This window comes from Rhizobium sp. TAL182 (genome assembly GCF_002117725.1).
Lineage (GTDB): Bacteria > Pseudomonadota > Alphaproteobacteria > Rhizobiales > Rhizobiaceae > Rhizobium > Rhizobium esperanzae.
This window is the reverse complement of sequence record NZ_CP021027.1, coordinates 287,763-403,105: the sequence shown is the minus strand read 5'-3', so window position 1 is coordinate 403,105 and position 115,343 is coordinate 287,763. Positions and strand designations below refer to the sequence as shown.

Here is a 115,343-nt window from a genome sequence, read left to right as displayed (position 1 = left end):
GCCGTTGTCGGAGACGATCATCCCCGGTTTGCCGCGCCGTTCGATCAGCGTCGTCAGTTCGCGAGCGACGCGACGACCGGAGATCGAGGTGTCCGGGATCGCCGCCAGGCATTCGCGCGTCACGTCATCGACGATGTTGAGCACGCGAAACCTCCTTCCGCAAGCGAACTGGTCGTGAACGAAATCCAGCGACCAGCGGGCATTGGCCTTCGCTTCGACCAGGATCGGTGCACGCGTGCCGACAGCACGCCGCCGGGCTTTGCGCTTGCGAACGGAAAGCCCTTCCTCGCGATAGAGCCGGTAGATGCGATTGACGCCGGACGGCTCTCCTTCCCGTCGAAGCAGGACGAACAGTCGCCGATAGCCGAAACGCCGACGCTCGTTTGCAAGGTCACGCAGCTTTGCCCGCAGCGCCACCTCCGGCGGTCGGCAGGACCGATAACGCACCGTCTTGCGGTCGGCGGATATGATCTGGCAGGCCCGCCGCTCCGAAAGACCCATCACGGCCTTCAGATGCGTGACGGCTTCACGCTTGGCGGCAGGCCCTACCATTTTTTTGAAAGTAGCTCGCGGAGTGCTGCTGCGTCCAGCATCTGCTCGGCGAGCAGCTTCTTCAGCTTGGCATTCTCATCTTCAAGCGCCTTCAGCCGCTTGGCCTCAGAGATTTCCATGCCGCCGTATTTGGCTTTCCAGTTGTAAAACGTCGCTTCTGAAATTCCGTGCTTGCGGCAAAGGTCGGCGGCCTTCGCACCAGCCTCCTGCTCCTTCAGCACCGCAATAATCTGCTCTTCGGTAAATCTCTGCTTCTTCATTCGTCCGTCCTTTGATGGGCCGGACTCTAATCAATTCTGGAGGAAATTCGCAGTGGCAGGTCATTTGGTCTCGATGTTGCACAAGGAGCCAATTCCAGCGGCCACGAAGTACTTGGTATGCACCCGTGGGAACAACATGGGCGCTTCAATTGAACGGAAACTCAAATTTATGGCTGGCTCTGACAAATTACGGACGATCAGCGATAGTTCGGGTCTCCAGCGGGATTGCAGCATGAGGCCGGCAGTCAATACCAAAGGACATTACTGCGACTTCGCCGAATGCCGGTAATAGACATCCGCCAGAATGTGGTGGTCATGGCGGTAGACTTCGGCCATGATATTATAGAGGCTTGGATCGTGAGCCTCGAAATCTTCTGATGTGGCAATGGTGAGATTGCCTCGGCTGTAAGCCAAGTTCGTATTGAACCAAAATCGCGTGCCCTCGGCCCAATACTCATCGACGTTGTTCTCCATATAGGAACACGCCCAGAGGCCTTTCTCGTAGGCGTGCGAATAGGCACGTTCAACTCGTGCAACGAGATCAGGATCTACCGTGCGCAGCGCGTTGAAAATATTATGTGAGAATTCGTGAACAAGAATGTTCCCGCCGTAATACCGCGTGCCCGGCACGCCCATCAAATTCTCCACAGCTCCCGTCGTGTAGAGCCCGCCCATGCCGCGCGCCCTTTGTGCCCAGTAGTCTCGGGCAGTCATCTTGCCGATCGTGTTGGCGTAATCCCGCCGCTCGTCAGGGGTGAGACGTGGATCATCGGGAAGAGGCTTCTTCCAATCCCGCTGCTCGGGAATATCAGTCGTCGTCTCGTCAATTGCCATGACGCCCACCCGCGCTCCAGCCTGGATTAAAGCATCGCGGACATCACGGCGTTCTGACAACATGTAGAGGACAATGTCACGTGAGATCAATAGTGCCGTGTCTGGAACCTTGTTTGACGAAATAATAGGTATGCCCGCTGCGTCAGCATATTTGGCATAAAATGGATCCAGATTGAGTGATGTCGGTGGGCTGCGAACTATGAAAGTCTCGAAACTCGATACATCAGCCGCGGACAAAGGCGAGTCAGATAAGACATTCTCAGCGCCGCCGAGTCTGCCTGCGGATGCAGCAAGAAGGTACCCACCGCACAACACCATCCCCATCGAGCATACATCCATCATCGTGACCTCTCGTTAACGGCTGTCTTTCGTGAGACGACGCAACAACCGTGCCAGTCACTAAGTATTTCCTCGGGGGCTCATCGGCGCCGCCGGCTCTGTACCAGACCATGTGCGTGACGATCGGCATCCGGTGACCAGGGTATGACGATCACCTCATACCGTTATCTAGGAGAAAATTGCGATCTCGCGGCCGCCTCGCCAGTCCTGGGAGGCGTTTGCTGTGTCCGGGGTCCTAAAAGCTTGCACCGGAAACGCACTGATCTGCGAATCCATTCCTGTACCCATCATCTTCTCCCGAGGTCGGGATCGCCAGGCAAGTATGTCCTCTGGCAATCTTCGCCGATACCCAGCGTGCCGGTCCATGGGCTGCGATAGCCAAAGCGAACCAGGGCGTTTTGCGAGGGGAACCCCTTTCAGATTCAACAGGAGAATGCTGCTGCCTATCGCCGCGTCCCATTTTGTGTGGAATCAGACTGTCGCAAACCGAACATTCCGAAAAAACCCCTCCGCCAGGTCGGGTCGTTCGACGACTTTCGACGCCGGGATAGACCAGCCCGGTTCCGCCGAGGGTTCTAATGTGATCTCGACAATTTGCCTGATTATCGCCGAAAACGTCTTTGGCTTGCTTCTGCCTGAGTAGCGAGCCTCTCAGTCATGGTCAACTTTTCAGTTCAATGTCCTGGATGCCTGATCAAGATGATCCAGCATGATGGACAAGGCGGCATGTTCACGAAGAAGTTGGAGCCCGGCCGCTTCATCTGGCGTCGGCAGCCGATGGCAGGCCGATTGATTGGAACGCATCCATTGGACGGATGAGTTCCATCCAAACAAATGATTTCACCAGCTTATACCAGTGCCATTAGAAGCGCCCCAACGAGTGCGTATCAAGTAGTTGCTCTGTCGACGCCTGGACAGAGTATTAAGTGGAGGTTTAGGTATGAGCCCTCAGGTGCGGTGGAAAGTGTGCTGGGAAAACGAGTTGGAGCTCTCTGACCACACGGAGCTCGCAGATTTCTTTCGGAAGACCTATGGGCCAACTGGAGCTTACAACGCCCTTCCATTCGAAGGTGCTCGTAGTTGGTCAGGAGCTAGGCCCGAGCTTCGCGTAATAGGCTATGATGCGCACGGTGTGGCCGCTCACATGGGGTTGTTGCGTCGTTTCGTTCGGGTTGGCGAGGTCGATCTACTCGTATGCGAGCTTGGATTGTGGGGCGTGCGTCCAGATCTTGAGGGGTACGGCATTAATTCGATGCGCATTGTTTACCCAGTGCTGCAGCAACTTGGCGTTCGGTTTGCGTTCGGCGGTGTTCGGCAGGCGTTGCGCAACCTTGTTCTCAGGCTCTGCCGAAATGGTCTTGCGACGGTTTTGGAAGGGGTACGCGTGCGATCCACCCTTGCCGATGTTTATCTCAACCTCCCGCCGACGCGCTGTGAAAACGTAATTTTGGTAGTATTCCCAATAGGATGCTCAATGAGTGATTGGCCATCGGGGACCTTGATCGAGCGGAATGGCCCTGAGCTATGAAAGAGCATGGTCCCATAGCTGAAGTTATCCGAAGAGACGGTGGCGGCCCAGTGATCGGTGCGTCTATTTAACCCTCGATGACGGACCGACCCACACGATGACACATCCCGCACCTTTCGATCTGCGAACGCTTAGACGTCAAGCGTGAGATATTCGAGACAAGCAGGACCATCAGGAACATATGCCCCGAAGCCTCGGTACCGCAATCCGGGCACCTGGTGGAAGTATGAACATCATCGGCTAATGCCGTATTTTTGCGCGCTCGCGGGTTCACGATCCGCGCTCCTCGTTCGACCCGCTAACTGACGCCACTGCCGCAGAGCACGGCATCGGAGCCTGCGCACAAGCGCACTGCCGACCATACTGCGATGGCCGACAACCCAGATCTTCTTGTTGGACAAGTCGTACACTCAGAGCTCTTCCCGGCTGTTCAGGGCCTTCCAGTGCTTGACATCCTCGCGCACCATCTCGGCGACGAGCTCCTGAACCGGGGCCTTGTGTTGCCAGCCCAGCTTCTGGCGGGCCTTGGTCGGATCACCGGCAGAAGATCAACTTCCGTCGGGCGGAGGTATCGAGGATCGACTTCAACAAGGCAGGCACCGGACGCGGAGTCGTAGCCAGTCGACGCCGGACGCCTTCCATTCCAAAGTAATGTTCAAGTCGGCAAAAGCCCGCTCGAGAAATTGGCCGACACTCGTCGTCTCGCCGGTCGCCAAGACGTGGCCATCCGGTTTGTCCTGCTGCAGCATGCGCGACATGCCCTCGACATACTCACGTGCGTGGCCCCAGTCGTAGCTCCTGGCGCTGTTTTTGGCCAGCTGTCGGGCGCGGCGGGCCTGCGCGATCGAAGTTGGCTTGTTCAGCCACAAGGCGAAGCTCTATCACTGGGCGCTCGCAGCGTCTCCCGTGCGATACGCCATTTCTCTCTTGGCTACAGGGATGTGCGATTGTCTCCTGTTTTCAAAGCTCTTTGTCCTGCTGATGGTCGCGGTCGCGCTGGCGCGCGGTCGACCTAGACATGTCCTGCGATTGATGAATCGATTGTGAGGTGACGAGAGCGACCGAAGCTGATTCAACATCCACAGCGGAGAGGTGGATGATGGGACAGGCCCTGAGCGATGATCTCCTAATACGGGTTTTGAAAGCGTCTGCGGCGGGCATGTCGGCTCGACAGGCTGCGGCTCGTTTCGGAGTTGGGATTTCGACGGCGATCCGCTGGATTGAAGAGCGAAAGAGGGTGAGTTAACTGCTCTGCCACAGAGCTGGAGACGACCTTCGGCAGTGGATGCACACGAGGAATTCGTTGTCGCGTTGATCAACGAGCGTAGGGATGTGACGCTCGATGAGATGGTTGAGCGCTTGTCCGTCGAGCGGCAGGTGAAGATCAGCCGCAGCGCACTTGGCGCCTGGCTTCGAGGCCGTGGGTGGACCTTTAAAAAAAGACCGCACACGCACTGGAGCAGGACCGACCGGACGTCCTGAAGCGCCGGCGCGCCTGGTTCGATGGTCAATTGGACCTCGATCCGGAGAAACTGATCTTCATCGACGAAACCGGCCTCTCGACCAAGATGTCACGTCTGCGCGGACGTGCATTGCGAGGTGAGCGTTTGCCGTGCCGGCGTGCCGCACGGCCATTGGAAAACAACGACTTTCACCGGTGCGTTGCGCCTCAGCGGAATGACCGCCCCATTCGTCTACGATGGCGCGATGAACGGCAACGTCTTCCTTGCGTATGTCGAACAGGTGCTGGTGCCGCCCCTGGAGATCGGCGACGTCGTCATTATGGATAACCTGCCTGCACACAAGATAGCCGGTGTCCGCGATGCCATCGAACGTGCCGGCGCCAAGCTCATGTTCCTGCCGCCCTATAGTCCGGACTTCAATCCAATCGAGAACGCATTCTCGAAGCTGAAAGCCATGTTGCGAGGCCGAGCCGAGCGAAAGATCGATGCTCTATGGGATGCGGTCGGGGCCTTGATACCTCGCTTCACTGCGGCAGAATGCGCAAACTACCTTAAGGCCGCTGGATATGACCCAGATTGAGCAGGATTTGCTCTAGCGGTGCAAGTGATGCCATCACGACACCGTCTGTCGGCTTTGTCTGATCGGCGACATTAGGTTTGTTTGGCAGTTTCCTGTGGTGGTTCGGAGTAACTTTCTGAAACCCAACAAAAGGATCTTTCCTTTGGCTCGATCGGCCCACATGGCACGGGTTTTGAAGATTGCCATGCGAGGCGGCGCGAGCTGCCTGCCTTTTACTCAGCGATGGATGGAACGAAAGAAGGAAGGCGATATGTCAGATTTGCGTCAAATCGCATTTTACGGCAAAGGGGGGATCGGCAAGTCCACCACCTCCCAAAATACGCTCGCAGCGCTTGTCGACCTCGGGCAGAAGATCCTGATCGTCGGATGCGACCCGAAAGCCGACTCCACCCGGCTGATCCTGAACGCCAAAGCACAGGACACGGTTCTGCATCTGGCAGCGCAGGAAGGTTCGGTGGAAGACCTTGAGCTCGAGGACGTGCTCAAGGCCGGCTACAAAGGCATCAAGTGCGTGGAGTCCGGCGGTCCGGAACCGGGCGTCGGCTGCGCCGGGCGCGGCGTCATCACCTCGATCAATTTCCTTGAAGAGAACGGTGCATATGACGATGTCGACTACGTCTCCTATGACGTGCTCGGCGATGTGGTGTGCGGTGGCTTTGCGATGCCGATCCGTGAGAACAAGGCCCAGGAGATCTACATCGTGATGTCCGGCGAGATGATGGCGCTCTATGCCGCCAACAACATCGCCAAGGGCATCCTGAAATATGCCCATTCCGGCGGCGTGCGGCTCGGCGGCCTGATCTGTAACGAGCGCCAGACGGACCGCGAGCTCGACCTCTCCGAGGCGCTGGCTGCCAGGCTCAATTCCAAGCTCATCCACTTTGTGCCGCGTGACAACATCGTCCAGCACGCCGAGCTCAGGAAGATGACGGTGATCCAGTACGCGCCGGACTCCAAGCAGGCCGGGGAATATCGGGCGCTAGCCGAGAAGATCCATGCCAATTCGGGCCAAGGGACCATTCCGACCCCGATTACCATGGAAGAGCTCGAAGACATGCTGCTCGACTTCGGCATCATGAAGAGCGACGAGCAGATGCTGGCCGAACTACAGGCCAAGGAGTCAGCGGTGGTTGCGGCTCAATAACTGCCGCTGTCGACAGGACGCGCTGGCCCTTGCGCCAGCGCGTCCTTCCAAGAAAGCCGCTTCGGCGACGACGACCTAACCCGAACCTTGAAAGGGGGCAGGGGCCCATGAGCCTTGATTACGAGAATGACAGCGTTTTGCATGAACAGCTCATTGCGGAAGTATTAGCGCAATATCCAGACAAGGCGGCGAAGCGCCGCAAGAAGCACCTCAGCGTCGCAACGAGCGGCGACGAGCCTGGCGATGAGCCGAAGGCCCTTTCCGAATGCGACGTCAAATCGAACATCAAGTCCATTCCGGGCGTGATGACGATCCGCGGCTGCGCCTATGCCGGTTCCAAAGGCGTGGTATGGGGGCCGGTCAAGGACATGGTCCACATCTCGCACGGGCCGGTCGGTTGCGGTCATTATTCCTGGTCGCAACGCCGCAACTACTACGTCGGCCTGACGGGCATCGACACGTTCGTGACGCTGCAGTTCACCTCAGACTTCCAGGAAAAGGACATCGTGTTCGGCGGCGACAAGAAGCTTGAACAGGTCATCGACGAGATCGAGGAGCTTTTCCCCCTCAACAACGGCATCAGCGTGCAGTCGGAATGCCCGATCGGGCTGATTGGCGACGACATTGAGGCGGTGTCGCGCAAGAAGGCCAAGGAGCACGAAAAGACGATCGTGCCGGTACGCTGCGAGGGCTTCCGCGGCGTCTCGCAATCGCTCGGCCACCACATCGCCAACGACGCCATCCGTGACTGGGTTTTCGACAAGAACGAAGTCGAGTTTGAGACCGGCCCTTACGATGTCAACGTCGTCGGCGACTACAATATCGGTGGCGACGCGTGGGCTACGCGCATTCTATTGGAGGAGGTGGGGCTGCGCGTGGTCGGCAACTGGTCGGGTGATGCCACGCTCGCTGAGGTCGAGCGCGCGCCAAAGGCCAAGCTGAACCTCATCCACTGCTACCGCTCGATGAACTACATCTGTCGGCACATGGAGGAAAAATACGGCATCCCGTGGATGGAATACAATTTCTTTGGTCCGTCCCAGATCGAAACCTCCCTGCGCGAAATAGCCAAGCACTTCGGTCCGGAAATCGTCGACAAGACCGAGGCTGTCATCACCAAGTACCGGCCCCTGGTCGATGCTGTCGTCGACAAGTACCGGCCGCGCCTCGAAGGCAAGACGGTGATGCTCTATGTCGGCGGCCTGCGTCCTCGCCACGTCATCACGGCCTATGAGGACCTCGGCATGCGGATCGTCGGCACCGGCTACGAGTTCGCCCACAACGACGACTATCAGCGCACCGGCCATTATGTGAACAAGGGTACGCTGATCTATGACGACGTGACCGGTTACGAGCTGGAAAAGTTCATCGAAGGCATCCGCCCCGACCTTGTTGGGTCCGGCATTAAAGAGAAGTATCCGGTGCAGAAGATGGGCATCCCCTTCCGCCAGATGCACTCCTGGGATTATTCCGGCCCGTATCACGGCTATGACGGCTTCGCCATATTCGCCCGCGACATGGATCTGGCCATCAATAATCCGGTGTGGGATCTCTACGACGTCCCCTGGAAAAAAGAGGCCGCGCCAGCTGAGGCGGTTGCGGCCGAATGAGAGCCTGGCCTGTCTTGGGAAGGGGCAGGCCAGGCTCTTCCCATCGGACTTGATCCGCACTCGTGACAGATGACATCCCATTGCCGCCACCGGTGCGGCGCGATGAAAAGAAAGGTGCTTACTATGCCGCAGTCGGCGGAAAAAGTTCTCGACCATGCTCCCCTGTTCCGCGAGCCGGAATACAGGCAGATGCTCGCCGAGAAGAAAGCCAATTTCGAATGCCCCCACCCGGATCAGGTCGTTGCCGATCAAAACGACTTCACGAAGACCTGGGAGTATCGCGAAAAGAACCTGGGCCGCGAAGCCCTGGTCGTGAACCCGGCCAAAGCCTGCCAGCCGCTCGGTGCCGTCTTCGCAGCCGCAGGCTTTGAGCAAACGATGTCCTTCGTCCATGGCAGCCAGGGCTGCGTCGCTTATTACCGTTCGCATCTGTCGCGTCACTTCAAGGAGCCTTCATCGGCGGTCTCGTCCTCGATGACGGAGGACGCGGCAGTGTTCGGCGGGTTGAAGAACATGGTCGACGGGCTCGCCAATACATACAAGCTCTACGATCCGAAGATGATCGCCGTCTCGACCACCTGCATGGCCGAAGTCATTGGAGACGACCTCCACGGCTTCATCGAAAACGCAAAGAACGAAGGGTCGGTCCCGCACGACTTCGATGTTCCTTTCGCCCACACGCCTGCCTTCGTCGGCAGCCACGTCGATGGCTATGACGGCATGATCAAGGGCATTCTGGAGAACTTCTGGAAAGGCAACGAGCGGAAGGAGGTTGCTCAAGCCATCAACATCATTCCCGGCTTCGACGGCTTCTGCGTCGGCAACAACCGCGAACTGAAGCGCCTGCTCGACATGATGGGCGTATCCTACATCTTCATCCAGGATGCCTCCGACCAGTTCGACACGCCGTCTGACGGTACGTACCGCATGTATGACGGCGGCACGAAGATCGAGGACTTGAAAACGGCGTTGAATGCCGAAGCGACCCTGTCGCTGCAGCACTATAACACGCGCAAAACGCTGGAATATTGCAAGGAGGTCGGTCAGGTTACGGCTTCGTTCCATTATCCGCTGGGTGTTCAGGCGACCGACGAATTCCTGATGAAGGTCTCGGAGATTACCGGCAAGGAAATTCCTCCGGCAATCGGCCTGGAACGCGGCCGTCTCGTCGACGCTATGGCAGATAGCCAAGCCTGGCTGCACGGGAAGAAATACGCGATCTACGGCGATCCTGACTTCGTCTACGCCGTTGCCCGGTTCGTCTTGGAAACCGGCGGTGAGCCGACCCACTGCCTTGCTACCAACGGCACGTCGGCCTGGGAAGCCGAGATGAAGGCGTTGCTCGCATCCTCGCCCTTCGGCAAGGATGCCCAGGTCTGGGCGGGCAAGGACCTGTGGGCGTTGCGCTCGCTGCTCTTTACCGAGCCGGTTGATCTTATGATCGGCAATTCCTATGGCAAGTATCTCGAGCGCGACACCGGCACCCCATTGATCCGGCTGACCTTTCCGATATTCGACCGGCACCATCACCACCGTTTCCCGCTCATGGGCTACCAGGGCGGCCTGCGCGTCCTGACGACGATCCTCGACAAGATCTTCGACAAGCTCGATCGCGAGACGAGCGAGCCGGGTGTGACGGACTATTCTTACGACCTGACCCGCTAGGAGCGGCGGCGGTCGGCCTTGTGAGGCCGGCCGCCTTCATCTGAACTTGGAGACCGCAATGCCCTTGCTCAATGCTAAAGTCCAGGATGTCTTTGACGAGCCTGCCTGCGAGAAGAACCGCAGCAAGGATTCCAAGGCGCGCAAAAACGGCTGTTCGAAGCCGCTGATCCCCGGGGCGGCAGCCGGCGGATGCGCTTTCGATGGCGCCAAGATCGTGCTGCAGCCGATCACCGACGTCGCGCACCTGATCCATGGGCCTCTCGGCTGTGAGGGCAATTCCTGGGACAACCGCGGATCGGCTTCCTCAGGTCCAACGCTCTGGCGCACGAGCTTCACGACCGACCTCACTGAAACCGAAGTGGTGATGGGGCACGGCGAGCGGAAACTTTTTAAAGCAATCCGCGAGATCAAGGAGGCCTATGCTCCACCGGCGATTTTCGTCTATTCGACCTGTGTGACAGCATTGATCGGCGACGACATCGAGGCCGTCTGCAAGCGGGCCGCGGAAAAATTCGGCCTTCCGGTGGTGCCGGTCAACGCACCGGGCTTTGCCGGCTCCAAGAACCTTGGCAATAAGCTCGCCGGTGAAGCGTTGCTCGATCATGTGATCGGCAGCGTAGAGCCGAACGACGTGACCGCCTACGACATCAATATCATTGGTGAGTTCAACCTATCCGGCGAGTTTTGGCTGGTAAAGCCGCTTCTTGACCGGCTGGGGATCAGAGTAAGGGCCTGCATTCCAGGAGACGCCCGATATCTTGACATTGCTTCTGCGCATCGCGCCAAGGCGTCCATGTTGGTGTGCTCGACAGCACTCATCAACCTCGCCCGCAAAATGGAGGAGCTCTGGGATATCCCGTTCTTCGAAGGCTCCTTTTACGGAATTACCGACACCTCGGAAGCACTCAGACAGATCGCCAAGCTGCTCGTGATGCAGGGGGCGGATCCCGAAATCCTCGAGCGCACCGAGGCATTGATCGCGGAGGAGGAGGCGATTGCCTGGATGAAACTCGCAGCATATCGACCAAGGCTTGAAGGCAAGCGCGTGTTGCTCAACACCGGCGGCGTCAAGTCCTGGTCGGTTGTCCATGCGCTGATGGAGGTGGGCATCGAGATCGTGGGCACCTCGGTCAAGAAATCCACGCCTGAAGACAAGGAACGTATCAAGCAACTCCTGAAAGACGAAAAACACCTGTTCGAGTCGATGGCGCCGCGCGAGCTTTATAACATGCTCGCCGACGGTAAAGCCGACATCATGTTGTCTGGCGGGCGCACGCAATTCATCGCGCTGAAGGCCAAGACACCTTGGCTCGATATCAACCAGGAACGCCACCACCCCTATGCCGGCTATGACGGCATGGTGGAGCTCGTTCGCCAGATCGATCTTGCTATTCACAATCCGATCTGGATGGAGGTGCGGGAGCCGGCACCGTGGGAATGCCAGCATGCGGTGGAAGAAGAACTGACGAATACCAAGAGCGAGAACGAGACTGGGTACGTCTTGCAAAACTTTGTCGGCGCGGTCGCCGGCAGCTTCGGCAAGCGTTGAGGAAAGCCGATGGTTCAAGTCTTTCCCCAGACCAAATCAGCTGCGGTCAATCCGCTGAAATCGTCGCAGCCGCTCGGCGCCGCGCTCGCCTTTCTTGGCGTCGAGCGTGCCGTGCCGCTGTTCCACGGCAGCCAGGGCTGCACCAGCTTGGCGCTGGTACTTTTAGTCCGACACTTTAAGGAAGCCATTCCCTTGCAGACAACGGCATTGGACGCAGTGGCGACCATTCTTGGCGGCGCAGGCAATCTGGAAGAGGCGATCCTAAATCTCAAGAGGCGCGCAAAACCCAAGCTGATCGGAATTTGCACGACAGCCCTGGTGGAAACCCGCGGCGAAGATTTCGCAGGCGATCTCGCCAACATCAAGCGGGATCGTGCCGATGAGCTCGCGGGTACGGAGGTTGTGCTGGCGAATACCCCGGATTTCGAGGGAGCGATCGAAGAGGGATGGGCGAAGGCCGTCATCTCTATGGTCGAGCGCATCACCACTCCAGGCGAGCAGAGCCGCCACCAAAAGAAGATTGCGATCCTACCAGGATGGCACCTGACAGTCGCTGACATCGAGCTTCTGCGCGAAACGGTCGAAAGCTTCGGTCTGAAGCCGGTGATCCTGCCGGACATTTCCGGCTCTCTCGACGGCACGGTGCCCGGCGATCGTTGGGTTCCGACCACCTATGGCGGTACTCCCGTCGACGAGATACAAGAGCTTGGCACGGCGGCGCAATGTATCGCGATCGGCGAGCATATGCGCCGCCCCGCAGAGCTACTGCGGACCCGGACGGGAGTCCCTTACGCATTGTTCCAGTCGCTGACAGGATTGAAACGAGCCGACCGGTTCGTCTCGTTTCTTTCTGAGATTTCTGGTGCGCCGGTGCCAGCAAACATCCGCCGTCGCCGAGCACAGCTGCAGGACGCCCTGCTCGACGGACATTTCCATTTCGGAGGCAAGAAAATCGCAATTGCTGTGGAGCCGGACCAGCTCTACCAATTCGCTACCTTCTTCACCGGCATGGGCGCCGAAATCGCGGCAGCGGTCACCACGACCGGCACCTCAAAAATACTCGCGGAAATGCCGGCCGAATCGCTCCAGGTCGGTGATCTTGGCGATCTCGAAGAACTTGCCGTCGGCGCTGATCTTCTCGTCACGCATTCGCATGGACGACAAGCGGCGGAGCGCCTTGGGATTCCGCTCATGCGGGTGGGCTTCCCGATATACGACCGACTCGGCAGCCAGCATAAGCTCACAAGTCTCTATCAGGGAACGCGCGACCTGATCTTCGATGTTTCCAACATCTTCCAGGCCAATCAGCGCGCGCCGTGTCCTGGATCGCTTGATCCCTCCCGCAAAGGAGAACTGCCTAGATGATCGCCGCTCGTCGCCTTTCCCTCGTCCCTGACGGGGTTCACTCGTCAGCTCCAAAACGGAAGGCTGGCGCGTTGCGCGTCGCAATCGCCACTCAAGATATGAAATCTCTCGACGCCCATTTCGGATCGGCAAAACGTTTCGTCGTCTATGATGTGAGTCCCGACGACTGGAAACTGGTGGAAGTCCTGGACTTCGAAGACGTTTCCGACCAGAGCGGAAAGCATCGGAACGAGGACGTCGATCGTATTAACCCGAAGGTGAAGGCGTTGGAAGGTTGTCACTTATTGTTCTGTCTGGCGATCGGTGGGCCATCGGCAGCCCGAGTTGTTTCGGCCAAAATCCACCCAATTAAAGTATCCGATCCTCAACTGATCGAAGATGTTTTGTCGCGAACTCGGGCGATGCTCAGGACTACTCCGCCACCCTGGTTACGCAAGGCGCTGACCGAAGCAGGCGCCATTGAAAAGAAGCCTTTCGATGAGGAGGACTAAGAAATGGGTACATTGACAGGAAGTACGAATGGCCCTGCTGTCAACGAAGATGGGGATCTCGCCACCCCTTTTCTCAGATGCCTGATAAGGCTCATCCGCGCTCAGGATGCCCATGGGGCGTGGGAAGGCAAATCGGACGCTGACCTGCTGGCCGACTTCATCCTCACCAAGGAGCAGCGCCGTAAGATCCCGATCATAGGCGATCCGGATCCTGATGTGCTGTGGAGGCTACAGAACTTTTACAGTTGCGTGGGGCTTGTGATCGAAGAGTGCACAGGCCTGTTGGCATCGCCGATCATGACGATCGGCCATGAGGGCTTCGGCCGCTTGCTTTTGACGACTGGACGGTTGGTCGTTCTGTCGAAGACCCTGCGCGATGTCCACCGGTTCGGCTTTGAGACGCTAGGCAAGCTCGCCGAGACCGGCACGAAAATGGTCGATGACGCTATTGAAGTTATCGAAACCTATCCCGACGTGGCGCGGGCATCATGAAATCAATTTTCGAGGAAAGAGATCATGTCAGACATTGTGGAGCAGCTGAAGAAGGTCCGCAAGCTGCAGTCCCGCGCCGCCGCTGCGAAGATGGAGTTGCACGATCTTGCCGAGGACCTTCCGATTAATTGGGCTAGAATCAAGACCATTGCAGGAGAGACGTTCGACGCCTTCGCCGAGTTGAACGCTGCGAAGGAAGAGCTCGCTGCATTGGAGAATTCACGATGACTGGCCCTTTCGTCACGCGCGACGGCTCCAGCTGGGTGCCGGAGTACCTGACCTGCATCGATGCTACAACCTGCATCGGCTGTGGCCGATGCTTCAAAGCCTGCTCTCGCGAAGTCATGCACCTCTATGGCGTCGGTGAAGCGGGTGAAATCCTCGGCATCTGCGACGACGAGGAGGAAGACTTCGATGGCGAGCTCAATCGTATGATCATGGTTGTCGATGAGGCCGGCCGCTGCATTGGTTGCGGCGCCTGCGCGCGCGTCTGCCCGAAGAACTGTCAGACCCATGTCGCGGCAGACAAGGTTACTGCGTGATCTCGCGAACAAGTCAACGCTGTTACCTTCAGATCGTTTGTTGTCTCCTGCTGCTCGTCGTCTGCGCAAACGAACGAACGTAGTTACTTCGTGTGGCATTCCATCCACAAAGTTGGCGCTGCGATGGTGGCTAGTTCGTCGCTTCTTTCAATAGGACTTTTTTAAAAGCGCGAAGTGGCGATCGCTGTCTCGTCGCCCTCGGCGATGAACTTATCCGGTTGCCAAGGCAGATGCCCCGCGATTGGATCGCCACAGATCGTGCCGTTCGTGTCCCATGCCTGATCCGCGGATGCGGCGGTTCTAATCAATGGCGGCCGGTGCAAAGAAGGCACTGCAATTGCACGCAATGTCTCGCGCAAGCTGACCGTCAAGGTAAGCACCAGTGCGCAGCTGACGGAGGCACTTGCGGCGAGGACCGCAACGCCACTTTCCACCCCGCAGGCTCAATACGATCCGACACAGGACGATCCTGAGCGCGGTTGAATTACATGCTAATTCCCTTGTCCCCAGCGCAACCGTCGACATTTCTCGCAAATGTCGGGCATCCGCCACTTTTGTCAGGTTTGTCGTGATTGGAACGTTTTGTTCGCCGGTCTCTCCGTCAAATACACATCAACCTGCCCTCAACCCGCCCATTGATAAAAGAAAATCATCTTCTTGGCGCGTCGGAGCAGTTGGCATGGTGTTTGCTGATCCCTGGTTACAAGCGGCAGAAAGCAGTCTGCATGATGCCGGTTCATGAAACGAACGGAACGGAGGCCACCTGACCGTTCGTCATCGGATCCGCGTTCTACCAAGCGGCCATGCATCCGCCGGCGGAAGGGTCAATCCCGATGTCACAGCTTGCAACCAACTCAAAGAGAAGGAAAATGCAATGACCAAGATTTCCGAAAGATCCTTTGAAACGATCGAAAACCCGGGGTCATCGTCGCTCAAGGTGCCAGATCAGTTCGGCGCATCTGTTGAAAAGGGGAACAAGAAGGTGACAGAGGCTTTTTTGAAATTTGCGTCCGGCGCTGAAGCGACACAGAAAATGCTGCCTCCGATCCTCGAAACGACAAGTCTATTCGGCAACGAATTGTGGTGGAAGACGATCGCTGCACTGCAGGCCGACGCCGAGGCCAGCTTCTCACATTTGCAAGCTTTGCTGGGCGCGAATTCGCCGTCGCAGATCCTCGAACAGCAGTCGACCTTTTTCCGCAAGCGCGTTGAGACAAGTTTGCAGCACGCCAAGGAAGTCCGGGTGCTCTCAAGCAGGGCGGTGGAGGAAATCTCAAAGCCGGTCAAGGATGCTTTTGACAAGGTGCTGACGGACCTCAAGGCGACGTAAAACTGAGGAGACCCTAGAAATACCGCGCGGTGATCTGCCCGGTGAAGAAACACCTGAAGTTCGCACTCGCTTCGATGACCGCCCGGTAACCCCGATCTTTCCCATTCATCTTCTGTGCACGGCTGATGCGCGGGACCATGTCTATGGCGCTTATATTCGCGCCCGAATGCAGAGCCCGCTTGAGCAACTCATTGTTGGCTGCGGGATAGAAGAAAGCGATTAGCGTCTTTTCAGGCGACAGCAGGGCGACCTCATTGATCGAGGCGCACCTTGACGATCACGTCGGCGGCCGCGGCGAGGGCCTGTGGAATTGGAAAACGACCACGACTTCCGCGTTTCGGTAGGCTTCGCTCGAGATTCCCGCCGTTAGGCCGGCACCAGTTCCACTGGCGATCAACAAACTATCGCCGGGGGCCAGCGCATGGAGCGAGCCGAAACCGTGGGATGGCTCGACCGGCGACAGCACGCGGACACCAATTTGTTTCACCCGTTTTGCGTATCAGTCATTCTTGCTCATTTCCTTGTGGCACGTCTCTTCGAACAGCCGGGACCGCGGCTCGACCCATGTCAGAACGAGATGTTAGGCGGGTTCGAAAGTGCTGACTTTCACAGCGGACAAAGATCCGGCTGATTCTGGCCTGAGACGTCATCATTGATTTGGGACAAGGAAGCCGGCGCGGCCGGAGGTCATAAAGCATCCTGTTTTGAAAAGGGATGCGAAAATGTCTGATGATCTGATCGCCAAATACGGCGATGCGCGGGTTCCGCGTTATACGAGTTACCCGACGGCGGCGGCTTTTTCTGCAGCCGTGGGGCCGGATGAATATGCCGGCAATCTCGCCCATATCGCCGCGGCTGGCCCGGTTTCGGTTTATCTCCACGTCCCGTTCTGCCGTTCGATATGCTGGTACTGCGGCTGCCACACGACCATCACCCGGCAAGACGCTCCGGTCGCCGACTATCTCGACGTGATGAAGGAAGAGATCGAGCTCGTCTCTTTTGCGGCCGGAAACGACGTGCCCGTCAAGTACGTGCATTTCGGCGGCGGCACGCCGTCGGTCATGAAGCCGCAGGAATTTTCGGCTCTAATGGCAAAGCTCAGGAGTGCCTTCACGTTTGAAGCGAAAGCCGGCGTCGCAGTCGAGATCGACCCTCGCACATTGGTCGCCCCCATGATCGATGCGCTCGCCGAAAACGGCGTCGACCGCGCAAGCCTCGGCGTCCAGAGCTTCGATCCGATCGTGCAGGCCGGTATCAAGCGGCTGCAATCCTTTGAGCAGACGGAAAGGGCGGTCGCCGGGTTGCGCTCAGCAGGCGTCAGCAGCATCAACTTCGACCTAATTTATGGCCTTCCGAAACAGACTGTCCAATCTTGCATCGAGACGGTCCGGCTGGCTGCAGAACTGCGTCCCGAACGTTTCGCCGTTTTCGGTTACGCTCACATACCCGCTTTTAAGAAAAATCAGCGCCTGATCGACGAAGCATCGCTGCCGGACGCAAAACAGCGGAACGAGCAGGCGGAAGTGATCGCCGAGGAGCTCCAGAAGGCCGGATATCTGCGCATTGGGCTCGATCATTTTGCACTGCCGAACGATCAGTTGGCGCTCGCCGCGCGCAACAGAACGCTGAGGAGAAACTTCCAGGGCTATACCACGGATGATTGCGATAGCCTGATCGGCCTCGGCGCATCTGCGATCGGGCGGCTGCCGGCCGGCTATATGCAGAACCACGTGCCTCTCGGCCTCTATGCCGAGCGAATTGCCTTCGGGGTGCTGCCGACCGCCAAGGGATATCTTCTCAGCGAGGAGGACAAGCTTCGGGCGAGGGTCATCGAGAGGCTGATGTGCGATTTCGAAGCCGATCTCGGCCAGTTGAGCAGCGGATCGGGTTTCGACACCGGCTTCCTTGTCGAGCGCAACGACCGTCTCGGCGAGCTCATGGCCGACGGCGTCGTGACGATCAGCGGTGAGCGGATTGTCGTATGCGAGGAGGCGCGCTTCATGGTCCGTGCAGTCGCGGCGGCATTCGACGCCTATTTTAGCTCGCACGGGCACACGCACAGCAAGGCAGCCTAGTACTTGTCGCCGGAAGTGTGCATCGGTTCCGGCGACACGAAACGCATCAAAGGCCGCGCGAGAAGACATCGAGTTCCCGTTTCTCGATCGAGGACCCTGCAGTTATCTTCCCAGGAGTCCCGTCGACAACGGCACGTCGAGGAGGATCGACGTCGCAAGTTCGTGTGAAGCAGGGCGGGCGCACTCACAAATACGGTCATCGGGCCGCCCTGTCACAAGTAGATGGGCGCCCGTATCACCGCCTGGACGTCGAGGTCGTTATCGTCGAGCTTTTCGGCTCATTCAAATACAGCTCGATCTCGGCAGGCCCCGGCCCAGGGTATCGTTGGCGACTGACGTCGAACCTTTAAGGTGGCGTGGGCAAGCGCCGGTCCGCAGAGTTGTGCCCATCGCGATTATGGCGGCCGCGCAGGCGCCTGAAGGAGCCTTTTCGCGAGGTGAGCTACCGAGCGCCACATGATCGACGGCTCTCGCCCTCTCACGAACGCGGTTGTTCGAGCACGTCGAAGGACGAGGCAGGGGTCTCCTAGTTGTAGGACTTGCCTGCCGCGGGGATTTCGATCAAACGTTCGACGGCGCCTTCCGTGCAATTCTTGGGTAACCAGAACGAGACCCCGGGTTTTGGCTGGCATCTCCTTCGCAACTGCCGCGCAAAAAAACGACCTCGTTATATTCGTCGTCAGCGAGATTGCCGCCGGGCTAGTGATCTTGCCCACGCGTTCCTTCACAGGTCTGCCGTGCAGATCATAGCTCTTTTCACAGGCCACATTCACTTTCTCGACGGTCCCACCAGGTTTCGGCATCGGCTTTGCCGACAACCGTGTCCGACCACTGCCTTGGACGTCTTGCCTGACAGCGCCTGGCTCTGCTCGATGCTCACTGAGCATCAGCTGCTCCTGGCGAGGCAAACAGCTGCCACGAAAGCCATCGTCATGGGCTGCGCGGTCATCCGCACCTGCTGTGTCTCACTGGGTGATGTTTGTGAGGTCGGCATCGAGCCGCTTGCGCACCATGTTCGGCACCTTTGCAGTCTTGATCGCTTCGAGATTGGGCGGACTGTCACCCACCTGGATCAGGGCAACCATGCCCATGCCGGAATGTGGGGTGCATTTCAGGACATAGACGCCTGGAACATCGAATTTCGCGCGATATAGCTCATTCGGCTTTGACTTGAAGTCGGCAACGCCATCCGGAATGAGGCCTTTGAAGGTTTCGACGTTGTGGCCCTTGTCGGTGGGGATGAAGGTGACGGTGTCGCCGGGGGCGATCTTCAGGAAGCCAGGCTCGAACACCATCGCGCCTTCCGTGCCTTTGTTGAGCATCCGAACCTGGTGGTCGGCCGCCATCAACGGCGCTGCCGAAACAATCAAGGCTGCCGCTGCAGCGATCAGACCGAATTTTAACCGCATTTGCAAGCTCCTTTTCTGCGAGACCCAATCAGCCTCATGAATGTGTCTTAGCAGATGCCGGAATTGGGCTCTTTGACGCCCGTCAAATTCGGGGAAAAAAGGCAGAAGGTCCCAATTTTTGCCTGCTTGCCCAGCGCCCTTGCGAGGGACATGGCAGCCTGCAAGCGATGTAGGAATCACCGAAGGACAAGCACGCTCGGCGAACGTCGGCGCTGCTGAACAGCTTAGGATTGCCGTGACTGAGCTCATATCGCGTCGAGAAGTTCGCGGAGGGCATGAATGTCGATCCCGCGGCTTGTCGCGTGTGTTGAGGTTTACCCTCTGACAGAAATCCTCGGAAAAATCATCAGTGTCGCCCGATAACCGTACCAGCGGGCAAGATTGACGTTCCGCAGGTCGTGCCTGCCCTCGGGAATAACGATGTTGCGCGACGCAAGTTTCGTAACGGTGTGGGCCAGGGTCTCGCTGGTCAGGCCGAGATGATCCGCAATGTCTTGACGATTCATGGAAACGCGCAACGGACCTTGGCGGACGCGGGTTGCGCCGGAATGCAAGCTTCACGATGAAGCTGCAGGGGCGCTCCTCGGCGTTCTTCTTCGGCAACAGCACCATCTGTTCATGCGAAGCGGCCGCCTCCTGCCAGAGCAACGAGAGCTAGGTCGAGCGAGCGCATTAGACCGAGCGACTTCCCCGTGGAAACTCATGTGCGATATCCGGCGGATCTTGCATTTCGTGACGGCCTCAGCCGTAAATAGGAAATCGTTTTGCAGCGACGCGCCGTTGAGATCGCCGGCGAATTGAAGAGCGATTATCACCCGACGATCTTTCGCCGATGATACGAAGCAGGCGCACGACACCTTCTTCCACCTGGACAAGATGGTTGCTTATCACCCTCCCACCAAATCGCCTTACCGGCTGCTACGGCCTGGCCGCCGAGCCTACGAACAGCGAAGAGAGGGATTGGCCGGCATGTATGGCTTCGCGCCCCTTCGCGCCATTGTCGAACGCGTGGTTGTTCTGCACAGCATCTTCATCGCCCCTTGTGGCAGTGGGTGCGGTAGAAAGCAGCTGCGTCACACGGGAGTAAGCGGGCGGTGCCAAAGGGGGAAGTTTGCAACAGAGTGTAACAACGTCGGTTCGTCCACCGCTTCCAGTCCGCTTGTTGATGTAGATCAAGGAGCCGTTCCCGTCTTCGTGACAGTCCTGCCTCGAAATCCGAGAAAGCCGGCCGCGAGGCGGTCGTCTGCGCACTGGAGACGACATCATGAATTACACGACAGAAACGATGGTGATCGCGGTCGCAGCGTTTCTGGCGCTGCTCGCGGCCGCATTCGCGCACGATCATCTGTTTGCAGTCCATATGGGTATACTTTGCCTCTGCCTGGTTGCGGGAACGCTGCTGCTTGTCAGAAACGCAGAGTTTTCGCCGACGGGCCAACAGCGCAAAACAGAGCTTACGGGCTATTGCGACGAGGTAATCCGCTACGGCCTGATCGCTACGGTGTTCTGGGGCGTCGTCGGCTTCCTCGTCGGCGTGATCATCGCGCTGCAGCTCGCCTTTCCCGACCTCAACATCGCGCCCTATTGGAATTTCGGAAGATTGCGGCCGGTTCACACATCGGCGGTGATCTTCGCCTTCGGCGGCAACGCGCTGATCATGACATCCTTCTATGTGGTGCAACGCACCTGTCGCGCGCGTCTCTTCGGAGGAACACTCGCCTGGTTCGTCTTCTGGGGCTACCAGCTGTTCATCGTGATGGCTGCGACCGGCTACGTGATCGGCATCAATCAGTCGCGCGAATATGCCGAGCCCGAATGGTACGTCGACCTGTGGCTTACCATCGTCTGGGTCGCCTATCTGGCCGTCTATCTCGGAACGATCCTGAAGCGCAAAGAGCCGCATATCTACGTGGCAAACTGGTTCTATCTCAGCTTCATAGTCACCATTGCGATGCTGCATGTGGTCAACAACCTCGCTGTTCCGGCGTCGTTCCTCGGCTCCAAGAGCTATTCTCTCTTCTCCGGCGTCCAGGATGCACTCACCCAATGGTGGTACGGCCACAACGCCGTCGGCTTCTTCCTCACCGCCGGCTTCCTGGGGATGATGTACTATTTTGTGCCGAAGCAAGCCAACCGGCCGGTTTATTCCTACCGGCTGTCGATCATCCACTTCTGGGCCCTGATCTTCATGTATATCTGGGCCGGCCCGCATCATCTGCATTACACGGCGCTGCCTGACTGGGCGCAGACGCTCGGAATGGTCTTCTCCGTCATGCTCTGGATGCCCTCCTGGGGCGGCATGATCAACGGTTTGATGACCCTTTCGGGCGCCTGGGACAAAATTCGCACCGACCCGATCATCCGGATGATGATCGTCGCCATCGCATTTTATGGGATGTCGACCTTCGAAGGCCCGATGATGTCGATAAAGGCGGTCAATTCGCTCAGCCACTATACCGAATGGACGATCGGTCACGTGCATTCCGGAGCACTTGGCTGGGTGGGTATGATCACCTTCGGGGCGATATACTACCTGACGCCGAAACTGTGGGGGCGCGAGCGCCTCTACAGCCTGCGGATGGTCAACTGGCACTTCTGGCTCGCGACGCTCGGGATCGTGATCTACGCCGCGGTGCTCTGGGTCGCGGGCATCCAGCAGGGGCTGATGTGGCGAGAATACAATTCCCAGGGCTTCCTCGTCTATTCCTTCGCTGAAACGGTCGCGGCGATGATCCCCTATTACGTGCTGCGTGCCGTCGGCGGAGCACTCTACCTAGCGGGTGGCCTCGTCATGGCCTGGAACGTGTTCATGACGATCCGCGGCCACCTGCGCGACGAAGCGCCAATCCCGACCAGTTTGGTGCCCCAGGCACAGCCTGCCGAGTGAGGTGAGACATGGCATCGTTACTTGATAAACATAAGACCCTCGAGAAGAACGCGACGCTTCTTCTGGTCGGCTCGCTGCTGGTCGTCAGCATTGGCGGCATCGTTGAAATCGCACCGCTGTTCTACCTGCAGAACACGATCGAAAAAGTGGAAGGCATGCGGCCCTACACGCCGCTAGAGCTCGCCGGACGGAACATCTACATCCGTGAAGGCTGCTATCTCTGCCACAGCCAGATGATCCGGCCGTTCCGTGATGAGGTCGAACGTTACGGCCATTATTCGCTCGCCGCGGAATCGATGTACGACCACCCGTTCCAATGGGGATCCAAGCGGACAGGGCCCGATCTGGCCCGCGTCGGGGGGCGTTACTCGAACGAATGGCACGTCCAGCATCTCGCAAATCCGCGGGCCGTGGTGCCGGAATCAATCATGCCGAGCTACGCCTTCCTCGAAGAGAAGGAGGTGACGGTCAGGAGTATCGGAGAGGACCTCAAGGCCAATGAGGACGTGGGCGTGCCTTACAGCGACGACATGCTGGCGAATGCCGAGGCCGACATGAGAGCCCAGGCCGATCCGAACGCGGACACGGCGGCTCTACTCAAGCGCTACCCAAATGCGAATGTCGGCGATCTCGACGGCGATCCAACCCGGCTGACCGAGATGGACGCGCTGGTGTCCTACCTGCAGATGCTCGGAACGCTGGTTAATTTCTCGACCTATGACGACGCGACCGGCTACCGGTGAGGTGATCCATGGAAACTTACACTGCAATGAGACACTTCTCCGACAGCTGGGGCCTCCTGGCAATGGCCGCATTCTTCGTCGGCGCGGTCATGCTCACCCTTCGCCCAGGTAGCAAGCAGACGGCCAAAGATGCCGCCGATATTCCCTTGAAGGACGATTGAGATGTCGCAAAAGCATATCGATGAACTGAGCGGCGTCGAAACGACGGGTCATGAATGGGACGGCATCCAAGAGCTCAACAATCCCATGCCGCGCTGGTGGATCTGGACCTTCTACGTGACGATCCTCTGGGCGATCGGCTACGCCATCGCTTACCCGGCCATCCCGATGATCACTTCCGCCACTAACGGCTATCTCGGTTATTCAACGCGCGCCGAGCTGCAGCAGGACCTCAATCTCGCTAAGTCATCGCAGACGGAGTTCCATGACCTGATCGCTGCCAAGACAGTGGAGGAGATCGACGCGGATCCTGCTCTTCGTAAATTCGCGATCGCTGGCGGCGCATCCGCTTTCAAGGTGAACTGCGCGCCCTGCCATGGATCGGGAGCGAGCGGCGGTCCGGGGTTTCCGAATCTCAACGACGACGACTGGCTGTGGGGCGGGGATCTGAATGCCATCCAGGCCACGATCTCTCATGGCATCCGCTTCGACGGCGATACGGATAGCCATTCCTCCGAAATGCCGCCCTTTGCCGGTGTTCTGGAGCCCATCCAGATGAAGCAGGTCGCCGCCTTTGTCTGGGGGCTGACCAATACGCCCTCGGATGTCGGTCTGGCGGCGGCCGGAAAACAGGTTTTCTTCGACAATTGCGCCCCATGTCACGGCGAGGACGCCAAAGGAAAGGTGGAAATGGGTGCGCCGGATCTCGCCGACGCAATCTGGCTGAAGTCGCGGGGTGAAGACGCCATCCTTCGTCAGGTTGCCTCTCCCAAACATGGCGTAATGCCTGCCTGGGCAGCGCGCCTGGGGGACACAACGGTAAACGAGCTTACTATTTTCGTTCATGCGCTCGGCGGCGGCACGTAAGGAGAAGAGACATGACAGCCCACGACCGCAATCCGATCCTCCCTCTCTACGGCGCGCCGCGTGCTGTTATCCGATCGCGTGTCTCAGCCCGCGCCCAACAGATGCCTGCGTCTTCGGAGCAGGACGACCCTGCAAAAATCGGCAATTCGATGGTGAGTTTGATCTGCCTCAAAGACCACAAGCAGACGAGCCGATAGTTTCAGCTCCTGTGGAGGACGTCCCAGCGGTTTCTCCGCCGCTGTCCTCCGGCCACGCCCTTACTCTGGGGCGTGGCCTTTTCGCTTCTGCACGGTCGTTCTTGATCTGCATCAAGGAACGGATCCGCCACGGCTGGGAAAAGAGTGGTGAAAATCGGACAGGTCCTATGAATCTCTATACCCGCCCTAATCTAAATGACATTGACCACGTTCGCGTCGAACCCGTCAACGCCCGGCGCAACCGCCAGCCTCTCTATGCGCCGCGCAAGAAGATCTTTCCGAAACGAGCCGAAGGGCCCTTTCGCCGGTTCAAATGGGTCTTGATGCTGCTCACGCTTGGCACCTATTACCTCGCGCCGTGGATTCGCTGGGACCGCGGTCCCTATGCGCCCAATCAGGCAATCCTCGTCGACCTCGCCTCGCGGCGCTTCTTCTTTTTCTTCATCGAGATCTGGCCGCAGGAATTCTACTATGTGGCGGGCCTGCTCGTCATGGCGGGCTTCGGCCTCTTTCTCCTCACCGCCGCTGTCGGCCGCGCCTGGTGTGGCTATGCCTGTCCGCAGACCGTCTGGGTCGATCTCTTTCTCGTCGTCGAACGCGCTGTCGAAGGCGACCGAAACGCTCGGATGAAGCTCGATGCCGACCCCTTCACTTTCGACAAGCTCAGGAAGCGGGTGATCAAGCACGCGATCTGGCTGCTGATCGCCATCGCCACGGGCGGAGCATGGATCTTCTATTTTGCCGACGCGCCGAGCCTGGCGGCTTCACTGTTTGACGGCAGCGCTCCTGCCGCTGCGTATGCCACGATCGCCACCCTGACCGCGACGACCTATGTGCTTGGCGGCCTCATGCGCGAACAGACATGCACCTATATGTGTCCGTGGCCGCGCATTCAGGGCGCGATGCTGGATGAGAATTCGCTTGTTGTCACCTACAACGACTGGCGGGGCGAGCAGCGGTCGCGCCATGGCAAGAAGGCTCAGGGTCTGCCGGTGGGCGATTGCGTGGACTGCAATGCCTGCGTCGCCGTCTGCCCGATGGGGATCGACATCCGCGACGGCCAGCAGATGGAATGCATCACATGCGCCCTCTGCATCGACGCCTGTGGCGGCGTCATGGACAAGCTCGGGAAGCCACACGGCCTGATCGCCTATGCGACGCTCAAGGAATATTCGAGCAACATGTCGCTTGCTACTGACGGAGGACGGACAGCCATCCAGCCCTCCAATGTCCGAAACGACGACGGAAGCTTCATGCCAGCTGTCCGGAATTTCGACTGGCGCATCATCTTCCGCCGAAGAATTGTCTTCTACGGTGTCGTCTGGGCATCGATCGGCGTCGCCATGGTCGTCCATCTCGCCTTACGCGATCGGCTCAGGCTCAACGTTATCCACGACCGGAACCCTCAATATGTTCTGGAAAGCGACGGCTCCATCCGAAACGGCTACACGCTGCATGTCCTCAACATGGTGCCGAAGCCGCGGGACGTGACCATCACCCTCGTCGGGCTGGAGGGGGGCACAATGCGCATTCCCGAGTTCGGCGGGCAGGATGCCCGCAGCTTCACCGCTCACGTCGAACCCGACGCGGCCACGACGCTCAAGGTCTTCGTCACGCGCGCCCCAGACGGGGCAGAGATCAACGAATTCCTCTTCGTCATCGAAGATATAGGTCAAGACGCAGGTCAAGCCGACCGGGCGAGCTATCGCGCGGCGTTCAACGCGCCGGGAGACGTGAAATGAAGACTTCTACTCAGGGCTTTACCGGCTTGCACGTGCTGCTTGCCACCTCGGCATTCTTCGCCGTAGTGATCGCCGTAAACGCCACCATGGCCTTCTATGCTGCGTCCAGCTGGAGTGGCATCGTCGTGGAAAACACCTATGTGGCCAGCCAGGAATTCAACACCAGGGCGGCAGCGATGAAGGCAATGGCCGCCTCCGGCGTCGAGGGCGCGCTCGTCGTTAAGGGCAGCCAAATCCGTTACGACATCCACGACCAGGCCGGCACGCCTGCGATCATCGATGATGTCACGCTGAACTTCAAACGGCCCGTCGGCGATCATGAGGATTTCCGCGTGACGCTCCGGAAGACGGGCGAAGGGCGGTTCGAAGCCGATCACCAGGTTGTCGCCGGCGACTGGATCGTCGAGGCCATATCGAGAATGAACGGGGCGGTCGTCATGCATGAGGCCAAACGCTTCGACACCGCGGAGTTCCGCCAATGACCTGCTGCTCGATGGATGCGGAAAGCGTTCTCGGCCTCAGCGCGACATCCGCCAGCGCCGAGGAGGTATGCCTTGCAAGCCACCCGCTCGGGGCTGGGTTACGCCAGGTCGACCTCAGCGTGCCCGACGTCCACTGTGGCGACTGCATATTGACCCTCGAAAAAGCGCTGTCGGCGCTTGCGTTCGTCAGGAAAGCCCGGGTCAATCTCACCGCCAGGCGTGTCACCTGCGTCTATCAGGAAGAGATCGAGGCGAAGGCGACCGATCCCTCCGAAATCCTCGCCGCGATCACCTTGGCCGGATACCGCGCCCATCTCATCACGTCGACAGCACCCGAAACCGACAGGATCCGGAACCAGCTACTGCTGGCGATTGGAGTTTCCGGCTTTGCGGCCGCCAACATCATGATGCTCTCGGTGTCGGTATGGTCGGGCGCCGATGCGGCCACGCGCGACATGTTTCACTGGATCTCGGCGATGATCGCGGCGCCGGCGCTGGTTTATGGTGGACGCTTCTTCTTCAAATCGGCCTGGAGCGGGCTCAAGCGTAGGCGCACCAACATGGATGTTCCGATCTCGCTTGCAGTGACGCTGTCCTATGCGGTCTCCCTATGGGAAACCATGCACCATGGCGAACATGCCTGGTTCGACGCGTCGGTGTCTCTGCTGTTCTTCCTGCTGATCGGCAGAACCCTCGATCATGTGATGCGGGAAAAAGCCCGCGCCGCGATCAACGGGCTTGCCAGACTGGCGCCGCGCGGGGCGCAGCTGATGATGCCGGACGGGTCGCGGCACTACATCCCGGTCGAAGAGATCGCCGTCGGGGATAACATCGCGATTGCCGCCGGCCAACGCATTCCCGTCGATGGCATGATCGTCAGCGGCGAGAGCGATGTTGACCTCTCCATCGTCACCGGTGAAAGCAGCACGGTCGCCGTCGCCGCAGGCAGCGCGCTGAATTCGGGTGCGATGAACCTGACCGGTTCGCTCGTCCTGCGGGCGACCAAAGTGGCAAGGGATTCGCTTCTTTCCGAGATCATCGGCCTGATGGAAGCGGCCGAGGGCGGCAGGGCTCGTTATCGCCGGGTCGCCGATCGCGCCGCAGCACTTTATTCTCCCGCCGTGCACCTGTTGGCGCTGGCCTCCTTTCTCGCCTGGGGCTTGCTTGGGGGCGATTGGAAACAGGCCATGCTGGTCGCGGTCGCGGTGCTGATCATCACATGCCCCTGCGCATTGGGCCTTGCTGTACCGGTGGTCCAGGTGGTCGCCGCCGGCGAACTTTTCCGCAGGGGCATCGTGGTGAAGGACGGTTCGGCGCTCGAAAGACTGGCCGACGCGGACATCGTGGCCTTCGACAAGACCGGCACCCTGACGATGGGCCGGCCCCGCCTCGTCCGAATCGACTCGATCGCGGGCAATAGAGCCATCGTTTGCGCAATGGCGGCGCATTCACGGCATCCGCTTTCCCAGGGTCTGGTGCGGGACATAGACATCTCTTACCCCTTCGCCTTCGACAGGGTCACGGAAATCGCCGGCGGGGGGCTGGAAGCCTGGCAAGGAGCGGACTTCTATCGGCTCGGCAACCGGGCCTTTGCCTGCGGAACCGGGCTCACGCCCGCGGGCGATACTCCGTTTTCGGAGGTGGTCCTGTCGAAAAACGGCGTCGATCTCGCCCGTTTCCTGTTTGACGACACGCTTCGTCCGGGCGCCGCGGAGACTTTCCGCCAGCTCGCTGCAGCCGGTATCGAAACGTTGATAGTATCCGGCGACAGGCAGGCCGTCGTCGACAACACAGCGCGGGCTCTCGGTATCGGCAAAGCTCTGGGCGACCTGGGGCCGAAACAGAAGGTCGAGGAACTCCAGAGGCTGGGCGCCGAGGGCTATCGCGTGCTCATGGTCGGCGACGGGATCAACGACGCACCGGCGCTGGCCGCCGCGCAGGTCTCGATGGCGCCTGCAACCGCATCCGACGTCGGCAGGCAAGCCGCCGACCTTATCTTCTTCAACGATCGTCTCGATGCCGTTCCTGAGGCAATCGCCGTTGCACGAAGATCCGCCAGCCTCATTCGCCAGAACTTTGCTCTCGCCATCGGTTACAACGTGCTTGCGGTACCGATCGCAATCGCCGGCCTGGCAACGCCGCTGATAGCGGCGGTGGCCATGTCGACTTCGTCGATCATCGTCGTGACGAATGCGCTGCGATTAAATGCCTTCGGCCTACGGAGCGAGCCGCTTGCCGGCGGACGTGCGGAAGTTGAAACCGCATGAACATGCTGATCTATCTGATGCCGATCGCACTGCTGATGGGGGGAATGGGTCTCCTGGCGTTCCTCTGGTCGCTGACGAGCCGCCAGTACGAGGACCTTGAAGGAGCAGCTTGGCGAATCCTCGTCGAGGACGAAACCGATTGCAAAAGACCTTGAACCGCTCACGGCCGAAACGAAAGGAAGATCGATGCTATCGAGACATCCCATACTTTTGCGATCTGACCTGTTTCACGGCCTGGACAAAGCAAGGATAGAAGAACTGGCCGACACGGCTCAGTTCCAGATCTTCGCACCGGACGAGCGGATCATCGCCGAGGGCCAGCAGGCGTCGTTCGTCTATTGCGTGATGCGCGGCTTCGTGCGACTTTCGAAGTCGGAATCCGCGGGGCGCCAGGCAGATATCTGCATCTGCGAACCGGGTGAGACGTTCGGTGAATATCTCCTGTCGGCAGGCGGCTCCTACACCCACAGCGCATGGTCCGCCGACGGCGCAGAGGTCGCGTTGTTCGACCTTGTGGAGTTGCGGGCGCTTGCCGACCGGGACCCCGTCATGCGTCGCAACGTCATGCGCATCATGGCCCGGCATCTGCTCGGTGCCATGGATTGCATAGCGGGAGACCGGCTGCACACGGCTGCACAGCGTGTTGCGAATTACCTCGTCAGCCGCTGCCCGGCCTCAGCATCGCAGGCCACCTTTCGCCTGCCTTACCGGAAAAGAATTCTGGCCGGCAAACTCGGGGTTGCGCCCGAAGCCCTTTCGCGGGCTTTCGCTGCCCTCGGTCCTGCAGGGGTCGAAGTCAGAGGCAGGGTCGTCGTGGTTGACAGCGTCGATCTGCTGCGGAAGGCGTGCTGACCTCGGGGCAGGGCGATAACCGCGCCGGAATTCGACAACCGTCAATATGGCGATCGCTTGCTCCGTTATGGCCAGGCGCAAAAAAGCACCAGGACGGATTGTTTTTGTGATCTCGACTGTCTTCATCGCTTGCTTCAGGCCTTGTCCGCATCAACGGTGGCGCTGACGACACATGCGGATACCGTCGGACTGGCGGGCTTAATAGGGAAGTGCAGACGAACGGGCGCAACGAGCACCAACATGCGACGGAGAGCGTCCGGCGCTATTCTTCGAGGGGCCGTCGCGAGATAACCCATGCTGATGGTGCTTGCGAAGAGGTAGATGAACAGGCCCTTCGCGAGATAATTCTCAAGCGTGCCTGCCGCGGCAAATCCATTTTGCCAAACGAAGAAGCCCACGGCGGATCCAATTGCGAACCCCGTCGCCAAACGCGTGAGTATGAACCTGATCATGCGAGGCATGGCACCACCTCAGACTTAATCATTACAAATGGCCGGGCAACGGAAATGCTGGCTGGCCAATTGAGTTTTGTCAACGACTGGCGCAAGCCGTCATGCAAGCAGCGGCGGGAGCCGGAGACTACAACAGTGCATCTTCTGTCTTTCGCAGCCGGCGTTATCACGCCTGCGAATGCGTCGAGGCTGAGTGAGTTGCGAGTTGCAAGGACGATGGGCGCTAAGGACCTAGCGCGGCGGCGGCTTCTGTGGTCGCGCGGTTTGCCAGACGTGTCGGGATGCGGGAATAAAGAACGGCACCGGCCACGCCCACGACCGCATAGAGCACGAAATCAGCTTGATGGCGATCTGTCGACCAAGCCCGACGAACGCCCTCGCATCAGGCAGGGCGTCGGCTAAGGCGCCGACGAGGCTGTGGCGCGCGAACGTCCTCATCCCATCGGAATCGCCGACGTGCGAGCTTGCTATGCCAATGGTGCGGGTCGAGCGCACGGTGCCGTTTCCATTCACCGAAGGCGCCCAATAGCTACCCTTCACAACAATGATCCGGCAAGCCTTTGGACGCGCGAGACGCTAGGAGAAGATGCGCCCCGGCCTTGTCTCGTCGGGTGCTGCGCCCACATCGCGATCCAGTGAACACCTCTCCTCAATCCTGCGAGGGCGCCGAGAATTTGTTCAGCGGAGTGCCGGTTCATCAAGCCGGCTCATGCTCGGACGATTCATCAGTCAAGATCAAGCGAGTCGGATTTTTCAAGTCGAACTCAATAACACGTGGCACGAAGAGACGGGCATAGCGCGTAAAGGCGCTGGTCGGCGGAAAGCGAATTACCGTATCGCATCGGGCGAGAAGGTACATCTCTGTAAGAGCAGAGATACCACCGTCCACTCCCAGCGATGCACTGTGTAATGGCCCGGCCTGGGCCGCCTGGAAGCATTTCGGGATAGTGATTAGATCGGGGAACACACCGAGTAAATGGTCCCGTACCTGCGCGCTGTCCGTACACAAGAAAACCATCACAGGGCGTCGATGCGGTAGCGCTTTGGCCTTCTCGATGGCAGTGCACACCTGGCGTAAGGCCAACTCCGGATCGGCCCAGTAGGGCGTATGGTCCATTATATCTTCGCCATTGCCATGCCGTACGTGCACACCGATGATACTGCGCCCCTTGAAGTGCTCCTGATAGATGGCGTGAATACGAGCCTGAATTTCAGGTCTAAGGTTGAGGCTCTGAAATATCTGGCGTTCGGCAGCTTGGTCGCACCGCCACATTAAACAGGCATCACAGACTACCGTGTTGGCATCAGTATCGTCCTGGGCTTGAAGAAGCTCGGTCAGTTCGTCACGTTCCCGGAAAATTTGCTCATCGGGGCGGTAAACGCTCTCGATTGAGGGCTTGTTCCACCATGATGGGAAGAACGGTCCCGGAAATGAGAACTGGTTGATCTGGTCATCGCAAATAACCCGTACGCCAGCAATATCTTGAATCGGCTCGAAGAACACCGTAAAAGCGTTCGTGAAGGGTTGATTGAGATAGCAGGAGCCACGCCAATCGATGGCCAGCGTCCGCCCCGTTCGCTGTGCATAGCGCCAAGCTGCCGCCAGCGACCAGAGACAATCACCGAAACCAGTCCGCCGTCGAGAAACAACATACCGATCCCTCTTCAGGTCGCCAGCGAGCATGTTCGTTGCCTTGTTCTGGAAAAGCGCATCGGCTTAAATCCTGCTGAAATTTTGCATATCAATTCCCGGACCTGCATCAACGCTCGTGATTCCCGCCAATTTTATGCATGACCCTTCGTCGCACAGATTTACCATTTTACGCCAGACTGGAAGTTGCGGCGCCATACGCCTTTTCAGTCCGGGCATTGAAGCCGCCGCATAGCCCTCCGTCATCGTTCAGTCGTTTATCTCGCACCCGATCCAACCCATCGGCATCGCACTTGGCTCGGAGCGAGAGGCCGGAGCTTACGTTGCGGTACGGCTCATGTTGGCGCGCTTCGCCGATTCATCGAGGGTGGCGCCGATCTAGCCAATTCCCGTCCTTTCCCGCTACCTGATCTCTATTTCATGCGTCTTCTGGAGCATCCTGGGGAATCCGTAAAATCGATTGTTTGGATAATCTCCATCCGCTTGATGGATAAGTGTGGCCACCATTGCGTCACGGCTGCCACCGTGGCGGCGATGCTGGCGAGTCTCACAACTGCGGCTCGCTGGACAAGCAGTCGATGATCGTGCCGCGGCCCAGGTTGTTGATTCAGACGAGCTCGGTTACCTCCACTTGGAGGCCCATCGCGCCCGTTTGTTTTCCAAATGTGTTCCGCGCTACGACAACAGCTCGATCCATAGTCGCGTGGTCGTCACAGCATTATTGGACCGCCTGCTTTCACCTCTCGACGGTGGTCACCATCCGGGCGACAGTTATCGGCTTAGCCAAAAGCGACGCTCCGACCGTCTGCGGAAGATTGGGGCCAGTGCTCGGATCTAACGAAACGCAAACCGATGGGGTCCGTTCTTCAATTCGGCAAGTGGGACTAGTTCCTCGAGTCGTTTGACAGCCATAGCCGATCAATTCTATCCGGCGCTTTCAGGCTTCCGGAAGGTTTCAATCTGCTCCGGAGCTTTACCCAGAGTAGGTTAGAAAGCCGCCAATGCCGAGCCATGATAAGTTCGTCAAGGGAGCGACGACGGAAATCCGGCGTCAGCCACGACAACAGGCTCGGTCCGTTAGCAGGAACTGTGGCTCGAATTTTATCTATGGCGTGGATGGGTATCATCCAAACAATCGATTTTACGAATTGAATGGCATGATCCATTAGACGAGCATCTTGACGGAAATCAAGTCGTCGATGGCGCGCCAGTGGTGTAGAGGGGTCAAATGTGTGGCTTTGGAATGTAATGCTAGCATAAGCGTTCGATCAGCCCATTGCATCATCTTGCAATCGTCGATAGGTCGGGGTTCGCGACCAATCGTCACTTTGATCGCAAGATCGATCGTTTTGGCAAATCGGCAAAGATTATGAGGCCTTTGCATGCGATTTACGTGCGTTGGGAACCGTTGCGGAAAAGGAATCGCAACTCCGACCATGTCGAGGGAATTTACATTCGCACTCGGTACAGTCCGCAACGAGCCGCGTATTGACAGATTCAAACGAGGCGGTCTGGTGACCGCTATTTTGGGAAACGGCGTACGCTACACGCTGCCACACGCGCGTTTCGACCTGCGTCCACGCGCGGCGCCATCATCCTACCTTTGGGCGGCCGGTCTCCGAATGGCCACCAGGATAATTTACCGGAAAGGACGAGAGCAATGACGCACCTCGATTGCTCGTGCGAAGTGCACGGTGAGCGCGATGACGGCACTGGTCGTCACAGCGTTTATTTGACGTTCGACGACGGTCCGCATCCATTTTGTACACCGGAGATTCTCGATATTCTGGCTGAACACCGGGTGCCGGCAACATTCTTCGTCATCGGCGAGTTCCTGGCCGATCAATCGAAATTGATCCAGCGAATGATTGCAGAGGGGCATGAAGTCGCCAACCACACAATGACGCATCCAGACCTGTCTGACTGCGAACCCGACGAGGTGCAACGTCAGATACTCGAGACAAACAGAGCCATAAAAATGGCGTCGCCTCAGGCGGTGGTGCGGCACATCCGAGCTCCTTACGGCATCTGGACCGAAGAAGTGCTCAAGGCTTCGGCGAATGCGGAACTCACTGCCGTGCACTGGTCGGTAGATCCGCGAGACTGGTCTCTTCCCGGGGCCGACGCCATTGTTAATGATGTGCTGCAGTCTGTCCGGCCGGGGTCAATCGTGCTCTTGCACGACGGTTGTCCCTCCAGTGAAATGCAGCAAGGAGCTGACCACAGTCTGCGCCACCAGACTATCATGGCGTTATCTAGCATAATTCCAGCTTTGCATGATCGCGGCTTTGTATTTCGCTCGCTTCCTCGGGAGTTCTGAAGATCCGATGGATATGCTTGACACAACCAGCACTGTCGCCGTCTCGCTTTATGCACTTCTCTCGACTGCATATAAAAGCATGCAGGCCGTTTATTCTCTGCCGACCGATGTTTCATTGGCGTCCCACGGCTTGGGCGGCTTTGACGAGCTGCCCAGCGTAGATGTCATCGTGCCAAGCTTCAACGAGGATCCCCGCACGCTTTCGGAGTGCCTGGCTTCTATTGCGGGTCAGGAATACGGGGGAAGGCTGCAGGTTTACCTAGTTGATGACGGTTCCGAAAATCGCGAGGCTTTGCGACTTGTGCACGAGGCCTTCGCGCGAGACCCCAGATTCAATATTCTCCTGCTTCCCCAGAATGTCGGCAAACGGAAGGCACAGATCGCTGCGATACGCCGCTCTGCTGGAGATATGGTGTTAAACGTCGACTCCGACACGATCCTCGCATCTGATGTCATCAGGAAGCTCGTGCCTAAAATGCAAGATGCGGCTGTCGGCGCGGCCATGGGACAGTTGACGGCTCGCAACCGAAACGACAGTTGGCTGACCCGTTTGATCGACATGGAGTACTGGCTGGCTTGCAACGAGGAGCGTGCGGCACAAGCTCGCTTCGGTGCCGTTATGTGCTGCTGCGGTCCATGTGTTATGTACCGTCGCTCTGCGCTCGCTTCGCTGCTTGACCAGTACGAGTCACAGTATTTTCGGGGAAAGCCAAGCGATTTCGGTGAGGATCGGCATCTCACCATTCTCATGCTGAAGGCAGGCTTTCGAACAGAGTACGTGCCGAGCGCCATCGCAGCGACAGTCGTTCCGAACAAGCTAGGACCGTATCTGCGCCAACAACTACGCTGGGCGCGGAGCACGTTCCGGGACACGTTGCTTGGGCTGCGCCTGCTGCCCAACCTCAATCGCTTCCTTACGCTCGACGTCGTCGGACAGAACCTCGGACCGCTGCTTCTGGCACTATCAGTGCTGACGGGACTCGCACAGCTTGCATTGACGGGCACCGCGCCTTGGTTGGCAGCCCTGATGATTGTGGCCATGACGATGATCCGCTGCAGCGTTGTAGCGCTTCGGGCCCGCCAACTACGGTTCCTCGGATTCTCTCTGCATACATTCATCAATATTTTTCTGCTACTGCCCTTGAAAGCCTACGCGCTGTGCACGCTGAGCAATAGCGACTGGCTGTCGCGCAGCTCTGCTGGCAACTCGAATCAACATCCGACGGCTGATGCACGCACTACAGAATGTTCTGGACATGCGACAGCGCCTCGAAGGCTCAAGCCCGCCCGCCATCCTGCCAGGCGAACGACGTCTGACTGCATGTGCAGCGACGAGTAAGATCTATTTACCGAGGTGAACGAGTTGACACAGAGCGACAATTATCAATTGCTGAATCGGGAACTGGCTGCACCCGATCCATGGGGACTCGACGCCAATCCATTCGAGCGTGAGCGTCACACGCAAATGCTCCGCTTGGCGCTTGCCCAGGGATCCATCTCAAGTGCGCTCGAAGTGGGATGCGCTGCCGGCGCATTTACGGTGCAGCTAGCCCCCCACTGCAAACGGCTCACCGTGATCGATGTTGTGCCTCAGGCTATAGAAAGATCGCGTCGACGCATAAGGGGTTCTCCGCACATCAGCTGGATAGTCTCTGATGTTCAACAGTTTTCACCTGACGAGAGGTTTGATCTGATCGTTGTGGCGGAAGTGCTCTACTACATCGGAGGAATAGCCGAGATGAGAGGGGCTGTTCGGAATTTAGTGCGGATGCTTGCGCCAGATGGATATCTGGTTTTCGGATCGGCGCGCGACGCCAACTGTCGTCGCTGGGGCCACGTTGCTGGTGCTGAGACGATCCTCGGCATGCTGAACGAAACTTTGCTCGAGGTAGAGCGGCTTGAGTGTCGGGGTGAGTCGGTCAACGAAGATTGCTTGCTCGCCTGTTTCCGAAATCCGTTTTCTGCCTCCTAACGGCTCAACCCTCGACGTTCAGACATGGAGACACTATGCGCATCTGTGGTATCAAATTGACCCATGACGGAGCGGACGCGCTTGTCGAGAATGGGTGGCTCGCCTTCTGCGTCGAGCAGGAGAAGCGGGGCAGCAACCCGCGATATGAAACTGTCGACAATCTCGACGCGATTGGCGCCGCTTTGGCGCAACACGGTCCGGATCCACGCGTTCTTGATCAAATCATCATCGACGGCTGGGGTGCAATGCTGAAAGTTCTCTCGAATCCGTCGAGGGCTCCGGTCTCGTTCCAATGACAGGGCATTTCCCTGCAAGAACTATCCTCGTGATAGGTGCCGCGCGGCCACCGCAGCCCGTGGCTCCGCCTCGTGGCGCCGATCTGCCTGGAGGACCCGTGCGCCTTATATAGTCAGCCCTCGAACTCCGGATTGCGAAATGTTGTTTAACCATCAGACCCGGATGAGATGCCAGGACAGAATTCCGGCTGTTGTCCATCTCGATGAATCTGCACGATTTCAGACCATCCCAGGCACTCTCTCCGTGAAGGCGCCGAGCTACTCTTCGAATGTAACAAGCTCAGGGACATTCGGCTGCTCTGCAACACGAGTGCCAATTACCACGGACGAGGCGTTTTCCCGGATTCTGCTGCAGCCCTTTAATGGAGACGCAATGAACACATACGGTGCGATGGACCAGGAAGAACCCAACCAACCGAAGAAATGCCGGTCAACGGCGCCCGACGGTCAGATGAGCGCATGTTCATGACCGCAATAGATTTTTCCGACGTAAGTAAGACATATGGCGACAAGGCCGTGGTCAGCGCGCTATCGTTCCGCGTTTCCCCGGGGGAATGCTTCGGGCTGCTTGGACCGAACGGCGCGGGCAAGAGCACGATCGCACGCATGATCCTTGGCATGACAGCCCCTGATGCGGGGAAGATTACCGTGCTCGGCGTGCCGGTGCCTGCCCAGGCTCGCTTGGCGCGAAAGGGTATCGGCGTGGTGCCGCAATTCGACAACCTTGAGCCTGAATTCACTGTGCGCGAGAATCTGCTGGTCTACAGCCGCTACTTCGGCATGAATACACGCAAAGTCGAGGCGGTCATGTCGTCGCTCCTTGAGTTTGCACGCCTAGAGAGCAAGGTGAATGCGCGTGTGTCTGAACTTTCAGGCGGCATGAAGCGGCGCCTGACGCTAGCGCGTGCGTTGATCAATGACCCGCAGCTACTTGTCATGGACGAGCCGACCACCGGTCTCGACCCGCACGCGCGCCACCTGATCTGGGAGCGCCTGCGTTCCCTGCTTACGCGCGGCAAAACGATCATCTTGACCACCCATTTCATGGAAGAAGCCGAACGGTTATGCGATCGACTCTGCGTACTCGAAGGAGGTCGCAGCATTGCCGAAGGGCGTCCGCATGACCTGATCGATGAACTGATCGGGTGCGAAGTCATTGAGATCTACGGCGGCGATCCGCATGAGTTGGAATCGCTGGTCGGGCCATATGCCGATCGCATCGAAATTAGCGGCGAGACCCTTTTTTGCTATGTGTCCGACCCGGAGCAGGTGCGTGTGCGGTTACGGCAGCGCGCGGGCTTGCGCATTCTGCAGCGTCCGCCGAATCTTGAGGATGTATTTTTGCGGTTGACCGGGCGCGAGATGGAGAAGTGAACGATGGATGAAGGTTGTGCTGCGGCTCTGCCCGCCAACGCTTTTAACTGGATTGCGATATGGCGACGCAACTATCTGGCATGGAAGAAAGTAGCACTTGCGTCAATTGTTGGAAGTCTGGCCGATCCTATGATCTACCTGTTTGGCCTCGGCCTTGGCCTCGGAATTATTGTGGGTCGCGTTGACGGCACAACCTACGTTGCATTCTTGGCGGGCGGCATGGTGGCGACAAGCGCGATGACGTCTGCGACGTTCGAGACGATTTACGCGGCCTTTACGCGAATGCACGCCCAACGCACCTGGGAAGCCATGCTCTACACACAAATGACACTTGGGGACATCATCCTGGGTGAGTTGGCATGGGCAGCGAGCAAGGCATTTCTTGCCGGTACGGGAATCATAATCGTCGCCACCGTGCTAGGCTATGCGACGTGGCCATCAGTCGTCTATGTGCTGCCAATTATCATGCTCACTGGATTTGCATTCGCGAGCCTTGCGATGGTAGTCACGGCGCTTGCGCCCAGTTACGAGTATTTCATTTTTTACCAGACGCTCGTCCTCACACCAATGCTGTTCTTGTGCGGCGCGGTGTTTCCAATCACGCAACTGCCCCAGACTTTTCAGCAGGTAGCGCAGTTCTTGCCTCTAGCGCATGCGATCGACCTCATACGCCCGGCAATGCTTGGGCGCCCCGCGAGCAGCATGGGCCTGCATATAGGCGCGCTTTGCATCTACGCGCTTTTGCCGTTCTTCCTGTCGGCAGCGCTGTTGCGTCGGCGCCTGATGTCTTGACGCCACTCGCCACCACGCCAGGAGGGGTATTGCGATGCAGTGTCTTGAAAAGACCCGCAGAGCTCTGAAGATAATCATCATAGTCCGGGAACAAACGAACCCATGTCGGCGCCGGCGAGACGATGCAGGTTTTTCGCTCTGCAACTGGCCGAACTCGGAAGCAAACACCCTTCAGGAAGATCCGGCGTGTATCAGGAGAAAAGCAAATGAAGGTCATCTCAATCGCTACGGCGCTCTTTGCTCTGGCGTGTCCCGCGAACGCGTTCGAAAACAAAGCGGTCGCGGCTACGCTTATCTTAAGGACCGATCGTACGATTGCCGGTCAGCCCATCATCGTTCCACGGAAGGATGTCGAGGTCATCGCTTCGATTATGAGATTGCGCCCGGTGCGACGTTACCAATTCATCAGCATCGCTATCAGCGCTATGGCTATGTGCTTTCGGGGGAGATCACGGTCACCAATACAGAATCTGGGAAAGAAAGCATTTTCACGGCAGGGGATTTTATCGTCGAGTCCTGGGGCATATGGCATAAAGGGGCGAACAACGGCACCGAGCCGGTAAAGCTGCTCGTGATCGATCAGGTGGAAAAGGGCAGTGAGAATGTTCTGCCGCAAAAATAAAGACGTTGAGGTATTACCGGAGGGCAATCTGGCGCCACGGCTCGGATGTGGTGAACCCGTCCCATATTAGGGGTTGGTTTGCCGCTCCTTGCTAATGTCGATTGGAGCTGCGTGAACCTTCGACTTGCGTCGTCGACAAACTGTCGAGGAGGTTGTTTCATTGGTCGGCTGAACGGCGGGCGTAGGAGAGCATCTGTCCAGTTCCTCCATACTTGGTCGTCAGTCAGCGCGGCTGTTGGGCCAGCGGCGACAGGATCATCGATCATCCGTGAGACTGTAGCGGCGGCGTTTCAAAGAGGCTCCTCATTCCGACGCCATGAATCACGCCGAACGACAAAACCACGAAAGAATGCTAGGAAATCCTGAGACGTCTCATTACCTCATGGGGCGAAGGCATGCGGGATGCTTCCTGGCATAGCACGTCCCGCATCCAGAGGCTTGCCTGATCACTATTGTGAAGCGCGGGCCATTGGAGGGCCTGTGTGAACGCGGGCAAAGGTAGCGGAAGGTCAGCGATCCGCAGGGGTATTGTCTTTTCGAGCTGCTTGACCAGGCGTAAGGGCATTGTCGCTATGCGCTCGGTCCCTGAAAGCATGAACGGAACCATGCTGAAGCCCTGCACGACTACTTCGACATGTCTCTTAAGCCCGTGCCCAAGCAAACACCATTCCTCGATGGAAGCAGCGTTCCCAAACTTCACCACAACGTGCCCCATCGACATATACCTCTCGAGTGTAAGTTGCTCCGAGAGTAGCTTGTTCGAGCGGCAGCCCACGCACACGAGGGTCTCCTCGAATAACGCCACCTTAGGATGTGCGCGCGACATGAGCAATTCCGGAAAGATGAGAAAATCGGCGTCACCGCGCCGCAAGTAATCATCGTAGTTATCGGCGATCGGCAGCAACTCGAAGCTGACGGCGGGCGCTTCTCGGGCGACACGCGTCACGACCTTTTCAAAAAAAACGAGTGCGGCGTAATCGGAAAGAATGACTCTGAAGCAGCGATCCGATTGAGCAGGGCAAAACGGATCCCAGGATATGATCGAAACCTGGATGTGAAGCAGAGCCTCGCGGACCGAAGGCGCGAGCCGCTCCGCACGCGGGGTTGGAACGAGTTCGCGACCGACCATGGTAAAAAGGTCGTCATTGAAATAGGTGCGTAACCTGCCGACGGCCGCGCTCATGGCCGGTTGGCTCAAGTTGATGCTGCGCGCTGCCGCCGTGAGATTACGCTCGGTCATCAAGGCGTCGAGTGCGACGAGGAGATTCAGATCAAGGCCCTTGAACCGCATGTCTTCATCCATAGCGAGGTGGCGAGATAAAAGGTGAAAAGGCTTGGTCTCGCAGTGTGCGCCGCCACGAGAGATCAGCAAGCAAAGGGTCGCCTAAAATTGAGAAAGTATCGATGTTCCAGCCGCCGTGGCTTTGATGGTCTTACTGCTACCTTCAACCGACACGATTCAGTGGTGCCTGATCATTCTGGCGAGTAGCAGTGTTTTCCGCGGATAAAGGTTTCGGTCTGCGACGTCGATCACTTCGGCGCCTTCAATATGTACTTCGGGGGGTAAGACGCACTCGTAGCACTCACCTTCTTCGGCAGGAGTATCTTGGCAATTGAAGTCTTGAGTGTGCTCCGCTGAATGGGCTTTGTCAGCACCATTCAGGTTTGCGCGGGGGTCACTTGCCGCCGGGCCACAATCTTGGTTACGATCATCTGCTGCAAGTGACGGCCCGGCCCGCAATGTCAATGCGAGCAACGCTGCAACGATGACGTAGTAACCAATAACCTTCATGAGACGTTTCCTTTCTTCGACTAAGGCCAGGCGATACCAGGTAGGATTGATGCCATTCCCGCCGCCAGTGCTTCGGGGCTACAGGCGTTGTTGGATTGGTTGAGAGCCTTTCAACGGATCATACCCGGTGGAGTGGAGACGGCCGTCTATGGAGCATCCGCGAAAATTGGTGAAATCTATTGTTTAAATGCGAGTCATCCATTTGATGCATGTAGACGACGTCTTGCCTGCCCGAGCCAACAAGTGTCGCCAAACCCACTGTTTTCAGGGGCGCCTTTTCACCCAGTCCTTCTATCCTCAGTGGGCTTGCGCATGTCGTTGCCGCCATCCCCTTCATCCGGGATAGCAAAGGGCGCCGCGTGCGGGAGGGACACCCCTGCGTCTCCCGTCAGGCTACGACATTTTGTTCGATCGGCTGCCTTGTATGGAGAAGACCGGATTCCTGACGTTTCAGTGTCATCGTTTGCAATGAGATAGAGGTAATGGCCGCAAGCCGGCTGGGTCGACCACGTTTAGCTTCCATCGCGGAACGTCGCCATTAGCTTTCGACGTTCATTTCGAATGATCGTAGCGTGATGAACAAGTCGGTCTACCGCGGCAAGCGTCATGGCCGGGTCCGGAAAGACGAGGTTCCATTCTCCAAAGGGCTGATTGGCGGTGATGATGATGGACCGCCGCTCATATCTTGGGAGATGAGTTCGAAGAGCACGCGGGTTTCGGCCTGGTCCTGGTGACGTAGGCCAGGTCGTCGAGGATAAGCAGATCGAACTTGTCGAGCTTTGCGACGGCGGATTCGATCTGGAGTTCACGCCGTGCGACCTGCAGTTTCTGGACGAGGTCGGTCGTGCGAGTGAACAGCACCCGCCAACCGTTCTCGATCAGCGCGAGGTCGAGGGCCGCGGCGAGATGGCTCTTTCCGCCGCCCGGCGGACCGAACATGAGGATATTGGCACCTTTCGCGACCCAGCTGTCGCAGCGGCAATGGCCATGACCTGGGCCTTGGAGACCATAGGGACTGCATCAAAATCAAAGCTGTCGAGCGTCTTTTCCGGTGGCAGGTTTCGCCTGGGCAAAATACGCCGACGCTTTGCGCAGAATCTCGTTGGCCTGACGAAGCTCGCGGCTCTCCCGCTCAAGAGCATTCATATTCTCGGCGACATCGTTCGGCCGGCCTGCTCGCTTACCGCTATCGACCTCGGTCTTCTTCACCCATTCGTGCAGCGTGCGTGGCCGGCGAGCAGCCGATCTTGGCCGCGATAGATGAAACGGCAGCCCACCGCGCGGGGTGCTCGGCTTCGTGATCCAGCACCATGCGGATGGCACGCTCACGGACTTCAGGCGAGAATTTGTTCGTTGTCTTGCTCATATCGGCTCCAATCTCTCATGAGTTGAAGCCTCCGGCAAACTCGGCGCGGTTCTTGAATCCCAAAAAGGGAACCGGCTATAGGCTTGTGTTTTTAAGCAAAACGTCACCCTCCACTCCTAGGTCCTGTTGACAAAGTCAGCAGTGATAATGCGATAAGATGGCTCCTAACGGAGGATTTGATGTCTGGAGCTGATCGGGAAATACGACTTCGACTTAGTGTGCAACGCGCCTTGCTCGGGGCCGTATCATCGACGCTCGCCGCCGTTACGTGTGGCTGGAGTGGCAACGAGATTGTCCTCGAATTCTTGGTCGATCCCGATTTCAGCGATGATGACCGCGAACGCATGGAGGTAGTCGCATCCGAGGTCATCTCGGATTTCGGTTATGAAACAATAATGACTGTCTTCACATCCCCACCATCGGATGGACCGAAGGTTCCGGTTGATAGGCGATGGTGGGCTTACAGGCGATTTGAGCCATTGCTGGGCTAAAGGCGTTCCATGAAGTGCGGCAGCCAGATTTTTGCGGCGGCCAGCAAAAGGAACGCTTCGAAGGAAGTTCGGGTCTTGTCGTAACGGGTGGCAATCCGTCGGAACTGTTTGAGCCGGTTGAACATTCGTTCGATGCGGTTGCGGTCTTTATAAACTTTGAAGTCGCAGGAAGGCGGGTCTTTCCGGTTCGCTTTTGGCGGAATCACGGGCCGAATGCCGTGGATCAGCAACTCTTCGCGGGCGGAGTCGCCGTCGTAGCCCTTGTCAGCAAGGAATGATTTAGGTTTGCCAACGGGTATGGTAAGAAGCGCTGGAACGGCGCTAGCTATAATTAGAAGCCTCGCCACCTGTCAGGACAAAGCCGAGAGGACGTCCCTGACCGTCTGCGCGGGCATGGACTTTTGTCGTAAAGCCGCCGCGTGATCGACCAAAACCCTCCTTATAAGTCCCCCTTTAGCGCCCGCAGCCTGCGAATGGCCGCGAACCGTGGTGCTGTCAATCATATGTTGCCAGTCATCGGTCAATCCAAGTTCGACAAGCGTTTCCAGAAGTGCGTCCCAAACACCTTGTTCGGCCCAGCGGCGGAAACGAACATAGACCGAATTCCACTTTCCATATCGCTCGTGCATATCGCGCCACGGACAGCCGACGCGCAGAACATGGAGCATCCCGTTAAAAAAGCGGCGGTTGTCGTGGGATGGCCGAGACTTGCGACCACGCTCGGTCGGCAATAGCGGTTCGACAATCCGCCATTCCTCATCACTCAAATCGCCTCGTGCCATAGCTGCTTCCTAAAAAGCAGTCTTGAATCACGCCTAGGCTGATTTGGGAATCCACTTTGTCAACAGGACCTAGTCTCAACCGAAATCGGAGGGTCAAACCGAACCCACTCGTACTCAGAAAGATGGTTCTTGGGACGGCGTATCGAGCCCGAGAGATCCCATTCCTTAGCGCTGTCATTGCCATTGCTGGGATGAAACTCGATCATCCCGTTTCGGTCGCTGATCGCAACCTCGGATAGCCTCATCCGATCCCGATCAGAACCCATTTTCTCCTTGAAGCGTGCAGCGGCTCTGGGGTCTGGCTCAAAGCAATAGAGCTGGGCGCTCGGAAGAAGGCGCAGAAAGCGTTGAGCATCGCTTCCGTCATTGCACCCAATGTCAAAGATTACAGGGTTAGGCTTATCGAGAAGCGAAACGATCTGTCGATGTACGTTTAACTCACACACCGGATCCATCACAGTCTCCTTAACTTTTCGAAGTGCCCCTGCTGAACGAGCTCGGACAGGATATCACTGAAATACCGAGCCATTTGGCCCTTCTTTCGACATGGTTGTTGACGCGTCGCCGTGCGATTAGGTGGGCACGGCGCATTGTCGGTCGCGGGCTTTGCTATTCGCGAGTTTGTTTGGCGTAACGACGCGACCCCAAGCTATGCTGAAAGCCCACTAGTCACCGAGGCCTCAGCGGGGACGGATACCTGTGATTTGCGGCCACGTACCGGGCTTAAGCATATGCAACGCTGCTCCCAAATCTGCCGAAGTTCATTTAGGAAAGTCTCACGACTACCTGAAACAGGCGCGATTCCATCCAAAATGTCGCCAACCAGGGCTTCTCCCTCAATCCTAATTAGCTGTTCAAACAACTCCGGTGAAATACGCACGGCCTGCAGGCTGGAGGCGCCTGTGCGGATCTCACATACAGTCTCTTGCCGATCCAGGGTGGAATATGCACGCGCCTGATGGAGACTTGCGTAAGGTGGCAAGGAAACTGCTAGTTTATTCCACTCCTCCATCGTTGAGATTCGCTTCTTGACGAGAAATGGACCGATCACAAGTGCATCCAGGTCGGTCGTCAAAAAAGTCGTTACGGCATCCCTAACCGAATCCACTACCGGCTCGGCGTTGTTGTTAAACGACGTGTTGAGCAAGATCGGAACGCCGGTTCGCTTCCCGAAAGCATTGATTAGCTCCCAATATGCGGGATTTGTCTCGCGTGACACTGTCTGCAAACGAGCCGTACCATCTACGTGCGTGATGGCGCCTAGCGAACTACGCTTGGGTTCGCGCACAGACACTACGAAATTCATAAAAGGAAATTTGCGCAAGGTACCTGGCAGATCAAAAAATTCCACGGCGTCCTCCTCCAATACCGAGGGAGCAAATGGGCGGTAGCCTTCCCGCTTCTTGACCATCATATTAATTCGATCCTTGTTTGACGCCGGCCTCGGATCAGCAAGAATACTCCGGTTGCCTAGCGCCCGTGGACCGAACTCCGAACGCCCCTGCACCCAGGCGATCACGGCGCCATCCGCAATCCATTCGGCTGCTTTGCCTGTCACGTCATCACTCCGTTCAATTTCGAGATGCTGGCCCCAAGCAAAAAGTTCCTCCTCCACGCTTCCTTCGCTCTCCAGGTCGGGTCCCCAATAGACGTTTTGCAAACGCTCACGAGGTGCCGGATGCCCCAGATCATGAGACGCCATCAATGCGGCGCCTAGTGCGCAGCCAGCGTCATGGGCAGCCGGTTGCACGAAGATGTCGTCAAACATCCCCGAGTACAGCAGCTTGCCATTCAAAGTGCAGTTGTGAGCCACTCCTCCGGCCAAACACAGTCGTTCGATGCCCGTAACCTTGGTGTAATGCCGTAGGACGTGGAACACGATCCGTTCCAGTGCTTCCTGCAGTGAAGCACTCACATCTTTATGCTGCTGCGTGAACGGCATGCCTTTCTGGCGTATTTGAATGTTACTGAGCAACGTAGGACCAACTCGGTCGAGATGGACCCGATAACCACCGTCGTCTAGGAGTTCGTAAAATTGTTCGAAGATCTCGCGGTACGAAGCGGGATTGCCGTAAGGTGCCAGACCCATGATCTTATATTCATCGAACGCGCCATAACCTAGGTAGCGGATCGTTTCCAAGTATAGCAGCCCTAGAGAATCATTCTCCGGAAATGTCACGAGTGGCTCAATCTCCGTGCTGGAACCAATCGCCAAAAGCCCCGAAAGAAAGTCTCCACCGCCGTCAATTGAGAGGACCAAACTTCGCTCGAAGCCCGACATGAAAAACGAGCTCACCGCGTGCGACATATGGTGGCTCACGAACGACACACGTGAGGGATCAATTTCGGCACCAAATTCTTGCCCGAGTAATCCGCACAACAACAGTCTCGCGTCCGGTATTGGGGTACTTGGGTGAGAGAGGCGCACGCGCTCGAGCACAGCGTTGCAATAGGCCTCGGTCGCATAATACGCGATGCGGTCGATGTCGCTCAGGTGAACACCTGCAGATGCGAGGCAATATTGAATCGAACGCGTTGGTAACTTGTTGGAGTGCTTGATCCGGTTAAGGCGCTCCTCCTCGACCGCCGCTATCACTCGCCCGTCGCGAACGAGAACCGCAGCCCCATCGTGCATAAAGGTGTTCGGTAGATCGAACGAATTTTCGTAGACTCTGCTTAGACCGCCACTGAGCCCTAGACACAGCATGTTGCTCTCCAGTTCGTTTCGAAAGGTAGGTCGCTCTGGTCTGGCCACCGGCTTTCGCAGTTTCATAGGGTGGCGCTTGACAGTGCAGCTAGAGCTCACGGGTCGAAGCCGAAATCAGATCGTGACCGGATCGGTGAGATTGCCGACAATCGGCGCTAACAGAGCCCCAGACCGAAGCATTTGCGGCAGTAACGCCGCGTAACGTATCCACATTACCCAGTCCTTCATCTTTCCGCCCGACAGCCACAACGACGTTTGGTGGTCGCTGCAAAGGTCGCAGACCGTATCCTTGCAGCGGCGAGTGCGCCTGCGTTGGCTCCGAGGCATAGCACACAGAATTCCGCCGCCGGCCTCCGTCATTCGCATATGCGCCAGTACCGAACTCAGCTCCCACGCGGTGGGGCCGCCATTGATAATCACGTCGAACGGCGCCCACGGCGTGAGAACCGATCTGCAACAAACGCTAGAAGGGGAAGCAGTAGAAAGATGACCAGCGCGCGGTGAAGACGAATAGGAGGCGGCATCGACCGGGGCAAAAGTGCGTCCCGTGAGAGCCCACTGAAACGTCGAGAAGCAACGACCAAGATTCTACCCGATCACGTCGAGCGCAAGATAACGATCGAGACCAGGCAGCAGACCGACTGCCTCATCTCGTTTTCCCAGCACAGTCTCCACGGCACCCGAGGACCCATTTTAAGAACTCCGAATTACGGCTTTTACAAAACGCTTCTTCAGCGTCTTCTAATGGCAACCGTTTCGATCAGTAAAATCGATTGTTTGGATGGAATGCATTCACGAAAACGATGGCGTGACTCAGCAGTGAAGCGAGCGGCGACCCCATCCTTCTCTCTATGGCGGCCGTGTGCAAGGCAGATCCGCCTGTGACATTCGACCGACAAACTCCTCGTGTCTTGTCATAAAAGCAACACTCCTTCGCTACTCTTGTTTCAGCCGACAAAGCCAAGCCGCATGTTCGTCTCGGCACATCAATGAGCCTAATGGCGGCGCTAGCTGCAAGGAAACTGCGTTCGGTCTTGGTCAGCACCGCCGCTGCGAGTGCCGCGAAACGTGGGCCAAGCGCTTCAACATTTTCCCCGGCGTAAGTGCGCAGCATCTGGTCTTTGAAGCGCCAGCCGACGAAGGAGAAGCCTGGGTTGGTGCGCGGCTCCTTCACCACTTTAGGGACCGGGACGATAAATCGGCAGAGGCCGCGGTAACTCCAAAAAATAATGCGGCGCTAAAAAATTGGCCTCAGGCTAGACCGTGGGTATAGACTGGTAGTCCGGTAGGCGCTATTCGTGCTGTTCCAGCATAACATCAGCCACCCCGTGGATTCTCCAAGGCCTCTTATATTGAAAAAAGTGCAACGCAGTTTTGCCGTCGAGTACAAGAACGGCAGGCGAAAACTTGATGCCAGATCGAACTCGATCTGGGGCAATGTGGATCTAAAGTCAGTCGCGCGCGATCTAGAGGAAGAGGCATTGCCTTTTCTGTCAGGTAGCTCTCAGAGTGGCAAACCCGACAGCGAAATGTCTTTGCCGGAACAAGATCAGGCCGAGCAGTTGTTGACAGCGCCTCTCGGGCCGTCGACAACTGCATCAGATACACAGGAGATGAGCATGGCCGACGAGACTAATACGACAACCAAGGTCGATGGACAGACCGTTGTCGAAACGCCTAATGCGCCGAAGAAACAGCGCAAACCGCGCGCCAAAAAAGTCGCGGCACTCGAGACCGCGTTAGCTGACGCTACGGCAGAGCCGGCAGCTGCGCTGGCCGGGGACGGTGGTGTGAAGAGGAGAGGGCGCAAGACAAAGGCTATCGAAGCCACGGCGAGCGCCAAACGCGCACCTGTGCGCCGTGCTCCAAAGGCTGTGCAGGCAGCGCCGGCTGCCCCGATGACGGCGAGCGATGAAATGGCAGACCTTTTGCAGTTGGAAGAGGAAAATCAGCGGCTGCGCAAGCTTCTTGCTGGAAAACTTCGCGCTGAAAATGAAGATCTGCGCAAACGGCTCAAGCTCGATTGATATAAGCAGCCGGTCAATAAGCGACCGGATCTACATTCTTATCGAGACAAACAATTCGGCAACGGTAATGCTGTTGCCGGACCCCAAACTCACTGCCTGCTTGCGGGATAAAACGCGAGGTCGGATAGATGGCGTCTCCCTGGAAACTTCTTGCCCGACTGATCTCACCGGGTCGCGAACAAAAGCGAGAAAACGGCTCGGACCAGAAGGTTACGCCGGACACATTGGCCATTGCCGGTCCGACCGAAACGCCTGCCGAGAAGAGCCTGATAAGCGCCGTTCGACCGGCAAGCGAGGGGCCTCCCCGTCACGGCCATTCTCCTGCAATTTCCACCGAGTTTGTTGTTTCTAAGGAAGTCGGAATCGGTGGCCACGATCAGGTCGAAGGCCAAGATGCCAAAAACGTTGAGGCGGCCGATCCACCTCCATTCGGCGGGCTTAGTACCGACATCGCCGCTGGGCACGATGCTACGAGGCTCGAGCGAACTCTCGAGGTCGCCCCGCGTAAGAAGGCATCAGCCGCGATTGCAAACGCTGCCCCGGCAGTTCACACTGCGGACCAGATGAGCCTCGACGAAGACATCAGGGTGCTCAGGAGGCAGCTAGCCAGAAAGCTAAGGCTGCAAAACGCGCAGTTGAGAACAATGCTGGAGCGGTTTGAACGGTGACCTGTCGCAGTGCAACAACCTGTCGCCCTGGGCATGTAGTGGAGCCAACGGCAGCATCACCTGTGTACGGCAAGGACAAATAATTGGGGTCCGAACACGGTCCCATTTCGTCGAGATCAACGACAAGAGTGTTTAGGCCATGTTCTAGGCATTTAACCGCGCTCGATCGCCACCGTGAACATCGAGCCTGCCGCAGGTTTCCTGGATGCGCGTCTCCGCCGCCTGCGCAATCGAAGCCGCATTGGTGGCGTCAAGCTGAACTGTCCGGGCGTCTGGTCCGTTTTGAACGAAGGTGTCGCCTGCTTCAAGTTGGCGCGCGCAACCGAGCCGGTGAAGCCGTGCTGCGCCAGACCTTTCACGATATTTGACGGCGGATTTCTTTGCCAGTGGCGAGAGCTGAACTGTGACGCGATCGAGACCGACACATGCCATGGACTGCGAATTCAGCGATCGATTTAAAATCGAGCAATTGGGGGCTTGCCTCCTGCCTAACATCTCGACGAACTCGAGCTCGATTAAGTGATCACTCCAAGGTCCTCCGTTTGCCAGTCTAGATCGGCTGGCGGCCAAGATAAGCATCGAACGCGGCAGCGACATGGCGAAGGGCAGAGCGACGTTCGTGCCGCACACTGACTAAACCGTTGTCAAACTCAACGATCCCATCCTCAGCCAGAATCTCTAGCTGCTTAGCTGAACTCACTAGATGGGTCTGATCAAATCCCTGAGCCGTACAGATTGCTGATATGTCCGCCTCCAAGTAGCACATGAGCTGTTCGATGATTGCAGCTCTTACGCGATCCTCGGTAGCTAAACGGTAGCCCCTTGAGATCGCCAAGCGGCCGGATGCTATGTGCCGGTTATAACAGCTTTGCGTGAGATCGTTTTGAACGTAACCGTCGCCGCAACGACCAATGGCGGACGCGCCCAAACCGATGACAGTTGAGCAGGTTTCGGCAGAGTAACCAAGCGAATTTCGGCGCAGACGACCAGCTCTCTGTGCTATTGCAAGCTCGTCATCCGGCAAAGCAAAATGGTCGAGACCAATTTGCAGATAGCCTGCTGCAACTAACGTATCGGCCATGGCTGAGGCCTGCTCAGCTCGCGCGGCTATATCGGGCAGTGCTGCTGTGTCAATCAAGCGCTGATTTTTTCGAAAAGATGGAACGTGGGAATAACCGAAAACCGCGAGGCGGTCGGGACGCATCGCAATAGCTAACATAGCGCTCTCGAGACAGGACTGGACGGTTTGGTTCGGCAAACCGAACATCAAGTCGAAATTGATACGCCTGACCCCATACAGGCGGAGGTTTTCGACGGCGGTCATCACTTGCGCCTCGCTCTGAATCCGGTTGATCGCTTTTTGTACGACGGGATCGAAGCTCTGCACACCGACGCTTGCGCGATTCACACCGGTTCTTTCTAGGGCTTCGGCCATATCGGTGGTGAACGTGCGCGGGTCGACCTCAACGGCAATGGTTGCACCTCGCTCAAGCGCAAAACGGCCGCGCAGGAGTTCCATTAGCGACAGGAAGTCTGCCGATGGCATAATGGTCGGGGATCCGCCGCCAAAGTGCACGTCACCCACGGAGAGTGCCTGCGGCACTTGCTCGGCGACCAGGCGGATTTCCTCGCGCAGCATTGCTAGATAATCGGTTATCAAAGTGTCCCGACGAGTGATGCTAGTCGGAAAACCACAATACCAGCACATCGAGCGGCAGAATGGAATGTGGAGATAGAGCGAGACAGCGTCATCAGTTCCCTGGCTTCTCAGCCATTGCTCATAAGTGTGGGCGCCGATTTCTGGAGAAAACTCCTGTATTGTTGGGTAGATAGTATACCAAGGCAACTGCGCCCCGCTATTTGTGTTCGGAACGAAAATCGACGACGGTGCGCGCAAAGACTTTCGCCTGCAGTCCGTGTCACGTTCACATACAATATTTGACACGTTTTTTTCCTTCGAAAGCGTGGTCCTATTGGGCACATGCCACGCCCGGAATGGACTTGATGTTCGATTTGACGTCGCATTCGGAAAGGGCCTTCGGCTCATCGCCAGGCTCGTCGCCGCTCGTTGCGACGCTGAGGTGCTTCTTGCGGCGCTTCGCCGCCTTGTCTGGATATTGCGCTAACACTTCCGCAATGAGCTGTTCATGCAAAACGCTGTCATTCTCGTAATCAAGGCTCATGGGCCCCTGCCCCCTTTCAAGGTTCGGGTTAGGTCGTCGTCGCCGAAGCGGCTTTCTTGGAAGGACGCGCTGGCGCAAGGGCCAGCGCGTCCTGTCGACAGCGGCAGTTATTGAGCCGCAACCACCGCTGACTCCTTGGCCTGTAGTTCGGCCAGCATCTGCTCGTCGCTCTTCATGATGCCGAAGTCGAGCAGCATGTCTTCGAGCTCTTCCATGGTAATCGGGGTCGGAATGGTCCCTTGGCCCGAATTGGCATGGATCTTCTCGGCTAGCGCCCGATATTCCCCGGCCTGCTTGGAGTCCGGCGCGTACTGGATCACCGTCATCTTCCTGAGCTCGGCGTGCTGGACGATGTTGTCACGCGGCACAAAGTGGATGAGCTTGGAATTGAGCCTGGCAGCCAGCGCCTCGGAGAGGTCGAGCTCGCGGTCCGTCTGGCGCTCGTTACAGATCAGGCCGCCGAGCCGCACGCCGCCGGAATGGGCATATTTCAGGATGCCCTTGGCGATGTTGTTGGCGGCATAGAGCGCCATCATCTCGCCGGACATCACGATGTAGATCTCCTGGGCCTTGTTCTCACGGATCGGCATCGCAAAGCCACCGCACACCACATCGCCGAGCACGTCATAGGAGACGTAGTCGACATCGTCATATGCACCGTTCTCTTCAAGGAAATTGATCGAGGTGATGACGCCGCGCCCGGCGCAGCCGACGCCCGGTTCCGGACCGCCGGACTCCACGCACTTGATGCCTTTGTAGCCGGCCTTGAGCACGTCCTCGAGCTCAAGGTCTTCCACCGAACCTTCCTGCGCTGCCAGATGCAGAACCGTGTCCTGTGCTTTGGCGTTCAGGATCAGCCGGGTGGAGTCGGCTTTCGGGTCGCATCCGACGATCAGGATCTTCTGCCCGAGGTCGACAAGCGCTGCGAGCGTATTTTGGGAGGTGGTGGACTTGCCGATCCCCCCTTTGCCGTAAAATGCGATTTGACGCAAATCTGACATATCGCCTTCCTTCTTTCGTTCCATCCATCGCTGAGTAAAAGGCAGGCAGCTCGCGCCGCCTCGCATGGCAATCTTCAAAACCCGTGCCATGTGGGCAGCAGCATATAAAACAGCTGTTTTGCTGATCTTCAGCTATTTAGTTCCGAACTTTCGAAGGCGGGATCGACAAACTCTTGTCTCGAAACCGCCAAACTGGACGAAGCGGCTGCGAGGTCTTGTCGGTTGGAAATCGCTTGCGTCAAAGATCAACAAATCTCGTCCGTATCCTTACATCTCAGGCGAGGGACAGAAGTAGTGTGGCAAGTCGTAGAGCCAAGCAGATCGGTACCGTCTTGACGGCCGATCGGCTTCGCACCACGCGTCGAATCAAGGCCGGATGATCAGCAGAACGCATATGAAGGCACAGTAGAGATTGTCGCTTACAACAAACTCGCTGTTATGCTGTCTCCATGAACAAATAGGGGGAATGCCGACAGCTTGGCAGCTGCAGTCTTGCAGGCCCGGATTGTTTCGCCATTGGCTGAGATTGACAACGGAGCCGGTTTCGATCGTCAGCGGGCCAGATTCTGAGGAAATGCTCGAAGGCTACAGCAAAGATCGTGAGCAAGCTATCAAGTTAAAGCGCTAGTCGCGGACGCTTTTTTCCGGCCATACGCTCAGCTCCGACAAATTGTGGATCGCGTAGTCGAATACGGCGAAGAGCTTAAGGCAATTTTAGTAGGTGCTATCAGAATTGACCGATGATCATTATCCGACGACGACATCACCGCTCATCTTTAGGAAAGTGGCATTTGCGCGTGCCCGCACAGTCGTAATATCGGGAGCAATAATCCCCCGTATCGGTTCAACGTCGCCGGACAAGCCCGCCAAGTTGCATCTGTGGCCTTCACGTTTTCAAGATCTCGCGCCCGACGAACTCTGCCGCTCCAGAAAGACTTCCGCTTTCCTCAGGGAGAAAGCATTCATTAAAATCGCCGCATTCCTTGCAGCTGGGAGCGCTACAAAGGGAAAAGCCTTCAGCTTCGCAAATCTTGCGGTAAAAATACTTCTTCCACCTCATGTTGTTGGTGTTGCCTGCCACCAGCGCCGGAAAATGCGCGAACAGCAATCTCCTAAGTTCGGCTTTGTCAAGCAAGCCGAGATCCCGCCAGAGGTGGTCTTCGCGCATGGAACGTCGCGCAATGATCTTAGCAAAACGCACGCCCTCAGGGTCGCCTGGCCGCACATGCCCTAGGAGCATATCGCGCAACAGTTGCTCCTCCGCATCAGGCACGCAATCACTCGCCTCTTGCAGGGCAAAAGCGCGGATAAGCCTTGCCGGGAAACTGCGGGCTGGTATATCCCGCAGCTCCCTAAGCGAAAGGCCGGTTGCCTCGGTCGCGGTGGCAATCCCCATCTCAATTTCTTCAAGTGCGCGCGAAAAAACGCGGAAGAGCACATAGTCATCAAAATATAACTTGAGACCCATCTGGCATGGTCGGCTGAAATAGCGTGTTTGGCAATCGTCGCAGTGGTCGACGGCTATGCCGGTTTGACGTGCGGCGTCCGCAGCTGGCACCGCCACCGTCGAGACCCCGATGTGATGCACATTTGGCATGCGCTTCGTCGCTTTCTCCAATAATCGAATTCAGTTGGCTGCTTTGATCCCCGCAAGGCGAGCATTCAAAGGTTGTGCCAGCTTGAGCAAGTGACAGTTGAAGCCGGCTTTTCAATCACTCGATCGCCCGTGCAGCAGGGAGGCGATCCCGCCTCCCAGTTATCGCCAAACGGACAAACGCAGGCTTTCAATCTGCGGCGCCGATCGAGCAGTCTGAGTGTAGCAATCTGAGGGAAGATCAAAGATCAATTGCTGCGCAACGACGTGTTAGCCGCCGATAGAGTTATCATATGTCTCTTCGATAGTCCTCAGAGTAGTTGGAGACCGGCACTGAACGTCTTCCGACCTTCAGTGTTGACCTTTGTCCAGTTGAACGGGAGGCCTTCGGCAACGTAGTAAACGCCGCTTTGAGGCGTCAGCTTTCCGTTTCTCGAGCCCATGTCGCCACGCTCGCGGACTCTCAGCGAATCGGCGCGATAGAGTTCATTCTCCTGGATCCTATCATTCGTCATTGCGCTCATAGGAGCACCGGGGAGCGGCGATCAATACGCACTTGCAGGCCTTCCAGTGCGCCCGCAACGATGAGGCCCTTGTTCGCCACTCGGTCCATCGGAACAAACACAGGATCAAGCACCGGCCGGCAACATTCAAAACGTCGCGCGGCTTCCGTCATCGTTATTGACGGCGAACGATAAGGTTTACTACCATCGCCTCCCAAAAGCGCTATCTGCCCGGCAAGAGGGATCGGGTACCTGTCAAAGATCGTAAAGGCGGTTAACCCAACTCGCAAAGCTTCTTCGCCAACAAATAGCGAGTGCATGTCGTCGAAGCGGATCATCTGAATAAGATCACTGCCAATTAAACCGGCGATCGATGCAATGCTGTTGCGATCAGGGAGCTCAGCGGCGCGAAAGATCGCACTTTCTGGCTCCAACAGATACACAAAATTTTCCATATCCTTGCCTTCTAAATTCTTGAAAAGAGCTCGTGCCCAGCTGCTTTTGACGGGAGCGAAAGCGACTCGTGCATCAACTTGGGATAGCGACAACGCGCGGCAATATGCAGATTTCAGCGTGCTGTGTAAATGGTCCTGCGCCAATTCGGTTCGGTTCAATTCAAGCCAGGCTCCGGACGCGTCGCTCCGATGTCGCCCAGCCAGTTGATTCTATTGAGATATTTTAATGGGCGTGTTTTTATTCCGGCCAGCCCCCATACCAACTCCGGGCCAAACATGAACGCGACGATGTTAGACCATACCGGCAGCCGCGAGTCGACTAAGCGGGTTCAGCAATCGAACGCGGCGGCCATCGGCGTCGCCGCACGTATGGCTCGAATTTGTCCCAAATTTGCGGAACGGATCCCGACCTTGGGCAAACTATGCAAACGGGTGCGTGTTCCAAGTTTGACGAGATCTGTACGTTGTACGAATACCCGGCAGAATTAGAAATCATTTCCCATGCTGCAGACGCGAGAGCCTGAACTCGAAGCTAACGAGTGGAGCTTCTATCAAGGCACCCCTTACGACGTATAAAGCAGAAAGAAAATTTGCAATCGGCGAGTTCCATCCGAGCATCACGACATTTGGCTAGCGCAACCGGGGCAACAGCCGCGCTCACTGTTGGCTGACTTAAAGTGTGCTGAAAGCCGCGGTCGCGAGTTCGCGCTCGGTCCCCAGGCGTTTTCGGTGCCGCGTTTTTAGCGTTATTCAAAACGCGGATGATGGCATCCAATCAATCTATTTTGCCTGATTAGCGACCTTGGTGCATGACCAAGGTGTCTCACCAAACAAGCCGATCGCGACCTCAGCGGAGAACGTACAAAAATGCAATAGATAGGAAGCGGCAGATTTTATTGCGTATCCCGGAGAGATACTGGCGCCGCCTTGTTGCTCGCTATGGCGGCGGCCTTCGGAGTCTGGCGAACAGGATTTGCCGAGTCGGAAGCCGCGAAAGAAGAAGTCGTCACTTTGGCGTATTCGCGCTGACCCAACTTTTGGCAACCTATGGCACTCACGGCGAAGTCATGCACGTTCATAGCGTGGACGAATCGGGCGAAACGTCAGCGTCGACGCAGTTCAAGTATTGGACGAACGAACGGGAGCAAGGCCTTGTCCTTTAGAACTTTTTTTTGCATCCTGCTACTGGTCACGTGCACCAGCGCTGTTTCGGCCTACGCCGCGTCGCTTTCCATCTTCAAAGCGTTCGCCGTAACACTAGCGGCTTCGGTTTTCCTTCAGGTCGTTTATTTCTTGAGCCTGCTATTTATGTCCTTCCGGCCCACGCGCGAGAGCGACAGGTCGATACATTCAGGAACTCGGCAGGCAAACCAGCCACAAAAACATGATCGCGATGAAACTGAGCTGACCTGCCACTGAATTTTCATCCGGCGGCGATTAGAGCCTCGGCGGTTTTGAATACGCCAAGTGGCGCGGTGTGAGCAACCGGCGGAAACGCGAAGCCTTCATCTTGCGCAGCGTTGGAGCCGGTTGCGGCGATGGTCCCGGCATAATCTGCCGGGGTCTGATATCCGAGCGATTAGTGCGGCCGGAAATTATTGTGATCGTCCGCCCATTCGGCAATGGCGCTTCGGGCGCCGCGTCGTTCGATCAGCGTCGTCAGTTCTCTGGCGACACGGCGGCCGGAGATCGACGTGTCCGGGATCGCCGCCAGGCATTCGCGCGTTACGTCATCGACGATGTTGAGCACGCGAAACCTCCTTCCGCAAGCGAACTGGTCGTGCACGAAGTCTAGCGACCATCGGGCATTGGCCTTAGCTTCGACCAGAAATCGGAGCACGCGTGCGGACAGCACGGCGTCTGGCTTTGCGCTTGCGGACAGAGAGACCCTCCTCCCGATAAAGGCGATAGATGCGATTGACCCCGGACGGTTCTCCCTCCCGCCGAAGCAGGACGAACAGTCGCCGGTAGCCGAAACGCCGCCGCTCATTGGCGAGGTCGCGCAGCTTCGCTCGCAACTCGGTTTCCGGCGGTCGGTTCGACTGATAGCGGATCGTCTTGCGGTCGGCGGATATGATCTGGCAGGCCCGCCGTTCCGAAAGACCCATGACGGTCTTCAGATGCGTGACGGCGTCACGCTTCGCGACAGGCCCTACCATTTTTTTGAAAGAAGCTCGCGGAGTGCTGCTGCGTCCAACATCTGCTCGGCGAGCAGCTTCTTCAGCCTGGCATTCTCATCTTCAAGCGCCTTCAGCCGCTTGGCCTCGGAGACTTCCAGGCCGCCGTATTTGGCTTTCCAGTTGTAAAACGTCGCTTCTGAAATCCGTGCTTGCGGCAAAGGTCGGCCGCCTTCGCACCAGCCTCCTGCTCCTTCAGCACCGCAATTATCTGCTCTTCGGTAAATCTCTGCTTCTTCATTCGTCCGTCCTTTGATGGGCCGGACTCTAATCAATTCTGGAGGAAATTCGCAGGGGCAGGTCAGAGCAGTCCAACGTCCCCCAGCTTGACCTAAGGCGTAAACGGCGCACCCCTTAGTTAGCGGTGTAGGTATTGACCCAATTCATCAGGCTAAAGCTCAATTCGATGTCATGGAACTACTCAACAACCTCCAGCAACCGAGGACCGCTTTCTTCACCACGGTGCGGCGGTCCATGAGATGCTGCATTGGTCTCCCGATTGCTTCATCTTCGGCAGGAGGCTTCTGGATTGGGCATCGTCTGGTTTAGAAAGCACCTCCGACTCAGGCGACTGTTGCCGACCGCCGCTCCTGATTAGATGACATGTTTCCGGAAGAGAACATGCTTCGAAATTTGAGCGTTTCCCGTTGCCTTTTCTACCTACGCCGATCGAGAAGCTCGACCGTCTCGGTAAGCGCGGGGGTGGAAACATTAAGAACAACGTCAACGAGATGACTACAAGCTCAGAACTTGCATTTGGCGGAAATAAGCTCCGCAAACTTTACTACCGGAGGGTCGAGGCGGGTCCAGTCTGATTTGCCCAGAGCCGGCGCTTTTAACGCGGCGGCCTCGGCGCAGTCGACGACGTTCCCGCCCATCGGACGAAAACTGGCGGGGCAACTTCGACGTCGAAGATGGCGCGGATTGTTGCACGAAAGCCCGCCGCGAGGGCATCCCATGCAGGTCGCCGACTATCGGACGCAGACCGGCTTAGAGCAGTCTTTTGTCAGACATGTACTCCGCGGTTGTCGGCATTGAGACTGAATGGCGGGAGCTTGACACTACGCGCTGCTACGAAATGCCTGCTGAACCCACGAATTCACTTCGGCACGCGGTTTGCTCTGGTCACGGTATGTCGCCAATCGCAGCGCGATGGTCTTCGGGCGGCGCATCGCTGTTCGCGTCTCGTGAGTTCCGATGGTTTGCTGGGCAATGATAGTGGCTCGGTTGTGTGTGCCGGGAAAATGTGAGGAGTGTTAGATGCGATCTAGAGTTCTTCGTTTGCGACCCACAACAATCGCCCACGTCGCGAGCGGTACAGCCAAAGCGGCAGACCTTGAGCCAGGCGGGAAGCCGGGGGTGTGGGACTGGACTGGAAGTTCTGTTTGCGGACGGGTCGGTGGGCGGGTGCGGTCGAACCTGCTGCGCCAATTCCTACGGTCGGCCGACCTATGGCGATACCGACATGTTCGATTTCAACCGGCTGCAAAACCCGCACCTGCCGCTCGGCCAGGGGCCGCATCTGTGCCTGGGCGCTGCGCTGGCGCGCCTGGAATTGGGAAGTGTCTTCCCCCCGCCGTTCGTGCGGCCGGAGGATCTGGCGCTGGCAATCGCCGCAGAGGGCGTGGTCTACACGTTGCCTTAACTCATTTGCTGCCCGCAGTCTGCCCATCATCTTCCGCCCCTTCCGGGCTTAAAGAGTGAAGCGTCACCATGTCCGAACAATCCTTGCCGACGCTGCCGATGTGGCGGGTCGATCACATCGAGCCCTCGCCCGAGATGTTAGCGCTACGCGCCAAAGGTCCGATCCACCGCGTGCGCCTTCCGTCCGGGCACGAATGCTGGTGGGTGACAGGCTATGACGAGGCCAAGGCGGTGCTGTCTGACGCGGCATTCCTGCCCGCGGGAATGCCTCCGGCGGATTTCACCCCCGATTCGGTCATTCTCGGTTCGCCGGGATGGCTGGTCTCGCACGAAGGGGACGAGCATGCTCGGTTACGCACGATCGTGGCGCCGGCCTTCAGCAACAGCAGGGTGAAGCTGCTTACGCAGCAGGTCGAGGCGATCACCGTGCAGTTGTTCGATACGCTGGCGGTTCAGCCCCAGCCCGCAGACTTGCGACGCCATCTCTCCTTTCCGCTTCCGGCCAAGGTAATCAGCGCGCTGATGGGCGTGCCCTTCGAGGAACACGCCTTTTTCGCAGGGCTCTCCGACGAGGTGATGACGCACCAGCATGAAAGCGGCCCGCGCAGCGCGTCCGGCCTGGCCTGGGAAGAGCTCCGCGCCTACATCCACGGCAAAATACGGGGCAAGCGACAGGATCCGGGCGATAACCTGCTGACGGATCTGCTAGCCGCGGTCGACCAGGGCAAAGCGACCGAGGAAGAGGCGATCGGCCTCGCGGCGGGCGTGCTGGTGGCGGGGCACGAGAGCACCGTCGCGCAGATCGAATTCGGCCTGCTGGCCATGTTTCGCCATCCGCAACAGCGCGAACGCCTGGTCCGCGATCCTTCCCTGGTTGACAAGGCGGTGGAAGAAATACTGCGCATGTATTCGCCTGGCGCGGGGTGGGACGGCATCATGCGCTATCCCCGGACCGACGTTACCATCGCGGGCGTGCATATACCCGCGGAGAGCAAAGTACTGGTCGGCCTGCCGGCGACCTCGTTTGATCCGTGCCATTTCAAAGACCCGGAAGTCTTCGACATCGGACGCGACGCAAATCCCCACCTGGCGTTCTCCTACGGGCAGCACAATTGCATCGGGGCGGCGCTGGCGAGGCTGGAACTGAAGGCCATATTCGGTTCGATCTTCCAGCGCTTTCCCGCGTTGCGCCTGGCCGTGGCGCCCGAAGAACTGAAGTTGCGCAAGGAGATCATCACCGGCGGGTTCGAGGAGATGCCGGTGCTCTGGTGCGGACGCCCCCCGGCATCGCAATCTTCTCATTTGGCGGCGCCTGGCGCGCACCGGTCAGATCAGCCACTCGACAGGTAATCAAGATGGACGTGCAAGACACCACGGCAGCATGCCACGACGCCTTCGCCGAGCTGGCGTCGCCAGCATGCATCCAAGACCCGTACCCGTTCATGCGGTGGTTGCGAGAGCACGATCCGGTGCACCGCGCGGCGTCGGGCCTCTTTCTGTTGAGCCGCCACGCCGACATCTACTGGGCGTTCAAGGCTACGGGCGATGCGTTTCGGGGGCCGGCGCCATCCGAACTGGCGCGCTATTTCCCGCGTGCGGCGAGCAGCCTGTCGCTCAATCTGCTGGCGTCTACGCTAGCCATGAAGGAACCACCGACGCATACGCGTCTGCGCCGGCTGATTTCGCGCGATTTCACCGTGGGCCAGATCGACAACCTGCGGCCGAGCATCGCGCGCATCGTCGCAGCTCGCCTGGATGGCATGGCGCCCGCACTGGAGCGAGGAGAGGCGGTGGACCTGCATCGGGAATTCGCACTGGCCTTGCCCATGCTTGTCTTCGCTGAATTGTTCGGCATGCCCCAAGACGACGTTTTCGAGCTCTCAGCGATCGTCAGCGCCATTCTAGAAGGCCTGAGCCCGCACGCCAGCGATCCACACCTCGCCGCGGCGGACGTGGCCAGCGCCAGGGTGAAGGCCTATTTCGGCGACCTCATACTGCGCAAGCGCGCCGATCCCCGCCGCGACATCGTGTCGACACTGGTCGGCGCACACACCGACGACGCCGATACGCTCTCGGACGCGGAGTTGATCAGCATGCTGTGGGGCATGTTGCTGGGCGGCTTCGCCACCACTGCTGCGACTATCGACCATGCGGTGCTGGCGATGCTGGCCTACCCCGAGGAGCGGCACTGGCTGCAGGGAGACGCCGCAGGGGTGGAGGCATTTGTAGAAGAAGTACTGCGCTGCGAGGCGCCGGCCATGTTCAGCTCCATTCCGCGTATCGCCCAGCGCGACATCGAACTGCATGGCGTGGTGATCCCGAAGGACGCGGACGTGCGCGTGCTGATCGCGGCCGGCAATCGCGACCCGGACGCTTTCGCTGATCCCGACCGCTTCGATCCGGTGCGGTTCTACGGCACCAGGCCTGGCATGTCGAGCGACGGAAAGATTATGCTGAGCTTCGGCCACGGCATCCACTTCTGCCTAGGTGCTCAACTCGCCAGGGTGCAACTGGCCGAGAGCCTGCCGCAGATCCAGGCTCGCTTCCCCACGTTGGCCTTGGCCGAGCAGCCGACCCGGGAGCCCTCAGCGTTCCTTAGGACGTTCCGCGCGCTGCCGGTGCGGCTGCACGCGCAGGCGGCGGCTGAGGTTCGCGTCGTGGTCGACCAGGACCTGTGCGGAACCACTGGTCAGTGCGTGTTGACGCTGCCGGGCACCTTTCGTCAGCGCGAGCCGGACGGCGTGGCGGAAGTGTGCATGGCGACGGTCCCGCAGGCGCTGCACGCCGCCGTGCGCCTAGCAGCCAGCCAGTGCCCGGTCGCGGCCATTCGGGTGATCGAAAGCGAAGCCGGCGATGACCATTGCACCAACCCCGGCCCTACGCCCTCTCCGGCAGACGCTGAGCGACATGCAGCGAAAGACCTACGCAATCCAGGAGAACATGATGGAACGATTTAAAGGCAAGGTGGCCGTGGTGACCGGCGCCGGCGCCGGGATCGGCAAGGCATGCGCCCTCGCCATCGCGCGCGAGGGCGGCAGAGTGGTGGTGGCCGACATTGATGGCCCCGCTGCCATCGCCTGCACCGCACAGATCGCAGCCGAAGCGGGCCAAGCGCTGGCCGTGGCCATGGACATCGCAGATGCGCAGGCGGTGGCAGAGCTGTTCAAAACGGCGAAGCGGCGCTTCGGTGGGGTCGACGTGCTTGTGAACAATGCGAGCGCCATGCATTTGACTCCGCACGACCGCGCGATCCTCGACCTGGACGTGGCGGTCTGGGACCAGACCATGGCGACCAATTTGCGCGGCACGCTCCTTTGCTGCCGGCAGGCCATCCCACAAATGATCGGCCGTGGTGGTGGCGCGATCGTGAACATGTCATCGTGCCAAGGGCTCAGCGGCGACACCGCACTGACGTCATACGCCGCGTCGAAGGCCGCAATGAACATGCTGTCGGCCTCGCTTGCCACCCAATACGGACACGCGAAGATCCGCTGCAACGCGGTTGCGCCAGGTCTTGTCATGACTGAACGTCTCTTCGCCAAGCTGGACGAGTGCATGCAACGGCATCTACACCGGCACCAGCTCCTGCCGCACGTCGGCCGCCCCGAGGACGTAGCCGCGCTGGTCGCGTTCCTGCTCTCGGAGGAGGCTGCGTTCATCACCGGCCAGGTGGTGTGCATCGACGGCGGCATGTTGGCGCATGTTCCAACCTACGCCGACGGTGGCAACAGCGCGGCTCGGCCGGCCGGTGACGCCGCCGAAGCAACCGCAGCGTCGCATTGGTGATGGACATGCTGCTCAACCCGCTGAACCGCTGGCGCCGGCTACGGGACGACATCCCGGTCATGCCTGGCGCTTTCCCCCTGGTCGGGCATCTCCCCGCCATCGTCTGCGATCTGCCGCGCCTGCTGCGGCGCGCGGAAAGGACCCTAGGCAGCCACTTCTGGCTGGACTTCGGCCCGGCCGGACACCTGATGACATGCCTGGATCCAGATGCGCTCGCATTGCTCCGGCACAAGGAAGTGTCCTCGGCACTGATCGAAGAGATGGCGCCCGACATCCTTGGCGGAACGTTGGTCACTTTGGACGGTAGCGCGCACCGGCAGGCGCGCGATGGGATAAAAGCGGCGTTTCTGCCGAGGGGTCTGACCGAGGCCGGCATTGGCGAGCTGTTCGAACCAATTATTAGGGCTCAGGTCAAGGCGTGGCGCGACCGCGGTGAAGTCGCTATCCTGCCAGACACCCGCAACCTGATGCTCAAACTCACCTTCAGTCTCATGGGCATCCCCGCTCAAGACCTGTCGGAGTGGCATCGCAAGTACCGGCAACTGCTACAATTGATGGTCGCGCCCCCGATCAACCTGCCGGGGATGCCCTTGCGACGCGGCCGCGCCGCCCGCGATTGGATCGACGCGCAGTCGCGCCAGTTCATCCGGGACGCGCGCGCGCGCGCCGCGCGCACCGGGTTGATCAACGACATGGTGAGCGCCTTCGATTGCAGCGATGGCGCGCTCTCCGATGACGTCCTGGTCGCCAATATCCGCTTGCTGCTGCTTGCCGGCCACGAGACCTCCGCCTCGACGATAGCCTGGATGGTGATCGAGCTGGCGCAGCATCCAGAGCTGTGGGACGCCCTGGTCGAAGAGGCGCAACGCGTGGGCGCGGTGCCGACCGGGCACGAGGACCTGGCGCAATGTCCGGTCGCAGAGGCGCTGTTTCGGGAGACGCTACGAATGCATCCGGCTTCCTCGCTCGTACCGCGTCGCGCGATGCAGGAATTACAACTCGGCCAGCGGCGCATTCCTGCCGGCACTCATTTGTGCATCCCACTACTGCATTTCTCGACCTCGCCGCTGCTGCACGAAGCGCCCGATCAGTTCCGTCTGGGGCGGTGGCTGCAACGCACGGAGCCGATCCGGCCGGTGGACATGCTGCAGTTCGGTGCCGGCCCACACGTCTGCATGGGCTATCACCTTGTATGGCTGGAGCTGGTGCAGTTCAGCATCGCCTTGGCATTGACCATGCAGGAGGCCGGGGTGCGGCCGCGATTGATGAGCGGCGTCGAAAAAGGCCGGCGCTATTACCCGACCGCACATCCGTCCATGACAGTCCGCATCGGATTCTCATGAGCTGGGATCCTCTGCCCCGTGTCAAGAGGCAGCGGCGAAGACGATGGGCGGCATTGCTGCACTCGGCGCGCGCGCGCGGTGCGACGCCGGCAGCACCGCGGCGGCTCGCCGCTCGCCGCGGCATTCTCTGTCAGGTAGAAGGAGATGAACAACATGCAGAAGGGTTCCACGCTAAACGACGACCGAACTGGCGTTTCCCCGTTCGGCGGATCGGGCGCGCAGGCGTGCGGCGGATTGCCGGTGCGCGCGTCCATAGGCATGGGCGCGCTATGCGCCGTCGCGGAGGATGCCGCGCGTTACGCTGTACCGCGCACTGGATCGCTATCGCGCCTGTTTCGGCCTTGTATTGTAGGTGGTCGAGGATGACATGCCAGCGGATGACGCGACGCTGGGCAAGCCCCCGGCAAGCATGCGGCGGAGAAGAAAGCAACCGGCGTGCCGATCACGAAGCTGCATGCAGCGCCCCAGTCAGTGCCGGGCCTATGGCCAGAGGCCGAGGAAGCCATCACCTCGCTGCGCCCGCGTGCGGAGCGGTTGGCGCAGGCCGTGCAGCGGGCCAAAAGGGTATCTGTTCAAGCACGCGCTGTGCGCATTGGCGCCGGTCCGCACGGAGGCGCCGCCGTACCGCTGCGATCGGCCGGCGGCACCGCTAGATGCTACATTGTGTTCGATTCCACGGCGCAGATCGGAGCGGTTGCCCACCGCGGTCCGCCGCGCTGCCCGGCGGACCGCCGCCAGCATAGGTGCGCTTCGCCGCGCTTCTCGTCAACTGCCTGCAGAGGGAACATCCCGCATGAGTGCGCTGTCCGAACAGATCCTTTCTGAATTGCGCCACCTGCTGAACGAGACGCGCGATGGCGGCAGCGTGAGTCCGTCCGTTTACGACACGGCGCGCGTTTTGCAGTTCAGCGGCAACGTCACCGGTCGGCAGAACGGATACGCGTGGCTCATGGCGCAGCAACAGGCCGATGGCGGGTGGGGAAGTGCTGACTTCCCACTGTTCCGCCATGTACCCACGTGGGCGGCGTTGCTTGCATTGCGGCGTGCCGATCCTCTTCCCGGCGCTGCGGACGCAGTTCAGGCTGCAACGCGGTTCCTCGAGCGCCAGCCGGATCCCTACGCGGATGCGGTGCCGGAAGACGCGCCGGTAGGCGCGGAGCTGATCCTGCCGCAGATCTCCGGCGAGGCCACATCCTTGGTGGGCGACGTGGTGTTTCCGCGCTACCCGGCGCTGTTGCCGTTGCGGCAAGCGTGCCTGGTTAAGTTGGGGACGGTGGGACGGCTGCCGAGCGGCCATCCGTTGTTGCACTCCTGGGAAGCCTGGGGGACGTCGCCGACCACGGCATGCCTGGACGACGACGGCAGCATCGGCATCAGCCCGGCGGCAACCGCCGCGTGGCGTGCGCACGCCCTCACACAGGCGAGCGCGCCACAGGTCGAGCGTGCGGACAGGTATCTTCAGGCCGCATCGCGCGCGGCGCGCAGCGGCATCGAAGGTGTCGTTCCCAGCGTCTGGCCGATCAACGTGTTCGAGCCATGCTGGTCGCTGTACACTCTGCATCTGGCCGGGTTGTTTTCGCATCCCGCGCTCGCCGAGGCGGTGCGCGTGATCGTCGCGCAGCTCGATGCCTGTCTGGGCGTGCGCGGTCTGGGTCCGGCCTTGCACTTCGCGGCCGATGCGGACGACACTGCTGTTGCGTTGTGCATCCTGCGCCTAGCAGGACGCAACCCGGGTGCCGACGCGTTGCGCCACTTCGAAATCGGCGGGCTGTTCGTTACCTTCCCCGGCGAGCGCAATGCCTCGGTGTCGACCAACATCCACGCCCTGCATGCGTTCAGACTTTTGGGAAAGCCCACCGCCGGTACCAGCGCTTACCTTGAGGCCAATCGCAACGCGGACGGTCTATGGGACAATGACAAATGGCATGTTTCGTGGCTGTATCCCACCGCGCATGCAATCGCTGCGCTCGCGCAAGGCGCGCCCCAGTGGCGCGACGAGCGCGCGCTGGCGGCGCTGTTGCAGGCGCAGCGCGACGACGGCGGCTGGGGCGCGGGTCGCGCGTCAACATTTGAGGAAACCGCCTATGCGCTGTTCGCGTTGCACGTGATGGATGGGCGCGAAGAGCCGACAGGGCGCGCCCGCATCGCGCTGGCGGTCGCGCACGCGCTGGAGTGGATGCTCGCTCGCCATGAGGCGCATGAATTGCCGCAGACGCCGCTGTGGATCGGCAAGGAATTGTATTGCCCGACCCGGGTCGTGCGCGTGATCGAACTCGCCGGCTTGTGGCTGGCTCTTCGTTGGGGGCGGCGCATCCCGACCGAGGTAGCAGGAGGAATAGCGCAATGATCCCGACCGAAAGCGCGCTGCAGCAAGTACTGGAGTGGGGGCGTTCCCTGACCGGATTCGCCGACGAGCATGCCGTAGAAGCAGTTAGGGGCGGACAGTACATCCTGCAGTGTATCCAACCGAGCTTGCACGATATCAGCGCCCGCACCGGCCGAGATCCGCAGGACGAAAAGCTGATCGTGGCGTTTTATCGCGAGTTGGCGCTACTGTTTTGGCTCGACGATTGCAACGACCTTGGCCTGATCGCGCCGGAGCAGCTGGCCGCGGTGGAGCAGGCGCTGGGGCAGGGCGTGCCATGCGCGGTCCCCGGTTTCGAGGGCTGCGCTGTGCTGCGCGCTTCCCTGGCCGCGCTCGCCTACGATAGGCGCGACTATACTGAGCTTCTTAACGATACCCGGTGCTACTGCGCGGCGCTGCGCGCCGGACACGCGCAGGCGGCGGGGGCTGAACGCTGGTCGTACGCCGAATACTTGCACAACTCCATCGATTCGATCGCCTACGCGAACGTGTTCTGTTGCCTGTCGTTGCTATGGGGGCTGGACATGGCGACCCTGCGCGCGCGTCCGGCGTTTCGCCAGGTGCTGCGGCTCATCTCCACGATAGGGCGCCTGCAGAACGATCTGCATGGATGCGCCAAGGATAGGGCGGCGGGAGAGGCCGACAACGCTGCCATCCTGCTCCTGCAGCGTTATCCGGCTATGCCTGTGGAGGATTTCCTCAACGACGAGCTGGTCGGCCATGCGCGCATGCTGCACCGAGTGATGGTGAAAGAACGCTTTCCTGCACCATGGGGACCGTTAATCGAGGCCATGGCGGTCATTCGCGCGAAGTACTACCAGACCTCGATCAGCCGCTACGGCAACGATGCGGCGGGGGGAGGCCAGCGTGCGCCGGCGTGAACGCGCGGGAGGCGGCGGCGTGCGCGCGGCGCCCTCGGTCCGATCCGACGCAACGCCAACGCCCAATACGGCGGATCGAGCGAGCGGGTGCGACGACGCCCTGACCCGGCGCAAGGACGACCATCTGGACCTCGTGCTGGATCGGCGAACGGCGCCAGCCACGGTCGCTGCCGGCTGGGAGCAAATCCGGTTCGAACACTGCGCACTGCCCGAGCTGGACCTGACGCAGATCGAACTGCGCACATCGCTGTTAGGCAAGCCCATGCGTGCGCCGCTGCTGATCAGTTCCATGACCGGCGGAATGCCACGCGCAGAGGCCATCAATCGGCACCTGAGCGAGGCGGCGCAAGCCTTGGGGATCGCCATGTGCGTCGGTTCGCAGCGCGTGAGCCTGCAATCGCGCAATTCCCAGGGGCTGACGCGCGCCCTACGCCGCCTGGCGCCTGACATTCCCTTGCTGGCCAATATCGGCGCTGCGCAACTGCGCGAGGCCGACGGCCTTGATCTGGCGCGCCGGGCTGTCGATGCGCTGGAGGCTGATGGGCTGATCGTCCATCTCAATCCGCTGCAGGAAGTGCTACAGCCGGATGGCGACCGCGACTGGCACGGCGTACTGGCGCAGGTGGCTCGCGCCGCGCGTAGCGTGGGCGTGCCGATCGTGGCCAAAGAAGTCGGGTGGGGCCTGTCCGCCTCGGTGGCCTGCGCGCTCGTCGAGGCGGGTGTTGAGGTGATTGATGTCGCCGGAGCCGGCGGCACCAGTTGGGCCGCGGTGGAGGGCGAGCGCGCCCGCGATGCCGCCGGCCGTGCAGTGGCGATGGCGTTTGCCGATTGGGGGATCCCGACACCGGCCAGCTTGCAGGCGGTCCGTCGGGCACTGCCAACGGTGAAGCTTATCGCGTCCGGCGGGATCCGCGACGGCGTCGACGTGGCCAAGGCCATTCGCCTCGGTGCGGACATTGCCGGGCAGGCAGCCGGCGTGCTGCCGGCGGCTACGGTATCGACCGAAGCGGTCGTTGCGCATTTCGAGGTCGTCATCCGCCAGTTGGCCGTCGCCTGCTTTTGCACCGGCTCACCTGATCTGGCGACGTTGCGCCAGGCGCGCTTGTTGCCCTCCGCGCACTTGTTGCCCTCCGAGCATCCGCCAGTCGGATGATGCCGGCGTCGCCCGCTCTGTCGGCCGGCCCTCCAAGCTGGTTGCAAAAACCGTTAACGCTAAAGCTAGACCTCTAATCCACCTTGGCCCAGCGGTTCGATGCAGGGAACGAAGTGTTCATGAAGCAGCTGTTGACGATGAAGCGGTAATGATGCCGCCGGCTAGGTTATGCGTACCGTAACTCGGGCTTACAAAGGCGCGCAATCCAGCGCCGTTTGTTGAATCAGACCGGCTTTTCCCGGTCCAGCCACGCCTTTGCAAAGTGCATGATTAAGCCAGTCAACGAAGGACCGTTTTTGAGGGCTGGCAGGAATGGTGTCACCTATCTGTTCGAGATACGCATAAAATCTGGCGGCTGCGCTGTCCAATCCTTGGCCGCGAACGATACTGGGTCGATTCAGCTGCGTGTCCACGGCAGGCAATTTGCCAAGCACTTCTGCGCGGCCGACTGTATCTGCGATGTCGTCGGCGATCTGATACGCGTGCCCGAGCAATTCCCCCACCTTAGACCATGGGGCCGGATCTGCACCACTTGCCAGGGCACCGCAAGTGGCCGCCGCGACAAAGAGGGAGCCGGTCTTGTAATGGTGATAGCGGTCGATTGGGACGTGCGTCATTGCCTCCATCGACTGTCCGGCGATCAGTCCGTGACTGGGGCCGACCGCCTCCGCAACCACCTCGATCATGCGCGCGCCCAACTCAGGTGTTAGCGCAGCCTGCAAGCTGAGGTATTTGAAAGCCATCACAATCAAGGCATCGCCGGTCAAAACGGCGATAGGCTCTCCGAAAAGCCGGTGCACCGTTGGTCTGCCGCGGCGTAGGGCCGCGTTATCGAAGCAAGGCAAGTCGTCATGCACCAACGAGGCACAGTGCAGCAATTCAATTGCTGCCGCGGCTCTTGTCGCCAGCTCAGGATCTTTTTCGCCGCACACATAGGAGACTTTCAAGCAGAGCTTGGGGCGCATCCGGGAGCCCCCTGGAAACACTGCCGCGTCCAGCGCTCCACGCAGGTGAGCCGGCGCAGCCGGACTTAGAGCAGTATCCATGGCAGCTCGCAGCGCTTGCTCGATGAGCTTGTCGCTATCGCCAACCACGTCGGCTTGGTGATTCGAAATCATATCGCATCTCCACTTTTGAGACGAAAACGAAAACGGGCCTAGTCCAACGGGTGCCAAACAAAAGGCCGATTTCGCTGTGTCTCTTCAGGTTCTAGGGCACCGTTAAGTTTAGCGGATTGCGGCGGCCAACATGCGGCACCGGCGTGACCAATGAAACCGTGTGCCAGTGGGAGCCTTAACTCGGCAAGGCGATCTCCCACTGGAATCCCTTGAAGCAGTCTCATTCGCGGCGACATGACATCTGAACGTCGGTTACTTCGATCGCGCGCGAAGAACATTGGCTCCGGCGGCGCTGTCGGCCAGAATGGCATCGCTCTCAACGTCTTGATCCAAAGCTGAAGAGGCTCCCGCGCTGAGCAGTGGCTGGTGACAAAGCTCTTTGGATCGGCTGCACGCCGCCGCGCGTGATGATCGCTGACGAGCTCCGTTCGTACGGTACGACATGCGCGAAGATGGGCCTTACATCTAAAGGTGTTGGTCATCGTCGATAGTAGCCACTGGAGCTTGGACCGGAACCATTGCCGGCAGAGATCTGGGCTCCTACAAGCAATTGGTGTGCCACCAGATCATTGTTAGTGAATGTTTCAATGGCGACAGAAGGCGCCTTCCGGTGCTCACCGTGTGTCGGGAGTCGCGGATTGTGCCACTCCGCCTAGTATTTGAACAGCGTCAACCTTGCGAGCGATCCGTCCGAAGGCCAACCCAGCATTGGAGTGATTTGGGTTGAGGTCACAATGCACGTCGGCGCTTGCATCATGCCAGCCTGTCAATGTGCGCGATCGCACACGACTGTCAGCTTTGCGTCAATTACGATCGAACCGATGCTTTTGACGTTTCACGAGGTTACGCTGCCGATAGACCCAGCGTGAGAAGACGACTGAGCCCTTCCAGTTGTTCTTCGGCGCGATGTTGCCGAAGCCTTACACTCGACCGGCTTGGCGAGGATTTCAGCGCTGCCGTAGCCCTTGTCGGCCGGCAGGAAACCGCTTCGAGAAGTCGGTCCCCTACCGCCTTTTGCTAGCGGACTAAAAGGGCGGAGCAGGTGGATCTATACAGCGCTTTCTTTCAAAGCCCTGGTTGCGCCTTGTGTTCGTCAGCGATCAGGAGCGCCTTCGGCTCGACATGCTTGGCGACGGCCGCCCATGCATCCTTGCCGTTCTCGTCCACCCCGCGTCACCGTTCTGTTCGGTGCATGGCGGTTGGCCTCCCTCAGCGCCAGAACTCACATGCGCTTGCCGTTCTGATTTTCCTTCTTGCGCCCGTCCTTGCGCTCTTCCTTCTTGTCACCTTGCGGAGGACGCCGCCCACATACTTGCCGTCGATCTGCGCCGTACCGTGCAGCTTGATCGCATCACGGCGAAGGTCGGCTGCCTCCCGGAGCTTCTGCAGCAGGAAGTAGGCGGTCTTATACTGGACGTTGGCCTTGCGGCTCAGATGGAGCGCCGCCATGCCCTTGGCGGCCGTGATCTCCTCCCAGATTGCCATGATGATCTTCTTGAATGAAAGCTTGCGGTTGGCGAAAACCGAAAATTCGGCGCGGCATTCCGGCTCCGAGCATCAGAACGACGACGCCGTACGGCTCCAGGCAGCCACAGCGAGGGCAATATGGCTTCCCGACGTTCTTGGGCCAACGGAAGTCGACGAACAGGCCGTAGGTGTCGTCCTCGGCTGCCCGAAGCCTCTCTCGGGTCAGGCCAGGCGCACTGGTCGCATTTCGAACCTCCGGTCTCCTGCGGAGAAGGCGTCGTAGGAATTCGGTCTCAGGTGGGAATTCGCTCCTGCAGCATGTTCAGGCTTCCGGTCGATACGCGAGACATAAGCAGACAACTCCGTCGTAAGGACGGAAGCGAAAGGTCAGTGCTCTATTCGTATCGATTTGAACATGAAAGGACCCTTACCAGGAGAACGAAACCACTTCAGGGGTTAGCACTTTCGTAAGGTTGTCAAACCCGTGCCCTTATATCGGGAGAAAATTCAATGTCTCAGAGCCAGACTACCCAGCGCAATCTATAATCCAGTTCAGTGAATGGGTCCAGATCGTGAGAGCTGTCTTCGGGTGACCGCGCCTCATGACGACTATTAACGACTCCTTCCCAACAATCGAACATCGCAAGGTAGATTCACGTTCGAGCATCTTGTGCCTACCTCTGTATGCCTTACTGGGCAGGTAACCTTGCCGTTTCAGGCCCTGTCCTGACCTCTGGCCTTAATGATCTTGTTGTTTATTACCTTTTCCCGAGCAGATCAGACGAACACAACGTAGAACTGGTGGTAAAAAGCGCTGATCAGAAAGAAATTAATTTCAGCCGCATCAAGCGAAGGTGTAGCGTCTGCCAACTCGTAAAAAAGGCTCATTTCCAGCAAATAAGGGTGCCCTAGAAACAAAAAAGGCCCCCTAAAGAAGCCTTCCCATGGCGTTTCCGCCGAACGCGTGTGCCTTACCGTGGTGTACCGACCTCTAAGGGTGCACCTGCAACAGCGACCTTTCGGAAGCCTCGTTGTCTGCTGCTTACAATGATGTAACCCTCACGGTCGACTATTTCAAGCCCTTTGTGTGGATGCGATAAGGTGGCGGCTTCGTTTAGCAAAGTTCACGTTTGTGGCACTTGCTCCATGATGCCGGAATTTTCAGAGAGCATCGAACCTACACGCTAGCGGGAGCGGTAACCGATATGGGTTCTTGGCTGAGTGATTTCCAGCACGGCGGAGCTTTCCCAGCTAGCCAAATGGGATATCGTGGGACGGGGAAATGGATCGGTTTTCGAGGATTATGTCTTATCGTCCTCAACGAAGACCGCTTAGAAGATGTTGAGCATTGAATGTGAATTTTCGCTCAAATTCGACGCAACCTAGATGATTCAGTGGCGGGTGCGGCCATAGCCGACTCATCTTTCATGGAACTGGGCCACCGGTCTAGCGAGACTGTTTTGAATGCATTCATGAAGCAATTTGGCTAAACTCTCAAATATTTGCTATAACGCAAAAAATGCCCAAAATGGGTATTTAAAACGGTTGTAGTGTGGCGATGGCAAGTGGTTCAAATCGGTTCAGGTTGGCTCAAGTCTACAACGAGTGGCAGGAAAACAGGGACGTGCGGTGACGGAAGATCTAGCAAGCTACAGAAGTTCGAGAGGCCTCGTCAGCACCGCCGATCCGGAGGTTGACAAGGCGATCTATCGAAAGCCAGGTTTCGGCGGCGAAATTACATCGTTGGGTCACATGGAGGAATTGATCAGCGCGTTCCTGAAAAAGACACGCGAAGCGCAGGGCCTGTCTCGCGCAGACGTTGCTCCAATGCTTGGTCTGTCCATCCCTGTATACGGACGCTACGAGCGGGCATTTTCCAAAATGACTGTTACTCGGATGATCCATCTGTGTGAGATTCTTGGCTTCATGCCTATCGATATGATCTTTGAAGCTGCGCCACATCTTTGGGGCCGCACATCGGAGGAGGCCGAGGATTGTCTCACACTGGCGAGGATTCTTAGGAGACTTCCGAACGGCACGACGCGCGATCTTATTCGGCTCCTGCAGCGAATGATCCCCGATGACGACGAGAGCGACAGAGGTATCAGTGATGTAGCGGAGCCCGTGAAGTGAGCTGGGTTTGTCTATGACGCCCCCAGTAGTTAGCAGTATTGGTGATAGCTGTCGCAGCCGACGCGCTGTCGTCGGTGTGCAGACACCCGCAATCTCACAACTTAGTTTTTCACTCGAATTTCCGTCTGATCAACAATACGCGCCGATTGCGCAATTTTTCGATCTTTGGTTGGCGTTGATCTCGCTCGATGCTCGAGCGATTCGTCGGCGAGCGACGCCAAGTCTATTTGCATGCGCTTTGCTTCGACAGTAGGGTCTGTGTTAAACTCCCTCGTTGGGTTTTCCCGCTCAATGCCATGTGGGTATTCGAGCCGCCGGCGCGCATGCTTTGATTTCGATTGCTGAATCTAAGCCCGTCCTCTCCGCGCCTCCGTTCCATCGCGCCGATCCTTTTTGCCATTCGGCTCGGAAATAGCCTTTTGACATCACGATCAGGTTCCGCGAAAAACGGGGTCGAGTCGCTGAGACTGGAAACGCTGTTCATGGCTGTCGCCGTTCAGGTAAGGGCATCGCCTAGGTGTTTAGTCCCGGCATTTGATGGATGGGGTCGATGATGAATCGATCCGGCTCCAAAGTCCATTGTCTGCAGATGAACTCGTAAGGCGTAAGGCCCTTTAGCGTCTTGAGCCGGCGCCCGAAATTGTAGGCGTCGATAAAGTCAGCCAGATGTTTTTTCAACTGCGCATGATCGTCGTAGTGGAAGCGCTTGACGGTCGCCTCCTTGATCGTTCGGTTCATCCGTTCGACCTGTCCGTTGGTCCAGGGATGCTTCACCTTGGTCAGGCGATGCTCGATGCTGTGATCGTCGCAGACCCAATCGAAGATGTGCTGGAAGGCATTTCGATCACAAGCTCGGTTGGTGAACTGAATGACATTGTCGGTCAAAACGGTGTGAATGGTGTAGGGCACTGCCGTGATCAGATTGCGCAAGAACTGAGCGGCATTCATCTTGCCGGCTTTGGTGTAGAGTTCCGCGAACGCGAACTTGGATGTTCGGTCAATTGCGACAAAGAGATAGAGCTTGCCCTCGGCCGTCTGCACCTCGGCAATATCGATGTGGAAGTAACCGATCGGATAGCTTTTGAACTTCTTCTTCGGCTCCTTGTCGCCTCTGACCTCCGGCAGACGTGAAATGCCGTGGCGCTGCAAACACCTGTGCAACGACGAACGCGTCAGATGTGAAATGGTCGGCTGATGGTACCCATCCGGCGAAGGCCGTCTGTCCTGACTTGCTGATTGGCTTTAAGTCCATGCCTTATGTTATGCGCTACAATCATTTCCCCCATTGAGGTCTTGTCCGTCGACGATCTTGATCGCCGACGGGATTGGTCGGACGAAGAGAAGGTTCGGATCGTCGAGGAAAGTCTACAAGGCTTTCGGCAAGGCTCGGTGACGGCGCGGCGATATGGATTGTCACGGTCATTGTTGACCCGTTGGCGTCGGGAATACCGTAGTGGTCTTCTGAGCAGTTCCGCTACAACGGGCTTCGTGCCACTTACGATTTCGCCATCGGCGGCGGCATCTTGCGAGGTAGCCTCACGGCTGCGATTTGAAGACGACATGACGATCGAGATCGGCCTGCCGAATGGCCGACGGCTGACGATCCCAGCCTCGCTTGATCCGACCATTCTTGCCCGCCTGTTGCCCGTCGTGGATGGGTCATGATCGCGTTTCCCGCGGGGGTAAAGGTGTGGATCGCGGGCGGGGTGACGGACATGCGTTGCGGCATGAACAGCCTGGCGCTGAAGGTTCGGCAAGGTCTTGGCCGCGATCCTCATGGCGGCGAAGTCTTCTGCTTCCGGGGTCGCAAGGGTGACCTGATCAAGGTCCTCTGGCATGACGGCGTCGGCATGTCGCTTTACCTGAAGCGGCTGGAAGCTGGAAAGTTCATCTGGCCGGTCAGCCAGAATGGCTCCGCCGTGCCTGTATCGTCGGCGCAGCTCGGCTATCTCCTGGAAGGGATCGACTGGGGCAACCCGCGCTGGACGCAGCGGCCTTCGAAGGCAGGCTGACCGCCTGCATTCCTCTGTTTTTGTTGGGCTTTCGGCATGCGGCATGGTAGCTTTCGGCCATGGATGATGCTGCTTCGGAGATAGCCAGACTGCGCGCCGCGCTTGCGGCATCGGAAGCGCGTGCCGCCTGCGCCGAGGCCGATCTCGCGCAGGTGCGCGCGGTCGTGACGACGTCTGAGGCGATGATCCGGCATCTCAAGCTCGAGATCGCCAAGATACGTCGCGAGCAGTACGGCCAGAGCTCGGAGCGCCGCGCCCGGCTGATCGAGCAAATGAAATTGCAGCTCCAAGAACTTGAAGCCGACGCCACCGAAGACGAGATCGCTGCGGAACGCGTGGCGACGAGAATCACAAATGTCTCCGCTTTCGAACGCCGCCGGCCGGCCCGCAAGCCGTTTCCCGAGCACCTGCCGCGCGAGCGCCTGGTCATCGATGCCCCGTCGACCTGCACCTGCTGCGGCTCGCCCCGCATCGTGAAGATGGGCGAAGACATCACCGAGACGCTGGAGATCATTCCGCGCCAGTGGAAGGATCCAGACGGTGCGCGAGAAGTTCACCTGCCGGGACTGCGAGAAGATCAGCCAGCCACCGGCCCCTTTCCATGCGACACCGCGGGGATGGGCAGGACCGCACCTGCTGGCGACGATCCTGTTCGAGAAGTTCGGCCAACATCAGCCATTGAACCGCCAGGCTGAGCGCTACGCCAGGGAAGGCGTCGCTCTCAGTCTCTCCACACTGGCCGATCAGGTCGGAGCCTGCACGACGGCCCTGCAGCCGATCCATGACCTGATCCGTGCCCATGTTCTGGCCGCCGAGCGGCTGCATGGTGACGACACCACCGTGCCGCTTCTGGCCAGGGGAGCAACAAAGCAGGCGAGGCTCTGGACCTACGTCCGCGATGACCGCCCTTTCGCGGGCGGCGCGCCTCCCGCCGCACTCTTCCACTTCTCTCCCGATCGCGAGAAGACCCACCCCAACACGCATCTCGCCGGATGGCACGGCACCCTGCAAGCCGATGCCTATGGCGGCTACAACGACCTCTATCGTGTCGACCGCCGCCCCGCGCTGGTGATCAGCGCACTTTGCTGGAGCCACGCGCGGCGCAAATTCTTCGAACTCGCTGACATCGCCGGCAACGTGCGCAAGGGCAAACCTGCCCACGAGATATCGCCCGTCGCGCTTGAGGCCGTTGCCCGCATCGACGCGCTCTTCGACATCGAGCGCGGCATAAACGGAATGCCTGCCGAGGATAGGCTCGCAGCGAGGCTGCAACATGCTCGCCCGCTCGTCGAAGAACTGCACGATTGGCTCATGGCCCAGCGCGGGCAAATGTCGAAGCACAACCCCGTCGCCAAGGCGATCAACCACATGTTCGAGAAGGAGGGTCGCTGGGAAGCCTTCGCCCGGTTCCTCGACGACGGCAGACTGTGTCTGACGAACAATGCCGCCGAACGAGCCCTGCCCGGCGTTGCTCTCGGAAGAAAGGCATGGCTATTCGCCGGTTCCCAGCGCGGAGGCGAGCGTGCTGCCTTCATGTATTACCCTAATCGTCACGGCAAAGATGAACGATATCGATCCGCAGGCCTGGTTGGCGGACGTGCTCGCCCGCATGCCTGGCATTCCCGTATCACGGCTGCCGGAACTGTTGCCGTGGAACTGGCCCGCCGGAAGCGCCCGGCAGATGGCGGCCTGATGGCGCGCCCGACGCATGTCTACACGATCAACTACGTCGCCACGCTGATTGGCGAGAACCTCGAACTCATCCAGGAGGTCGCCAGCAACTCCGACAACATCGACTATGGTGAGATGATCCATGCCCATGACGGCAGCGAAGAGGGCATCACGACCTTCACCGACCGGGGCATCGAAAGCTTGAAGGAGTTCCTCGCCGATATCCGCACCTGGGAAGGAGGTGTTCGGCAGTTCCTTGTCGACGAGCAATGCGATCGCGACAAGATCGAACGCATCATGGCAGACGAGCCGAAATCATAAGCCCTCGCGGCCTTCGCCGGATGGATACGGCTGATGAGCGTAGAGGCAATCATCGAGCGGCAGCAACGTGTGCCGGCGGAAGGCGACGATAGCGGCCTCTTCTTCGAGGGAAAGGGTCGTCGAGTGTGGGTCCTTGGGCCTGTAGGAAGGTCGACCAACGATGTCCGCTTCTTCCATTTCGCCACGGTTTTCTGGTTGATCCCGTATCGCTTCGAAAGCGTTCTCAGGCTCTCTTCACTATTGCTCGACGGATTGCCTCTGTCGTCGTGGCGCTCCCGTGTAGAACCTGGCCCATAGTGCTTCCCTCCATGCCAAGGAAAATATTGCACCATCAAATGCCGGAACCAAACACCAGAGCAGCCAGCGCGCGGAGCCGTGATTGGTTTGCCGTGAACCGAGAGCTCCGCGTGCAGGACAAAAGGCCACCATGCCCGCACACGACGTCCCGGGAGCTAGACGAGGAAATGAAGCGACCGTTATCACCAAAATCACTGAGGGTCATAGCCAATTTGGCGCAAGTGGATAATCCTTGCGTGAAGCGATTTCGGTGTTATCTATGTGTATGTACTTGCAATCACTGATATATTTTGGTGAACGATAGCTATCGGGCGAGGTCCGCGTGGCCCAAAATGCGCCAAATGAGATCGAAACGAAACATTGGTGGTTCCAAGCACATCACTTTCCGTATAAAGAGCTTCGGCGCATTTACCTCAGTCGGAGCAATGTCAGGACCACCATTGAAGCAATGGATTAATGAACTCGGTTTGCAACAAGTCGATGATCCAGGCATAGACAAGCCGGTCTATCGAAAACCTTTTGACGGACGGATTGCACTTAGCGCCGAACTCGAAAACTTGATCAGCATCAGCCTTCGCGAAGCCCGCGATAAGCGAAAACTCCCGCGCTCGAAACTGGCGCCCTTGCTTGGCATCACTAAGCAGGTCTACGGCCGGTACGAAAATGGAGTATCCCGCTTGACCGTGAGCCGACTGATTCATCTGTGTGAGGTTTTGGATGCCACTCCGGAAGAAATTATCGCCCCGGCGGCACCTTATCTTTGGGGCGAAACGGAAACCAAAGCGGTTCTGCTGCTGGCTACTATCGTGAAGTTGCGGACTTTCGATGAAGAGATCTTGCAAGATATTTTCAGCTTACTAAGCCGCATAGACGAGACCGGTAGCGATAGCGGCGATCGTGCCATGAAAGTCGCGTCTACCAGCGCCACTGCAGACGATTGCGAATAGGACGTAGATCGCTAGCTTCAATAAACAGAACGTGCGTCCCTGATGAAGTTCCATCAGAAACCGCGACCAACCGCTCGCGCCGTTGCAGGTTGCCGAAGCGAGCTTTGCGCAGGCGGTTAGGACTAGCTGGCGACCGTTCATCGCCACTCCGGGACATAGGTGGGTAAACCGGGGAGGGCGCAGTTGGGTCAACTGGTCCAACGCATCCCTGCTTTCGGCCGCTGGAGGGGACGCGCGGTCGTCTTACGCCGCGAGTGCCAGGGAGGTCACGTCAAAGTCCAAGAAACCCGTATATTCGACATACAAAGCATCGATAATTCCATTCATACAATCCATTTTACCAATCTCCCGTGATGATGCATTAGGAATGATCTCAGACGCGAGTGACGGCGAAACATTTGACGATCCGGACTGGCTATAGCGCGAACCCGAGCAACGGCGCCGACATGCATCGGGGTGGCCAATGCTTCGATCGCACAGTGCGTGCTTCAAAAACAGCAGCAGGAAATACCAAAGGAGGTCTTTGCATGCGTTCTGAGGTGCGGTGGAAGCTGTGCTGGGAAAACGAGCTGGAACTCATCGACCACGTCGATCCTCCCGAGCTCTTTCGCAAAGCCCAAGGGCCGACCGGGGTCTTCAATTTCAGTGGCAGCCAAAGCTGGGCAAGGCGCGCCGACAACCTGCATTGGCAGGCGACCGACGCTGACAAGGGCGCGCGCGGCGATGAAGAGTCAGCAGCCAGCCGTCCTCCTTTTGTTCACTGGACTTTCCGGCTCCGGCAAGTCGACAATCGCCAATGCGCTCGACCGGCTGCTGCATGCCCACGGGAAGCACACCTACATCCTCGACGGCGACAACGTGCGCCACGGGCTCAATCGCGACTGGCTTCAATCAACCCGATCGCGTCGAGAACATCCGCCGCGTTGCCGAGGTCGCCGAGCTGATGGAGGAGGGGAGCTTATTGAAATCCTCGTCGACACGCCGCTTGAGGAATGCGCGCGACGCGATCCGAAGGGGCTTTATCGGAAGGCGCTCGCCGGCAAGATCGCCAATTTCACCGGCGTTTCCTCGCCGTACGAAATCCCTGAGGGCGCTGAATTACATCTCGAAACGGTTGGCCACGACCCTGCGGCGTTGGCGTTTGAGATCGAACAGTTCCTCGAAAGGCGAATGGAGCAAGTGACGCATGAGTGTGAGAGTGGGGAGGCTTGACCATTGGCGGCTTGAAGCGGCCGCGGCGGTCCCTGGCCTATTAACTACGCGGCGACCGTAGCAGCCCGCAGGCGGGCCGCGCCAACGTCCGATGTGGCTTCAACAGGAGACAGCCGATCACGCGCTCACGACTCGGCTTACTGAAACGGAGAAAAGATATGGCTGATGCAAAGCTGCAAGCCGTGCTTTCGGCTCTTTCGCCGATGGCGAGACAGCTAAATGCGCTACCCTCCAATCAACCGGGGCGAGATGCGAACTGCGTTAAACTAAACACGAATGAGAATCCGTTTCCGTTGCCGATGATGGTGATGCAAAGTGCGCTGGCGGCCCTCGAACGGCATTATCTGTATCCCGAAGATGACAATCTGAGCTTGCGCGACGCAGCCGCCAGCGCGTATGGCCTCTCCCAGGATCAGGTGGTCGCCGGGAACGGCTCGTCGGAGCTGCTTGGGCTCATCTACAGAGCATTCCTCGACCCGGGAGATAGCGTTGCGATGATATCGCCAGGTTTTTCCTTTAACCGCAAACTGGCCAAGTTGCAGGGTGCCAGATTTCTCGAAATCGAATGGGGCGAGTCTTATTCTCTGCCAATCGAGCAGCTGCTTCTTGGTCCAGCAAAAGATGCAAAATTCATACTGCTGGCCAATCCGAACAATCCAACGGGAACATTCGTTCCGGTGGCTGAAATCGACCGCCTCGTCGCGCAATCGGACCAGTTGATAGTGGTGGATGAAGCGTATGTCGACTTTGCACCCGATGATGCCCTGCGCCTTGTCGATCGTCATCCAAACCTTCTAGTATTGAGAACACTTTCGAAAGGCTTTGCAGCCGCGGGAATTCGCGTCGGTTTCGGCTTTGGTCATCCTGAACTTATTGGGAGGCTACGCAACCTGCAAAATGTCTTTAACATGAACGTGATCGGCCATGCGATGGGCATTAGTATCCTTTCGCACCGCGCCGACTACGACGAGAACCACAGATATATTAAACATGAAAGACACAGAACGACCACTGCCTTGTCTCAATTGGGCTTTTCTGTCATTCCCTCCCACACAAACTTTTTGCTAGCTCGGGTGCCACCCGGACGAGATGGCAAATGGTGGCAAGCGTCTTTGGATAGGCAGAACATACTTGTAGCCGTCTTTCCCGATGCCGGTTTGGAAAATTTTATCCGCGTCAGCATCGGCACCAGAACCCAAATGGACGCGTTCCTTTCAGCCGCCAGGGACATCATCTCTGGAAGTATGAAGACGTAGAGCTAGGCGGTTAGAATTATTGGCCACACTGCTTGTCACTTGGAAACACCAAGTATCGAAGTCCATATTGTGGGATAAAGATCACAAATAAGCGCAAGACCGTAAAGCGTGTGCCGTCTCGATCCCGTTGATTACGCGTGTTATTGGCGCACGAGTGGAGCACCCGGTGGCCGATGCGAGGCTTATTTCTGGCGATTCCGGCCGCGGCTCTGCCGCTGTATTGGGAATGGTTTAGGTTTCTTCATAATCGGTCCTTCGCATTGACATTGAGCGAACAGTAATCTGCGGTCGTCGCCGATCTTCCGTCGATCACCTGCGACAGAACCTCGATCCGCGAAAGATCACGCTCGCTCATCGCCATTGATCCCACCCGCAATCCCCTACGCCAGCAAACGTGGGCAGTATGGCATTCGAACTTGGCAGAAACAGAACGTTTTCAATCTGCGGCACTCTAGCCGCTACAGAGATTCGAAGCGGAAGCCGTGCGGCCATGGTCACCATCCGCCTTGCTACCAAATGGTACAAGCAGAGCCGCGGCTTCGCCGATCGGCAGGTCGACCACCGTGATTCCGCTTGCTGCAAGGAAACGGCGCTCGTTTTTGGTAAGGCCTTCCGCATCAAGTACTGCAAAGTGGGGGCCGTGAGAGCGCTTGATGATCTGTCGAGCGTAGATCCGGAGCATCTGATCGTTGAAGCGGCAGCCAATGAAAAGAAAACCGCGATCTATACGCCGTTCTTTCACCATTCCAGGTATTGGCGTCTGGATATCGATTTCGGTTAGGACTTCCACGTAATCGGAATCGGACACCAGAAAGTTCGAAGCTGGTATAACACTGCCGTACGGCGCATAGAGGACCGTCTTTGGCACTGAGACGCATTCGACGTCTCTCCCGGACAGATCGTAAGTTTTTGTCCAAATGTCGCCGCCGCCGTTTGCACGCGTGACGCCCTGAATCTCGACGACATCCGTTCGACCGGTCTTCGCGAAAGCCGCACGCATTGTCCCGTCGTACCAACCGTCGACGATAAGGGAGAGCGGCAGCGTTGCGAGCCAGTCGTGGAGGGCGGTCGGCGCCACGGGTGCTCCAAATATTTCTGCCATCCAGGCCTGAAGCGTCCGGCGATGCCGTCGCTGTTCAATAAACTGCGCGACGGACCACATATTGCTGCGTATCCTGGAAGGGGCAGGTGTGCGTTCGTTGAGTGCCGCGGAGACGGCTTCCGGGGTGTCCGGTACAGGTGGTTCCGTGGATTGCAGCCGAAGGAGATCCGGGCCGAGATAGGGAACGATCCGATCTGCAGCGAGCGCTTCCTGAAGCAGCCGAAGTCTTTTTTCGGCGTCACCGTTGCGAATGATCAGGAGACGGTCCGAGGTCAAAATTTTATTCATGCTGTTTTCTCTTACCTCTCGTTTGCAGCATCAGTCCTCGTCAGGAATCTTCCTTGCGTGGACGGTGATCGGCAGAGGCGTATCCCGCGATAGCTTGGGCAAGACGAGTCTCCAGCCGTTCCTGAGAGTGATCGTGCCGCCCCACATGTCATCAGCCTCGACATCTACGATCGGCTCTTCGAGATCTTTCTTTGGTACGTAAGCCGACAAGCCGGCGCTCGTTCTCCGAATCATTATCTTCATGTCGCTATTCCTTCGTTGGGGGCCCCGCGATTTCAGCAGCGCCGCAAGCAGCGGCGTTGTCTAGACTCGTCAGTTCACGGGCACGCATGCCGACGATAGTGCCACGTTCGACCCATTCGACGGCATAGATGTAAAACTGCTGGAGAAAGGTGCCGATGTCGCGCACATAGCCTTCGTCGCCCTTCCGCACCAAATTTTCGCCAATTTTTTTGCCAGCATAGGTGCCGTCATTCTTTACGTGAAGTCTGGCCCGCACCCGCTCGCCGGGTGTAAATCGTGGAGGCCTGTGGATTTCGACCTCCTGTTCACGTCCAAGGCCCATGGGCATTCCTCCTTGCAGGATATCATTGAAGGCTTCTCCGCAGGAGCCCCGACCATGCTGAAGGTCAAATCGCAGGTGCGGCGGGGACGCAGGTCTTCGGCACGGGGCAAACCTCCGCGCATTGCTGCGTTTCGAAGGTACCCTTGCATTCGGTGCATTTTTCCGGGTCGATAACGTAGATCTCACCTTTGAACCTGATCGCACCGGAGGGGCATTCGAACTCGCAGGCACCGCACTGGGTGCATTGGGACGCTATGATCCTGAAGGCCATTTTTAAACTCCTGAAGATGTTGGATTAAGAGCGCTCACGCCGTCGCCGCTTGTGGTTCGACGCCAAACTTGGCGGCGTAGAGGGTGCCGATGGCGGTCTCGATGTAGTCATAGCAATAAGCATCCGTTGCCCGAATCCCGGCCTCCATGAGCTTAGTCTTAGGGCACTCCCCGATCTTGGCGCATAGCACGACGTCAATACCGACCAGCGCAGTTATGATGCCGTCGAGGGTGGCTTCCTCGCCCCTGCCTCCGAGGCAATACTGTTCGATCTTGCGATGCCCGACGTAGGTGATGCCTCTCGACGAAGCTTCGTATACTTGGAACTCCTTCGCATGGCCGAAGTGCTCGTTGATGCGACCGCCACCCTTTGTCGCGACCGCGACGTGGAGGGACCCATCGCCGGCTGCTTTGACTGTCTCGATTGCCTCGCTCTTGGCGGTCGCGTGATCGCCGCGTTCGCGGGCGATCACTTCCCGATAGGCCTCGCGCTTACGGGCGTCATAGGTGATCTCTCCGGGAAGCTGGTCGAGTGCGAACTCCTGGCCCCGATCATCCCCAAGCAGGCCGACGGCATCGGCCCTACACTGCCGGCAATGGCGCATTAGCTTTGCGCCGCCTTCGAGACGATCCTGGAGCGCCTTCAATTCGAGCGCCCGCGGGCCGCGCTGTCCGGTCAAGCCGTAGTAGGTGCCATGGGCCGGATCGGAAATAAGCGGCATGACGTTGTGCAGGAACGCCCCCCGCTCCTTGACCCATTTATTTACCTCGACCAGGTGTTCGTCGTTGACACCAGGAATCATCACCGAATTGACTTTGGTGATGATGCCGCACGCGGTCAGCATCTCCAGGCCCACCATTTGCCGCTCGTGCAGAATTCTCGCAGCTTCGATGCCGGTGTAACGACGGTTGCGGTAAAAGATCCAGGGATAGATCTTTGCGCCGATTTCAGGGTCAACCATGTTGATCGTAATTGTCACGTGGTCGACATTCATGTCGACAAGTTCGGCGACGTGATCCGGCAGCGCAAGCCCGTTGGTGGAGATGCACAGCTTGATGTCGTCGATCTCCCCCGCAACTCGTTCGAACGTTTCCTTTGTCTTCTTCCAGTCGTAACAGGCATCGCCCGGTCCGGCGACACCCAGCACGGAAAGCTGCGGCACTTCGTTGGCGACGGCAATGACCTTGCGCAGCGCCTGGTCTGGCGTCAACTTTTCCGAGACGACCCCAGGGCGGCTTTCGTTGGCGCAGTCATATTTACGATTGCAATAGTTGCACTGGATATTGCAGGCTGGTGCGACCGCGACATGCATGCGCGCGAAATAATGGTGAGCCTCTTCTGAATAGCAGGGGTGGTTTTTGATCTTCGCCCAGATAGCCTGGTTCACGTCGGCCGGTTTTGTGGACACGCCACATGACGAGGATGTGCAGCCACTCGGTTTCGCGGTCGCCAGCAATTGATCCAAGGATGTCGTGCTGGTCGCACTTTCAAGCGAAATCATCGGTGCGGACATTGAGTGCTCCGTTGCTAGTTGACGTCGCCTTTCAAAACGCAAAAGCCATGCCATCCCAAGGACGGGATTTGCTTTAAGAATTTGCATTTATTGCCCGATTCCGACCGTGTTCGGACACAGACTTGTCAAGCTTCCGACAGTCGACAAAAGAGTTGTCCGTAAGCCACCAAACCAGGCATTAGAGATCGAGAAGGTCCAACATCACCCAGGCGCTTAAAGCTTTTTCACCTCGATGCGATGCTGGCGTAGAGCATAGCCGACCTGACGAGGCGTAAGGCCGAGAATACGAGCCGCTTTGGCCTGAACCCATCCGGCCTTTTCCATCGCCTCGATCAACCGGTCCCGTTGCGTGAGGCGCGACTCCATTGCGGGACAACCGGAACCGTGCGGATCACAAGCCTTGACAGAAGATACCTCGTCCGACGCACCGATGCTCCCGCCCGAGCGCGGCGATGAAGTCGGCATCACATTGCTCCGGGCATGCCCATCGACGGTGATGCCGCCGGGCGACCCGTCGGTTTTCCAGAGGAGCGACGAAAGGCACTGACTGTTCTTGCAGGCAAAATCAGACGAAACGATCGAGCTTGAACGCGCAAGGGTGGCAGTCCTTCGCACGCAGTTTTCGAGTTCCCGGACGTTACCTGGGAAATAGCATTGCGACATCACCTCGATCGCCGACGACGAAAACGTCAGCTCGCGTTGGTTCTCCTTGTTGAATCGGTCAAGAAGAGCGTTCGCAAGGCGTGGAATATCGCCGGGTCGCTCTCGAAGCGGCGGCAGGACAATTGGAACTACGCTGATGCGGTAATACAGGTCGGCCCTGAATTCGGCGTTTGCAACAGCCATCTCGAGGTTCTTATTCGTGGCGCATATGAGCCGGACGTCGACCGCAAGCGTCTTGGTTCCGCCCACCCTCTCCAGTTCGCCTTCCTGCAGGACGCGCAGCAGTTTGGCTTGAAAGGCGGGCGAAATCTCGCCAATCTCGTCAAGCAGAAGCGTTCCGCCATTTGCCAGTTCGAAGCGTCCGGCGCGCTGCGCGATGGCCCCGGTGAAAGCCCCTTTTTCATGCCCAAACAGCTCCGATTCCAGGACGCCTTCGGGCAGCGCGGCGCAGTTCAATTTGACGAACGGCTTGTTTTTACGAGGGGAAAGTTCATGGATCGCCTGTGCAAAAAATTCCTTGCCGGTGCCGCTTTCGCCCCGCAGAAGCACGGTGGAATTCGTCCTCGCCACCACCGAGACGGTTTCAACCACCTGCTGGAGAGCCGGGCTATCCCCGATAATCCCGTCGATTTTGACGGGTGGATGTCGGCCCGGCGCGCCCCTTTGCGCGATGATCGGCTTCTCCGGTCTCTCTTGTTCGCCGATAGGTCGCCGACCCTCCAGGTTCAGGAAACGATGAAGCCTGATCGTCCGACTGACCAGATTGGCGACCATGGTCAGAAAGCGAACGTCCTCGTCGGCGGGGAAGGGGGCGGCGTCGTTCCTGACGCGATCGATCGATATTGTGCCAAGTATTTTATTATCGGCTTTTACCGGAACGCCAATAAAAGAAATTGGGACGGTGCCGCTGCTCCAAGGCGGTTGCGGCTCAGCCTGAAATAATTCGGACTTGCTGACATCCTTTACGATTAGGGGCATACCGGTCGTCGCGATATGGTCGATTACGGCCTTTGGTATAACGCCTCGAGCGGCTGATTGAGAGGATGGGGGGATGTCGCCAGTTGCAGCAATCTCGGGCTGACCTTCAGCGTCTAGAACAACGATTGCTCCGCATCGAATCTGCAGAAAGGAAGAGAGGACGTTCACGACGTTGGCAAGCGTAATCTCTAGCCGGGCGGGGGCAGTCAGTACCTTTGATATCTCGTAGATTCCGCTGCGCTGCGTGCCCGCTTGGCGCATAGGTCCAGCAGGTAGCGCAGATAGGGGTTCCGCTCCATCGACCGGTCGGGCGGGCATGTGGGTCATTATATGGCCTTGGGTTGTCTAACGTTTCTTATAACCCTTGCTTGCATGTATATATAGTAATTTCTAATGCCAATCTGCAACGCGCACCTCTGCAAGTTTCCGATGCGCCCGTCTGCAAACCCAAGTTGGTTCTGAATCGTGGAGTTGCAAACCTTTATCCGAACTTGAAGAGAACGCCGAAACCGCCTCTCGGATAGTTCCACTCGATATCTCCACTTGCCTCGCATAGTACGCGGCACGTGCCGCACTCCATGCACCCGTCGGCGATAACCTCCACTTGGCCCTGGTCATTCAATTCGTAGCACTTGGCCGGACAGACACTTGTGAGGGCATACAGATTTACGCTTGGCCAATCGTGTGGACGCACCCTAATATGCGGGCGTCCGGCATCGACCACGTATCGATTTTGGTAAAGCTTGTCCTCTACGCGTATGTTCGTCACTGCAACCGTCATCTCATCTCTCCTTTATCGCCACGCGCGCGCCAAGCGAACCGCGTCACCAAACAGCCCCCAGCGGGAGCGTGCCTTGATGAAGGTGCCCGTGGTCGCCCGTTCCTTGTCGATCTTCGGGGTGCCATCGACTCGCACAAAGTTCTGTGCGGCCTGCGACAGCAACCTTGGATAAGTCGTGAAGAAATTGCGGGAATTGGTGTGCAGCAGGGCAGGCATGTCCTTGTATTTCCGCAAGTCTTTGATAACGAACGACTTTTCAAGCATCGACTTGTAAAGGGAGAGGTTCTCCTTGACCATCGGCTTTTTGCGATTCTTGATCTGGACGATTGCTTCGCCGGCGATGCGCCCCGACGTCATGGCGAGGTTGGACCCCTCGCGGTGCACCGCATTATTAAGTTGTGCCGCGTCGCCGACGACGACCCAGCCGTCACCAAAAAGCTGCGGAATTGCCTTGTAACCACCTTCTGGAATGAGATGCGCCGCATATTCCTTGACTTCCGCTCCTGCGATCAGCGGCTTTACCGACGGATGGCTTTTGAATTTTTCGAGCAGATCATAAGGACTTTCCATTGTTGCCGCGAATTCGGAGACAAGGCAGCCAATGCCGATCGAGATCGATTCTTTGTTGGTGTAGAGGAAGGCAAGCCCGGCCATGTTGCGAGAGATCGTGCCAACTGCCTCGATGACGCAGCCTTCATTGGCCTTGAGGCCGAACCGCTGGTCAATTACCTCTTCGGCCAGGAAATGCATTTCCTTGACGGCGAGCGCGACAGTTTCCGGTTTTGGCGTGTCACGCAATCCAGCACGCGTGCCGAGCAGCCCATTGACGCCCTCTGCGAGAACGACCACGTCAGCAAGAATCACGTCGCCGGCGCGGTCGGTGCGAACGCCAATCACCTTGCCCTTTGGATCACGAACGAGTTCCGTCACGGTCGTCTCGCATAGAAGCGTCGCTCCGGCCTCGCGCACCTTGCGTGAAAACCATTTGTCGAATTGGGCGCGAATGACCGTGTAGCGATTGTGTCTCGACTCGTTGAAGTCGTCCGACCGGTATTGCATACCGATGTGGGACGAGTCGTCCATCATCCAGAAGCGCTGCTCGACTAAGTGCCGCTCCAGAGGCGCATCATCCCGGAAATCCGGCAGGATTTTCTCCAGCATGTCCGCGTACATGATGGCGCCCTGCACATTCTTGGAGCCCGGATACTCGCCACGCTCCAACTGCAGCACCTTCATGCCGCGGTTCGACATCGTGTAAGCAGCTGCGTTTCCGGCCATGCCGGCCCCGATAACTATGGCGTCGAAGTTTTCCTCAGTCATGGGGCGCCCTCAGTTTGCAAGCTTATCGCGACTGTGCGGCGACAGTCGATGGGTGAAGAGTTCCGTTAATGACGGCAGTAAACGGATCGCATCGGTGACGACGCCGAGGTGGGCGAAATCAAAAATCGGCGCGTTAGGATCGGTGTTGATGGCTAAAATAAGATCAGCTCCCTCGACGCCAACGCGATGCTGGATGGCGCCGGAAATGCCGGCTGCTATGTAAAGCTTCGGCCGGATAGTTTTGCCAGTTTGGCCGATCTGCCGATCAGCAGGCATCCAGCCCTTTTGGACGAGGGGGCGCGAACAGCCATAATCGGCCCCGATCGTCCGCGCGAGTTTCTTCATAAGCTTCACGTTCTCCACCGCGCCAAGACCGAGGCCTCCAGCAACCACGACGTCCGCATAGGCGAGATTCGCCGTCGCCGACTGGCCATCGGACAAGAAACCGAGGACCTTAGTGACGATCTCTTCCTCGATCATCGACACTTTGTGTTGAATGACGCGTCCGATCTTATTATTCCCGCGCGGAGGCATGGCCATGACCCTCGGCCGGACCGTTGCCATCTGCGGCCGGCAGTTGAGCGTGTAGATCGTGCAAAGCAAGGAGCCGCCGAAAGTCGGCCGGGTCGCCGCAAGCGAGCCGTCCGCATCCACATCAAGTTCAGTGCAATCCGCCGTGAGCCCTGTCAACAAGGTCGTCGCCACGGAACCGGCAAGGTCGCGCCCGAGCGTCGTTGCCCCTAAAAGAAGGATTTCCGGTTTGTAGTTAGTAACCAGATCCGTCAATGCTTTGGTGAAAGGCTCATTTCGGTAGTCGGCGAGCAGTGGGGCCTCGACGATGTAGGCCAGGTCGGCGCCATAAGCAAAAGCCTCGGCGATGGCAAACCACGTGGCCTCTCCCGGTGGTCCGAGAACGACGCCGGCAAGCTGGACGCCCAGCTTGTCGGCGAGCTTGCGGCCTTCGCCGAGCAGCTCGAAGGAGACGGAATGCACCTGATCGCGCTCCAGCTCGATGAAGACCCAAACGTGCCGATGGTCCTTAAACTGATCGGGCAGCTCTTTCTTCATGGCGGCACGGCCAGCGGCTGGAGGAGGGCTCTCTCGATTCGTGCTCAACATCGTCGCTCCTTGCCTTCATTCGCCGTCAAAGGCGAGTTCGCTTTCGAGCGCCGGCTGGCGCAAAAAGATCCCAGCGATCAACTCCTCCGCGAGATCGCGCGGTGTTTTTTCCGCGGTGTCGATCTGCTCCGCCTTTTCCGCCCGCTCAGGAGGGGCAAAGACCCTCTTAACGACGGTTGGCGAGCCACGCAGGCCGCACTTGGTGAGGTCCTCTATGCCAGCGTCGGCCGCATTCCACTTCACGATCTGGCTGCGCGCGGCCCGTAGCGCGTCATCGAGCGAGCCGCGGCGGATTTCGTTTGTGCCTTCGAGCATTGTAATTAGGCAAGGGAGCTTGCTCATTAGCGTCTGCGTGCCCCCTTCCGAGCGGCGCTCCACCGTAATCTCGCGCCCATTGATGTCGACAGAGACGATTTTGGCAACGTAGGTGAGCTGCAGGAGGTCGAGGCGCTTGGCGATGCCAGGCCCAACCTGGGCGGTATCGCCGTCGATGGTCTGTTTGCCCGTAAAGACGATATCGGGCGTACCGAAGGCCTCTCCGATCTTCGCGATGGCTCGCGAAAGAGCAAACGAGGTCGCCAGAGTGTCGGAGCCGGCAAAATGACGGTCGGTCAAGAGTACGGCGCGGTCGGCGCCGTAGGTGAGCGCCTTGCGCAACGCGTCCTCTGCCATGGGCGGCCCCATGGTGAGCACGGTCACCTCGCCGCCATGGCGGTCGCGCAACTGGAGCGCCTCTTCAAGGGCGAACAGATCATAGGGGTTGATGATGGTTGGCACCCCCTGACGCATGATTGTGTTCGTCACCGGATGCACTCGTATTTGTGCGGAGTCCGGTACCTGTTTGATACAGATAACTATGTGCATGGCGGTTTCTTACTCCCTCCCTCTATGGGTGGCGGGCTTGTCAGTACACATGCTTGCGTGCATCATTCGTGCCAACCGTTTGGCGTTCTCTATCACATTGAAATGGCTTCGATTCCGACGTTGCTAGCATATGACTGAATTGTAAGCTTCCCGACATTGTCGTGTCGCAACCGTGCTCATTTCTTTTCGAACGGCTTCAGGAAAGAGTCTAACGGGACAACGGTGCGGCCGGGTGTGACAGGTCTGTTCGGATTGTGGTCCTTGAGCACCTTGAAGACCCGGTGCGAGAGCGGCGCGGAGGTCGCGAAATCACAGTAGGCCCTTTCCAGTATGGCACGGGCACGAGCAGCGATTACCCGGTCTGGGAGATGGGAGAAGTCCTCTGCCGCGAGGTATTGGCCCATACGCTTCATGATATGGAGTCGTGAGACATCGAGAACCTTCGGGTCATAGGGGACCCCTAGGGCTGCGAAGAACTCCTCCGCAGCCGAGAGAGATTTCAGCCGATTGAGGATGTCTTTGACATCGACGGGACTGCTGTCAGCGGAGCAACGGCACATAAGATTCCCCCTGGTCGTGAGCGGTGATCGCGAGATCGTTCTCCCGTAGCTTAAGCTGCAACGTACGGAATGCGTGGTTCGACGCGGCTAGGCGCAAGGCAGTCGCGTTGCAACTGGAGTCGGCATAGGCTGGTGGTCGGATGCGATCCACCGATGGTGTCGAGAGATTGATTAAGATGATATGGCGCTGGGCCCCCTCCATGAACACGCATGGGCGGTGAACCGGCGATCTATGTGACTGAGAGCCCCGGCTTTTACCTGATCGTTCATACGATGCCGGTGCCGTCATGCAGGTCGTATCGGTGAAAAGGAATTGCCGTTTCATGAGCGTGCCTGCTCCTACTCCCCTGAACGAACCCGGCTGCTCGTGTCGGCCACGTGGCCGGAACGGGATTGGCTCCGGAGCCTTTCAACGATGCCCGGTAAAACTTCGAGCACCCGGTCGACATCCTCGTCACAGTTATCGCGCGAGAACGAGAAGCGGATTGTTCCGTGCGCCATAGCATGAGGGATATCCATTGCCCTCAAGACATGGCTCGGCTCCAGCGAACCGGAGGAGCAAGCAGAGCCGGAAGAGCAGGCGATGCCATAGCGGTTGAGAAGAAGGAGCATACTGTCTCCTTCGACACGTTGAAAGGCGATGTTCGCCGTGTTCGGCAACCTCTTAAGCCTATCGCCGGTTACGAAGGCGCCTGGAACACGCTGGACAATGCCGTTCTCCAATCGATCTCGGAGCGACTTTAATCGGGTCCTCTCGTCGTCTATTGATTTCAGGGCGAGTTCGGCAGCCTTGCCTAAACCGACAATCCCGGCCGTATTTTCTGTCCCTGCGCGTCGGTCGCGCTCCTGATGACCTCCCTTGATCAGTGAGGAGAAAGATAAGCCCCGCCTAAGATAGAGTGCACCGATGCCTTTTGGTCCATGGAATTTGTGTCCGGACAACGAAAGCATGTCGATTGCAGTAGGTTGGAGGTCCATTGGAACCTTGCCGACCGCCTGGACCGCGTCGGTGTGGAAAAGTGCACCGATTCTCTTGGCCATCTCGGCAAGCTTAGCGACCGGGAAAATGGTTCCCGTCTCGTTGTTCGCCCACATGATCGAAGCAATCGCTACACGATGAGTGAGGGCGGTCTCATAGGCGTCAAGATCGAGACGTCCATGTCGATCCACTGGGATCCTGTGTACCTTAATGCCGCGCGTCTTCTCCAGATGGCCGCAGAGTGTCAGCACCGCTGAATGCTCGACTGCGGAAGTCACGATCTCTGTGCGCTCAGGCATCACCTCCAGCGCCGAAAGGATCGCCGCATTGTCGCTTTCCGTCCCCCCCGAGGTGAACACGATCTCATGATCGAACTCGGCGCCGATCAGCGCTTGCAATTGCCGGCGCGCCTTCCTCACCGCCTCGCGGATGGAGGAGCCAAAAGCGTGCGTCGACGAAGGGTTTCCAAACTGATCCGCAAAGAACGGCAGCATGGCTTCAACCACTTCAGGATCGACTCTGGTCGTTGCATTATTGTCGAGATAGATCGCTCTCATGGGTGGATCTCGACTGAGGGGAAGCGGTGACAATGCTGCGGCGTCTTGCACATGCTGTTGTTTGCTAGCCTCGGGCAAGCAGCGCGGGGTGGAGTCGTGCGATGGCGCGTCACGCGATCTTGTTGGCATCGATAACGTCGCATAGCCGCCATCAGTAGGAAGGGAAGAACGTTGTGCGCTCGCGCCTTTTCCAACGGTTGGATTCGCCGCGGCTGCTTAACTAGATGGGTCGCCAGCTTAGCTTGTCGCTGAGAACTGAACTGTTGCAGGCTGCGGCGATTTTTAGACCCTGTCCTACGCGATTGCCGGCTACAACATCGATTTCGACCCTGCCAATTTCTCCAGGCCTCAGATTTCTGTTGTGACGGTCTGATCGTCCTCCTCTGCCGGAACGAGGCTTTCGACGACCAGTACTGTATAAACCGCTGACACGTCTTCGACGGCTTGAACGAGTGTCGTCCGTCTACTGCCAGATCTAGCGAAGTGAGCGACTTGGTCATGAAATCAAGCCTCTTGACACGCACGCGTCTTCGCTCACCTTTCCTCGGCGCGGAACTGCTTGCAGAGGGGGCGTCTCCTTTGGAATCCTGGCCCGGATGCCCGCCAAAAAATTTTGCTGCCTCAGGATAATCCGTTGATGAGCAGACCTTTTTCTCCGGCAGCAAACCGCTTAAAAAGCCTGCTGTCTCCTGACGGACGGTTTGAGGCGCTTCGGCGGGCTTTAGGGTTATGAGTTCGGCCAGCGCTGGCGAGAAGGCGGTCGCTGGGTTGGAACGCAAGGACGACGGCGTCACCAGAAACGCTTCCACCGTTGGATCGACTCCAATTATCAATTCAGGCCCTCTACCGTAGGAAACTGCCCCGGTCTCGCTGAGGGGATTTTCCTGCACGCCGTCGTTCTTCGGATTGAAAAAGGAAACCATGACCTTTTCGCAATAATTCCGCATGGCTCTCTCGCTTTCTCGGTGATCAGCCGAAGGATTTGCCGCAAGTGCAGTTCTGGTGCGCATTGGGATTGTCGAAGACAAAACCGGAGGTTTCTGGTCCCGTCACGAAGTCGATCGTCATGCCGTTGATGTGTGCTTGGGAGTCTGCGTCAACGAACACCTTGACCCCATTTGTTTCGATCACCGCGTCGCCCTGGCCCTGGACGCTTTCTAGCCCCACCAGGTATTTGTAGCCGGCGCATCCACCTGCCTCGACCGCGATGCGAAAGCCTTCCGCCTGCTCGGCTCGGGAAAGCGTTACGTTCATGATTGCGGCGGCATTCTCTGTGAGCTTGATCATGGGATGATTCCTTTTTGTTCGATGGCGCATTTTCGGATTACCGTGCATGCGTCGTGCCAAGCGGTGAGGAAGGCCAAGAGTTCGATCAGCCCGCGTGTTGTATTCCTGCGTCGTCGAACATCGGAGATCTCGAAAGCGCGCCAACTCCAGAACGTCTGCCCGCGTATCTCCGTCTATCATTTTCGGTTGAGGCTCTCGTTGCCGCCGCACCGAAATCCCAGCGGTTCGGCGAAAATGAATGGGAGGCGACAACTGCTTCTAGATTTGTCGCTTGCGCGACATAAAAATTCTGCACGAGTTTCGTGATTAACCGCTTAGCCCCTAAGCGCTTGGGCTATGGAACAGACATCTAATCTTTTCTGGAACGTCAGCTTAAGCGGCCGGAACAACTTTTGAAGCTCCCGTGACGAGGCTGCGGTCGCCAGCCCATATGAAGTCGATCCTCCATGGAGAGGACTAAGCACAATGTCACATGTGCCTCAGTTCCGCGGTTTTTGGGAAAAGGGCATCACCTACGGTACAAAGGACTTATCCCTCCGCGGCCGCCAGTACAAACCGTTTCTCCCGCCGGCGTTGCGCGGACGAGGGGATGTTCATCGCCTCGCGATATTTGGCGACTGTGCGGCGAGCAATGTCGACGCCTGTTTCCTTGAGCTTGGCAACGATGCCGTCGTCGGACAGCACATCATGGAGCGTCTCTGCGGCAATAAGTGCCCTTATCTGATGGCGCACAGCTTCGGCAGAGTGCGCGTCACCGCCTTGTGAGGACGGGATCGCGACGGTGAAAAAATACTTGAGCTCGAACACGCCGCGGGGCGTGAGAATGTATTTGTTCGACGTTACCCGACTTACAGTGGACTCGTGCATGTCGATCGCGTCAGCGATGGTCTTAAGATTGAGAGGGCGAAGATGAGCAATGCCATCTTCCAAAAAGACATCCTGGTGGCGCACGATTTCGGTCGCCACCTTAAGGATCGTCGTGGCGCGCTGATCGAGACTCCGAACCAACCAGCTCGCGCTCTGGAAGCATTCGTTGAGGAATGACTGATCTTTCGAGCTTTGGGCGGTTAGGCGAGTAACTTGCGCAAAATAGGTTTGGTTGATCAGTACCTTGGGCAAAATCTCCCGATTAAGCTCGACGTGCCATCCGCCTCCCGGCGAGGGTAGGACGAAGACGTCGGGTATGATGGATTCCGACCTTGCGGACTGGAACTGGTTTCCAGGCTTTGGGTCAAGTGCACGAATTTCGTTCAACATATCGAGAAGGTCGTCTTCATCGACCCGGCAACGTCGCTTCAGTGCTCGAAAATCGCGTCGCGCAAGCAACTCGAGATTTGCGACCAGAGCTGCCATGGCCGGGTCGAACCGGTCTCGTTGGCGCAACTGAATCTCGAGGCATTCGCCCAGACTTCGCGCAAATATGCCCGGCGGGTCAAATAGCTGCAAAGCCTCAAGAACCCGCTTCACTCCAGCCTCAGGGCTATTTAGCCTCTCTGCTAGCTCCTGAAGGTTCACTTGCAGATACCCAGTGTCATCCAGATGGTCGGCAAGCGCGCCAGCAATCAGCCGCTCCTGGGGTGTGAAGGCAGTGAGGGCGATCTGATGGGCGACATGTTCGTGCAATGTCTCAGTTGACGCGGCGAACTCATCCAGGGAAGGCCTTTCCCCCGGCGAAAGGTTGCCTGTGTCACGGATTGATTTCCAGGGACTAGACAGCTCAGGCATGTCCGTCCTGGCCGGTCCATCAACGTGGTCTTCGCGTGCGCTGATATTTGGATCATCCGCCGCAGTTGGCGATACGCCAGAAGCCCCGCCGTCATTCGACGCCAGGTCGAGAAATGGGTTCTTCTCGATTTCCTGTTCCACGAACTGATTCAGTTCGGTGTGCGCCAGCTGCAGCAAGCGAATAGACGCGATGAGCTGGGGCGTAATAACCAGCGATTGCTGCTGACGCTGATGAAGGCTTGTAAAGGACTTCATGGTTCGAGCAAAACTCCTATCATTCGGCGCAGGTGTGCACGACAAGTCGTAGCTGCTGGTCGTTGGCTTCAATGCTCATACGAAGGCTGGGGCCTTAAGGCATTTCAAAATGTTTTGCGGCGAAGAAACGCCATACGGATCGGTCGCGCAGTTGTCGCCAAAGCCTTCTTCCTCGAACCACCCCTCCACGACGCCATTATTGATCACGGCAGCGTAGCGCCAGGAGCGCAGACCGAAACCGAGATTGTCCTTGGCGACGAGCATACCCATTTTTCGAGTGAATTCTCCCGAACCGTCCGGGATAAGCTTGACATTTTTCAACCCCTGAGACTTGCCCCAAGCATTCATGACGAAGGCATCGTTGACGGAGAGACAGTAGATGTCGTCAATGCCATTCTTCTTAAACTCGACATAAAGACTCTCGAAATCAGGCAGTTGGAAGGTGGAGCAGATTGGCGTGAAGGCGCCCGGCAGCGAAAAAAGGATTACCCGCTTACCGCTGAAATAGTCGTCGGTCGTCTTGTCTTCCCAGCGGTAGGGGTTGGGACCGGATATAGACTCGTCGCGAACCCGCGTGCGAAAGGTGACAATAGGGACCTGCTTTTCCATGGTCATCAATGAAGCTCCTCTAGGAAAATTTATTTGCGGCCTCTCAGTCACGGCTAACACGAATCCGACCTCGGCCCACACGCCAGGGCAAGCAAGCGTCATGCCATTTGGCCTGAAGGAGATGGACTTGCGGTCAGCACAGGGCCTTCGTCGCCGCACTCGTGCGCTGCTCGTGCGGGCGAGCGAATTGTGAAGCCGTTGTGCCGCGCTGACGGCCGGGCGCTGTTTCGGCTACTTCCGACCGCATCTCGATCAAGGTTTCTCTGCCGCCTTTTAGAACCTTAGCATACTGCCCGCCAGTCCGGTCGCGGCGGGAAGGCGCGGGTCACGGGGTTTGAGGTTCTGCTCGTGCGTATGTCTACCCGCGCACGTTTTCTTGTTTGAAACTGCACAAGAAAGTTTGAGGTCCGACAAAAAGGGAGCGCCAGGCTCGGACCGCGCATCGAAAAATGGTGAAACGCAAACGGCTCCGATAATTTCGTCACAGAAGACGACGATGGCGGATATCCGCAGGTTGGGGGCGTGAAGAGCTCGCAGCCGCCAATATCGATCGGCTGATGCCGACCGGCACCCGGGTCGCGCTATGTAGCCTTTGGCCTACGAGCATTTGTTGCTCGGCTGACGTCGCCGCGGAGCTGATATTTTGTTCCATTCACCACTCACCGCTCAGCTCGCTGGCGACGTGCTGGGCGCCCGGCGCCGATGGCGACGCCACCCACCTGCCCGGCGGCTATCCCGAGCTGCAAGCCGGCGGCTCCGGGACTAGAAGTTTTCTCGCCCGGAATGCTCGATGTGGTAGCGCCCGGCACGTCCGTCTGCATCCCGACAATGCCGCCTAGTTTTTTACGCTGGCGCGCCAGGCTGGCCTTTCCAATACGCGGGTGGTAATTACCCGCTGATTTTCTTTGCGAGCGCATCCATGTCGGGCACGGTGATATGCCGGATGTTCTCGATGCGGATGACGCCCTCTTTGCGAAGCCGGGTCAACTGGCGGCTGACGGTTTCGATCGTCAGCCCGAGAAAGTCGGCAATCTCGGCACGCGATAGCGGCAGATCGAAGGCAGTGCTCGTCGCCGTCTCGGCGTGGGCGGCAATGAGGTGGAGCAGGCTTGCGACCTTCTCCTCGGCGGTCCGCCGGCCGAGCGTCAGCATCCATTCGCGCGCGGCATCCAGCTCGTTCAGCGCCTGAGCGTGCAGGCTACGCTGCAATTCCCTAGTCTCCAATATCATGCGTTCGAGCAAATTGCGGGGGAACACGCAGATCTCCGCATCGGTCGCGGCCTCGGCCGACAGCGTGCTTTCGCGCACGAAGGGGCGGCCGACGAAATCGGGGGCGAATTGCAGGCCAACGATCTGCTGGCGCCCGTCCGACATCACCTTGCAGAGCTTCACCACGCCGCGCGTGATGTTCGAATAGAAAGAGTTTTCCGATCCTTGTGCAATGATCTCGCAGCCTGCGTCGACCTTGCGGCGCAGCGAGTGGCGGCCAAGTTCGCTAAGCTGGCCAGCCGACAAGGCGCCGCAAACGACGCCGTGCCGCGCCTGGCAGGAACGGCAAGCGACGGAAGTGCTAATCACGAGAACCTCACTGCGTGCGACGTCCATGTCCTGATCCCTTCGAAAACCGCCTATGCCGGACATGCCCGAGACGACCACGCGGCCGTTGCGACTTCGGCTATCCCTATTTCTTCCAGCGCGTCTTTGATGGCTATCAATTTCATCGGGATTGCGATTTGATCCAGATCAAATCTCCGTACCCACGCTCTTGCCGTGCCAGGCAGGGCAGTTTTGTGGATTTGTTTCGGACGGCATTTTCGGCCGGCCGCTTGAGCGGGCTTTCTGCGGCCATCGCCTTCCGTCTCGGCGGACGGTAGGCCACCATATCCATTGCTGTCAGGCAACACCCAATCGGCAGATTGCCGCCGACTCTTAGGGTGGTGTCGTCGGGCTGGTAGAACTGACATTCAGGACAAAGGAGTAGCACGCTTCGAGCTGTTCCCGGAATTCCGCCGCTAGCTCGATGCAACAATTCAAAGCTACCCACCCTCAAGCTATCCCACTGCATCGCAGTACATCAGGACATTCGTTACTCGTCGCGCTGTCTCTGGCCCCCGGCTGTGGTGGCTGGAAAAAAGTCGCACCTGAATAGATGGCATCCGGCACCTGATGTCGGGTTTTGTTAGATACGCGACACGGCCTTGATCAGCCAATCTTTGTTCTGCCTTGAGCCAAAGCGCTGAAAGGCAATTGAAAAATTTCTTTCCGGCCAAATCAATCAAATTGGCATGAACTTTGAAGTTCTTCTTGCGGGGCGGCAAGGACTGTCGGCCGGTTTCTTTGGTGACCGCCATGGAGCGGAGGAAATCAAAATGCATCTGTGCTCAGAACGCATTTACCGGAAGAGAGGTACCCGTGAAAATCCGATGTCGACCGGAAGGGCGGGCGAGGCATCCAAGAAATTTCGACTTCGGCCAACAAAGCAGCGTGGATTTCAAGCCGCACGGCGATCTGATCGCTGCATCGCATGTCATTGGCGCCTCGCGCTGCTGAGATTGGAAATCTGGCGCTCAACGATTTTGCTCGCTCCCTCTCCGAGGAGAATTCGTTCTCGGCGAAGGGGCTTTGATGACAGGAGAAAAGCAGTGGCTACCATTAGGGTTCCAGAACATGTCCCTCCCGAAATGGTGAAGGACTTCAGCCTGTTCACGTCGCCCGGCATGGAGCGCATGCCAAATGGGGATCCGCACGCAGCTGTCGCTTGCCTCCATAATGGACCGAGAATCTTTTATTCTCCCTGCAATACGCGCGATGGCCGAGGTACCTGGGTCATCGTTCGCGCTCAGGACCAACGCAAATTGCTGCAGGACACCGGAACCTTTTCCAGCCATCGGAGCCTTTTCGCCTCGGCGCTTGGCGAAAACTGGCCGCTGATCCCGCTTGAACTCGACCCCCCGGCTCACAGCGTGTTTCGCTCACTTCTCAATCCGCTGCTTTCGCCCAGGCGGATAATGGAGCTTGAACCGGCGGTCCGTGATCGGGCGATTGCGTTGATTTCCAAGATTTCCGCGTCGAGCACAAGCTGCGACATCTTGACGGACTTCGCCTTTCCTTTTGCGGTTAGTATCTTCCTCCGTTTGCTCGGCTTATCCGATGAGCGCCTCAATACATTCGTGGGCTGGGGGAAGGACCTGCTCCACGGCGACGGCATCAGACGAACCGCAGCCGCCCGAACAATTTTGGCGTTCATCGATGAACTTGCAGCGATGCGCCGCAAAGAACCGGCCGACGATTTCATGACCTTCGTCGTGCAGGCAAAGGTCGACGGCCGCCTGTTGAGAGACCAGGAAATCCATGGAATAGGCGTGCTTCTATTCGTCGCGGGACTGGACACCGTGGCAACGGCGATCGGCTTTGACCTGGCCTATCTCGCGCGCAATCCGACAGAACAGGAATTGCTGCGGAGCAAACCGGATCGAATTGTGCTCGCAGCCGAAGAACTGCTTCGCGCCTATTCGACCGTGCAGATGATCCGTGTGGCGACGAAAGATATCAATTTCGAAGGCGCGCCGATCCGTAAGGGGGACTACATTTCCTGCGCCACGATGATTGCCAATCGTGATCCGGTGGAATTCGAAAATCCGAACACGATCGATTTGGCACGAGAAGACAATCGCCACACCGCTTTTGCGTACGGTCCCCATCGCTGTCTTGGATCACACCTTGCCCGGCGAGAGATCGTCATCGGCCTGGAGGAGTGGCTGTCGCGCATCCCTGACTTCCGTATCAAGGATGGTACGGCGCCCATCACCTATGGGGGCCACGTGTTTGGAATGGAGAATTTGATCCTGGACTGGTCCTGATAATTGAGAGGAGGCAAGACATGGAGTACCGTATGCGCGTCATAGTGCACACTTCCAAATGCCAAGGTCATGCAAGATGCTGGGCCCAAGCGCCCGAAATATTCAATCTTGACGACGAGGGATACATACTGCCCGGTGCAATCGATGTCGAGGAGAGGGACGAACTGTTCGCGTCGCGAGGCGCTCGATCCTGCCCTGAACGTGCGCTGGAGATAGATTGCGTTTCGGATGCGTTGCTCGATCGCCTTTTGTTCAACCAACATTGTGGGGGTTGAAACGCAACGCAACTGGTGCATGACGGCGCCGTCGCTGTCCAAACACCTTACCCGCAGCTCTCCCATTGGTGTCTACTTCTAAGGGCAGTTGTTTACATGCATGCCTAAGCAGAGGGAGGGTTTTTCCTTACGTCAGCCGAGCAGTTGAAAGCTGGCTGCGTCACTGGATGGGTAAGCGCCCCGATATCAGATGTGCGACAAGCGATGAAACACAAAAAAAATTACCGAATTGCTCGACCGCGAGGCGCTCCGCGACTGCCTCTATCGGTATTGCCGCGGGATAGACCGCGCCGATGAAAGGGCGCTGCGCAGTTCCTACTGGCCCGATGCACGTGACAATCACGGGACCTATTCCGGTTCGGCCGAGGGCTTCATCGAGTTCGCCCTTGGTGTCTTCAAGACCGGACCGCGCAACATCCATCAAATCACGAACATTCTGATTGAGTTCAGCAGCCCGGAAAAAGCCGCCGTCGAAAGTTACTTCGCCGCACTGCAACGCGCACCGAACAAGGCCGGAACGCTAAGTCAGGCCCTGATCTGCGGCCGCTATTGCGATCTGTTCCTGAAAAAGGGAGGGGATTGGAGAATTGCCGAACGGACGGTGGTCTATGATCTAGTCGAGGAGCAGATCTTGGCCGCGGCATCCGAGACTGAGCAGTTCGGCCACCGGCAGCCGATCGGAGCATCATGTCCCGATGACCCCGTCTACGCATTTAGGAAGACTGCATTCCTTCAAGAGGGTGAAAGTGAGACTTGATCGATCAGGATTCAGCCTCGAGATCGTCAACGTTGGTCAGGGAACTTTTACGTGCGCATGCCGATGGTTTCGGAACTTGAACGCGCGGGCAAGATAGACCTCACCGCGGTGCGCAGCCGGGTGCCAATGGGTCGCGTGGCGCGTTCAGACGAAATTGCCCGAGCGGTGCGCTTTCTCGCCAGCGCGCAAGCGTCACCGGGTCTGTGTTGACCGTCGACGGTGGCTGGAGATCGTTTAATAACCGGTAGGCGCACCCGCCATGCCCGGGACGCCACGAGCCGAACTCTTCCCTCCTGCCGAGCACTCCACCGCGCGCATTGCGCTTGTCATGGCGGGGCGGACTGCATAGGCGCTGCCGTTGTGCGCCGCTTTGCGGAAAACGGCGACGCGCTTACCAGAACACTGCCGGAGCTGCTCGGAGTTTTCTCCCTCGTCTGCGGTTGATTGGCGCGCATGCGGCGCTGCCGATTTGTTGAAACGCGACGCGATATTGTTCGGGCGCTGTTGATGCAGTTGCATTTAGGCTCCGAGCAAATAGGAAAACTTTTCCTAGGCTCTTTTTGCAGCTGGCACGATTTTTGGATCTACCACATGCCGAGAGATTGGAGTTTTGTTTATCAGCAATGGGCGCCGAGTCGACCGTAATGGTGAAGTGGGGCTTCATACGACCGTATGGGCCTCCCGAAGCCGCCTTATACTTCTTGACAAGCTGGAAAATCGCCAGCGATGGGTTGGGCCATTTGAAAGGCTCGAAGAGGAGGAAAAGAGCATGAACGGCGTTATGTTTCGGACCGTCCACCGCGGTTCTGCCATTGGCGAAGAAGACGTCAAACTGCAACAAGGGCGACGTGTGTCTGTCCCGGCTGCAAATTCAGGTGCGATGTCGCCCCACGTACCGTGAGCGTACGGTGAGCTGTTTTTGCTGATCGGCCAAATCAGGCGATGTTCTGGCATTAGAACCAGCATTAGTGCTGACATTAATACCAGAACGAAGAGGTTTCATGGCTCGCATAGAGATCATGTCCGGTACCGAGCGCAGACGGCGTTGGTCGGACGAGGCGAAGCTGAGGATACTTGCGGAAGCTGATGAGCCCGGTGCTCGCATTGGCGATGTGGCGCGCCGGCACGACATTCATCCGGGCCAGATCCGCTTGTGGCGGCAATCATTCAACTATGCCGATCGGCCGACGGTGTTCCTCCCGGTGGAAATCACGGAGGAGGTTGGCGTAAGCCAGCCGTCTACCGCATCAACAAGGCCGACGATCGTTGAGATCTTGCTTCGAAACGGTCGGAGCTTGAAGGTTGCGGTTGACGTTGAGTTGAAGCTGCTTGGCCCGCTCGTCGCTTGCGTGGAGGCGGTATGATCGGCCCATCGGGGAATGTGAGGGTCTATCTGGCCTGCGGAGTGACCGATATGCGGCGTGGCATTGATGGTCTGTCCGCGCTGGTGGAGACGGTCGTGAGGGAGGCACCGGGCTCGGGCGCAATCTTCGGCTTTCGCGGAAAACGCGCGGACCGGATCAAGCTGCTTTGGTGGGATGGCCAGGGGTTCTGTCTGTTCTACAAGATTTTGGAGCGCGGATACTTTCCCTGGCCGACGGCGAAAGAGGGTGTAGCGCACCTGACGCAGGCGCAGCTTTCGATGCTCGTTGAGGGGATCGATTGGCGACGCCCGGCGTGGACTTCCGCTCCCGGCCGAACGGGATAAAAGCTATATTTTGCAGGGGCATGGGAAGCTTAACGCTGGTGCGTCAGAGGCAAATCGGCTAGTTTCGCGGATATGGAAACAGCGCCGCTGGACAGTCAGGACGAGCTCAATACTTTGCGCGCACTCGTCGCGGAACAGGCGGCAAAACTTGAGAGCCAGGAAGCCGAGGTCATCAAGCGAGACTCCATAATCGGGCTTCTTCGCGCGCAACTGGAGCTTCTCCGACATCGGCAACATGGCGCGTCTTCGGAAAAGATCGACAGGAAGATCGAGCAATTCGAGCTGATGTTGGAGGAGATCGAGGCCTCCCGGGCCGAGGCTGAACAGCGCTCCGGGAAACCGCCTCTGCCGGAGTTGGACGACGCATCCGAGAAGCCGAAGCGCAAGCCTCTACCCGATGATCTCACCACCGAAGAACTGGTCTATGCAGCTCCCTGCAATTGCCCGACCTGCGGTGGCACTTCGTTCCTGAAGGCGGCCGACAGAGTGGTCCAGGTGCTGGAGCACGTGCCGGCGTCGGTCAAGATTGTCCGGCATGTCGAGAAGCGCATGATCTGCAGGGAATGCGATACGACAGTGGCTGGCGAGATGCCGACCTTGCCGATCGAGCGCGGCAAACCCGGGCCGGGGCTGCTCGCCCACATCATGATCGCCAAATTCGACGATCACATTCCCCTCTACCGCCTGTCAGAGATGTACGACCGGTTGGGGATAGACATCTCCCGATCCGTAATGGCCGACTGGGTCGGCCGGGTATCTGCATTGCTGACACCACTTGTCCTGTTAATCAGGGCCCATATCGCCGCACTCGACCGAATACATACGGACGATACCCCGGTCGATGTTCTCGACCCCGGGCGGGGCAAGACAAAAACCGGCAGGGTCTGGGTCTACATCTTTGACGGCAGTGGCTATCAATCCGCCACTCCCGCAGCCATTGCCTATTACTACAGCCCCGACCGCAGGGGCGCACATCCGGCTGATCACCTGGCAAGCTTCAGCGGCGTCATGCATGCCGACGGCTACGGGGGTTACAAGAAGCTCTATGGCAACCAGATCATTGAAGCCGCCTGCATGGCGCATGTGCGCCGCAAGTTCCATGATGTGATAAAGCTCAAGCCGTCTCCGATCGCTGAGGAAGCGCTGTCACGCATCGGCGCTCTCTACGATATCGAGAACCGTATCCGAGGCATGTCGGCTGACGAGCGGCGCACCCTGCGCCAACACCATGCCCGGCCTGTTCTGGACGAACTCAAGGCCTGGATCGAGGCGACACTCTCGACTTTGCCTCAGAAGCAGAGGCTGGCCGAGGCGATGCGATATGCCCTGTCGCGATGGGCAGCCTTGAGCGTCTACATCGACGATGGCCGTGTCGAAATCGACAACAACATCGCTGAACGAGCCATGCGTCCGCTTGGAATTGGAAGGAAGAACTGGCTGTTTGCCGGCTCGGACAAGGGCGGCGAGCGCATCGCCAACATCCTCACCATCATCGAGACGGTCAAACTGCAAGGCCATAATCCAGAGGTCTATCTGACGGATGTCCTGACCCGGATCCAGGATCACCCCGAAGACCGAATTGAAGACCTCCTGCCTTGGAACTGGACGCCGGCAAAAGCTCGATGCGAGGCCGCCTGATGGCGCGCTCGAGGTTCATCTACACACTCAGCCAAGTCGCCGGCATGATCGGCGAAAACCTCGAACTGATCGAAGAAGTGACCGCAAACTCGGACAACATCTCCGAAGGCGAACTGGTTTACGTCGGCGATGGCAGTGAAGACGGCACGAAGGGTCTGACCGAGAATGGCATCGAAGAACTTCAAAGCCTACTCGCCGACATCAGGACGTGGGACGGCGGTATCCGCGAGTTCCTCATCGACACACAGTGCGATCCTGAAATAATCGACCGCATCATGGCCGATGAGATGAAACGCGGCCTATAGATTCCATCTCTCGACACCCGAAAATGCGTTCGCCGGACGCTTACCACGTACCGAGTGAGGTCGCTCGTGCACTACTTTAAGCCGTTATTAAAGCGTTCTCATCAGGTGTTTGTAGCCGACGACGGGAGTATCTGGATCGGGAAGGAATCCCAGAAATCAAGAAAGATCATCCAATCTCCTCCGCCTTGGGTCGCCGGTTTGGTTTCGAAACTGGACGGCGAGCATACACTACCAAGGATACTGAGCGAGCTTAAATCAGAACGGTATGACGTCACCAAATGCGACGTTCACGATTTCGTCTCTGCCCTTGCTAGCTGTGGCCTCATTGAAGAGAGCTGAGCCACTTAAGTTGGAGACTGGGGTCAATCGGGCAATGGTTGCCCCATGTCCGGCCGCGGCGTTGGAACTGGCTAAAAGGGTTTCTCATCAAGGGCGATCACGCAACGAGCGTTCGACGACAAAATGGGGTTTCGATTAAAGAGATCATGCGGAAGATTGTCGAACAGCCCTTTGATGTCGAATTCCAGAACCCAATCGTACTTCCAGCACCGCTGACGCGTTACCCCAACGGCATCCAAAGCCGACTTCATCGGCCTGTAGCCATAGGAGTCTGGCAAGAAGAGCGGCTCTAAATCCGGCTCAATCATCTGCTTGACCACCATCTGCGCGATCCGATCACTGACCGTCGGCACACCCAAAACCCTTTCGCCTCCGGTCTTCTTTGGAATGGAGACGACGCGCACCGGCGGCGGAAAGTAAGCCCCAGCCACCCCGGCTCTTTACCGCAGCAGCTCGGACTGGTTTGAGACCCGCTCCTGAAAGCCGATCCCGGAGGGCCATCCTCCATCATTCACGCAGCTTCACGTTACGGGGTTAGCTCATACTGAACTCCTTCCGTGCCTCTGCAGCACACTTTCGTCGATGAAGATCAGCTGTTCTGGATCGAGATTCAGTTGGCCGTCGAACCAGACACGCCGGCGCTTTAGGACATCCGGCTGGTTCCGCAAAGCCAATTTTTTCGCCGATGCCAAGCTCGACGAATACCTCAAAGCCCTTTTCTGTGTAGTACGGCACTTCATTCGGCACGATCATAGTGCGGAATTCAGAAGGGCTTTTTTCGCGCACGAAAACGATTTGTCTAGACATGTTCCGCCTCGATTTCGGAGAATACTTTCGGTTAAAGCGCTTCCACAATATTTGGATGCGTTATTCTTGTTCCAAGAAGACGCTTGTGCTCGCTAATATCGATCCGGGATGGACGAAATACGTCGCGCAACGCGGTGATACTCGCGTACGGGTCTAGCGAACCACAAAAAAATACGTCTATCGCGACCATGCGTTCTTCGTGCCAGGTATTTACGCAAATGTGCGATTCAGCGAGAATTGCGAAGCCCGTGACGCCCCCATCTTCGCTATATTTTCTATAACTCGATTCCAACATCGTTGCGCGGCAGTCATGAACGGCTTGCGCTACCGCCGCCTCAATCGCTTCAGCATTTCCCGTATTTTCTGCATCCCACATATCGATAAAGAGATGGGTTCCGGCGCATACTCGGTCTGAGCTAGGGTAATTTATTCCGCCTTTAGGCGCTCCGTTCAGCATATATATGCTCCGCTTCTTGATCGTGTCCAATGGAGTGGTGTAACTGGATTTCATAGCCATCGGTGATTTCCGGTAGGGTCGGGTTGCTTAGAGCCAACCTGAGGGACACCACCGATGACCGACGACATGATGAACCTGCGCTCACTCGTTGAGAAGAGCGCCGATGCCGATTTGCTGCGCGAGATGATCGGCTTTACTGCCGAGAAGCTGATGGCGCTGGAGGTCGGCACGAAGACCGGCGCGGGCTATGGCGAGAAGAATGGCTTCCGACTTGCCCAGCGTAACGGCTATCGCGACCGGGATTGGGAGACACGGGCGGGCACCGTCGAGCTGCGCATTCCCAAGCTTCGCAGGCAGCTATTTCCCGAGCTTTCTCGAACCACGCCGGATGGCCGAGAAGGCCCTGACTGCGGTCATCGAAGAAGCCTATATCCAAGGCGTTTCGACCCGATCTGTCGATGACCTCGTCAAGGCCATGGGCATGAGCGGCATCTCCAAAAGCCAGGTATCCCGGCTGTGCGAAGAAATCGATGAGAAGGTGAAGGTCTTCCTCGACAGGCCCATCGAAGGAGAATGGCCCTACCTGTGGATCGATGCGACCTCCCTCAAGGTTCGGCGCGGTGGTCGTATTGTCTCCGTCGCCGTAATCATCGCCGTCGGCGTCAACACCGACGGTCGACGCGAGGTGCTCGGCACGTCCGAGGCCGAGGCGACCTGGACGGAGTTTCTTCGAAAGCTGACCAGGCGGGGTCTGCGTGGCGTGAAGCTCGTTGTCTCCGATGCGCATGAGGGCATCAAGGCCGCAGTATCGAAGGTGCTCTCCGCCACCTGGCAGCGCTGCAGGGTCCACTTCATGCGCAATACCTTGGCCCATGCTGGAAAGAGCGGACGCCGAGTTTTCTCCGCCTTCATTGCCACGGCCTTCGCTCAGGACACGCCGGAGGCGGCAAGCACTCAGTGGCGCAACGTCGCCGACCAGATCAGGCCAAAGGTACCGAAGCTCGCCAGTCTTATGGACAGCGCCGAGCAAGACGTGCTCGCCTACATGTCCCAAGCAGCATTGGGCCAAACTTCACTCGACCAACCCGATTGAGCGATTGAACGGCGAGATCAAGCGGCGGACAGAGGTCGTCGGCATCTTCCCCAACGACGACGCCATCGTGCGCCTGGTCGGTGCGCTGCTGCTCGAACAGAACGATGAATGGGCCGTCCAGCGATCCCGCTACATGACACTTGAGACAATCGCCACAATGAGCGATGATCCCCTCATCAGCCTGCCAGCAGCAAGCTGACACTCATCCGGCTGGGATGAGCCGTGGTCGTCTAAGCTCCACCACGTCCTGGGACATGATCCGCTTCTTGCTTTTGCATTGGGTGTGCAGGCGGCATAGCCATGATCTCCGTGGTGGCTTGGAGAATATCCTTTACGGAGGCTTCGTCTGGGCTTGTACCGCCGGCAATTGGATAGATCTCAGAGGACTCGCCAAAATTCCTTAACAACGACAGCATGGGACCGGGCGACACCGCCCAATCCAAATAGGTATATTCATTCCCCTGAACCGTGTTTCTCAAAGGGTGTTGGACGGCCCAGTTCATGCTGATTGTGATCAGAGAGCCCGTTTTCCGCCAGCTTTCTAAGGCCGAAAACAATTGCTGCCTTTCAGCAGCTCCCTCGCCCATGCCAAATAGGAGGGATACCCCAACCTTGATTCCGGCTTCGGACAAGATCTCAACTGCTTTGTCCCCGCGTTCCATCCACGAACCCTTCTTGGTGGCGATGTTCTTGTGAAGACCTCCAACAAGTTCTGGGCGCGGTGTCTCGACCCCGATGAAAAGATATTCCAGGCCCATGCGGCCTAGTCTTCGTGCAAGGGCTGGGTTATTGACAATTTGGTCAATGGTCGCTTGTCCGCCAAGCCGCACAGGATTTTCGAGTGGGTCGAATACCTTTTCAAACTGGGCTACGAGGGCCGAATTCCATCCAAGAAGAGTTGAGTCTTCAATGAACGCCGAGACAGGAAAGTTTTCGCCGTAATCTGCCTTGACTACGCGGCGGGCTGCTGCGAGTTGGCCGCATAACCGGTGGGGGCTTATCTTGAACTGTCGAGGAGGCCCGACAACGCTGATCCTCTCACTGCAGAAGATACAATCATAGATACAGCCACGCCCGATGTCGCTGAAGACGTGCGCGGTAGGCGCGCCACCAAACACGTCAAAGCTCGTTGTAATTCCGAACATTTCGGCTGGGGATGGCATCCCATTATAATCGAGCGGCATGCCCGAAGAGCACACAGTGTGGACCTGATCGTCCATGATTGTGCCGGCGATCCAGTGCCCCGGGGTGGTCGTCAGGTGGCCCAATGAGAATTTCGCCTGCCTTGGCGAAAAACCTCTTGCTTCCAAGGAAGCTACGACGCACCCAATTTCCGCGATAAAGTGTTCACCATCTCCGGAGAGCACGATGTCGAAACAGCTGGAAACTTTTCCGTCAGCAATTAGCCGCAGAGGGGACGCTAGATGATGTCTTACACGATTTTCGTCATCCCGATATATTGTTTCGGTGGCGTGGCGACCGCCAAGAACGATACAAACGTCATCGCCTAGAAACTCTCTGATGTATTTCGCTGTCTCAATCGCACCACGGAAGCATATCGACATCGCTCCTATGAGAACTAAATTGGGCCGGACCCGGACTAATAGCGGCGTTAGCCTTCGCTGCACATCGTCCATGTCAGATAGCAGAAGCGTTGATTGTCGCCTGTCACTCCTGGTGCCGCGCCAATTGCTTTCGCCCCATGCACCTTCCGCCTTGGATGCCAGTGACGCAGCATATCTGCAGGCATTGTAGAGGCTTGCCGGATCGGCGCTTGATAATGCCATTTCGCCCGCCTCGCCGTGAGAAAACTGGGGAGCAGAACACGCGATTACACGTAAGCCCACGGGCTTCCTCCACTATCTGTAATATTTTTTGAAATGATTCGGGCGGTTAAGCGATCTTTTCTCCGGTATTAGACTCGGTCGTATCCGATGGCATAAGTATTGATACAACAAATATGGCTAGTATAACCGCGAAGCACGCAGAATACACCAAGTGGTAATGCCCGGTATATTTGATAATCCGTCCTCCGCCGAAATTGCCTAAGAGCCCGATTTAAAAGAAGTTGAGCGATAACAGGCAGTTGTGATTCCCTATTGGTGCTAAATCAAATGGGGTTTCGATGAGCTGGACTGCTATCGCTCGCCGTGAGCATAACCGAGACGTGCTTCGTTTTCCAAGTGATTTGAAGGACCTGGAATGGGCGTTGATCAAACCGCTGATCCCGCCAGCGCGTCGTGGCGGGCGGCGTCGGACGACGAATATGCGCTCGGTCGTGGAGGCGATCCTCTATATCGCCTCGAGCGGCTGCCAATGGCGCATGCTGCCGGGCGATTTTCCGCCGGTTTCGACAGTGCGCGGTTATTTTTATGCTTGGCGCGCGATCGGACTGTGGCAGAGCATCAACCAGCTTCTGGTGATGGCGGCGCGGGAAATCGAGGGACGGGAGGCGCAACCGACGGCAGGGATTATCGACAGCCAAAGCGTAGCGACGGCGCACCCCATGTCCTCAAGGCGATCCGCCGCCGTTTTCCGTGGCTGCGCCACATCTTCGCCGATGGTGGCTACGCCGGAGCCAAGTTGAGGCGAGCAATGTGCGGCCATGGTGACTGGACGATCGAAATGGTCAAGCGTTCGGATCACGCCAAGGGCTTCGTCGTCCTGCCCAAGAGATGGGTGGTGGAAAGAACTTTCGCCTGGCTTGGACGCTGCCGCCGTCTCGCCAAGGATTGGGAGAAATCGATCGAAAGCGCAACCGCATGGGCGCAAATCGCTTCAATCAGAATGCTCACAAGGCGCATCGCAAGATATTGGATATACGAATGAACTTTTGAATCGGGCTCTGAGACGCGGGTGCGCTACGGCTATCGTCGCGTGCATGTGCTTTGGAACGCGAGGGTTGGGGCACCAACATCAAGCGAACCTACCGCATTTACAGGGACTTGGGGCTACAGTTGCGGAACAAGACACCGAAGCGGAGGGTAAAAGCCCAGCTTCGCGAGGATCGGCACATGGCCGTCGGACCCAACGACGTCTGGGCGATGGACTTCGTTCACGACCAACTCGCAACGGGTAAGAAACTGCGCGTGCTGACGGTGGTCGACACCTTCTCGCGCTACGTGCCGGTGCTTGATCCACGTCATAGCTATAGAGGCGAAGACGTTGTGCAAACCCTTGAACGGGTGTGCCAAAAAGCCGGCTATCCGAAAACGATCCGTGTCGACCAAGGGACCGAGTTCGTGTCGCGCGACTTGGACCTGTGGGCCTATTCCAAGGGCGTGACGTTGGACTTCTCACGCCCCGGCAAGCCGACTGATAATGCTTTCATCGAAGCGTTCAATGGCCGCTTCCGTGCAGAATGCCTGAACCATCATTGGTTCCTGACCCTTGCGGATGCCCGCGAAAAGATGGAGGATTGGCGTAGATACTACAATGAGGAAAGACCTCATGGTGCGATCGGCAACAAGGCGCCGATCTCGTTGGTGAATTCGGGAGGCGCAACCAGCCCGCCTCCCTGAATAAGCCGGAAAACTCTAGCATCCGGTGGTCCAACGTTTGGGAGCGGTTCAAGACCGCCGAGGCTCTAATCGCCGTCAGCGGCAGGTCAGGATCGAAAGCTTCAACATTTTTCGATTGGGAGCTGGGTGCGATTGTCTCCAGTTTTCGGATCCGTTGTCCTGCTGATAGTCGCGGTCGACCTAGCGGTGCAAGTGATGCCATCACGACACCGTCTGTCGGCTTTGTCTGATCGGCGACATTAGGTTTGTTTGGCAGTTTCCTGTGGTGGTTCGGAGTAACTTTCTGAAACCCAACAAAAGGATCTTTCCTTTGGCTCGATCGGCCCACATGGCACGGGTTTTGAAGATTGCCATGCGAGGCGGCGCGAGCTGCCTGCCTTTTACTCAGCGATGGATGGAACGAAAGAAGGAAGGCGATATGTCAGATTTGCGTCAAATCGCATTTTACGGCAAAGGGGGGATCGGCAAGTCCACCACCTCCCAAAATACGCTCGCAGCGCTTGTCGACCTCGGGCAGAAGATCCTGATCGTCGGATGCGACCCGAAAGCCGACTCCACCCGGCTGATCCTGAACGCCAAAGCACAGGACACGGTTCTGCATCTGGCAGCGCAGGAAGGTTCGGTGGAAGACCTTGAGCTCGAGGACGTGCTCAAGGCCGGCTACAAAGGCATCAAGTGCGTGGAGTCCGGCGGTCCGGAACCGGGCGTCGGCTGCGCCGGGCGCGGCGTCATCACCTCGATCAATTTCCTTGAAGAGAACGGTGCATATGACGATGTCGACTACGTCTCCTATGACGTGCTCGGCGATGTGGTGTGCGGTGGCTTTGCGATGCCGATCCGTGAGAACAAGGCCCAGGAGATCTACATCGTGATGTCCGGCGAGATGATGGCGCTCTATGCCGCCAACAACATCGCCAAGGGCATCCTGAAATATGCCCATTCCGGCGGCGTGCGGCTCGGCGGCCTGATCTGTAACGAGCGCCAGACGGACCGCGAGCTCGACCTCTCCGAGGCGCTGGCTGCCAGGCTCAATTCCAAGCTCATCCACTTTGTGCCGCGTGACAACATCGTCCAGCACGCCGAGCTCAGGAAGATGACGGTGATCCAGTACGCGCCGGACTCCAAGCAGGCCGGGGAATATCGGGCGCTAGCCGAGAAGATCCATGCCAATTCGGGCCAAGGGACCATTCCGACCCCGATTACCATGGAAGAGCTCGAAGACATGCTGCTCGACTTCGGCATCATGAAGAGCGACGAGCAGATGCTGGCCGAACTACAGGCCAAGGAGTCAGCGGTGGTTGCGGCTCAATAACTGCCGCTGTCGACAGGACGCGCTGGCCCTTGCGCCAGCGCGTCCTTCCAAGAAAGCCGCTTCGGCGACGACGACCTAACCCGAACCTTGAAAGGGGGCAGGGGCCCATGAGCCTTGATTACGAGAATGACAGCGTTTTGCATGAACAGCTCATTGCGGAAGTGTTAGCGCAATATCCAGACAAGGCGGCGAAGCGCCGCAAGAAGCACCTCAGCGTCGCAACGAGCGGCGACGAGCCTGGCGATGAGCCGAAGGCCCTTTCCGAATGCGACGTCAAATCGAACATCAAGTCCATTCCGGGCGTGATGACGATCCGCGGCTGCGCCTATGCCGGTTCCAAAGGCGTGGTATGGGGGCCGGTCAAGGACATGGTCCACATCTCGCACGGGCCGGTCGGTTGCGGTCATTATTCCTGGTCGCAACGCCGCAACTACTACGTCGGCCTGACGGGCATCGACACGTTCGTGACGCTGCAGTTCACCTCAGACTTCCAGGAAAAGGACATCGTGTTCGGCGGCGACAAGAAGCTTGAACAGGTCATCGACGAGATCGAGGAGCTTTTCCCCCTCAACAACGGCATCAGCGTGCAGTCGGAATGCCCGATCGGGCTGATTGGCGACGACATTGAGGCGGTGTCGCGCAAGAAGGCCAAGGAGCACGAAAAGACGATCGTGCCGGTACGCTGCGAGGGCTTCCGCGGCGTCTCGCAATCGCTCGGCCACCACATCGCCAACGACGCCATCCGTGACTGGGTTTTCGACAAGAACGAAGTCGAGTTTGAGACCGGCCCTTACGATGTCAACGTCGTCGGCGACTACAATATCGGTGGCGACGCGTGGGCTACGCGCATTCTATTGGAGGAGGTGGGGCTGCGCGTGGTCGGCAACTGGTCGGGTGATGCCACGCTCGCTGAGGTCGAGCGCGCGCCAAAGGCCAAGCTGAACCTCATCCACTGCTACCGCTCGATGAACTACATCTGTCGGCACATGGAGGAAAAATACGGCATCCCGTGGATGGAATACAATTTCTTTGGTCCGTCCCAGATCGAAACCTCCCTGCGCGAAATAGCCAAGCACTTCGGTCCGGAAATCGTCGACAAGACCGAGGCTGTCATCACCAAGTACCGGCCCCTGGTCGATGCTGTCGTCGACAAGTACCGGCCGCGCCTCGAAGGCAAGACGGTGATGCTCTATGTCGGCGGCCTGCGTCCTCGCCACGTCATCACGGCCTATGAGGACCTCGGCATGCGGATCGTCGGCACCGGCTACGAGTTCGCCCACAACGACGACTATCAGCGCACCGGCCATTATGTGAACAAGGGTACGCTGATCTATGACGACGTGACCGGTTACGAGCTGGAAAAGTTCATCGAAGGCATCCGCCCCGACCTTGTTGGGTCCGGCATTAAAGAGAAGTATCCGGTGCAGAAGATGGGCATCCCCTTCCGCCAGATGCACTCCTGGGATTATTCCGGCCCGTATCACGGCTATGACGGCTTCGCCATATTCGCCCGCGACATGGATCTGGCCATCAATAATCCGGTGTGGGATCTCTACGACGTCCCCTGGAAAAAAGAAGCCGCGCCAGCTGAGGCGGTTGCGGCCGAATGAGAGCCTGGCCTGTCTTGGGAAGGGGCAGGCCAGGCTCTTCCCATCGGACTTGATCCGCACTCGTGACAGATGACATCCCATTGCCGCCACCGGTGCGGCGCGATGAAAAGAAAGGTGCTTACTATGCCGCAGTCGGCGGAAAAAGTTCTCGACCATGCTCCCCTGTTCCGCGAGCCGGAATACAGGCAGATGCTCGCCGAGAAGAAAGCCAATTTCGAATGCCCCCACCCGGATCAGGTCGTTGCCGATCAAAACGACTTCACGAAGACCTGGGAGTATCGCGAAAAGAACCTGGGCCGCGAAGCCCTGGTCGTGAACCCGGCCAAAGCCTGCCAGCCGCTCGGTGCCGTCTTCGCAGCCGCAGGCTTTGAGCAAACGATGTCCTTCGTCCATGGCAGCCAGGGCTGCGTCGCTTATTACCGTTCGCATCTGTCGCGTCACTTCAAGGAGCCTTCATCGGCGGTCTCGTCCTCGATGACGGAGGACGCGGCAGTGTTCGGCGGGTTGAAGAACATGGTCGACGGGCTCGCCAATACATACAAGCTCTACGATCCGAAGATGATCGCCGTCTCGACCACCTGCATGGCCGAAGTCATTGGAGACGACCTCCACGGCTTCATCGAAAACGCAAAGAACGAAGGGTCGGTCCCGCACGACTTCGATGTTCCTTTCGCCCACACGCCTGCCTTCGTCGGCAGCCACGTCGATGGCTATGACGGCATGATCAAGGGCATTCTGGAGAACTTCTGGAAAGGCAACGAGCGGAAGGAGGTTGCTCAAGCCATCAACATCATTCCCGGCTTCGACGGCTTCTGCGTCGGCAACAACCGCGAACTGAAGCGCCTGCTCGACATGATGGGCGTATCCTACATCTTCATCCAGGATGCCTCCGACCAGTTCGACACGCCGTCTGACGGTACGTACCGCATGTATGACGGCGGCACGAAGATCGAGGACTTGAAAACGGCGTTGAATGCCGAAGCGACCCTGTCGCTGCAGCACTATAACACGCGCAAAACGCTGGAATATTGCAAGGAGGTCGGTCAGGTTACGGCTTCGTTCCATTATCCGCTGGGTGTTCAGGCGACCGACGAATTCCTGATGAAGGTCTCGGAGATTACCGGCAAGGAAATTCCTCCGGCAATCGGCCTGGAACGCGGCCGTCTCGTCGACGCTATGGCAGATAGCCAAGCCTGGCTGCACGGGAAGAAATACGCGATCTACGGCGATCCTGACTTCGTCTACGCCGTTGCCCGGTTCGTCTTGGAAACCGGCGGTGAGCCGACCCACTGCCTTGCTACCAACGGCACGTCGGCCTGGGAAGCCGAGATGAAGGCGTTGCTCGCATCCTCGCCCTTCGGCAAGGATGCCCAGGTCTGGGCGGGCAAGGACCTGTGGGCGTTGCGCTCGCTGCTCTTTACCGAGCCGGTTGATCTTATGATCGGCAATTCCTATGGCAAGTATCTCGAGCGCGACACCGGCACCCCATTGATCCGGCTGACCTTTCCGATATTCGACCGGCACCATCACCACCGTTTCCCGCTCATGGGCTACCAGGGCGGCCTGCGCGTCCTGACGACGATCCTCGACAAGATCTTCGACAAGCTCGATCGCGAGACGAGCGAGCCGGGTGTGACGGACTATTCTTACGACCTGACCCGCTAGGAGCGGCGGCGGTCGGCCTTGTGAGGCCGGCCGCCTTCATCTGAACTTGGAGACCGCAATGCCCTTGCTCAATGCTAAAGTCCAGGATGTCTTTGACGAGCCTGCCTGCGAGAAGAACCGCAGCAAGGATTCCAAGGCGCGCAAAAACGGCTGTTCGAAGCCGCTGATCCCCGGGGCGGCAGCCGGCGGATGCGCTTTCGATGGCGCCAAGATCGTGCTGCAGCCGATCACCGACGTCGCGCACCTGATCCATGGGCCTCTCGGCTGTGAGGGCAATTCCTGGGACAACCGCGGATCGGCTTCTT

92 protein-coding genes and 27 pseudogenes (2 of these 119 cut by a window edge) are annotated in these 115,343 nt (G+C 58.1%); 70 read left to right on the top strand and 49 right to left on the bottom strand.

All coding sequences use genetic code 11. The features are described from left to right. The 3 genes and pseudogenes from Tal182_RS26465 to Tal182_RS33015 all read right to left on the bottom strand — a co-directional run. A protein-coding gene (locus Tal182_RS26465) for an IS3 family transposase (protein WP_094299120.1) occupies positions 1-812 on the bottom strand; the annotation gives its coding sequence in 2 pieces (ribosomal slippage) (positions 1-560 and positions 560-812; 1,191 coding nt in all) (it extends 378 nt beyond the left edge of the window). Positions 813-1,073: 261 nt separating this feature from the next. Continuing rightward, entirely contained in the window at positions 1,074-1,988 is a 915-nt protein-coding gene (locus tag Tal182_RS26460; protein ID WP_010034735.1) for a hypothetical protein, read from the bottom strand. Between the two features lie 64 nt (positions 1,989-2,052). Continuing rightward, a pseudogene (locus Tal182_RS33015) lies at positions 2,053-2,261 on the bottom strand (insulinase family protein); the annotation flags it as partial. Between the two features lie 664 nt (positions 2,262-2,925). Between Tal182_RS33015 and nodA the strand changes: the two are divergent. Continuing rightward, the gene (gene nodA, locus Tal182_RS26445; protein ID WP_004679687.1) at positions 2,926-3,513 is read left to right on the top strand and encodes a nodulation N-acyltransferase NodA; all 588 of its coding nucleotides are present in this window, start codon (positions 2,926-2,928) and stop codon (positions 3,511-3,513) included. Positions 3,514-3,923: 410 nt separating this feature from the next. On the opposite strand, the pseudogene Tal182_RS32460 reads toward nodA, so the two are convergent. Continuing rightward, positions 3,924-4,382: pseudogene (locus Tal182_RS32460) on the bottom strand (GDP-mannose 4,6-dehydratase). Positions 4,383-4,612: 230 nt separating this feature from the next. Between Tal182_RS32460 and Tal182_RS26435 the strand changes: the two are divergent. The 11 genes and pseudogenes from Tal182_RS26435 to Tal182_RS26375 all read left to right on the top strand — a co-directional run bounded on the left by Tal182_RS26435 (position 4,613) and on the right by Tal182_RS26375 (position 15,744). Next, positions 4,613-5,556 (top strand): annotated as a pseudogene (locus Tal182_RS26435) (IS630 family transposase). 250 nt (positions 5,557-5,806) lie between these two features. Next, positions 5,807-6,700: a nitrogenase iron protein gene (gene nifH / locus Tal182_RS26430; RefSeq protein WP_004675840.1), complete on the top strand. Its 894-nt coding sequence runs from the start codon at positions 5,807-5,809 to the stop codon at positions 6,698-6,700. 107 nt (positions 6,701-6,807) lie between these two features. Next, the gene (nifD, locus tag Tal182_RS26425) at positions 6,808-8,310 is read left to right on the top strand and encodes a nitrogenase molybdenum-iron protein alpha chain (protein ID WP_010023084.1); all 1,503 of its coding nucleotides are present in this window, start codon (positions 6,808-6,810) and stop codon (positions 8,308-8,310) included. A 123-nt stretch (positions 8,311-8,433) separates the two neighbouring features. Next, complete coding sequence (gene nifK / locus Tal182_RS26420) at positions 8,434-9,975, top strand: nitrogenase molybdenum-iron protein subunit beta (RefSeq protein ID WP_004677342.1); 1,542 nt, start codon at positions 8,434-8,436, stop codon at positions 9,973-9,975. A 58-nt stretch (positions 9,976-10,033) separates the two neighbouring features. Then, on the top strand, positions 10,034-11,524 hold the full coding sequence (gene nifE, locus Tal182_RS26415; RefSeq protein WP_012489544.1) for a nitrogenase iron-molybdenum cofactor biosynthesis protein NifE: 1,491 nt from the start codon (positions 10,034-10,036) through the stop codon (positions 11,522-11,524). A gap of 9 nt (positions 11,525-11,533) precedes the next feature. Next, a complete protein-coding gene (nifN, locus tag Tal182_RS26410; RefSeq protein ID WP_012489543.1) occupies positions 11,534-12,889 on the top strand; it encodes a nitrogenase iron-molybdenum cofactor biosynthesis protein NifN in 1,356 nt (451 codons plus the stop codon). Then, positions 12,886-13,380 (top strand): nitrogen fixation protein NifX, encoded by a 495-nt coding sequence (nifX, locus tag Tal182_RS26405; RefSeq protein WP_085861407.1) that lies wholly within the window; start codon positions 12,886-12,888, stop codon positions 13,378-13,380. The genes nifN and nifX overlap by 4 nt, the downstream gene beginning before the upstream one ends. 3 nt (positions 13,381-13,383) lie before the next feature. Continuing rightward, positions 13,384-13,872 (top strand): NifX-associated nitrogen fixation protein, encoded by a 489-nt coding sequence (locus Tal182_RS26400; protein ID WP_085861394.1) that lies wholly within the window; start codon positions 13,384-13,386, stop codon positions 13,870-13,872. Between the two features lie 24 nt (positions 13,873-13,896). Next, on the top strand, positions 13,897-14,100 hold the full coding sequence (locus Tal182_RS26395; RefSeq protein ID WP_009991124.1) for a CCE_0567 family metalloprotein: 204 nt from the start codon (positions 13,897-13,899) through the stop codon (positions 14,098-14,100). Next, positions 14,097-14,414, top strand: a complete 318-nt coding sequence (gene fdxB / locus Tal182_RS26390; protein ID WP_004677870.1) for a ferredoxin III, nif-specific — start codon at positions 14,097-14,099, stop codon at positions 14,412-14,414. The genes Tal182_RS26395 and fdxB overlap by 4 nt, the downstream gene beginning before the upstream one ends. Positions 14,415-15,288: 874 nt before the next feature. Then, entirely contained in the window at positions 15,289-15,744 is a 456-nt protein-coding gene (locus Tal182_RS26375; protein ID WP_010024976.1) for a phasin, read from the top strand. Positions 15,745-15,757: 13 nt separating this feature from the next. Here the strand turns inward: Tal182_RS26375 and Tal182_RS26370 are convergent, their stop codons facing one another. Further along, positions 15,758-15,988: an NAD(P) transhydrogenase subunit alpha gene (locus tag Tal182_RS26370; RefSeq protein WP_225880318.1), complete on the bottom strand. Its 231-nt coding sequence runs from the start codon at positions 15,986-15,988 to the stop codon at positions 15,758-15,760. A gap of 478 nt (positions 15,989-16,466) precedes the next feature. Between Tal182_RS26370 and hemN (Tal182_RS26355) the strand changes: the two genes are divergently transcribed. Next, a complete protein-coding gene (hemN, locus tag Tal182_RS26355) occupies positions 16,467-17,819 on the top strand; it encodes an oxygen-independent coproporphyrinogen III oxidase (RefSeq protein ID WP_064820035.1) in 1,353 nt (450 codons plus the stop codon). 965 nt (positions 17,820-18,784) lie between these two features. Here the strand turns inward: hemN (Tal182_RS26355) and Tal182_RS26340 are convergent. Both Tal182_RS26340 and Tal182_RS32455 read right to left on the bottom strand, forming a co-directional pair. After that, positions 18,785-19,228 carry a pseudoazurin gene (locus tag Tal182_RS26340; protein WP_004674399.1) on the bottom strand — a complete coding sequence of 148 codons (444 nt, stop codon included), beginning with the start codon at positions 19,226-19,228 and terminating at the stop codon, positions 18,785-18,787. A gap of 306 nt (positions 19,229-19,534) precedes the next feature. Beyond that, positions 19,535-20,251 (bottom strand): annotated as a pseudogene (locus tag Tal182_RS32455) (cyclic nucleotide-binding domain-containing protein); the annotation flags it as partial. A 241-nt stretch (positions 20,252-20,492) separates the two neighbouring features. Here Tal182_RS32455 and ccoN point away from each other — a divergent pair. From ccoN to Tal182_RS26285, 10 genes are all read left to right on the top strand, one after another. Then, the gene (gene ccoN, locus Tal182_RS26330) at positions 20,493-22,115 is read left to right on the top strand and encodes a cytochrome-c oxidase, cbb3-type subunit I (protein WP_004674403.1); all 1,623 of its coding nucleotides are present in this window, start codon (positions 20,493-20,495) and stop codon (positions 22,113-22,115) included. An 8-nt stretch (positions 22,116-22,123) separates the two neighbouring features. Next, positions 22,124-22,858, top strand: a complete 735-nt coding sequence (gene ccoO / locus Tal182_RS26325) for a cytochrome-c oxidase, cbb3-type subunit II (protein WP_004674404.1) — start codon at positions 22,124-22,126, stop codon at positions 22,856-22,858. Positions 22,859-22,866: 8 nt separating this feature from the next. Then, positions 22,867-23,019, top strand: coding sequence for a cbb3-type cytochrome c oxidase subunit 3 (locus tag Tal182_RS26320; protein ID WP_004674411.1), 153 nt, complete (start codon positions 22,867-22,869; stop codon positions 23,017-23,019). A 1-nt stretch (position 23,020) separates the two neighbouring features. After that, positions 23,021-23,884 (top strand): cytochrome-c oxidase, cbb3-type subunit III, encoded by an 864-nt coding sequence (gene ccoP, locus Tal182_RS26315; RefSeq protein WP_004674413.1) that lies wholly within the window; start codon positions 23,021-23,023, stop codon positions 23,882-23,884. 11 nt (positions 23,885-23,895) lie between these two features. Then, on the top strand, positions 23,896-24,081 hold the full coding sequence (locus tag Tal182_RS26310) for a hypothetical protein (RefSeq protein WP_004674416.1): 186 nt from the start codon (positions 23,896-23,898) through the stop codon (positions 24,079-24,081). Between the two features lie 167 nt (positions 24,082-24,248). After that, the gene (ccoG, locus tag Tal182_RS26305; protein WP_011053473.1) at positions 24,249-25,823 is read left to right on the top strand and encodes a cytochrome c oxidase accessory protein CcoG; all 1,575 of its coding nucleotides are present in this window, start codon (positions 24,249-24,251) and stop codon (positions 25,821-25,823) included. Beyond that, on the top strand, positions 25,820-26,305 hold the full coding sequence (locus Tal182_RS26300) for a FixH family protein (protein WP_011053472.1): 486 nt from the start codon (positions 25,820-25,822) through the stop codon (positions 26,303-26,305). The genes ccoG and Tal182_RS26300 overlap by 4 nt, the downstream gene beginning before the upstream one ends. Beyond that, positions 26,302-28,572, top strand: coding sequence for a cation-translocating P-type ATPase (locus Tal182_RS26295; RefSeq protein WP_011053471.1), 2,271 nt, complete (start codon positions 26,302-26,304; stop codon positions 28,570-28,572). Before Tal182_RS26300 ends, Tal182_RS26295 begins: the two co-directional genes overlap by 4 nt. Then, positions 28,569-28,727: a cbb3-type cytochrome oxidase assembly protein CcoS gene (gene ccoS / locus Tal182_RS26290; RefSeq protein WP_011053470.1), complete on the top strand. Its 159-nt coding sequence runs from the start codon at positions 28,569-28,571 to the stop codon at positions 28,725-28,727. Before Tal182_RS26295 ends, ccoS begins: the two co-directional genes overlap by 4 nt. Before the next feature lie 31 nt (positions 28,728-28,758). Next, positions 28,759-29,424 carry a Crp/Fnr family transcriptional regulator gene (locus tag Tal182_RS26285; RefSeq protein WP_085861406.1) on the top strand — a complete coding sequence of 222 codons (666 nt, stop codon included), beginning with the start codon at positions 28,759-28,761 and terminating at the stop codon, positions 29,422-29,424. A 275-nt stretch (positions 29,425-29,699) separates the two neighbouring features. Here Tal182_RS26285 and Tal182_RS26280 read toward each other — a convergent pair. Further along, positions 29,700-29,885, bottom strand: a pseudogene (locus Tal182_RS26280) (hypothetical protein); the annotation flags it as partial. Positions 29,886-30,573: 688 nt separating this feature from the next. After that, positions 30,574-31,560, bottom strand: a complete 987-nt coding sequence (locus Tal182_RS26265) for a nodulation protein NodZ (protein WP_010025697.1) — start codon at positions 31,558-31,560, stop codon at positions 30,574-30,576. A gap of 1,627 nt (positions 31,561-33,187) precedes the next feature. On the opposite strand from Tal182_RS26265, the gene nodB reads away from it, so the two are divergent. The 8 genes and pseudogenes from nodB to Tal182_RS26220 all read left to right on the top strand — a co-directional run bounded on the left by nodB (position 33,188) and on the right by Tal182_RS26220 (position 38,903). Next, positions 33,188-33,847, top strand: coding sequence for a chitooligosaccharide deacetylase NodB (nodB, locus tag Tal182_RS26250; RefSeq protein ID WP_011053465.1), 660 nt, complete (start codon positions 33,188-33,190; stop codon positions 33,845-33,847). A 7-nt stretch (positions 33,848-33,854) separates the two neighbouring features. Beyond that, the gene (gene nodC, locus Tal182_RS26245; protein ID WP_011053464.1) at positions 33,855-35,186 is read left to right on the top strand and encodes a chitooligosaccharide synthase NodC; all 1,332 of its coding nucleotides are present in this window, start codon (positions 33,855-33,857) and stop codon (positions 35,184-35,186) included. A gap of 15 nt (positions 35,187-35,201) precedes the next feature. Beyond that, positions 35,202-35,819: a nodulation methyltransferase NodS gene (gene nodS, locus Tal182_RS26240; RefSeq protein WP_011053463.1), complete on the top strand. Its 618-nt coding sequence runs from the start codon at positions 35,202-35,204 to the stop codon at positions 35,817-35,819. Positions 35,820-35,854: 35 nt separating this feature from the next. After that, positions 35,855-36,058 (top strand): annotated as a pseudogene (locus Tal182_RS26235) (carbamoyltransferase N-terminal domain-containing protein); the annotation flags it as partial. Between the two features lie 129 nt (positions 36,059-36,187). After that, a pseudogene (locus tag Tal182_RS33010) lies at positions 36,188-36,475 on the top strand (carbamoyltransferase C-terminal domain-containing protein); the annotation flags it as partial. Between the two features lie 63 nt (positions 36,476-36,538). After that, entirely contained in the window at positions 36,539-37,489 is a 951-nt protein-coding gene (gene nodI / locus Tal182_RS26230) for a nodulation factor ABC transporter ATP-binding protein NodI (RefSeq protein ID WP_016737487.1), read from the top strand. Between the two features lie 3 nt (positions 37,490-37,492). Beyond that, positions 37,493-38,281, top strand: coding sequence for an ABC transporter permease (locus Tal182_RS26225; protein ID WP_011053461.1), 789 nt, complete (start codon positions 37,493-37,495; stop codon positions 38,279-38,281). 34 nt (positions 38,282-38,315) lie between these two features. Continuing rightward, positions 38,316-38,903 (top strand): cupin domain-containing protein, encoded by a 588-nt coding sequence (locus Tal182_RS26220; RefSeq protein ID WP_245344888.1) that lies wholly within the window; start codon positions 38,316-38,318, stop codon positions 38,901-38,903. Positions 38,904-39,255: 352 nt separating this feature from the next. Here the strand turns inward: Tal182_RS26220 and nodD1 are convergent, their stop codons facing one another. The 9 genes and pseudogenes from nodD1 to Tal182_RS26170 form a co-directional block, all read right to left on the bottom strand. Beyond that, a complete protein-coding gene (gene nodD1, locus Tal182_RS26215; protein WP_029532439.1) occupies positions 39,256-40,194 on the bottom strand; it encodes a transcriptional regulator NodD1 in 939 nt (312 codons plus the stop codon). A 168-nt stretch (positions 40,195-40,362) separates the two neighbouring features. After that, positions 40,363-40,695 carry a nodulation protein NolE gene (nolE, locus tag Tal182_RS26210; protein WP_010022281.1) on the bottom strand — a complete coding sequence of 111 codons (333 nt, stop codon included), beginning with the start codon at positions 40,693-40,695 and terminating at the stop codon, positions 40,363-40,365. Between the two features lie 388 nt (positions 40,696-41,083). Further along, positions 41,084-41,753, bottom strand: a pseudogene (gene istB / locus Tal182_RS26205) (IS21-like element helper ATPase IstB); the annotation flags it as partial. Positions 41,754-41,766: 13 nt separating this feature from the next. Continuing rightward, a pseudogene (locus Tal182_RS26200) lies at positions 41,767-42,061 on the bottom strand (transposase); the annotation flags it as partial. Positions 42,062-42,548: 487 nt separating this feature from the next. After that, entirely contained in the window at positions 42,549-42,899 is a 351-nt protein-coding gene (locus Tal182_RS33005; protein WP_011053457.1) for an IS5/IS1182 family transposase, read from the bottom strand. A gap of 3 nt (positions 42,900-42,902) precedes the next feature. Then, on the bottom strand, positions 42,903-43,334 hold the full coding sequence (locus Tal182_RS33000) for an IS5 family transposase (RefSeq protein WP_011053456.1): 432 nt from the start codon (positions 43,332-43,334) through the stop codon (positions 42,903-42,905). 59 nt (positions 43,335-43,393) lie between these two features. Next, the gene (locus tag Tal182_RS26185) at positions 43,394-43,789 is read right to left on the bottom strand and encodes an FkbM family methyltransferase (RefSeq protein ID WP_011053455.1); all 396 of its coding nucleotides are present in this window, start codon (positions 43,787-43,789) and stop codon (positions 43,394-43,396) included. Positions 43,790-43,983: 194 nt separating this feature from the next. After that, positions 43,984-46,041 (bottom strand): carbamoyltransferase, encoded by a 2,058-nt coding sequence (locus Tal182_RS26180; protein WP_011053454.1) that lies wholly within the window; start codon positions 46,039-46,041, stop codon positions 43,984-43,986. A 760-nt stretch (positions 46,042-46,801) separates the two neighbouring features. After that, positions 46,802-47,218: a hypothetical protein gene (locus Tal182_RS26170; RefSeq protein ID WP_011053452.1), complete on the bottom strand. Its 417-nt coding sequence runs from the start codon at positions 47,216-47,218 to the stop codon at positions 46,802-46,804. Positions 47,219-47,393: 175 nt separating this feature from the next. Between Tal182_RS26170 and Tal182_RS26165 the strand changes: the two genes are divergently transcribed. Then, positions 47,394-48,068 carry a transcriptional regulator gene (locus Tal182_RS26165; protein WP_029875595.1) on the top strand — a complete coding sequence of 225 codons (675 nt, stop codon included), beginning with the start codon at positions 47,394-47,396 and terminating at the stop codon, positions 48,066-48,068. Positions 48,069-48,196: 128 nt separating this feature from the next. After that, positions 48,197-48,736 carry a hypothetical protein gene (locus tag Tal182_RS26160; RefSeq protein WP_004679185.1) on the top strand — a complete coding sequence of 180 codons (540 nt, stop codon included), beginning with the start codon at positions 48,197-48,199 and terminating at the stop codon, positions 48,734-48,736. A 550-nt stretch (positions 48,737-49,286) separates the two neighbouring features. Here the strand turns inward: Tal182_RS26160 and hemN (Tal182_RS26150) are convergent. The 6 genes and pseudogenes from hemN (Tal182_RS26150) to Tal182_RS26115 form a co-directional block, all read right to left on the bottom strand. Next, entirely contained in the window at positions 49,287-50,633 is a 1,347-nt protein-coding gene (gene hemN, locus Tal182_RS26150; protein WP_080712026.1) for an oxygen-independent coproporphyrinogen III oxidase, read from the bottom strand. Between the two features lie 88 nt (positions 50,634-50,721). After that, a pseudogene (locus tag Tal182_RS26145) lies at positions 50,722-50,919 on the bottom strand (hypothetical protein); the annotation flags it as partial. A gap of 107 nt (positions 50,920-51,026) precedes the next feature. Then, a complete protein-coding gene (nifH, locus tag Tal182_RS26140; protein ID WP_004675840.1) occupies positions 51,027-51,920 on the bottom strand; it encodes a nitrogenase iron protein in 894 nt (297 codons plus the stop codon). Positions 51,921-52,806: 886 nt separating this feature from the next. Next, a complete protein-coding gene (locus Tal182_RS26135; protein WP_008536495.1) occupies positions 52,807-53,517 on the bottom strand; it encodes a nitrogen fixation protein NifQ in 711 nt (236 codons plus the stop codon). A gap of 517 nt (positions 53,518-54,034) precedes the next feature. Then, on the bottom strand, positions 54,035-54,472 hold the full coding sequence (locus Tal182_RS26125; RefSeq protein ID WP_085861405.1) for a protein psiB: 438 nt from the start codon (positions 54,470-54,472) through the stop codon (positions 54,035-54,037). Positions 54,473-55,895: 1,423 nt separating this feature from the next. Further along, positions 55,896-56,890 (bottom strand): annotated as a pseudogene (locus tag Tal182_RS26115) (IS3 family transposase). 1,227 nt (positions 56,891-58,117) lie between these two features. Here Tal182_RS26115 and Tal182_RS26110 point away from each other — a divergent pair. From Tal182_RS26110 to fni, 8 genes and pseudogenes are all read left to right on the top strand, one after another. Continuing rightward, positions 58,118-58,294: pseudogene (locus Tal182_RS26110) on the top strand (cytochrome); the annotation flags it as partial. Positions 58,295-58,362: 68 nt separating this feature from the next. Next, positions 58,363-59,643, top strand: coding sequence for a cytochrome P450 (locus Tal182_RS26105; protein WP_011053445.1), 1,281 nt, complete (start codon positions 58,363-58,365; stop codon positions 59,641-59,643). Positions 59,644-59,648: 5 nt separating this feature from the next. Further along, positions 59,649-61,250 (top strand): cytochrome P450, encoded by a 1,602-nt coding sequence (locus Tal182_RS26100; protein WP_004673819.1) that lies wholly within the window; start codon positions 59,649-59,651, stop codon positions 61,248-61,250. Next, positions 61,237-62,079, top strand: a complete 843-nt coding sequence (locus Tal182_RS26095) for an SDR family oxidoreductase (protein WP_018247209.1) — start codon at positions 61,237-61,239, stop codon at positions 62,077-62,079. Before Tal182_RS26100 ends, Tal182_RS26095 begins: the two co-directional genes overlap by 14 nt. Beyond that, positions 62,079-63,422, top strand: a complete 1,344-nt coding sequence (locus Tal182_RS26090) for a cytochrome P450 (RefSeq protein ID WP_085861404.1) — start codon at positions 62,079-62,081, stop codon at positions 63,420-63,422. The genes Tal182_RS26095 and Tal182_RS26090 overlap by 1 nt, the downstream gene beginning before the upstream one ends. 793 nt (positions 63,423-64,215) lie before the next feature. Then, positions 64,216-65,769: a hypothetical protein gene (locus tag Tal182_RS26080; RefSeq protein ID WP_085861403.1), complete on the top strand. Its 1,554-nt coding sequence runs from the start codon at positions 64,216-64,218 to the stop codon at positions 65,767-65,769. Then, on the top strand, positions 65,766-66,668 hold the full coding sequence (locus tag Tal182_RS26075) for a hypothetical protein (RefSeq protein WP_037145551.1): 903 nt from the start codon (positions 65,766-65,768) through the stop codon (positions 66,666-66,668). The genes Tal182_RS26080 and Tal182_RS26075 overlap by 4 nt, the downstream gene beginning before the upstream one ends. Then, a complete protein-coding gene (fni, locus tag Tal182_RS26070; protein WP_244597440.1) occupies positions 66,655-67,821 on the top strand; it encodes a type 2 isopentenyl-diphosphate Delta-isomerase in 1,167 nt (388 codons plus the stop codon). The genes Tal182_RS26075 and fni overlap by 14 nt, the downstream gene beginning before the upstream one ends. Positions 67,822-68,009: 188 nt before the next feature. Here the strand turns inward: fni and Tal182_RS26065 are convergent, their stop codons facing one another. After that, the gene (locus tag Tal182_RS26065) at positions 68,010-68,939 is read right to left on the bottom strand and encodes a polyprenyl synthetase family protein (RefSeq protein WP_008536525.1); all 930 of its coding nucleotides are present in this window, start codon (positions 68,937-68,939) and stop codon (positions 68,010-68,012) included. 251 nt (positions 68,940-69,190) lie between these two features. Between Tal182_RS26065 and Tal182_RS32995 the strand changes: the two are divergent. Beyond that, positions 69,191-69,400 (top strand): annotated as a pseudogene (locus tag Tal182_RS32995) (IS6 family transposase); the annotation flags it as partial. Positions 69,401-69,769: 369 nt separating this feature from the next. Here the strand turns inward: Tal182_RS32995 and Tal182_RS32990 are convergent. Next, positions 69,770-69,918, bottom strand: a pseudogene (locus tag Tal182_RS32990) (IS5/IS1182 family transposase); the annotation flags it as partial. 230 nt (positions 69,919-70,148) lie between these two features. Continuing rightward, a complete protein-coding gene (locus tag Tal182_RS26060) occupies positions 70,149-70,424 on the bottom strand; it encodes a hypothetical protein (RefSeq protein ID WP_170965924.1) in 276 nt (91 codons plus the stop codon). Positions 70,425-72,035: 1,611 nt separating this feature from the next. On the opposite strand from Tal182_RS26060, the gene Tal182_RS26050 reads away from it, so the two are divergent. Further along, positions 72,036-72,539 carry a helix-turn-helix transcriptional regulator gene (locus Tal182_RS26050; protein WP_010069248.1) on the top strand — a complete coding sequence of 168 codons (504 nt, stop codon included), beginning with the start codon at positions 72,036-72,038 and terminating at the stop codon, positions 72,537-72,539. Between the two features lie 513 nt (positions 72,540-73,052). Here Tal182_RS26050 and Tal182_RS26045 read toward each other — a convergent pair. Next, positions 73,053-73,733 (bottom strand): annotated as a pseudogene (locus tag Tal182_RS26045) (IS481 family transposase); the annotation flags it as partial. A 63-nt stretch (positions 73,734-73,796) separates the two neighbouring features. Here Tal182_RS26045 and Tal182_RS32980 point away from each other — a divergent pair. From Tal182_RS32980 to Tal182_RS26020, 4 genes and pseudogenes are all read left to right on the top strand, one after another. Further along, positions 73,797-73,982, top strand: a pseudogene (locus tag Tal182_RS32980) (transposase); the annotation flags it as partial. 218 nt (positions 73,983-74,200) lie between these two features. Then, the gene (gene tnpB, locus Tal182_RS26030; RefSeq protein ID WP_064823794.1) at positions 74,201-74,551 is read left to right on the top strand and encodes an IS66 family insertion sequence element accessory protein TnpB; all 351 of its coding nucleotides are present in this window, start codon (positions 74,201-74,203) and stop codon (positions 74,549-74,551) included. A gap of 59 nt (positions 74,552-74,610) precedes the next feature. Continuing rightward, a pseudogene (locus Tal182_RS26025) lies at positions 74,611-76,244 on the top strand (IS66-like element ISRel24 family transposase). Further along, positions 76,244-76,543: a hypothetical protein gene (locus Tal182_RS26020; RefSeq protein WP_088939484.1), complete on the top strand. Its 300-nt coding sequence runs from the start codon at positions 76,244-76,246 to the stop codon at positions 76,541-76,543. Before Tal182_RS26025 ends, Tal182_RS26020 begins: the two are co-directional and overlap by 1 nt. A gap of 27 nt (positions 76,544-76,570) precedes the next feature. On the opposite strand, the pseudogene Tal182_RS26015 reads toward Tal182_RS26020, so the two are convergent. Next, a pseudogene (locus Tal182_RS26015) lies at positions 76,571-76,838 on the bottom strand (IS481 family transposase); the annotation flags it as partial. A gap of 442 nt (positions 76,839-77,280) precedes the next feature. Between Tal182_RS26015 and Tal182_RS26010 the strand changes: the two are divergent. The 4 genes and pseudogenes from Tal182_RS26010 to hisC all read left to right on the top strand — a co-directional run bounded on the left by Tal182_RS26010 (position 77,281) and on the right by hisC (position 80,255). Further along, a complete protein-coding gene (locus Tal182_RS26010; RefSeq protein ID WP_081282835.1) occupies positions 77,281-77,787 on the top strand; it encodes a helix-turn-helix transcriptional regulator in 507 nt (168 codons plus the stop codon). Between the two features lie 527 nt (positions 77,788-78,314). Continuing rightward, positions 78,315-78,452, top strand: a pseudogene (locus Tal182_RS32975) (adenylyl-sulfate kinase); the annotation flags it as partial. A 58-nt stretch (positions 78,453-78,510) separates the two neighbouring features. Next, complete coding sequence (locus Tal182_RS26005; RefSeq protein ID WP_064823792.1) at positions 78,511-78,999, top strand: adenylyl-sulfate kinase; 489 nt, start codon at positions 78,511-78,513, stop codon at positions 78,997-78,999. 158 nt (positions 79,000-79,157) lie between these two features. After that, the gene (gene hisC, locus Tal182_RS26000) at positions 79,158-80,255 is read left to right on the top strand and encodes a histidinol-phosphate transaminase (RefSeq protein WP_085861402.1); all 1,098 of its coding nucleotides are present in this window, start codon (positions 79,158-79,160) and stop codon (positions 80,253-80,255) included. A 451-nt stretch (positions 80,256-80,706) separates the two neighbouring features. Here the strand turns inward: hisC and Tal182_RS25995 are convergent, their stop codons facing one another. The 15 genes from Tal182_RS25995 to Tal182_RS25915 form a co-directional block, all read right to left on the bottom strand. Beyond that, positions 80,707-81,645, bottom strand: coding sequence for an SIR2 family protein (locus tag Tal182_RS25995; RefSeq protein WP_085861401.1), 939 nt, complete (start codon positions 81,643-81,645; stop codon positions 80,707-80,709). A gap of 30 nt (positions 81,646-81,675) precedes the next feature. Continuing rightward, entirely contained in the window at positions 81,676-81,888 is a 213-nt protein-coding gene (nifT, locus tag Tal182_RS25990) for a putative nitrogen fixation protein NifT (RefSeq protein WP_004678514.1), read from the bottom strand. A 4-nt stretch (positions 81,889-81,892) separates the two neighbouring features. Next, positions 81,893-82,210, bottom strand: a complete 318-nt coding sequence (locus Tal182_RS25985) for a nitrogen fixation protein NifZ (protein WP_064823790.1) — start codon at positions 82,208-82,210, stop codon at positions 81,893-81,895. A 64-nt stretch (positions 82,211-82,274) separates the two neighbouring features. Continuing rightward, positions 82,275-82,481: a 4Fe-4S binding protein gene (locus Tal182_RS25980; RefSeq protein WP_008536545.1), complete on the bottom strand. Its 207-nt coding sequence runs from the start codon at positions 82,479-82,481 to the stop codon at positions 82,275-82,277. A 34-nt stretch (positions 82,482-82,515) separates the two neighbouring features. Further along, a complete protein-coding gene (gene nifB, locus Tal182_RS25975) occupies positions 82,516-83,994 on the bottom strand; it encodes a nitrogenase cofactor biosynthesis protein NifB (RefSeq protein ID WP_085861400.1) in 1,479 nt (492 codons plus the stop codon). 213 nt (positions 83,995-84,207) lie between these two features. After that, positions 84,208-85,896 carry a nif-specific transcriptional activator NifA gene (gene nifA / locus Tal182_RS25970; RefSeq protein ID WP_011053431.1) on the bottom strand — a complete coding sequence of 563 codons (1,689 nt, stop codon included), beginning with the start codon at positions 85,894-85,896 and terminating at the stop codon, positions 84,208-84,210. Between the two features lie 220 nt (positions 85,897-86,116). Next, a complete protein-coding gene (locus Tal182_RS25965; protein ID WP_004678523.1) occupies positions 86,117-86,416 on the bottom strand; it encodes a ferredoxin family protein in 300 nt (99 codons plus the stop codon). Positions 86,417-86,428: 12 nt separating this feature from the next. Next, complete coding sequence (locus Tal182_RS25960) at positions 86,429-87,736, bottom strand: FAD-binding protein (protein ID WP_004678525.1); 1,308 nt, start codon at positions 87,734-87,736, stop codon at positions 86,429-86,431. Positions 87,737-87,745: 9 nt separating this feature from the next. After that, a complete protein-coding gene (locus Tal182_RS25955; protein ID WP_085861399.1) occupies positions 87,746-88,855 on the bottom strand; it encodes an electron transfer flavoprotein subunit alpha/FixB family protein in 1,110 nt (369 codons plus the stop codon). Positions 88,856-88,870: 15 nt separating this feature from the next. Further along, positions 88,871-89,719 carry an electron transfer flavoprotein subunit beta/FixA family protein gene (locus tag Tal182_RS25950; RefSeq protein ID WP_004678528.1) on the bottom strand — a complete coding sequence of 283 codons (849 nt, stop codon included), beginning with the start codon at positions 89,717-89,719 and terminating at the stop codon, positions 88,871-88,873. Positions 89,720-89,895: 176 nt separating this feature from the next. Further along, positions 89,896-90,279, bottom strand: coding sequence for a nitrogenase stabilizing/protective protein NifW (gene nifW / locus Tal182_RS25945; protein ID WP_008536550.1), 384 nt, complete (start codon positions 90,277-90,279; stop codon positions 89,896-89,898). A gap of 339 nt (positions 90,280-90,618) precedes the next feature. Beyond that, positions 90,619-91,815: a cysteine desulfurase NifS gene (nifS, locus tag Tal182_RS25940; RefSeq protein WP_085861398.1), complete on the bottom strand. Its 1,197-nt coding sequence runs from the start codon at positions 91,813-91,815 to the stop codon at positions 90,619-90,621. A gap of 969 nt (positions 91,816-92,784) precedes the next feature. Continuing rightward, a complete protein-coding gene (locus tag Tal182_RS25930) occupies positions 92,785-93,102 on the bottom strand; it encodes an iron-sulfur cluster assembly accessory protein (protein ID WP_009995752.1) in 318 nt (105 codons plus the stop codon). Between the two features lie 528 nt (positions 93,103-93,630). Further along, positions 93,631-95,082 (bottom strand): RNA polymerase factor sigma-54, encoded by a 1,452-nt coding sequence (rpoN, locus tag Tal182_RS25920; RefSeq protein ID WP_004678547.1) that lies wholly within the window; start codon positions 95,080-95,082, stop codon positions 93,631-93,633. Positions 95,083-95,157: 75 nt separating this feature from the next. Then, positions 95,158-95,697, bottom strand: coding sequence for a peroxiredoxin (locus Tal182_RS25915; RefSeq protein ID WP_004678566.1), 540 nt, complete (start codon positions 95,695-95,697; stop codon positions 95,158-95,160). Between the two features lie 527 nt (positions 95,698-96,224). Here Tal182_RS25915 and Tal182_RS32970 point away from each other — a divergent pair. Continuing rightward, positions 96,225-96,443: pseudogene (locus Tal182_RS32970) on the top strand (cobyrinic acid a,c-diamide synthase); the annotation flags it as partial. A 57-nt stretch (positions 96,444-96,500) separates the two neighbouring features. Next, a pseudogene (locus Tal182_RS31965) lies at positions 96,501-96,590 on the top strand (L,D-transpeptidase); the annotation flags it as partial. On the opposite strand, the gene Tal182_RS25910 reads toward Tal182_RS31965, so the two are convergent. Both Tal182_RS25910 and Tal182_RS31960 read right to left on the bottom strand, forming a co-directional pair. After that, positions 96,580-97,296: a Crp/Fnr family transcriptional regulator gene (locus Tal182_RS25910; RefSeq protein ID WP_064842863.1), complete on the bottom strand. Its 717-nt coding sequence runs from the start codon at positions 97,294-97,296 to the stop codon at positions 96,580-96,582. The pseudogene Tal182_RS31965 and the gene Tal182_RS25910 overlap by 11 nt on opposite strands. A gap of 446 nt (positions 97,297-97,742) precedes the next feature. Continuing rightward, on the bottom strand, positions 97,743-98,066 hold the full coding sequence (locus Tal182_RS31960) for a hypothetical protein (protein WP_125461504.1): 324 nt from the start codon (positions 98,064-98,066) through the stop codon (positions 97,743-97,745). Positions 98,067-98,372: 306 nt separating this feature from the next. On the opposite strand from Tal182_RS31960, the gene Tal182_RS25905 reads away from it, so the two are divergent. The 9 genes and pseudogenes from Tal182_RS25905 (at position 98,373) to Tal182_RS33255 (ending at position 104,573) form a co-directional block, all read left to right on the top strand. Then, positions 98,373-99,551 (top strand): cytochrome P450, encoded by a 1,179-nt coding sequence (locus tag Tal182_RS25905; RefSeq protein ID WP_010009913.1) that lies wholly within the window; start codon positions 98,373-98,375, stop codon positions 99,549-99,551. 20 nt (positions 99,552-99,571) lie between these two features. Further along, positions 99,572-99,826, top strand: coding sequence for a ferredoxin (locus Tal182_RS25900; protein ID WP_004678571.1), 255 nt, complete (start codon positions 99,572-99,574; stop codon positions 99,824-99,826). A gap of 229 nt (positions 99,827-100,055) precedes the next feature. Then, entirely contained in the window at positions 100,056-100,583 is a 528-nt protein-coding gene (locus tag Tal182_RS25895; protein ID WP_004678573.1) for a nuclear transport factor 2 family protein, read from the top strand. Positions 100,584-100,631: 48 nt separating this feature from the next. After that, positions 100,632-100,976: pseudogene (locus Tal182_RS32965) on the top strand (SDR family oxidoreductase); the annotation flags it as partial. A 608-nt stretch (positions 100,977-101,584) separates the two neighbouring features. Further along, the gene (locus tag Tal182_RS25885; protein ID WP_009996987.1) at positions 101,585-101,947 is read left to right on the top strand and encodes a transposase; all 363 of its coding nucleotides are present in this window, start codon (positions 101,585-101,587) and stop codon (positions 101,945-101,947) included. Further along, on the top strand, positions 101,944-102,291 hold the full coding sequence (gene tnpB / locus Tal182_RS25880) for an IS66 family insertion sequence element accessory protein TnpB (RefSeq protein ID WP_009996986.1): 348 nt from the start codon (positions 101,944-101,946) through the stop codon (positions 102,289-102,291). The genes Tal182_RS25885 and tnpB (Tal182_RS25880) overlap by 4 nt, the downstream gene beginning before the upstream one ends. Before the next feature lie 72 nt (positions 102,292-102,363). Further along, positions 102,364-103,929 (top strand): IS66-like element ISRel19 family transposase, encoded by a 1,566-nt coding sequence (locus Tal182_RS25875; protein ID WP_009996985.1) that lies wholly within the window; start codon positions 102,364-102,366, stop codon positions 103,927-103,929. Further along, positions 103,929-104,234 carry a hypothetical protein gene (locus Tal182_RS33260; protein ID WP_009996984.1) on the top strand — a complete coding sequence of 102 codons (306 nt, stop codon included), beginning with the start codon at positions 103,929-103,931 and terminating at the stop codon, positions 104,232-104,234. Before Tal182_RS25875 ends, Tal182_RS33260 begins: the two co-directional genes overlap by 1 nt. Positions 104,235-104,288: 54 nt before the next feature. Continuing rightward, positions 104,289-104,573 (top strand): hypothetical protein, encoded by a 285-nt coding sequence (locus tag Tal182_RS33255; protein WP_085861397.1) that lies wholly within the window; start codon positions 104,289-104,291, stop codon positions 104,571-104,573. 140 nt (positions 104,574-104,713) lie between these two features. Here the strand turns inward: Tal182_RS33255 and Tal182_RS25860 are convergent. Together Tal182_RS25860 and speD are read right to left on the bottom strand one after the other, a co-directional pair. Then, positions 104,714-105,001: pseudogene (locus Tal182_RS25860) on the bottom strand (reverse transcriptase domain-containing protein); the annotation flags it as partial. A gap of 410 nt (positions 105,002-105,411) precedes the next feature. After that, the gene (gene speD / locus Tal182_RS25850; protein WP_018247191.1) at positions 105,412-105,897 is read right to left on the bottom strand and encodes an adenosylmethionine decarboxylase; all 486 of its coding nucleotides are present in this window, start codon (positions 105,895-105,897) and stop codon (positions 105,412-105,414) included. Between the two features lie 54 nt (positions 105,898-105,951). Between speD and Tal182_RS33250 the strand changes: the two genes are divergently transcribed. Together Tal182_RS33250 and Tal182_RS25845 are read left to right on the top strand one after the other, a co-directional pair. After that, positions 105,952-106,299 (top strand): transposase, encoded by a 348-nt coding sequence (locus tag Tal182_RS33250; protein WP_348629003.1) that lies wholly within the window; start codon positions 105,952-105,954, stop codon positions 106,297-106,299. Beyond that, positions 106,226-107,038, top strand: a pseudogene (locus Tal182_RS25845) (IS256 family transposase). The gene Tal182_RS33250 and the pseudogene Tal182_RS25845 overlap by 74 nt, the downstream one beginning before the upstream one ends. A 122-nt stretch (positions 107,039-107,160) precedes the next feature. On the opposite strand, the gene Tal182_RS25840 reads toward Tal182_RS25845, so the two are convergent. Then, positions 107,161-108,495, bottom strand: coding sequence for a hypothetical protein (locus Tal182_RS25840; RefSeq protein ID WP_244597496.1), 1,335 nt, complete (start codon positions 108,493-108,495; stop codon positions 107,161-107,163). A gap of 560 nt (positions 108,496-109,055) precedes the next feature. Here Tal182_RS25840 and Tal182_RS25835 point away from each other — a divergent pair. The 6 genes and pseudogenes from Tal182_RS25835 to Tal182_RS25810 all read left to right on the top strand — a co-directional run. Continuing rightward, a pseudogene (locus Tal182_RS25835) lies at positions 109,056-109,759 on the top strand (transposase). An 18-nt stretch (positions 109,760-109,777) separates the two neighbouring features. Then, positions 109,778-110,451, top strand: a pseudogene (locus tag Tal182_RS25830) (IS3 family transposase); the annotation flags it as partial. Positions 110,452-110,869: 418 nt separating this feature from the next. Next, a complete protein-coding gene (gene nifH, locus Tal182_RS25825; RefSeq protein ID WP_004675840.1) occupies positions 110,870-111,763 on the top strand; it encodes a nitrogenase iron protein in 894 nt (297 codons plus the stop codon). Between the two features lie 107 nt (positions 111,764-111,870). Beyond that, positions 111,871-113,373 (top strand): nitrogenase molybdenum-iron protein alpha chain, encoded by a 1,503-nt coding sequence (gene nifD / locus Tal182_RS25820; protein WP_010023084.1) that lies wholly within the window; start codon positions 111,871-111,873, stop codon positions 113,371-113,373. 123 nt (positions 113,374-113,496) lie between these two features. Then, entirely contained in the window at positions 113,497-115,038 is a 1,542-nt protein-coding gene (gene nifK / locus Tal182_RS25815; protein WP_004677342.1) for a nitrogenase molybdenum-iron protein subunit beta, read from the top strand. A 58-nt stretch (positions 115,039-115,096) separates the two neighbouring features. Then, a pseudogene (locus tag Tal182_RS25810) lies at positions 115,097-115,343 on the top strand (nitrogenase component 1); its annotated part runs 44 nt beyond the window's last position; the annotation flags it as partial.

What these genes read in the sequence shown, in the direction of transcription:
- Tal182_RS25885 (WP_009996987.1), top strand. Translation starts at nt 101,585, where the DNA reads ATGGCTCGCATAGAGATCATGTCCGGTACCGAGCGCAGACGGCGTTGG.
- nifX (WP_085861407.1), top strand. Translation starts at nt 12,886, where the DNA reads ATGATCGCCGCTCGTCGCCTTTCCCTCGTCCCTGACGGGGTTCACTCG.
- Tal182_RS26225 (WP_011053461.1), top strand. Translation starts at nt 37,493, where the DNA reads ATGGATGAAGGTTGTGCTGCGGCTCTGCCCGCCAACGCTTTTAACTGG.
- Tal182_RS33000 (WP_011053456.1), bottom strand. Translation starts at nt 43,334, where the DNA reads ATGGCACGAGGCGATTTGAGTGATGAGGAATGGCGGATTGTCGAACCG.
- nifK (WP_004677342.1), top strand. Translation starts at nt 8,434, where the DNA reads ATGCCGCAGTCGGCGGAAAAAGTTCTCGACCATGCTCCCCTGTTCCGC.
- Tal182_RS25930 (WP_009995752.1), bottom strand. Translation starts at nt 93,102, where the DNA reads ATGATCAAGCTCACAGAGAATGCCGCCGCAATCATGAACGTAACGCTT.
- Tal182_RS26180 (WP_011053454.1), bottom strand. Translation starts at nt 46,041, where the DNA reads ATGCTGTGTCTAGGGCTCAGTGGCGGTCTAAGCAGAGTCTACGAAAAT.
- nifH (WP_004675840.1), top strand. Translation starts at nt 5,807, where the DNA reads ATGTCAGATTTGCGTCAAATCGCATTTTACGGCAAAGGGGGGATCGGC.
- ccoO (WP_004674404.1), top strand. Translation starts at nt 22,124, where the DNA reads ATGGCATCGTTACTTGATAAACATAAGACCCTCGAGAAGAACGCGACG.
- ccoS (WP_011053470.1), top strand. Translation starts at nt 28,569, where the DNA reads ATGAACATGCTGATCTATCTGATGCCGATCGCACTGCTGATGGGGGGA.
- nifE (WP_012489544.1), top strand. Translation starts at nt 10,034, where the DNA reads ATGCCCTTGCTCAATGCTAAAGTCCAGGATGTCTTTGACGAGCCTGCC.
- hemN (WP_064820035.1), top strand. Translation starts at nt 16,467, where the DNA reads ATGTCTGATGATCTGATCGCCAAATACGGCGATGCGCGGGTTCCGCGT.
- Tal182_RS26375 (WP_010024976.1), top strand. Translation starts at nt 15,289, where the DNA reads ATGACCAAGATTTCCGAAAGATCCTTTGAAACGATCGAAAACCCGGGG.
- nifA (WP_011053431.1), bottom strand. Translation starts at nt 85,896, where the DNA reads ATGCGCCAAGCGGGCACGCAGCGCAGCGGAATCTACGAGATATCAAAG.
- Tal182_RS26090 (WP_085861404.1), top strand. Translation starts at nt 62,079, where the DNA reads ATGGACATGCTGCTCAACCCGCTGAACCGCTGGCGCCGGCTACGGGAC.
- Tal182_RS26135 (WP_008536495.1), bottom strand. Translation starts at nt 53,517, where the DNA reads ATGCCAAATGTGCATCACATCGGGGTCTCGACGGTGGCGGTGCCAGCT.
- nifB (WP_085861400.1), bottom strand. Translation starts at nt 83,994, where the DNA reads ATGTCCGCACCGATGATTTCGCTTGAAAGTGCGACCAGCACGACATCC.
- Tal182_RS25995 (WP_085861401.1), bottom strand. Translation starts at nt 81,645, where the DNA reads ATGAATAAAATTTTGACCTCGGACCGTCTCCTGATCATTCGCAACGGT.
- tnpB (WP_009996986.1), top strand. Translation starts at nt 101,944, where the DNA reads ATGATCGGCCCATCGGGGAATGTGAGGGTCTATCTGGCCTGCGGAGTG.
- Tal182_RS26300 (WP_011053472.1), top strand. Translation starts at nt 25,820, where the DNA reads ATGAAGACTTCTACTCAGGGCTTTACCGGCTTGCACGTGCTGCTTGCC.
- ccoP (WP_004674413.1), top strand. Translation starts at nt 23,021, where the DNA reads ATGTCGCAAAAGCATATCGATGAACTGAGCGGCGTCGAAACGACGGGT.
- Tal182_RS25840 (WP_244597496.1), bottom strand. Translation starts at nt 108,495, where the DNA reads ATGTCGATATGCTTCCGTGGTGCGATTGAGACAGCGAAATACATCAGA.
- Tal182_RS26340 (WP_004674399.1), bottom strand. Translation starts at nt 19,228, where the DNA reads ATGCGGTTAAAATTCGGTCTGATCGCTGCAGCGGCAGCCTTGATTGTT.
- Tal182_RS26020 (WP_088939484.1), top strand. Translation starts at nt 76,244, where the DNA reads ATGGCGCGCCCGACGCATGTCTACACGATCAACTACGTCGCCACGCTG.
- Tal182_RS25905 (WP_010009913.1), top strand. Translation starts at nt 98,373, where the DNA reads ATGGTGAAGGACTTCAGCCTGTTCACGTCGCCCGGCATGGAGCGCATG.
- Tal182_RS26400 (WP_085861394.1), top strand. Translation starts at nt 13,384, where the DNA reads ATGGGTACATTGACAGGAAGTACGAATGGCCCTGCTGTCAACGAAGAT.
- nifT (WP_004678514.1), bottom strand. Translation starts at nt 81,888, where the DNA reads ATGAAGATAATGATTCGGAGAACGAGCGCCGGCTTGTCGGCTTACGTA.
- Tal182_RS26320 (WP_004674411.1), top strand. Translation starts at nt 22,867, where the DNA reads ATGGAAACTTACACTGCAATGAGACACTTCTCCGACAGCTGGGGCCTC.
- nifN (WP_012489543.1), top strand. Translation starts at nt 11,534, where the DNA reads ATGGTTCAAGTCTTTCCCCAGACCAAATCAGCTGCGGTCAATCCGCTG.
- Tal182_RS26005 (WP_064823792.1), top strand. Translation starts at nt 78,511, where the DNA reads ATGAAGAGTCAGCAGCCAGCCGTCCTCCTTTTGTTCACTGGACTTTCC.
- nifH (WP_004675840.1), bottom strand. Translation starts at nt 51,920, where the DNA reads ATGTCAGATTTGCGTCAAATCGCATTTTACGGCAAAGGGGGGATCGGC.
- Tal182_RS26105 (WP_011053445.1), top strand. Translation starts at nt 58,363, where the DNA reads ATGTCCGAACAATCCTTGCCGACGCTGCCGATGTGGCGGGTCGATCAC.
- Tal182_RS31960 (WP_125461504.1), bottom strand. Translation starts at nt 98,066, where the DNA reads ATGCATTTTGATTTCCTCCGCTCCATGGCGGTCACCAAAGAAACCGGC.
- Tal182_RS26285 (WP_085861406.1), top strand. Translation starts at nt 28,759, where the DNA reads ATGCTATCGAGACATCCCATACTTTTGCGATCTGACCTGTTTCACGGC.
- nodI (WP_016737487.1), top strand. Translation starts at nt 36,539, where the DNA reads ATGCCGGTCAACGGCGCCCGACGGTCAGATGAGCGCATGTTCATGACC.
- ccoG (WP_011053473.1), top strand. Translation starts at nt 24,249, where the DNA reads ATGAATCTCTATACCCGCCCTAATCTAAATGACATTGACCACGTTCGC.
- nifW (WP_008536550.1), bottom strand. Translation starts at nt 90,279, where the DNA reads ATGTGCCGTTGCTCCGCTGACAGCAGTCCCGTCGATGTCAAAGACATC.
- Tal182_RS26080 (WP_085861403.1), top strand. Translation starts at nt 64,216, where the DNA reads ATGAGTGCGCTGTCCGAACAGATCCTTTCTGAATTGCGCCACCTGCTG.
- nodB (WP_011053465.1), top strand. Translation starts at nt 33,188, where the DNA reads ATGACGCACCTCGATTGCTCGTGCGAAGTGCACGGTGAGCGCGATGAC.
- nifD (WP_010023084.1), top strand. Translation starts at nt 6,808, where the DNA reads ATGAGCCTTGATTACGAGAATGACAGCGTTTTGCATGAACAGCTCATT.
- nifS (WP_085861398.1), bottom strand. Translation starts at nt 91,815, where the DNA reads ATGAGAGCGATCTATCTCGACAATAATGCAACGACCAGAGTCGATCCT.
- Tal182_RS25985 (WP_064823790.1), bottom strand. Translation starts at nt 82,210, where the DNA reads ATGGGCCTTGGACGTGAACAGGAGGTCGAAATCCACAGGCCTCCACGA.
- Tal182_RS26265 (WP_010025697.1), bottom strand. Translation starts at nt 31,560, where the DNA reads ATGCTCGCTGGCGACCTGAAGAGGGATCGGTATGTTGTTTCTCGACGG.
- rpoN (WP_004678547.1), bottom strand. Translation starts at nt 95,082, where the DNA reads ATGAAGTCCTTTACAAGCCTTCATCAGCGTCAGCAGCAATCGCTGGTT.
- Tal182_RS25960 (WP_004678525.1), bottom strand. Translation starts at nt 87,736, where the DNA reads ATGACTGAGGAAAACTTCGACGCCATAGTTATCGGGGCCGGCATGGCC.
- Tal182_RS26460 (WP_010034735.1), bottom strand. Translation starts at nt 1,988, where the DNA reads ATGATGGATGTATGCTCGATGGGGATGGTGTTGTGCGGTGGGTACCTT.
- nifH (WP_004675840.1), top strand. Translation starts at nt 110,870, where the DNA reads ATGTCAGATTTGCGTCAAATCGCATTTTACGGCAAAGGGGGGATCGGC.
- Tal182_RS26160 (WP_004679185.1), top strand. Translation starts at nt 48,197, where the DNA reads ATGGCGTCTCCCTGGAAACTTCTTGCCCGACTGATCTCACCGGGTCGC.
- Tal182_RS33250 (WP_348629003.1), top strand. Translation starts at nt 105,952, where the DNA reads ATGACCGACGACATGATGAACCTGCGCTCACTCGTTGAGAAGAGCGCC.
- tnpB (WP_064823794.1), top strand. Translation starts at nt 74,201, where the DNA reads ATGATCGCGTTTCCCGCGGGGGTAAAGGTGTGGATCGCGGGCGGGGTG.
- Tal182_RS25965 (WP_004678523.1), bottom strand. Translation starts at nt 86,416, where the DNA reads ATGACGGTTGCAGTGACGAACATACGCGTAGAGGACAAGCTTTACCAA.
- speD (WP_018247191.1), bottom strand. Translation starts at nt 105,897, where the DNA reads ATGGCTATGAAATCCAGTTACACCACTCCATTGGACACGATCAAGAAG.
- Tal182_RS25915 (WP_004678566.1), bottom strand. Translation starts at nt 95,697, where the DNA reads ATGACCATGGAAAAGCAGGTCCCTATTGTCACCTTTCGCACGCGGGTT.
- fdxB (WP_004677870.1), top strand. Translation starts at nt 14,097, where the DNA reads ATGACTGGCCCTTTCGTCACGCGCGACGGCTCCAGCTGGGTGCCGGAG.
- Tal182_RS26095 (WP_018247209.1), top strand. Translation starts at nt 61,237, where the DNA reads ATGGAACGATTTAAAGGCAAGGTGGCCGTGGTGACCGGCGCCGGCGCC.
- Tal182_RS26100 (WP_004673819.1), top strand. Translation starts at nt 59,649, where the DNA reads ATGGACGTGCAAGACACCACGGCAGCATGCCACGACGCCTTCGCCGAG.
- nodA (WP_004679687.1), top strand. Translation starts at nt 2,926, where the DNA reads ATGAGCCCTCAGGTGCGGTGGAAAGTGTGCTGGGAAAACGAGTTGGAG.
- ccoN (WP_004674403.1), top strand. Translation starts at nt 20,493, where the DNA reads ATGAATTACACGACAGAAACGATGGTGATCGCGGTCGCAGCGTTTCTG.
- Tal182_RS25910 (WP_064842863.1), bottom strand. Translation starts at nt 97,296, where the DNA reads ATGGACGTCGCACGCAGTGAGGTTCTCGTGATTAGCACTTCCGTCGCT.
- hisC (WP_085861402.1), top strand. Translation starts at nt 79,158, where the DNA reads ATGGCTGATGCAAAGCTGCAAGCCGTGCTTTCGGCTCTTTCGCCGATG.
- Tal182_RS26065 (WP_008536525.1), bottom strand. Translation starts at nt 68,939, where the DNA reads ATGATTTCGAATCACCAAGCCGACGTGGTTGGCGATAGCGACAAGCTC.
- Tal182_RS33260 (WP_009996984.1), top strand. Translation starts at nt 103,929, where the DNA reads ATGGCGCGCTCGAGGTTCATCTACACACTCAGCCAAGTCGCCGGCATG.
- nodD1 (WP_029532439.1), bottom strand. Translation starts at nt 40,194, where the DNA reads ATGCGGTTCAAGGGCCTTGATCTGAATCTCCTCGTCGCACTCGACGCC.
- Tal182_RS26395 (WP_009991124.1), top strand. Translation starts at nt 13,897, where the DNA reads ATGTCAGACATTGTGGAGCAGCTGAAGAAGGTCCGCAAGCTGCAGTCC.
- nifK (WP_004677342.1), top strand. Translation starts at nt 113,497, where the DNA reads ATGCCGCAGTCGGCGGAAAAAGTTCTCGACCATGCTCCCCTGTTCCGC.
- Tal182_RS25875 (WP_009996985.1), top strand. Translation starts at nt 102,364, where the DNA reads ATGGAAACAGCGCCGCTGGACAGTCAGGACGAGCTCAATACTTTGCGC.
- Tal182_RS25950 (WP_004678528.1), bottom strand. Translation starts at nt 89,719, where the DNA reads ATGCACATAGTTATCTGTATCAAACAGGTACCGGACTCCGCACAAATA.
- Tal182_RS26185 (WP_011053455.1), bottom strand. Translation starts at nt 43,789, where the DNA reads ATGGATCCGGTGTGTGAGTTAAACGTACATCGACAGATCGTTTCGCTT.
- Tal182_RS26310 (WP_004674416.1), top strand. Translation starts at nt 23,896, where the DNA reads ATGACAGCCCACGACCGCAATCCGATCCTCCCTCTCTACGGCGCGCCG.
- nolE (WP_010022281.1), bottom strand. Translation starts at nt 40,695, where the DNA reads ATGAAGGTTATTGGTTACTACGTCATCGTTGCAGCGTTGCTCGCATTG.
- Tal182_RS25900 (WP_004678571.1), top strand. Translation starts at nt 99,572, where the DNA reads ATGGAGTACCGTATGCGCGTCATAGTGCACACTTCCAAATGCCAAGGT.
- Tal182_RS26125 (WP_085861405.1), bottom strand. Translation starts at nt 54,472, where the DNA reads ATGGAAAATTTTGTGTATCTGTTGGAGCCAGAAAGTGCGATCTTTCGC.
- Tal182_RS26220 (WP_245344888.1), top strand. Translation starts at nt 38,316, where the DNA reads ATGCAGTGTCTTGAAAAGACCCGCAGAGCTCTGAAGATAATCATCATA.
- Tal182_RS26295 (WP_011053471.1), top strand. Translation starts at nt 26,302, where the DNA reads ATGACCTGCTGCTCGATGGATGCGGAAAGCGTTCTCGGCCTCAGCGCG.
- nodC (WP_011053464.1), top strand. Translation starts at nt 33,855, where the DNA reads ATGGATATGCTTGACACAACCAGCACTGTCGCCGTCTCGCTTTATGCA.
- nifD (WP_010023084.1), top strand. Translation starts at nt 111,871, where the DNA reads ATGAGCCTTGATTACGAGAATGACAGCGTTTTGCATGAACAGCTCATT.
- Tal182_RS25980 (WP_008536545.1), bottom strand. Translation starts at nt 82,481, where the DNA reads ATGGCCTTCAGGATCATAGCGTCCCAATGCACCCAGTGCGGTGCCTGC.
- Tal182_RS26060 (WP_170965924.1), bottom strand. Translation starts at nt 70,424, where the DNA reads ATGGCAATCTGGGAGGAGATCACGGCCGCCAAGGGCATGGCGGCGCTC.
- Tal182_RS26075 (WP_037145551.1), top strand. Translation starts at nt 65,766, where the DNA reads ATGATCCCGACCGAAAGCGCGCTGCAGCAAGTACTGGAGTGGGGGCGT.
- Tal182_RS25955 (WP_085861399.1), bottom strand. Translation starts at nt 88,855, where the DNA reads ATGTTGAGCACGAATCGAGAGAGCCCTCCTCCAGCCGCTGGCCGTGCC.